Genomic DNA, 110521 nt, shown 5'->3' on the forward strand with positions numbered 1-110521 from the left:
GGGCCGGGCGCGCGGCGGGTGCGGGCGCGGCGGCGCGCACCGGCGCGGGCTTGGGCGCGGGCGGCGGCGGCGCCGCGGCAGCCGGCGCCGGCTCGGCGGCGCGCGACTCCTCCTTGGTCGTCACCGGCGACGGGCGCGACTGGAGGCCGAGGCGATGCGCCTTGCCGATCACCGCGTTGCGGCTCACGCCGCCGAGCGCCTCGGCGATCTGACTGGCGGTCTGACCCGCCTCCCACATCGTCTTCAGCGTGTCGATCCGCTCGTCGGTCCAGGACATCCTTGTCTTCCTCTAGCGTTCCGGTTGCGGGCGCGCGCCGCAGCGGTTACCCGCACAGGCGATGAGCAGCCAGCCTCCTACCGGACATATTCCGTCAGCCATCAGGCACGCCCCCGGCGAACCGGTGATCCGGAACGTCAACTGGGGCGGCCTGCGAACCCTCTATGTGAAGGAGGTGCGCCGTTTCTTCAAGGTGCAGCTCCAGACGGTCTGGGCGCCGGCGGTGACGACGCTGATGTTCCTCGTCATCTTCACCGTCGCGAACGGCGCGCGCAGCCCGGTCAACGTCGGCGGCGCGCCCGTCGCCTTCGCCGACTTCATCGCGCCCGGGCTGATCGTGATGGGCATGCTCAACAACGCCTTCGCGAACGCCAGCTTCTCGCTGCTGGTCGGCAAGATCCAGGGCAATATCGTCGACTATCTCCAGCCGCCGCTGTCGACCAGCGAGCTGCTGGCGGCGCTGGTCGGCGCGGCGGTGACCCGCGCCTTCTGCGTCGGCTGCGCGGTGTGGCTGGCGATGGCGCTGTGGCCGGGGGTGCACGTGACCCCGGTGCACCCGCTGGCCGTGCTGTGGTTCGGGCTGCTCGGCGCGATGTTCCTGTCGTTCGCTGGCGTGCTCACCTCGATCTGGGCGGACAAGTTCGACCATGCCGCGGCGGTGACCAATTTCCTGATCGCGCCGCTGACCCTGCTGTCGGGCACCTTCTACTCGGTCGACCATCTCGCGCCCGCGTTCCGCGCGTTCAGCCACGTCAACCCGTTCTTCTACGTGATCTCGGGCTTCCGCTACGGCTTCCTCGGCAGCGCCGACTCGCCGGTGGCGGTGGGCAGCGTGGTGATCCTGGCGATCGACGTCGCGCTGGGCGTGCTGTGCTACGTGCTGCTGAAGCGCGGGTGGAAGCTGAAGAGCTGACCCGCGCGAGCTTCTCCCCGCTCGCTGGAGGGGAACCATGCGGAGCATGGTGGAGGGGGATCTCCGCGAGCGCTGCGCCGCGAGGAGAGCCCCCTCCGTCAGCGCTGGCGCGCTGCCACCTCCCCGCGAGCAGGGAGGATCTAATCGGTCACGAAGTCGGCGATTGCCTGGCCCAGCTCGGGCTTGGTCACCGCGCTCATGTGATTGCCCGGGATCTCGGCATAGCGCGCGTTCGGCAGCGCGTCGGCGAGCGCCGCGGCCGAGCCGTTATCGTGATCGTCGGCGCCGCTGAGCACCAAGGTCGGGCGGTCGAGCGTCGCGAGCTGCTCGGCGGGCGTGCTCGCGAACGTGTCGATCACGCCGAGCAGCGCGACCGGGTCGCCGCCGGTGGTCTTGAGGAACGCCTCGGCGAGCCACTCGGGGCTGCCACGCTCGTGCTGGCCGAGTCGGGTGAGGATGTGGCGGAAATGATCGGCGCGCCGCTCGGCGCCGACGATCCCGTCCAGCCCCATGCCGGCGAGCACCACGCGCCGCGGCGTCGCGCCGCGCGCGAGCATCCGCACCACGGTGCGCGCGCCGAGCGAGTAGCCGCCGAGGTCATAGTCCGTCAGACCGAGATGCCGCACCAGGGCCTCGCCGTCCATGGCCAGCGCGTCGGGCGGGTAAGCCGCGGGGTCGTGCGGCTTGCCGCTCTCGCCGTGCGCGCGCAGGTCGGCCATGACGACGCGGACACCGCGTGCCGCGATCGCTTCGGCGTGGCCGTAGCGCAGCCAATTGGTGCGCGCGTCCGAGAAATAGCCGTGGATCAGGACCAGCGGGCGCCCCTCGCCGAGCTCCCGCCAGGCGATCGGATGGCCGTCGAAACTGTCGAGGAAGCGCGTCTCAGTCGGGGAGCTTGCCACTCGTTTCCATCCACTTGCTGACGATATGGGGGAGCTCGTCGGTGCGCTTGGCGGGCAGGCCAGCGGTGTCGACCCAGGCGGCGTGGCGACCCTCGACGCCGAAATGGCCGACCGGACGGAGTGAGCCAGCGTCGTCGAAGCTGCCGACGGTGAGGTCGAGCTGGTCGGCGCCGTTCCCCTCATAGGTGAGCGGCGTGCCGCAGTCGCGGCAGAAGCCGCGCCGCGCGATCGGCGAGGAGCTGCGACGGTCGGGCTCTCGCGTGATCCAGGTGACCGAGTCGCGACGTACCTGCTTGAGCGCGGCGAACACGCCGCCGGTCGCGCGCTGGCACATGCGGCAGTGGCACAGATAGGCGTCGTCGTCCTCGACCCGCACGGCGTAGCGCACGGCGCCGCACTGGCACCCCCCGGTCATCTCGCGCGCCATGTCGCCACTCCCATCCCTCGAGGATCGCGGCCTAGCGCGATGGCGCGACCGGGTAAACGCGCCCCACGGCCCGCCCCGGCCGCGCGACGTTCCACCTCGAGGCGAGGCGCCGAGGGGCTCGGTCTCCTCGGCACGAGCGGATCAGGGGCGGAACGCGACCGGCGTGCCCGTCGTCCCGCTCACTCCCCGTCGGCGAACACCGCGTCGAAGGCGGCATCGTCGGTCTCGTCCGCCTTCTTGAGGTGGCGGCGGCCGAGCAGTTCCGCGATCTGCACCGCGTTGAGCGCCGCGCCCTTGCGGAGATTGTCGCTGACGCACCAGAGCGCGAGCCCGTTCTCCACCGTCGGGTCCTCGCGCACGCGGCTGACATACGTGGCATCGTCGCCCGCGCTCTCGATCGGGGTGACATAGCCGCCGTCCTCGCGTTTATCGACCAGCATCACGCCGGGCGCCTCGCGCAGGATGCGCTGCGCGTCCTCGGCCGACAGCTCGTTCTCGAACTCGATGTTGAGCGCCTCGGAATGGCCGACGAACACCGGCACGCGCACGCAGGTGGCCACCACCTTGATCTTGGGATCGAGGATCTTCTTGGTCTCGACCACCATCTTCCACTCTTCCTTGGTCGACCCGTCGTCCAGGAAGCTGTCGATATGCGGGATCACGTTGAAGGCGATCTGCTTGGTGAACTTCTTCGGCTCGGCCGGGTCGCCGACGAAGATGTTGCGGCTCTGCTCGAACAGCTCGTCCATGCCGATCTTGCCCGCGCCCGAGACCGACTGGTAGGTCGCCACCACCACGCGCTTGATCGTGGCGGCGTCGTGCAGCGGCTTGAGCGCCACCACCATCTGCGCGGTCGAGCAGTTCGGGTTGGCGATGATGTTCCTGCGCTTATAGCCGTCGATCGCCGCGGCGTTCACCTCGGGGACGATCAGCGGCACGTCCGGGTCCATGCGGTAGAGCGACGAATTGTCGATCACGACGCAGCCCGCCGCGGCGAACTTGGGCGCGTAGACCTTGGTCGCCTCGCTGCCGATCGCGAACAGCGCCATGTCCCAGCCGGCGGGATCGAAATGCTCGATGTTCTTGATCGTGAGCATGCGGCCGGTGTCGCCGTACTCGATCTGGTCGCCGGTCGAGCGCGACGACGCCAGCACCGCGATCTCGTCCGCCGGGAAGTCCCGCTCGGCGAGGATGTTCACCATCTCGCGCCCGACGTTGCCCGTGGCCCCCGCCACCACCACCCGATAGCCCATCTCTCGTCCTTCCCGGCGCGCTCGGCGCGCGCAGCTTGACCCCGCGGCGGCCCTAATGCGCCCGCCGCGTGCGCGACAGCAAGCTTTACTTGGGGCCGCTGCCCACCTGCGCGTCGAGGAAGCGCTCGATCGTCGTCCACACGTGGATGTCGCGCACCGCCGAGTGGGTCTTGCCGGGATAGAACATCAGCTCGAACGGCATGTCCGCCGCCTGCAGGCTCGCCGCCACCTTGGTGGAATTGTCGAGGAAGACGTTGTCGTCCGCCATGCCGTGCAGCAGCAGCAGCGGCGTGGTGACGCGCTTCGGGTCGCGCACCGCGCGCGACGCGTCATAGGCGGCGGCGTCGGTGCGGGGGTCGCCCATGTAGCGCTCGGTATAATGCGAGTCGTAGAGGTGCCAGTCGGTAACCGGCGCGCCCGAGATCGCCGCGGCGTAGAGGCCGGGATCGGCCTCGATCATCTTGAGCGACATATAGCCGCCGTAGGACCAGCCGTACGTGGCGATCCGCTTCGGGTCGACGTAGTTCAGCGTCTTCAGATACGTGGCACCGGCGCGCTGGTCGGCGACCTCCACCGTGCCCATCGCGTGCCAGATCGCGCTCTCGAACGTGACCCCGCGATTGGCCGAGCCGCGATTGTCGAGCTCGAAATAGATCCAGCCGCGGTCGACGATGTGCTGGATCAGCGGGTTCTTCCAGTCGCGCGCGACGTTCTGCGGCCCCGGGCCGCCGTAATGCTGGAAGAACACGGGGTAGCGCTTGCCGGGCTGGAGCCTGGGCGTGACCATCTGCCAGTGCAGCTCGGTGCCGTCCTCCGCCCGGATCGTCCCGAACGTGGTCGGGCGGTGCGCGGCAAGGTAGGGCGCATAGGGGTGATCACCCTCGACCCTGTTCTCGTTGACCCAGGCCAGCCGCTTGCCGGTGGCGTCGGCGAGATAGACCTGCGGCGGCTGGTTGGGGTTGGAGCGCGTGACCAGGAAGCGCTGCGCCGCGCCGTCGGCAGTCACGCTGTTCTGCCAGCCGCGCTCGGTCAGCCGCTCGGGCGTGCCGCCGGCGAGCGGGACGACGTAGAGCTGCTGCTCCAGCACGTCGTCCTTGTTGGCCATGAAATAGACCTTGCCGGCGGCCTCGTCGACCGAGACCAGCCCGGTGACCACCCATGGCCCCTTGGTCAGCTGGGTCCACGTGCCGCCGCGCAGCAGCCAGAGGTGGCCGTAACCGTCGCGCTCGGAGCGCCACAGCAGGCCGCCGTCGGCGAGCGCGCGATAGCTGTCGGTGAGGTTGATCCAGCTGCGCGGCGCCGCGGTCTCGCCGAACAACAGCGTCGCTTGGCCCGTGGACGGGTCGACGCGGAGCACGTCGAGCCTGGTCTGCGCGCGGTTCTCGCGCTGGACGAGCAGCGCCGAGCCGTCGGGCAGCCAGTCCACCCGCGCGAGATAGATGTCGGGGTCGGTGCCGAGGTCGACCTTCACCTGGCCCTTGCCATCGGCGCGCATCACGTGAAGCTCGACCGCGACGTTGGGCGTACCCGCGGCGGGGTAGCGCTGCTGGTAGATGCTGGTGCCGGTCGCGCCGATCGCGGCGCGGGTGAAGACCTGCACCGGCGCCTCGTCGAAGCGCTCGACCGCGACGTAGCGGTCATCGGGGCTCCACCAATAGCCGGTCCGCCGGTCCATCTCCTCCTGCGCGACGAACTCGGCCTCACCGAAATGGACCGTGCCCCCGCCGCCCTGGGTGAGCGCGCGCGCGGCGCCGCCGACGAGCGGCTGGAGCCACAGGTTCTGGTCGCGAACGTAGCTGACATAGCCGCCGCGCGGGGACACCTCGCCGTTCAGTACGCCCCCTTTCACCTCGGTCAGCCGCCGCGTCGCGCCGTCGAGCCCGGCCAGGTAGAGGTCACCGTCGGCCGGGACCAGCAGCTGACGCCCGTCCGGCGACCAGTCGTAGCGGATGATCCCGGTCAGCGCGCCGATGCGCGCGCGCTCGCGCTGCATCTTCTCCGCCTCGGACAAGGCCGCGCCGCTGCCGACGCGCGTGCTGTCGACCAGCATCCGCTCCTGCCCGGTGGCGGGGTCGCGCGCCCAGAGGTCGAGGCGAAAGCGATCGTCGGCGCGCGGACGGAGAAAGGTGAGCAGCCGGCCGTCGGGCGAGAGCTTGAGCGCGCGCGGCTGCTGGCCGCCGAGATCGGGCGCGGCGAAGATGCGGTCGAGCGTGAGGCGCTGCGGGGCAGGTCTCGTCGCGCGCGCCTGCGCGGACTCAGCCACGAGCGCTCCCGTTGCTACCGTCGCGAGCGCCAACACCGCCAACCATGAACGCATCCATTCCTCCGGGACTGCGACCCGGGCCCGGGCGCGCCGCCCTTATCGCGGCGGGAGGCGGTGAGGTAAAGCGTCACCCATGCTGTCGTGGTGGGAGCGCCCTTTCCTCCGATAGACCGCCGACGACGACACGAGCACTCCCCATCAAAGAGACACCACCCCCGGCGGACACCGCGGTCCAGTCGGGAAGGCGTGGGTGGCAGTCACCAGCGTTCCCCACCTGGACCCCGGCGCTCGCCGGGGTGGCACGTAGATGTATGGGGCCCGCTCCGCACTCCTCCAGCGACGGCAAGCCGGCGGTGCGATGCCCGCCAACCTCCACGAGAAAGGGGCGCGGCGGTCTCCCACCGCGCCCCTCGCGCTCCTGTCGGAACCGGGACCGCTTACTCGGCCGCCGCCTGCACGCGGTTGTCGCGGCGCTCGGCGATGCGCGCCGACTTACCCGTGCGGCCGCGCAGATAGTAGAGCTTGGCGCGACGCACCGCGCCCTTGCGCACCACCTCGATCGAGTCGACGTTGGGCGAGTAGAGCGGGAAGACGCGCTCCACACCCTCGCCGAAGCTGATCTTGCGGACGGTGAACGACGAGCCCATGCCCTTGTTCGAGCGCGCGATGCACACGCCCTCGAAGTTCTGGACGCGGGTGCGCTCGCCCTCGACCACCTTCACGCCGACCTTCAGCGTGTCGCCGGGGCGGAACTCGGGGAGCTTCTTGCTCTCGTGGAACTTGGCGATCTGCTCGGCCTCGAGCGTCTGGATCAGGTTCATCGCGTCAATCCTTACTTCCGTGCCGCGCGCCAGAGGGCGAGCCGACCCGAGCGCCCTCGTGGCGCTCCCACAGGTCTGGCCGCCGTAGCCGTGTGTCGATCTCGGCCTGTGACTGACGCCACGCCGCGATCCTCGCATGATCCCCCGATCGCAGCACCTCGGGGATCGTGCGCCCTTCCCATTCGACAGGTCGGGTGTAGTGCGGATATTCGAGGAGGCCGCTCTCGAAGCTCTCCTCGTCCCCGCTCGAAGCCGCGCCCATTACGCCGGGAAGCAGCCGAACGCAAGCGTCGAGCAGCACCAGCGCCGCCATCTCGCCGCCCGAGAGGATATAGTCGCCGATGGAGAGCTGCTCCACCGCGCGCGCCTCGAACAGGCGCTCGTCGAACCCCTCGAACCGGCCGCACAGCAGCACCGCGCCATCGCCGGCGGCGAGGTCGCGGACGCGACGCTGCGTCAGCGGCGCGCCGCGCGGGGTGAGCGCGATCAGCGGGCGACCGTCGGCGTGCGCGTCGACCGCGCGGCTCACGACATCGGCGCGCAGCACCATCCCCGCCCCGCCGCCCGCGGGCGTGTCGTCGACGGTGCGATGGCGATCCTCGGTGAAGTCGCGGATGTTGACCGCGTCGCAGGTCCACCGCCCCTCACGCAGCGCGCGGCCGGCGAGTGCGGTGCCGAGCGGGCCGGGGAACATCTCAGGGTAGAGCGTCAGGATCGTGGCGCGGAAGGTCATCGCGTCCAATTCTCGACGGCGAGGCCGGGGACGCCCGCGAAGTCGCGCTCATTGTTGGTGACAAGGGTGGCGTTGAGCGAGAGCGCGTGCGCGGCGATCAGCAGGTCGAAGCTGTGACGGCGCGGCGACGTCGATGCCGCTAGGGTGCCGTAGCGCTCCGCCGCGGCGCGGTCGAAATCATGAACGCCCAGCACCCCGACGAAAACGTCGAGCCGCGCCTCGTCCGCGGTATCCACACCGGGGCGGTTGGCGCCGTAGCGCAATTCCGCCAGCGTGATCGTCGACAGGCCGAGGTCACGGCCGTTCTGCGCGCGGATCCGTGCGCGCAGCCGCTCGCTCCGCGCGAGCGCGAAGTCGATGCAGACGTTGGTATCGAGCAGGTACATGCGTCAGGCGGCAGTGTCGCGAGCGGGCGTGCGCCAGTCGCGCTCGTCCTGCTCGATCTCGCCGCGCCCCGCCGCCATGAACTCGGGCGAGAAGGCGCCGTAAAGGCCATCCAGCACCGCCGCCGCCTGATCGTCGCGCCAGACGCTGCACGAGCCGTCGCGGTGCGGCACCAGCGTGACATCGTCGCCCTCCTCGAAGCCCAGCGCCTTGGGCAGGCGCAGCGCGACCGAATTGCCGGACTTGAACACCTTGGCGCGATATTCGTTACTCATCGCCGATCTCCCGTATGCACGGGATGTATATACAGGCGGGGACGACAGCAAGATGGACGACTGCCTCATCATCGGTGCCGGGCCCGCCGGACTAACCGCCGCGATCTACCTCGCGCGCTATCATCTCTCGATCCGGCTGCTCGACTCGGGCTCGAGCCGCGCCGCGATGATCCCGTGCACGCACAATCACGCCGGCTATCCCGACGGGGTCGCGGGCACCGAATTGCTGCGACTGATGCTCACCCAGGCGGAGAAATACGGCGCGCGGCGCGAGCCCGTGATGGTGACGGCGCTGGCACGCGACGGCGACGGCTTCGTCGCCACCACCGACCAGGGCACGTACCGCGCGCGCACCGTGCTGCTGGCGACCGGGGTGGTGAACCACCGCCCGCACGGGCTGCTCCCCGAGGTGCACGACCCGGCGCTGGCGCGCGGGCTGCTGCGCTACTGCCCGGTGTGCGACGGCTATGAGGTGACCGACCGGCGCGTCGCGGTGATCGGCACCGGCGATCGCGGCATGCGCGAGGCGCTGTTCCTGCGCGGCTTCACGCGCGACATCACGCTGATCGCGCCCGAGGCGGAGCATCTGCTCGACCCCGCCTGCGCCGACGCGCTCGACGACGCCGGGGTGGTGCGCGTCGACGGACCCTGCGGCGGCTATGCGATCGAGGACGACCGCCTCGCGCTCGACACCGCGCGCGGGCGCATGGCGTTCGACAGCATCTACCCCGCGCTCGGCTCGCGCATACGCTCGCACCTGGCGATCGAGGCGGGCGCGCGCGCGAGCGAGGACGGCTGCCTCGAGGTGGACGACCATCAGCGCACCAGCGTGCCGGGGCTCTTCGCGGCGGGGGACGTGGTGAAAGGGCTGGACCAGATCAGCCATGCCATGGGCGAGGCCGGCGTCGCCGCGACGACGATCCGCAACCTGCTGGCGGAGCAGCGGCCGCTGCGGCGCTGAGCGTGAGGACCTTACCCGCTCTCGGCGTCGTCCCGAACTTGTCTCAGGATCTACTGCTCCGCGAGTGCCACTGCGGCACGGTGGATCCTGAAACAAGCTCGGGATGACGGCGAAGGGAAGGAAGAAGAGGACCGTTCGCCTCCCCTCACTCGACGAAGCCGGCCTCTACCACCAGCCGCTCGCGGTCCCACTCGGGCACCGCGTTCATCGGCACCATGAAGCGCGTGCCGCCGTCACGCTCGATCTCGATCACGTCGCCCGCGCCGAAATTCTCCACCGCGACGACGCGCCCGACCTGCTCGCCGTCGGTCGACACCGCGGTGAGCCCGAGCAGGTCGGCGTGATAATATTCACCCTCGCCCAACGGCGGCAGATCCGCGCGCTTGACGGTGAGCAGGGTGCCGCGCAGCTGCTCCGCGGCGCTGCGGTCGGTTACCTCGGCGAAGCGCGCGATCGTGCCGTCGCGCAGCTTCACCAGCGTGAGCGCGCCGCCGTTGAACGAGCGGTGCGCGTCGAGCGCCTCGGCGAAGACCTTGAGGCGCACCTCGCCGGCGACGCCGTGCGCCCCCGCCACGGCGGCGAGCACCACCGTGTCGGGGTCGGCCGGCGCCGCGTCAGCCCTGGTCGGGCGAGCCGGGGCCGCCGGCGGGGGCGTCGTCGTCCCCCTCGGCGGGCTGCTCGCTCGAGACGCCCCGGTTGGTCGCGTCCTGGGTGGTCGAGTCGTCATCGTCGTCGGGCGCCGTGCGCGGGTCGGGGTCGATCATCATCCTGTGTCACTCCGGCTCTCGGTGGAACCGGGTAACGCGCCAGACGACGATCGGCTTCCCCGCGCCGCTTACTCCGCGCTCGCCGCCTCGGGCTCGGCGGCCTCGGCCGGGGCCGCGGCGGCCTCCTGCTGCGCCTTCAGCTTCTCGGCGCGCTCCTCGGCCCGCTCCTTGGCCTTCTCGCCCGGCTCGCCCTTCTTCGGGTTGCTGCGCACGGCGCGCTCCTTCACGCCCGCGGCGTCGAGGAAGCGGGCGACACGGTCGGTCGGCTGCGCGCCCATGCCGAGCCAGTGCTTGGCGCGCTCGCCGTCGAGCACGATGCGCTTCTCGTCGTCCTTGCCCAGCAGCGGGTTGTAGTTACCGATCTTCTCGATGAACTTGCCGTCGCGCGGGCTGCGCGCGTCGGCGACGACGATGCGGTAATAGGGACGCTTCTTCGAGCCGCCGCGCGACAGGCGAATGCTGAGTGCCATGGTATTCGTCTTCCTTCTGTCTGTCTGTGCCCCGGCACGCGCCGGGATCGTCTAGGTGATGGTCGTCACGTCCGCGCCGCCGGGGCGCGCACCGCTACTTCTTGAACCGGAAACCGGGCGGCAGGCCGCCCGGGATGTTGCCGGGCAGACCGCCGCCGGGGAGCCCGGGCAGCCCCGGACCGCCGCCCGGGCCACCGAGCTTGCCCATCATGTCGCCCATGTCGGCGCCGCCGATGGCGTTGCCCAGGCCGCCGAGGCCGCCCTTGCCGAGCATCGCCATCATGCCCTTCAGGCCGCCCATCTTCTTGATCTTCTTCATGGCGGTCGACATCTCGAGGTGCATCTTGAGGAGCTTGTTGACCTCCTGCACCGTCGTGCCGGAGCCCTTGGCGATGCGGATCTTGCGCTTGGCGTTGATCAGCTCGGGCTTGGCGCGCTCCTTGACCGTCATCGAGCCGATCATCGCGTCGAGATGGACCAGCATCTTGTCGCTGCCCGGCACCGAGTCCATCGCCGCCTGCGCCTTCTTCATGCCCGGCAGCATGCCGGCGAGCGCGCCCAGCCCGCCCATGCGCTTCATCTGCGCGAGCTGGCCGCGCAGGTCGTTCATGTCGAACTGGCCCTTGGCGAGCCGGCTCGCCATGCGCTCGGCGTCCTCCTGCTGGATCGACTCGGCGGCGCGCTCGACCAGGCTGACGACGTCGCCCATGCCGAGGATCCGCCCCGCGACTCGGCTGGCGTGGAAGGCCTCGAGCGCGTCGAGCTTCTCGCCGACGCCGGCGAACTTGATCGGCTTTCCGGTGACCGCGCGCATCGACAGCGCGGCGCCGCCGCGCGCGTCGCCGTCCATGCGGGTGAGCACCACGCCGGTGAGCGGCACCTGCTCGGAGAAGTTCTGCGCGACGTTGACCGCGTCCTGGCCGGTCAGCGAGTCGACGACGAGCAGGATCTCCTGCGGCGCCGCCACCTCGGCGACCGCCTTCATCTCGTCCATCAGCGCCTGGTCGACGTGGAGCCGGCCCGCGGTGTCGAGCATCAGCACGTCGAAGCCCTGGAGCCTCGCGGCCTGGAGCGCGCGGCGCGCGATCTCGACCGGCCGCTGGCCCGCGACGATCGGCAACGTGGCCACCTCGACCTGCGTGCCGAGCGTGGCGAGCTGCTCCTGCGCGGCGGGGCGGTTGACGTCGAGCGACGCCATCAGCACCTTCTTGGCCGAGCGCCCCGTCATCGAGCTGCTCGACAGGCGCTTGGCGATCTTGGCGGTGGTCGTGGTCTTGCCCGAGCCCTGCAGGCCGACCATCATCACCACCGCGGGGGGCGCGACGTTGAGCTGGAGCTCGGCCGCGGCGGGATCGTCGCCGCCCAGCATCCGCACCAGCGCGTCGTTGACGATCTTGACGACCTGCTGCCCCGGCGTGACCGAGCGCAGCACGTTCTGCCCGACCGCTTCCTCGGTGACCTCGTCGACGAAGGCGCGCGCGACCGGCAGCGCGACGTCGGCCTCGAGCAGCGCGACGCGCACCTCGCGCATCGCCGCGCGCACGTCGGCCTCGGTCAGCGCGCCGCGGCCACGCAACCGGTCGAAGACGCCGCCGAGACGATCGCTGAGGCTATCGAACATCGTGTATCCTTCCCATCCGCCGCCAAACGCAAAAGCGCCGGCGGGCGAAACCTCGCCGGCCAGCGGGCACCACATGGGCGCATGTCGATCGCGTTCAACGGTGGAACGTGCGGCGGCTGTTAGAGGAAGTGCGCGCGCGATGCAAGGTGGGGCGGAGGCGCGGCGGGAGCGGAGTGGACGGACGAGGCTGATTGGCCGTGCGACTTGGAGAGAGCCGCCTTCAGGACAGACAGCACGGGGGACGACTTACCAACCAGCTACCGGTATGCGGCACAACCCGCCTCCTCGTCATCCCTGCGAAGGCAAGGATCCAGACACGCTGACGCCCGTGAAAGGGCTGCGACGTCAACGCGTCTGGATCCCCGCCTGCGCGGGGATGACGGCGGGAGCGGCCTGCCCACCCCGCCCCCCTACCCCAGTCGCGCCAGCGCCGCCGCGAAGCGCTCCGCGTCCGCCGCTTTCTCGGCGTGGTCGGCGCGCGCCTTCTCCACCGCCTCGGGCTTGGCGCGCTCGACGAAGCTGGCGTTGCCGAGCCGCCCCGCCAGCGAGTCGCGCTCCTTCTCCGCCGCGGCGAGCGACTTGTGCAGCCGCTGGCGCTCCGCCTCCAGGTCGATCACGCCTTCCAGCGCGAGCGAGAACGTCTCCGCCCCCCATAGGATCGGCGCGCGCGCCCCGCTCGCCTCGCCCGGCGTCAGCGTGACGCGCGCGAGCCGCTCGACGTAGGGCGCGATCGAGGTCGGCACGCTGCCCGCCCCGGTGTGGAGCGCGATCCGTGCGCCCGGCGGCACGTTGAGCTCGGCGCGCGCCCCGCGCACTGCCTCGACCAGCTCGATCAGCCGCTCCACCTCCTGCTTGGCGGCAGGATCGAGCGCGCGCGCGTCCGCCATCGGCCAGTGCGCGACGATCAGCTCGTGCGCGCGCGGCGCCAGCGCGTGCCACAGTTCCTCGGTGATGAAGGGCATGAAGGGGTGGAGCAGCACCAGGATCTGGTCGAGCACCCAGCCCGCGACCGCCTTGGTCTCCTCGTCCACCTGTCCCTTGATGAGCTCCAGATACCAGTCGCAGAAGCGGCTCCACACGAACTGGTAGATCGCGTTGGCGGCGGCGTCGAAGCGATAGTCGGCGAGCGCGAGGTCGACCGCCTGCACCGTCGCCACCGTCTCGGCGAGGATCCATTTGTTCACGGGATTCGCCGCGACGGGCGGCTCCAGCGCGGTCGAGCCGCCGATCCCGTTGGCCTGGGCGAAGCGGCTGGCGTTCCACAGCTTCGTGGCGAAGTTGCGATAGCCCTCGACGCGCCTCTCATCCATCTTGATATCGCGCCCCTGGCTCTCCATCGCCGCCATGAAGAAGCGCAGCGCGTCGGCGCCGTAGCGGTCGATCAGCCCGAGCGGGTCGACGGTGTTGCCCTTGGACTTGGACATCTTGGCGCCGTCGGCGGCGCGCACCAGGCCGTGCAGGTAGAGCGTGCGGAACGGTACCTCGCCCATGAAGTGCATGCCCTGCATCATCATCCGCGCGTCCCAGAAGAACAGGATGTCGAAGCCCGAGACGAGCACGTCATTGGGGTAGCGGCCGCTTAGCGTGCGGTCAGCGGCGTCGGGCCAGCCCATCGTCGCGAACGGCCAGAGCGCGCTGGAGAACCAGGTGTCGAGCACGTCGGGGTCGCGCGTCAGCGCTACGCCAGCGCCCGCCTCGGCCTGCGCCTCGGCCTCGGTCTCGGCGACGTAAGCGCGCCCTTCCGCGTCGAACCACGCCGGGATCTGGTGGCCCCACCACAATTGCCGCGACACGCACCACGGCTGGATGTTCTCCATCCAGTTGAAGAAGGTCTTCTCCCACGACTTGGGCACCAGCCGGATCGCGCCCGAGCGCACCGCCTCGATCGCGGGCTTGGCCAGCGTCGCGGCGTCGACATACCATTGGTCGGTCAGCCACGGCTCGATCACCGCGCCCGAGCGGTCGCCGAACGGCGTCTGGATCACGCGCGGCTCGGCGTCGTGCGCGACATCCTCCTTGTCGACGTGCGGGATCAGCACGCCCGCCTCCTTGAGCCGCGCCACCACCAGCCGCCGAGCATCCTGCTCGGCCCCGGCGTCGTTGCCGGGCAGGTCGAGGAACTCAGCGGGGATCAGCCCGTCCGCGGTCTGCACCACACGCGCCTTGGCATCGAGCATGTTGAGCATGTCGCGCGCCTCGATCCCGGCGCGGCGGCCGACCTCGAAGTCGTTGAAGTCGTGCCCTGGCGTGATCTTCACCGCGCCCGAGCCGAGCGCCGGGTCGGCGTGCTCGTCGGCGACGATCGGGATCAGCCGGCCCGTGATCGGCAGCCGCACCTGCTGGCCCACCAAAGCGGTGTAGCGCGCGTCCTCGGGATGCACCGCCACCGCCATGTCGGCGAGCATCGTCTCGGGGCGGGTCGTCGCCACCTCGATCGAGCCCGAGCCGTCCGCGAGCGGGTAGCGCAGCCGCCAGAAATGGCCCCGCACCTCGCGCGTCTCGACCTCCAGGTCGCTGATCGCGGTGCCGAGGCCGGGATCCCAGTTCACCAGGCGCTTGTCGCGGTAGAGCAGCCCCTGCCGGTGCAGCTCGACGAAGACCTTGAGCACCGCGCGCGAGAAGCCCTCGTCCATGGTGAAGCGCTCATTGGCCCAGTCCATCGAGCAGCCGAGCCGGCGCAGCTGGCGCGTGATCTCGCCGCCGCTCTCCGCCTTCCACGCCCACACCCGCGCGACGAAGTCCTCGCGCGACAGGTCGGTGCGCTTCTCGCCCTTGGCCGCCATCTGGCGCTCGACCACCATCTGCGTGGCGATGCCGGCGTGATCGGTGCCGACCACCCAGAGCGCGTCCTTGCCCTTGAGCCGGGCGTGGCGCGTGAGGATGTCCTGCAGCGTGTTGTCGAGCGCGTGGCCGATGTGGAGCGAGCCCGTCACGTTGGGCGGCGGGTTGACGATCGTCCAGGGCTCGGCGGAGGGCCGCTCGGGGCGGAACAGGCCCTTGTCTTCCCAGTGCGTGTACCAGCGGCGCTCGATCGCGGCGGGGTCGAAGGTCTTGGCGAGCTCGGTCATGGCTCGGCGGCTATCCCGCGTCGGGCCAAAAGGGAAGACCGCGCCGCCGCGGCATAGCAGAAGGGCCGCCCCGGCTTCCCGGGACGGCCCTGCTGTCAGCCTCGCGGCGCGCGCGGGTCAGGCGGCGACGTCGTAGTCCTCGTCGGTCACCACCGGGCCCGAATCCTGCCCCTTGGCGGCGACGTCGCGGTCGACGAACTCGATGATCGCCATCGGCGACGCGTCCGAGGCGCGGATGCCCGCCTTGATCACGCGGGTGTAGCCGCCGTTGCGCGACGCGTAGCGCGGCGCGAGCACGTCGAACAGCTTCACCAGCTGCGCGTCGTCGAGCAGCCGCGCGTGGGCGAGACGACGGTTGCTGAGGCCGCCCTTCTTGCCGAGCGTGATCAGCTTCTCGATGTACGGGCGCAGCTCCTTCGCCTTGGCGACGGTGGTGGTGATCTGCTCGTGCTTGATCAGCGCGGCCGACATGTTGCGGAACAGCGCCTGGCGATGGGCCGAGGTGCGCTGCAGCTTACGACCGCCAACTCTATGACGCATGGTCTTTCCTTTCGTTCGTCAGGGGGCCGTGCGAGGTACCCCGGGCCCGGTGGGGACGTTTGAGCCCACCATGTTCACGTCGCTCCCGTGGGAGCCTCTATAGTATAGGAAACCGGGTGGCACCGCGGCGAAGCCGCGGCGTCGGTCGGGTGCCGCCTGCGGCACCCGCCGGCCGGGGCAATCCGTCCCGCGCATAGCTCACGCTACGCGCGTGCGGATCAGCCCATGATCTCCTGCTCGAGCTTCTTGGCGACTTCCTCGATATTCTCGGGCGGCCAGCCCGGGATCTCCATCCCCAGCCGCAGCCCCATCGACGAGAGCACTTCCTTGATCTCGTTGAGCGACTTGCGCCCGAAGTTCGGGGTCCGCAGCATCTCCGCCTCGGTCTTGCCGACCAGATCACCGATATAGATGATGTTGTCGTTCTTGAGGCAGTTGGCCGAGCGCACCGAGAGTTCGAGCTCGTCGACCTTCTTGAGCAGGTAGCGGTTGATCTGCGCGGTGTCGCTGGCGACCTCGCCCCCCGTCGCCGCCGGCGCCGCGACGCCGACCGGCGCCGAGCGGGTGACCGACGAATCGTCGAAGTGGACGAACAGCGCGAGCTGGTCCTGCAGGATGCGGCCGGCATAGCCCACCGCGTCCTCGGGGGTGACGGTGCCGTCGGTCTCGATCGTCAGCGTCAGCTTGTCGTAATCCAGGTCCTGCCCGACGCGGGTCGGGTCGACCTTGTACGACACCTGGCGCACCGGCGAGTAGAGCGCGTCGACCGGGATCAGCCCGATCGGCGCGTCGGCCGGCCGATTGTTGACCGCGGCGACATAGCCCTTCCCGACGTCAGCGGTGAGCTCCATGTTGAGCGTCGCGCCCTCGTCGAGGTGGCAGATCACCAGCTCGGGGTTCATCACCTCGATGTCGCCCGACACCGCGATGTCGCCCGCCTTCACCTCGGACGGCCCGCTCGCGGAGAGCTGGAGGCGCTTCGGCCCCTCGCCCTGCATGCGGATCGCGATCTGCTTGACGTTGAGGACGATGTCGGTGACGTCCTCGCGCACGCCGGCGAGCGAGCTGAACTCATGCAGCACGTTCTCGATCTTGATCGAGGTCACCGCGGCACCCTGCAGCGAGGAGAGCAGGACGCGGCGCAGCGCGTTGCCCAGCGTCAGCCCGAAGCCGCGCTCCAGCGGCTCGGCGACGAAGGTCGCCTTGCGCTTGCCATCACCGCTCTTCTTCTCGAGCTGGTTGGGCTTCTTCAGTTCTTGCCAGTTCTTTGCGTTGACAGACAAGCTCTCGTCCCCTGGGGTTGGGCCGGCGCTGGCGGGCGCCGACCGGGTAATGGACGCAGCCGCTCGTCAGCGGCCACGCGAAGAACATCGGATCAGACGCGACGCCGCTTCGACGGACGCACGCCGTTGTGCGGGATCGAGGTCACGTCGCGGATCGACGTGATCTGGAACCCGACCGCCTGCAGCGCGCGCAGCGCCGACTCGCGGCCCGAGCCGGGGCCCTTGACCTCGACCTCGAGCGTGCGGACGCCGTGCTCGGCGGCCTTCTTGCCCGCGTCCTCGGCGGCGACCTGCGCCGCGTACGGGGTCGACTTGCGGCTGCCCTTGAAGCCCATCATGCCCGCGGACGACCAGCTGATGGCATTGCCCTGCGCGTCGGTGATGGTGATCATGGTGTTGTTGAAGCTGGCGTTCACGTGAGCGACGCCCGCGGTGATGTTCTTGCGTTCGCGCCGGCGAATGCGCTGCGGTGCCTGAGCCATGTGGTGTTCCTGACCTGTATTTCCAAGACGGAGGCCGGGAGGCTGTCAGCCTCGGACCTGCCTCCGGCGGAGGAGAAGACGAGAATAGTCGCCCGGACTATTCTCTTACTTCTTCTTGCCCGCGATCGGCTTCGCCTTGCCCTTGCGGGTGCGCGCGTTGGTGTGCGTGCGCTGGCCGCGGACCGGCAGGCCCTTGCGGTGACGCAGGCCGCGGTAGCAGGCGAGGTCCATCAGGCGCTTGATGTTCATCGCGGTCTCGCGACGAAGGTCACCCTCGACGGTGTAGCCGGCATCGATCGCCTCGCGGATCTGCAGGACTTCCTGATCGGTCAGGTCCTGCACGCGCCGCTCCGACGTGATGCTCAGCTTCTCGGTGATCTCCTTGGCCTTGGCCGGACCGATGCCGTGGATATAGGTCAGCGCGATCACCACGCGCTTGTTGGTCGGGATGTTAACACCCGCGATACGTGCCATGTGCTATATGTCTCCTGTGCTCCACGGGAAGCGGCATGGCTGCACGCATCCCATCTCAACGCATTGCCTTCCGCGCTCCCGCCCCGAGTCGCTCCCCGACGAACGCAGGAAACGCGACGTGCGCACAAGTGCGACGCCGTCGAGTGGGAGGTTGGAAGGAAGGGCCGATAAGCGGGCGCGAACGCACTGTCAAGCAAGCGGTTCCGAGTCGCGTCGCGCCGCCCGCCGCAGCGCGGCCCATTTGCGCAGCGCCACGACGAACCAGGCGAGCTCGACCAGCCCGAACGGCCACGCGCCCTGGAGGAAGCCGTACGCCGAGCCCATCAGGCAGCCCAGCGCGAACAGCAAGGTCCAGTACGGCGCCCGCTCTTCCATCATATAGCACAAGAGCATGAAGGTGACGGCGAACAGGCCGAAGAGGGTCAGGGCGTCCATGCGGCCCGGTGTGGCGCATCGCGACGCGGTCGGCCAGTCACGTCGCGCGCGTGAGACCCCGATCCGAGATCTCCGGCTCCGAACGATGATTGGGGGCCGGGCACCCGCCCGATCTCCGGCGTTGTCCCGACCTCGTTCTCGGGTCCACGAGTTCGCAGGTGCCGTGGCGGCCGAGTAGGCGGTGCAGCGAATCCTGACCGGAACTCGGGATGACGCCGCTTGGGCGTCGGATGGGGCGGCGCGCTCACCGACGATCGCCGCGCCCATCGGCCAGAGACGCGAAGAGCCGGCGGAGGACAGGGAACCCTCCGCCGGCCTCGTCACCACCGGGAGAGAAGGTGACGAGTTCGTATTGTCTTCGGCGATCGGGCGACGACCACCGCCGCCCGTGACGTCTCTCTAGCCCCGTCGCCGCGTCCGCAGCGTGGCAGCCGCATGAACTTTCCGTCATGTCTGTGAAAATGCGACCGTATCGGTGCCAGTCGCCGCGCCGAGCCACGCGGCGGGCGGCGCCCGCATCTCGCGTCGCGCTTGTGCGTTCGGCCGACATGGACGAACTACAGCGGGCCTACGCCTCGATCGAGACGCCGCACCTGCGCGCCCGCGCCGCGGTGGAGGTCACGCCGGCGGGGCTGCTCGCGCTCGGCGGGATGGTGGCGACGATCCTCGCGGGTAGCGCGGCGATCGTGCTCGCCGCGCGTCGCCCAGCCGCGCCGCCGCGACTCAGCGACCGCCGAGGATCGACTCGATCGCGGCGGTGACCTGGCCGATCTCGGCCATGCCGTCGACGCGGCGAACGAGTCCGCGCGACTCATAGATCGGGATGATCGGCGCGGTCTTGGCGCGATACTCGGCCATGCGAGTCCGCACCGTCTGCTCGTTGTCGTCCGGCCGGCGCTTGAAGTCGCTCGCGCCGCAGACGTCACACACGCCCTCGACCTGCGGCCGCTTGAACGTGTCGTGATAGCCCGTGCCGCAGACCGCGCAGGTGAAACGCCCCACGATCCGCTCGACCAACGCGTCCTCGTCGACCTCTAGCTCGATCACATGGTCGAGCGACTGACCGCGCTCGGCCAGCAGCAGGTCGAGCGCGTCGGCCTGCGCCGCGGTGCGCGGATAACCGTCGAAGATCGCACCGCTGCCGGTGCCCGCGTCCATCCGCTCGCCGATCAGCGCGGAGACGATCGCGTCGGAGACGAGCTCGCCCGCCTCCATCACCGCCTTGGCCTGCAGGCCCACCGGCGTGCCCGCCTTCACCGCGGCGCGCAGCATGTCCCCGGTGGAGAGCTGGACCATGCCGCGCTCCTCGACGAGCCGCTGCGCCTGGGTGCCCTTGCCCGCCCCCGGCGGCCCCAGCAGAATGATGTTCACGAGATAACGCCTCCCTGTCGCGTCGTCCCGCGCCCCGCGCTCAGCGGCGGCGCGCGCCCTTCAGTTTCGCCTTCTTGATCAGGTCGCCATACTGGTGCGCCAGCAGGTGCGACTGGATCTGGGTGACCGTGTCCATCGTCACGTTGACCACGATCAGCAGGCTGGTGCCGCCGAGATAGAAGGGGATCGACAGCGCCGACACCAGATACTCGGGGACGACGCAGATGAACGTCAGATAGGCCGCGCCGATCACCGTGATGCGGGTCAGCACATAGTCGAAATAGCTCTCGGTGTTCTTGCCGGGGCGGATGCCGGGGATGAAGCCGCCGTAGCGCTTCAGGTTCTCCGCCGTCTCCTCCGGGTTGAACACCACCGCGGTGTAGAAGAAGGAGAAGAAGATGATGCCCGCGGCGTAGAGCGCCATGTACACTGGCGAGCCGTGCTGGAGATATTGGTTCAGCCCGATAAGGATGTCGCCGAAGCGGCTCTCGCCCGAGACGCGGTTGCCCGCGAACTGCGTGATCGTCAGCGGCAGCAGCAGCAGCGACGAGGCGAAGATCGGCGGGATCACGCCCGCGGTGTTGATCTTGAGCGGCAGATGGCTGCGATCGGCCTGCATGCCGCGCTGCGTCTGGCGCTTGGGATATTGGATCAGGATGCGGCGCTGCGCGCGCTCCATGAAACAGATCAGCAGGATGAGCCCTGCGACCACCGCGACGATCAGCACCACCGAGATCGGGTTCATCGAGCCCGAGCGCCCGCCCTCGAGCAGGTTCACCAGCGTGGTCGGCAGATGCGCGACGATGCCCGCCATGATGATCAGCGAGACGCCGTTGCCGATGCCGCGGCTGGTGATCTGCTCGCCCAGCCACATCAGGAACATGGTGCCGCCGATCAGCGAGATCACCGCGCCGACGCGGAACACCATGCCCGGCTCGATCACCGCGCCGCCGGCCTCGAGCCCTCGTGCGATGAAATAGCCCTGCACCGCGGTCAGCGCGACCGTGCCGTAGCGGGTGTATTGGTTGAGCTTCTTGCGCCCCGACTCGCCTTCCTTCTTGATCGCGGCGAGCTGCGGGCTGAGCGAGGTGGCGAGCTGCACCACGATCGAGGCGGTGATGTACGGCATCACGCCGAGCGCGATCAGCGACGCGCGCGACAGCGACCCGCCCGAGAAGGTGTTGAAGAAGTCGAGCACGCCGCCCTTCATCCGGTCGGCGAGCACGCCGAGCTGGGTCGGGTCGATCCCGGGCAGCGGCACGTAGCTCAGCAGCCGGAAGACGATCAGCGCACCGATCGTGAACCACAGCCTTTTCTTGAGGTCGGTCGCCTGGGCGAATTTCGCGAGGCTGATGCTCTGCGCCATCTGGTCGGCTGCGGATGCCATCGTGTCGGTGTATCCTGGAAACGAAGAACGGCGGGATGCGTTTGTACCGCCCCGCCGCTCATATAGGCGCAAGAGGCGCCTTGTCTAACCCGGGACGGCGGAAGCACGGCATTTAGGCGAGCGCCCTCCAGCCCCTGCCCGTCACATCGGCACCTGTTCCGGCGTCCGCCGCGCCCTCCAACCCTCGATCGAGGATGCGCGGCGCGGTAGACCGGGGACAGCTTCGGTAAGACGGTGCGGGCGGGTCACCGGCGCGCGACCCAGGCCGCGCGCCGGGGGCGACTTACGCCTGCTGCGCCTGCTTGCGCGCGGCCTGGGCGGTGCGGTGCTTGGCCTTGTGCTTGTCAGCCGCCGGGACGACCTCGGGCACGGTGACCGAGCCGCCGAGCTTCTCGACCGCCTCGCGCGCCGACGCCGACACGCCCGCGACGGTGAAGTTCAGCTTGGTGGTCAGCTCGCCCTTGCCGAGCAGGCGGACGCCGTCCTTGCCCCCGCGCGCCAGGCCGGCCGCCTTGAGCGCGGCGTGATCCAGGTCGGTGCCGGTCAGCTTGCCCGACTCGATCGCCTTCTGGATCTCGCCGAGGTTCACCGTGGCATAATCCTTGGCGAAGATGTTGTTGAAGCCGCGCTTCGGCAGCCGCATGTGGAGCGGCATCTGGCCGCCCTCGAAGCCGGCGATGCTGACGCCCTCGCGGCTCTTCTGGCCCTTCTGGCCGCGCCCGGCGGTCTTGCCCTTGCCCGAGCCGATGCCGCGGCCGACACGGATCTTGCGGTGGCGGGCGCCTTCGTTGTCGCGGAGTTCGTTGAGCTTCATGATATGCACTCGCTTTCGCTTCTGTCGCGCTGGAAAATAGGAAGGGGGCCGACTAGCCCCCTTCCCTCGTCTTGTCACTAGTCAGGTGGGGCGGCTCAGCCCTCGACCACCTCGACCATGTGCTGCACCTTGCGGATCATGCCGCGCACCTCGGGGCTGTCCTGCAGCTCCGCGACGCGGTGCATCTTGTTGAGGCCCAGGCCGACGAGCGTCGCGCGCTGGTCCTTGGTCCGCCGGATCGGCGAGCCGGTCTGCTTCACCTTGATCGTCGCCATGTCGCTCACTCCACCACTGCCGCGGCATCCGCCTCGGCGGTCGCCGCGTCCGCGCCGTGCGCGCGGCCGAGCAGGTCGGCGATCTTCTTGCCGCGACGCTGCGCCACCGACTTCGGCGACGTCTGCGTGCCCAGCGCCTCGAAGGTCGCGCGGATCATGTTGTACGGGTTCGAGGTGCCGACCGACTTGGTCACCACGTCGGCGACGCCGAGGCTCTCGAACACCGCGCGCATCGGACCGCCGGCGATGATGCCGGTGCCCTGCGGCGCCGAGCGCAGCGTCACGCGACCCGCGCCGAAGTGGCCGTTGCCGTCGTGGTGCAGCGTGCGCCCCTCCTTGAGCGGGACGCGGACCATCTTCTTCTTGGCCGCGGCGGTCGCCTTGGAGATCGCCTCGGGGACCTCGCGCGCCTTGCCGTGACCGAAGCCGACGCGGCCCTTGCCGTCGCCCACCACGACCAGCGCCGCGAAGCCGAAGCGCTTGCCGCCCTTCACCGTCTTCGAGACGCGGTTGATGTGGACGAGCTTCTCGATCAGCTCCTCGCCGCCGTCGTCGTTGTTGCGCCGGTCGTCGCGTCGGCCGCCGCGGCCGCCGTCACGCCCACCGCGCCCACCGCGGTCGTTGCCGCCGCGGCCACCGCCGCCGCCACGGCCGCCACGCGCGCCGCGCGGGGGGCCATTGTCCTGCGGGGCGGCCTGCGCCGGTGCCGCATTGGCCTCGGCCTCGGGCGCCTGCGTCTGCTGGTTCTCGTCAGCCATGTCTTAGAACTCCAGTCCGGCTTCGCGCGCGGCCTCGGCCAGCGCCTTCACCCGGCCGTGAAAGAGGAAGCCGCCGCGGTCGAACACGACCTGCGTGACACCGGCGGCCTTGGCCGCCTCGGCGACGCGCTTGCCCACCTCGGTCGCGGCCGCGACGGTCGCGGTCTTGCCGTCATGTCCCGCCAGCGTCGAGGCCGAGGCCACGGTGTGGCCGGCGGCGTCGTCGATCACCTGGGCATAGATGTGCTTGCCCGAGCGATGGACCGACAGGCGCGGACGCGTGCCGGCACGAGCGCGCAGCGCGGTGCGGTTGCGGCGACGCCGCTTGTCGAAAAGCGAAAGACCCTTGGTCACTTCTTCTTCCCTTCCTTACGGAAGATATACTCGCCGTCGTACTTGATGCCCTTGCCCTTGTACGGCTCGGGCTTACGCCAGCGGCGGATCTCGGCGGCCAGCTGGCCGACGCGCTGCTTGTCCGCACCGCTGATCTCGACGGTGGTCGCGTCCGGCGTCTTCACCTCGATGCCCTCGGGCACCTCGATGTTGACGTCGTGGCTGTAGCCGAGCTGCAGGCGCAGGTTGCGCCCCTGCGCCGCGGCGCGATAGCCCACGCCGGTGATCAGCAGCTTCTTGGTGAAGCCCTCGGTCACGCCGGTGACGAGGTTCTGTACCAGCGTCCGCTGCATGCCCCAGAAAGCGCGCGCGCGCTTGGTCTCGTTGGCCGGCTGCACGCCGATCGAGTCACCCTGCACGTCGTAGCTGATCAGGTCCGACAGCGGCATGGTCAGCGTGCCCTTGGGGCCCTTGACCGACAGCTCGTTGCCGTTGCGGGTGGCGGTGACACCCGACGGGATCGGGACCGCTTTCTTGCCGATGCGGCTCATCAGAACACCTCCGCCAGCACTTCGCCGCCGACGTTCTGCTCGCGCGCCTCGGCGTCCGACAGAACGCCCTTCGGCGTCGACACGATCGTGATGCCCAGGCCGTTCATCACGCGCGGCAGCTCGGTGGCGCCGGAGTAGATGCGACGGCCCGGCTTCGAGACGCGCGCGACATGCTTAATCGCCGGCTGACCCTCGAAATACTTGAGCTCGATGCGCACGCCCTTGGTGGACGCGCCCTTGCCGAGCGCGAGCTCCTCCTCGGAATAGCCGCGGATGTAGCCCTCGCGCTGGAGCACGTCGAGCACGCGGACGCGCAGCTTCGACGCGGGCGACAGCACGCTGTCCTTGCGCGCGCGCTGGCCGTTGCGGATGCGGGTGAGCAGGTCACCCAGGGGATCGGTCACTGCCATCGTACGTCCTTACCAGCTCGACTTGGTGAGACCCGGGATCAGGCCCTTGTTGGCCAGATCGCGCAGCATCACACGGGCAAGCCCGAACTTGCGGTAGTAAGCACGCGGACGACCGGTCAGCGCGCAGCGGTTGCGGATCCGCGTCGGGTTGGCGTTGCGGGGCAGCTCGGCCATCTTCAGCCGCGCGATGAGACGCTCGGTCTCGTCGAGCGACTGGTCGTTCGCGATTGCCTTAAGCTTCGCCAGCTTGGGCGCATATTGCGCCACCAGCTTCTTGCGACGCTCGTTCTTGTTCACGGAACTCAGTTTCGCCATGGACTTAAGCTCTCTTTATCAGACCAGCGAGGCGGTCATGCCGCCTTCTTCGCGTCGGTCGTTTCTTCCTCGCCAGTGGACTCCGGCGGGAACGGGAAGCCGAACAGACGGAGCAGCTCGCGCGCCTCGTCGTCGCTCTTCGCGGTCGTGGTCACGATCACGTCCATGCCGCGCACCTTGTCGATGCGGTCATAGTTGATCTCCGGGAACACGATCTGCTCCTTGATGCCGCAGGCATAGTTGCCGCGGCCGTCGAAGCTCTTCGGGTTCAGCCCGCGGAAATCGCGGACGCGCGGGAGCGCGATGGTGATGAAGCGGTCGAGGAACTCGTACATGCGCTCGCGGCGAAGGGTGACCTTCACGCCGATCGGCATGCCCTCGCGCAGCTTGAACTGCGCGATCGACTTCTTCGCCTTGGTGACGACGGGCTTCTGACCCGCGATCAGCTCCATCTCCGAAGCGGCCTGGTCGACGCGCTTCTTGTCCTGGGTCGCCTCGCCGACGCCCATGTTGAGCACGATCTTGTCGATCCGCGGGATCTCGTTGACGTTCTTGTAACCGAACTTCTCGGTCATCGCCGCGACGATGCGATCCTCGTAGATCGCCTTCATGCGGGGCTTGTAGGCATCAGCCATCGATCTTCTCCCCCGTCTTGACGGCGACGCGGACCTTCTTGCCGTCCTGCGTCTCGAAGCGGACTCGGGTCGGCTTGCCGTCGGCGGTGACATGCGCCACCTTCGACACGTGCAGCGGCGCCTCGATGCGCTCGAGCCCGCCCTGCGGGTTCGCCTGCGTCGGCTTGCGGTGACGGGTGGCGACGTTGACGCCGCCGACGATCACCTTGCTATCCTTCGGCATCGACTGGGTGACCGTGCCGGTCTTGCCCTTGTCCTTGCCGGACAGGACGATGACCTGATCGCCCTTCCTGATCTTCGCGGCCGCCATCACAGCACCTCCGGCGCGAGGCTGATGATCTTCATGTGCTTCTTGCCGCGCAGCTCGCGCACGACCGGGCCGAAGATACGGGTGCCGATCGGCTCCTCGTTCTTGTTGACCAGCACCGCGGCGTTGCCGTCGAAGCGGATCACCGAGCCGTCGGCGCGGCGGATGTCCTTGGCGGTGCGCACGATCACCGCGCGGTGAACGTCGCCCTTCTTCACGCGGCCCCGCGGCTGCGCTTCCTTGACGCTGACGACGATGATGTCGCCGACGCCGGCCGTGCGGCGCTTGGACCCCCCAAGCACCTTGATGCACTGCACCCGCTTCGCGCCGCTGTTGTCAGCGACGTCGAGATTGGACTGCATCTGGATCATCGATCCGCTTCCTTCTCGCCTTGGGGTGGATACCGACCCAGCCCCGCCTAAAAAAACGACCCCCGGCGGGCGCGTACGCCGGCCGAGGGGAGCGGCCGGTTAGCCGCTCCGCGGGCGAAAGGCAAGTGCCCTGACCCCGCGTCTTCCCACCGGGCTCGGCTGGTCTCCGCGGCCAGGCCGCGGACCCTTCCCGAAACGCCGGCGGGCGCGCTCACCGACGCTTACGCGTCGACGTCGACCCGCTCGGGCGCGACATGCGTGTTCACGCGGTCAACGACCTTCCAGGTCTTCAGCTTGGAGATCGGCGCGGTCTCTTCGATGCGCACGGTCTCGCCCTGCTTATACTCGTTCGCCTCGTCGTGGGCGTGGTACTTCTTCGAGCGACGGATGATCTTGCCGTAGAGCGGGTGCTTCACCTTGCGCTCCACGTTGACGATCACCGTCTTCTCGCCCTTGTCGGAGACGATCACTCCGGTCAGCACGCGCTTCGGCATGTGCGTCGTCCTCTTACTTGGCCGCAGCCGCAGCGGTGCGCTGCGCCTGCAGGGTCTTGATGCGGGCGATGTCCTTGCGGACCTCGCGCACGCGGCTCGGCTTCTCGAGCTGGCTCGTCGCCGCCTGGAAGCGCAGGTTGAACTGCTCGCGCTTCAGGTTGCCCAGCGCCTCGGCGAGCTGGTCGTCGCTCTGGCCGGTGAAGTCAGTGGTATGTGCCATCTTACTCGCCTCCCAGGTGCGAGGTGTCGCCGAGCCGCGCCACGACCTTGGTCTTGATCGGCAGCTTCATCGCGGCGCGCTCGAACGCCTCCGCGGCGAGCGGCCCCTCGACGCCGTCGAGCTCGAACAGGATCCGGCCCGGCTTGACCCGCGCGGCCCAGAACTCGGGCGAACCCTTGCCCGAGCCCATGCGGACTTCGGCGGGCTTGCTCGACACCGGCACATCCGGGAAGATGCGGATCCAGAGACGCCCCTGGCGCTTGATGTGGCGCGTGATCGCGCGGCGGGCCGCCTCGATCTGACGCGCGGTGATACGGTCCGGCTCCATCGCCTTGAGGCCATAGGAGCCGAAGTTCAGCGAGGTACCGCCCTTGGCGTCGCCGTGGATACGGCCCTTGAACGCCTTGCGGAACTTGGTGCGCTTCGGTTGCAGCATTGCCTTATTCCTTAGCGGCGGTCATCGCGCGCGGGGCGCACGCCGGAGGTCTGGGCCTCCATCATGAGACGATCGGTCGCCATCGGGTCGTGACCGAGGATCTCGCCCTTGAACACCCACACCTTGACGCCGCAGACGCCATAGGCGGTGTGCGCCTCGGCCTCGGCATAGTCGATGTTGGCGCGCAGCGTGTGCAGCGGCACCCGGCCCTCGCGATAGCTCTCCGAGCGCGCGATCTCGGCGCCGCCGAGACGGCCGCCGCAATAGACCTTGATGCCGTCCGCGCCGAGGCGCATCGCCGACTGCACCGCGCGCTTCATCGCGCGGCGGAAGGCGATACGACGCTCGAGCTGGTCCGCGATGCCCTGCGCGACGAGCTTGGCGTCGACCTCGGGCTTACGGATCTCGACGATGTTCAGCGACACGTCCGAGCTGGTCATCGCGCCGAGCGTCTTGCGCAGCTTCTCGATGTCCGAGCCCTTCTTGCCGATGATCACGCCCGGGCGCGCGGCGAAGACGGAGATGCGGCACAGCTTGGCCGGACGGTCGATCACCACCTTCGAGATCGCGGCCTGCGGCAGCGTCTTGATGATGTACTGGCGGATCTTCAGATCCTCCAGCAGCAGGCGACGGTAATCGTCGCCCTCGGCGTACCAGCGGCTGTCCCAGGTGCGGTTGATCTGCAGGCGCAGACCGATGGGATTGCTCTTGTGACCCATTAGGCTTCTTCCTGCTCGCGCACGACGATCCGCAGCCGCGAGAACGGCTTGAGGATGCGGGTGGACTTGCCGCGGCCGCGCGTGGCGAACCGCTTCATGGTGATCGACTTGCCGACGGACGCCTCGGCGACGACGAGCGCGTCGACGTCGAGGTTGTGGTTGTTCTCGGCGTTGGCGATGGCCGAGGCCAGCACCTTGCGCGCGTCGATCGCCATCGACTTCTTGGAGAAGGCGAGGATGTTCATCGCGTCGGCCGCCGAGCGACCGCGGATCAGCGCCGCGACCAGTCCCAGCTTCTGCGCCGAGCCGCGGATCTGCGTGCCGACCGAGAGGGCTTCCTTCTCGCCGACCTTGCGGGGGGATGCAGGCTTGCTCATCAGCGCTTGCCCTTCTTGTCAGCCGCGTGACCCGGGAAGAACCGGGTCGGCGCGAACTCGCCGAGCTTCATGCCGACCATGTCCTCGTTGACCGAGACGGGCACGAACTTGCGGCCGTTGTAGACCGAGAACGTCAGACCGACGAACTGCGGCAGGATGGTGGAGCGGCGCGACCAGGTCTTGATCGGCGCGCGCCCACCGGCATCCTGCGCGGTCTCGGCCTTCTTGAGCAGGCTCAGTTCGACGAACGGGCCCTTCCAGACAGAGCGAGCCATTACTTCTTCCTCGCGTGGCGGCTACGGATGATCATCTTGTCCGTAGACTTGTTGTGGCGGGTGCGCGCACCCTTGGTCGGCTTGCCCCACGGGGTGACCGGGTGACGGCCGCCCGAGGTCCGGCCCTCACCACCGCCGTGCGGGTGGTCGACCGGGTTCTTGGCCACGCCGCGCGTCAGCGGGCGCTTGCCCATCCAGCGCGAGCGGCCAGCCTTGCCGAGGTTCTGGTTCTGGTTGTCGGGGTTCGACACCGCACCGATCGTCGCCATGCACTCGCCGTGGATGTAGCGCTGCTCACCCGAGTTGAGGCGGACGATGACCATGCCGCGGTCGCGGCCGACGACCTGCACGTAGGTGCCGGCCGAGCGCGCGATCTGGCCGCCCTTGCCCGGCTTCATCTCCACGTTGTGGACGATGGTGCCGACCGGGATCTGGCCCAGCTCCATGGCGTTGCCCGGCTTCACGTCGGTCTTCTTGCCCGCGATCACCTTGTCGCCCGGCGCGAGCCGCTGCGGCGCGATGATATAGGCCAGCTCCTCGTCGGGGTACTTGACCAGCGCGATGAAGGCGGTGCGGTTCGGGTCATACTCGAGCCGCTCGACGATGCCCTCGACGTCCCACTTGCGCCGCTTGAAGTCGACGTAGCGGTAGCGCTGCTTGTGCCCGCCCGCGATACCGCGCGAGGTCACATGGCCCTTGTTGTTGCGGCCGCCGGTCTTGCGCTTGCCCTCGGTCAGCGCCTTGACGGGCTTGCCCTTGTACAGCGCCGACTTGTCGACCAGGACGAGGCCGCGCTGCGCCGGCGACGTCGGGTTATAATGCTTGAGTGCCATCTTACTTGGCCCCCTCGGTGACGTCGATCGACTGGCCCTCGCGGAGCGTCACGATCGCCTTCTTGACATCGGAGCGACGGTAGGGCGCACCCTTCCAGCGCTTCGTCTTGCCCTTCTGGACGATCGTGTTCACGCCCGTGACGCTGACGCCGAAGAGCGCCTCCACGGCCGCCTTGATCTGGGGCTTGGTCGCCTTGGTGGCGACCTTGAAGACCACCGCGTTCTGCTCGGAGAGCAGGGTCGCCTTCTCGGTGATGTGCGGCGCGACAATCACGTCATAGTGACGGTTGTCGATCGCCTCTGCCGGCTTAGCCATTGAAGCGCGCCTCCAGCTTCTCGACCGCCGCGCGCGTCAGCACCAGCGTGTCTGCCTTGATGATGTCGTAGACGTTCGCGCCGACCGCCGGGAGCAGGTCCACGCCCGGCAGGTTGCGACCGGCGCGGAAGCTCTCGCCCGCCTCGCCGTCGATCACCAGCGTGCGCTTGCCCGTGGTGAGCGTGGCGAAGTGGCCCTTGAGCTCCTTCGTCTTCTGCACCTCGAACGAGTCGAGCACGATCAGCGAGCCCGCCTTGGCATGGCTGCTGAGCGCCATCTTGAGACCGAGCGCGCGAACCTTCTTGTTCAACCCCGGGTTGAAGTCGCGGACGCGGGCGCCGTGCGCCTTACCGCCGCCGATGAACACCGGGGCGCGGCGATCGCCGTGACGGGCGACACCGCCGCCCTTCTGGCGACCGAGCTTCTTGCCCGAGCGGGCGACGTCGGCGCGCTCGCGCGTGCCGCGCGCGGTGGCGCGACGCTTCTCGAGCTGCCAGGTCACGACGCGGTGCAGGATGTCGGCACGCGGATCGAGGCCGAAGACCTCGTCGTTGAGCTCGATGTCCGCTGCGTCGGTGCCGGCGAAGGAGGAAACCTTGACCTTCACGTTCAGCCCTCCTGGCCGTCGGTCGCGGGGGCATCGGCCGACGTGTCGGCCGGCGTGTTCGCCGCGCTGTTGTTGTTGGCCGCCGACTTGATCGACGCCGGGTACGGCGCGCTCTCGTGGCGATCCTGCTTGACCGCGTCCTTGACGAACAGCCAGCCGCCCTTCGAGCCGGGCACCGAGCCCTTCACGAAGATCAGGCCGCGCTCGACGTCGGTGCCGACGATCTCGAGGTTCTGCTGGGTGCGGTTCTTGTCACCCATGTGGCCCGCCATCTTCTTGTTCTTGAAGACGCGGCCGGGATCCTGGCGGTTACCGGTCGAACCGTGCGAGCGGTGCGACACCGACACGCCGTGGGTCGCGCGCAGACCGCCGAAGTTCCAGCGCTTCATCGCGCCGGCGAAACCCTTGCCCTGGGTGCGGCCCTGGATGTCGACCAGCTGGCCGGCGACATAATGGTCCGCGGCGAGCTCGGCGCCGACGTCGAGGAGATTGTCCTCGGTCACGCGAAACTCGTGCACCACCGCCTTGGGCTCCACCTCGGCCTTGCCGAAATGGCCGCGCTGCGGCTTGGCGACGTTCTTGCTCTTGGCGACACCTGCGCCGAGCTGGACGGCGGTGTAGCCGTCACGGTCCTTCTCGCGACGGGCGACGACCTGAAGCGCCTCGATCTGCAGGACGGTGACCGGCACGTGGCGGCCGTCGTCCTGGAACAGGCGGGTCATCCCCATTTTCTTCGCGATCACGCCAGTACGCATGATCCGTTGCTCCTTGACAGAGGCACCGCGAGGCCCATCCCCACAGTGCTTGTGACCCGTGCCTGGCGGCGCGGATCGGTCAGCCCGGAATGTGCGAAGCGTGCCCCCGTCCCGGGCTGGCGCCTCCCCGAGGGGAAGCAGACGGGAGACGCTGACCCGGCCACCCGAGAGCGGCCGGCGGTATCTCTGTCCTGTCGTCATGCCGGCGGCTGCCGGCACCTCCTGGTGAGGGATGGTCGCGAACGCGCCACCCTCCCCTTCAAGACCCCGACCGAGATCGGGATGACGCGGGAGGGATGACTCACCTCCCGCGAGAAGAGGCGCGCTTACGCCAAGCTGTTGACGCCGTCAACAGGGGCCCCGACCTTCGCCGGGGCCAAAGGCGCGCCGGCCTGACGTCAGGCCAGCTTGATCTCGACGTCGACACCGGCGGCGAGGTCGAGCTTCATCAGCGCGTCCACCGTCTGCGGGGTCGGCTGAACGATGTCGAGCATGCGCTTGTAGGTGCGGACCTCGAACTGCTCGCGCGACTTCTTGTCGATGTGCGGCCCGCGGTTGACCGTGAACTTCTCGATGCGCGTCGGCAGCGGGATGGGGCCACGGATGAGCGCGCCGGTGCGGCGCGCGGTGTCGGCGATGTCGCCGGTCGCCTGATCGAGCACGCGATGATCGAACGCCTTGAGGCGAATGCGGATGTTGCTGTCCATGATCCCTACCAATGCGAAAGAGCGGGGCACTTCCTCCCCCGTCACTCCGGCCGAGACCGAAGCCCTGCTACGCTAGCGTCACGCTGCCACAAGACCCCGGCCGAGACCGGGCCGACGGGACGAGAGCACCTCTTGCTGTTCTCGAACCCAAAGCGAAGGCGCGGCCATAACCGCGCTCCCATTAAAAGGCAACCGCCCGACGCACCTTTCGGCGCATCGGGCGGAACCTTCGTGTCGGGCCGGCGGACCGGCCCGGTACGGCTTACTTCGAGATGGCGCTCACCACGCCCGCACCCACGGTGCGGCCACCCTCGCGGATGGTGAAGCGCTGGCCGACGTCCATCGCGATCGGCGCGATCAGCTTGATGCCGAGCGCGACGTTGTCGCCCGGCATGACCATCTCGGTGCCCTCGGGCAGCTCGACGGTGCCGGTCACGTCCGTGGTGCGGAAGTAGAACTGCGGGCGGTAGTTGGCGAAGAACGGCGTGTGACGGCCACCCTCGTCCTTCGACAGCACGTACACCTCCGACTGGAAGTCGGTGTGCGGCTTGATCGAGCCCGGCTTGCAGAGCACCTGGCCGCGCTCGACCTCGTCGCGGGCGACGCCGCGGATCAGCGCGCCGACGTTGTCGCCGGCCTGGCCCTGGTCGAGCAGCTTGCGGAACATCTCGACGCCGGTGACGGTGGTCTTGCGGACGGTCGGGTGGATCCCGACGATCTCGACTTCCTCACCGACCTTGACGATTCCGGTCTCGACGCGACCGGTCACGACCGTGCCGCGGCCCGAGATCGAGAACACGTCCTCGATCGGCATCATGAACGGCTTGTCGAGCGGACGCTCCGGCTGCGGGATATACTCGTCGACCGCCTTCATCAGCTCCATGACCGCGTCCGGCCCGAGCTTCTGGTCCGAGCCCGACAGCGCGCAGGTGGCCGAGCCCTTGATGATCGGAATGTCGTCTCCCGGGAACTCGTACGAGCTGAGCAGCTCGCGGACTTCCAGCTCGACCAGCTCGAGGATCTCCTCGTCGTCGACCAGGTCGACCTTGTTCATGAACACGACCATCGCGGGCACGCCGACCTGGCGCGCGAGGAGGATGTGCTCGCGGGTCTGCGGCATCGGGCCGTCGGTCGCCGACACGACCAGGATCGCGCCGTCCATCTGGGCGGCACCGGTGATCATGTTCTTGACGTAGTCGGCGTGCCCCGGGCAGTCGACGTGCGCGTAGTGGCGGTTGGCGGTCTCATACTCGACGTGCGCGGTCGAGATGGTGATGCCGCGCTCGCGCTCTTCCGGCGCCTTGTCGATGTTGGCGAAGTCCACCGCCGCGTTGCCCGCGACGTTCTCCGCCAGCACCTTCGTGATGGCGGCGGTCAGCGAGGTCTTGCCATGGTCGACGTGACCGATGGTGCCGATGTTCAGGTGCGGCTTGTTCCGCTCAAACTTAGCCTTAGCCATTGTTTCCCTACCTTCTGATTTCCACTGGAGCCGCACTCAGGACTCGCCGTGAAGGCGGCCCCATAGCGGCTCAATTCGCGTTGCGCAAATCCCTAGCCCCTTGAGGGACCGGGGCGGCGTTCCGGTTCGCGGCGTGCCGGGGCGAGGTCACCCTCGCCCCGCGCGCCTCAGGCCAGCTTCGCCTTGACCTCGTCGGCGACGTTCTGCGGCACCTCGTCATAGTGCGAGAACTGCATCGAGTAGCTCGCACGCCCCTGGGTGAAGGAGCGCAGCGAGTTCACGTAGCCGAACATGTTCGCCAGCGGCACCATCGCGGTCACCGCCTGCGCGTTGCCGCGCGTGTCGGTGCCCTGGATCTGGCCGCGGCGCGAGTTCATGTCGCCGATCACGTCGCCCAGATAATCCTCTGGGGTGACGACCTCGACCTTCATGACCGGCTCGAGCAGCGTGATGCCCGACTTCTGGGCCGCCTCGCGCATCGCGCCGCGCGCGGTGATCTCGAACGCCAGCGCCGACGAGTCGACGTCGTGGTACGCGCCGTCGTACAAGGTGATCTCGAAGTCGATGATCGGGAAGCCGACCAGCGAGCCGGTCGCCGCGGTCTCGCGGAAGCCCTTCTCGATCGCGGGGATATATTCCTTCGGAATGTTACCGCCCTTGACCTCGTCCTTGAAGATGATGCCCGCGCCGCGCTCGCCCGGGTTCAGCTTCACCTTCACGCGCCCGAACTGGCCGGTGCCGCCCGACTGCTTCTTGTGGGTATAGTCGACGTCGACCGGCTTCTTCAGATACTCGCGATAGGCCACCTGCGGCGCGCCGACGTTGGCCTCGACCTTGAACTCGCGCTTCATGCGGTCGACCAGGATCTCGAGGTGGAGCTCGCCCATCCCCTTGATGATGGTCTGGCCCGACTCGTGGTCGGTCGAGACGCGGAACGAGGGATCCTCGGCGGCCAGGCGGTTGAGCGCGACGCCCATCTTCTCCTGGTCGGCCTTGGTCTTCGGCTCCACCGACAGCTCGATGACCGGCTCCGGGAACTCCATGCGCTCCAGGATGATCGGGTTGGCGGGATCGCACAGCGTGTCGCCCGTGGTGGTCTCCTTGAGACCCGCCAGCGCGACGATGTCGCCCGCCCGCGCTTCCTCGATGTCCTCACGCGAGTTCGCGTGCATCAGGAGCATGCGGCCGATCTTCTCCTTCTTGTCCTTCACCGAGTTCATGTAGGTGCCCTTGGTGAGGACACCCGAGTAGATCCGAGCGAAGGTGAGCGAGCCGACGAACGGGTCGTTCATGATCTTGAACGCCAGCGCCGAGAAGGGCGCGGTGTCCGACGAGGGGCGCTCGTCCGGCGTCTCGCCGTCGAGCTTGACGCCCTTGATCGCGGGCACGTCGAGCGGGCTCGGCAGATAGTCGACCACCGCGTCGAGCAGCGGCTGGACGCCCTTGTTCTTGAACGCCGAGCCGCACACCACCGGCACGAACGCCATACTCAGCGTACCCTTGCGGAGCAGCGCCTTCAGCGTCTTGGCGTCGGGCTCGTTGCCCTCAAGATACGCCTCCATGGCGTCATCGTCCTGCTCGACCGCGAGCTCGATCAGCTCGCTACGGTACTTCGCCGCCTTCTCGGCCATGTCGTCCGGGATCGGCTGATACTCGAACTTCGCGCCGAGCGACTCCTCGAGCCAGATGATCGCGCGGTTCTCAACCAGGTCGACGAGGCCCTTGAAGCCGCCCTCGATACCGATCGGCAGGTACAGGACGGCCGGCTTCGCGCCGAGGCGATCGATGATCGACTGGACGCAGAAATAGAAGTCGGCACCGGTACGGTCGAGCTTGTTGACGAAGCACATGCGCGGCACGCCGTACTTGTCGGCCTGGCGCCACACCGTCTCGGACTGCGGCTCGACGCCGGCGACGCCGTCGAAGCAGGCGACCGCGCCGTCGAGCACGCGGAGCGAGCGCTCCACCTCGATGGTGAAGTCGACGTGGCCCGGCGTGTCGATGATGTTGATCAGATGCTCGGGGCCGTTACCCTCTTCCGCCTTCCACTTGCAGGTGGTGGCGGCCGACGTGATCGTGATCCCGCGCTCCTGCTCCTGCTCCATCCAGTCCATCGTCGCGGTGCCCTCATGGACCTCGCCGATCTTGTAGGACTTGCCGGTGTAATAGAGGATGCGCTCGGTCGTCGTCGTCTTGCCGGCGTCGATATGCGCCATGATGCCGATGTTGCGGTAGAGTTCGAGCGGATGGCTGCGGGCCATGACAGGTGGTCCTTCGGACTTGGGTGATACGGGCGGGCGGCTGGATCAGCCGGTCAGGAGTTTGGCCAGCGCAGCGCCGGCGCCCACAAGCGCGCCGCCCGCCACCAGACCCTGGATGAGAAGCAACCACGGCGAGATCATCCGATCACGCTCCAGCTTCAGACTTTCCGCCAGAAGCTTATACTCTTCCGCGGTCAGCTTGGCAGCCTCAGCCATAAGCTTCCGCGTCTCGGCTTCCAGTCGCGCCGAGTCGCGGTTGAGGCGGCGAATGTCGTCGTCCGAAGTATCCGGTACCGTCGCCATTCACCGCCTCCTCAACGCCTATATAAGCGCTTACCAGCGATAATGCGAGAAGGCGCGGTTCGCCTCCGCCATGCGGTGCGTGTCCTCGCGCTTCTTCACCGCGTTGCCGCGGTTGTTCGCCGCGTCGAGCAGCTCGCCCGAGAGGCGCGCCGACATGGTGTTCTCGCTGCGGCCGCGCGCCGCGGTGATCAGCCATCGGATCGCCAGCGCCTGGGCGCGCTCCGGACGGACCTCCACCGGCACCTGGTAGGTCGCGCCGCCGACGCGGCGGCTGCGGACCTCGATGCCCGGCTTGATGTTGTTCAGCGCGTCATGGAACACGCCGATCGGCTCGCGCTTGGCGCGGGTCTCGACGGTCTCCATCGCCGAATAGACGATGCCCTCCGCGACCGACTTCTTACCGTCGTACATCACGGAGTTCATGAACTTGGAGAGAACCTCATCCCCGTACACGGGATCAGGCAGGATTTCCCGCTTCTCGGGACGACGACGACGCGCCATGTGAATTTCCTTCTTAGATCAACCGAGCCGCGTGCGGCTCCGGGTTCCGGCCTGCGCCGAGCTGACGTCCGGGCGGCCTGGCCGCCCGCCGGTCACTTCGGCCGCTTGGCGCCGTACTTCGAGCGCGACTGGCGACGGTCCTTGACGCCCTGTGTGTCGAGCACGCCGCGCAGCACGTGATAACGCACGCCCGGGAGGTCGCGCACACGGCCGCCGCGGATCAGCACCACCGAGTGCTCCTGCAGATTGTGGCCCTCGCCCGGGATGTAGCTGATGACCTCGCGCTGGTTGGTCAGGCGGACCTTGGCCACCTTGCGCAGCGCCGAGTTCGGCTTCTTCGGGGTCGTGGTGTAGACACGGGTGCAGACGCCGCGCTTCTGCGGGTTCTGCTCCATCGCAGGGACCTTGGACTTGGCCTTCTGCGGCTCGCGGCCCTTGCGGACCAGCTGGTTGATCGTCGGCATGAAGCCTTCACCTTATCTGGAGGTTACTTTGCTGGAGCCCTGACAAGACTTGGAATACGAAAAGGACCGTGCGGCAGCCGATATCGGCGGCCTCAGGCCCTTGATGCATCCAGCAATGTTCAAGCTGCCGGGCAGAAGTCGCCTCCCACCCGAACGGAGGCGCCTATACGCGCGCTCGGTGCGCCGGTCAATCGCCCGCCGTCCCGCTCACGTGAGCGGTCGTGCCGCCGTTGCCCGGTGCGTAATGGCCGTCACGTCGCTCCCCTCGCGCGGCGAAGGCGCGGGGAGAGCGAAGGATCTCATTTCACCTCGACGCCGCCCTTCACCACCGCCACCGGATGCTCGAGCACGGTGACGTCGCGCAGCGGGTCGCCGCGCACCGCGACCATGTCGCCGTAGCGCCCCACCGCGATCGCGCCCACGTCGCCCTCGCGGCCCAGCGCGCGCGCGGCGCTGGTGGTGGCGGCGCGGATCGCGTCGAGCGGGGTCATGCCCCATTGCACCATCTTGGCGAACTGCCTGGCATTGTCACCGTGCGGGTAGACGCCGGCGTCGGTGCCGAAGGTCATCGGCACCCCCATGCGGAAGGCGCGCTGGAAGGTCTGCCGCTGCTTGAGGCCGATCACTCGCTCCTTGTCGAGGCTCTCCTGCTCGGTACCGTTCTTGGTACCCGTCGCCAGGATATAATCGTCGTTGTAGATATCCATGTCGAACCAGGTCTTGTGCTCGATCGCGAGCTTCATCGCCTCGTCCGAGGCGAGGCTGACATGCTCGATCGTGTCGACGCCGGCGCGGATCGCGGCCTTGATCCCCTCGTCGCCGTGCGCGTGCGCCGCCACCTTCAGGTGGAGCATGTGCGCCTCGTCGGCGATCGCGCGCATCTCCTCCTCGCTGAGCTGCTGCCCACCGACCGAGTCGCCCAGCGAGAAGACACCGCCGGTGGCGCAGATCTTGATCACCTCGGCGCCGTATTTGTGCAGCCAGCGCACCTTGGCGCGCGCCTCGTCGGGCGAGTTGATCACCGACGGCAGCTTCTTGTCGAGCGACGGCGGCAGCGCGTTGTCGTCGCAATGCCCGCCGGTCGCGCCGATGGCATAGCCCGCGGGCACGATCCGCGGGCCGATCACCCAGCCGCCATCGATCGCTTCCTTGAGCCCGATGTCCTGGAAGTCGGCGGCGCCGACGTTGCGCACCGTGGTGAAGCCCGCGCGCAGCGTCTTGGCGGCGTTGGCGACGCCCACCGCCCCCCAGAAGCTGTCGGTGTATTTCAGCGTCTGATAGCCGGCGATCTCCGCCAGGCTGGTGAGATGGACGTGCATGTCGATCAGGCCGGGGACGAGCGTGACGTCGCCGAGGTCGACTCGGCGCGCGCCCGCGGGGATCGCGGGGCGGCTCGCCCCACCAGCGGCGACCGCGGCGATGCGCCCGTCGGTGACGACGATCACCGGGTCGGCCACGATCGCGCCCTTGTCGACGTCGAGCATCCGCGCGGCGGTGACGACCACGCTCTCGGCCGCGGCGGGCGCGGCGCAGGCGAGCGCGACGAGCGCCGCGGCGGCGCGCGGCAGGGCGGTCAGTCTCATAGGTACTTCCCCTTGTTTCCCGGCACGATGGCCGAGTTGCGGCGGGGAGGGAAGAGGCGCGAGTCGGGAGCGCCGCGCTCAGTCGCGCAGCCGCTCGCTCAGGAAAGCGATCAGCGCCTCGACGCGCGCCGGACGCAGCGCGCTCGGCGGGGTGAGCAGATGTAGCCCGATCGGCGCCGGCGCCCAGTCCGGCATGATCTCGACCACGCGACCCGCCGCGATCCCGGCGCCGACGATGAAGCCCGGCAGCCGCGCGATCCCCAGACCGGCCTCCAGCGCGGGCACCAACGCGTCACCGCTGTTGGCGGCGAGCGGCCCCTGCGCCTTGACCGACACCTCGCCACCGTCGCGCGCGCGGAAGCGCCACGGACCGGTGAGGTTGGTATAGCCGAGCAGGCGGTGCTCGGCGAGCTGCGAGGGGTGGGTCGGCGTGCCGTGCGCCGCCAGGTAGGAGGGCGCGGCCACGAGATGGGCGGTGATCGTGCACAGCCGTCGCGCGCGCAGCGAGCTGTCCGGCAGGTCGGCGATCCGCAGCGCGACGTCGAACCCCTCCGCGACGATGTCGACGCGCGAGTCGGCGAGGTGGAGCTCGATCTCGATCGCGGGATGCGCCGCCAGGAAGTCGGCGACGAGCGGCGCGACGTGCTTGAGGCCGAAGCTCATCGGCGCCGCGAGCCGCACCCGCCCCGCGGGAGACGAGGCGCCGTCGCGCGCGGCCTCCTCGGCGGCCTGCGCCTCCGCCACGATCCGCGCGGCACGGTCGGCGAGCGGCCGGCCCGCCTCGGTCAGCGCGAGCCGGCGCGACGTGCGATGGAACAGAGACAGCTGCAGCTGCGCTTCCAGCCGCGACACCCCCTTGGAGACCGTCGCCTTGCTCAGCCCGATCGCGTCCGCCGCCGCGCTGAACGAGCGATGCTCGGCCACCGCCGCGAAGATCGCCCATGCCTCGAGATCGGGGAGCCGCATCCTCTCCGGCCTAGAGGCCGAAACGATCCGTTTCAATCGTGCGCGTTCCACCGGGGCGGTCGCTTACTTAGGTTGACCGCGTCCGAGCGCGTCGGCGGCGCGTCCCCTCCCCTAGCCTGAACCAGGAGCCACTCACATGACCAAGGTCCTTGTCCTATACTATTCGTCCTACGGCCATATCGAGAAGATGGCCGAGGCGGTGGCAGAGGGCGCGCGCGCCGGCGGGGCCGAGGTCGACATCCGACGCGTCGCGGAGACCGCCCCGGCCGAGATCGTCGCCGCGGCCGGCTTCAAGACCGACACCGCGCACCCCGAGATCGAGGGCGCCGACGCGCTCGCCGACTATGACGCGATCGTCGTCGGCGCACCGACCCGCTACGGTCGCATGCCGAGCCAGATGGCGGCCTTCTGGGACACCACCGGCGGGCTGTGGATGAAGGGTGCGCTGGTCGGCAAGGTCGGTGGCGCCTTCACCTCCACCGCGAGCCAGCACGGCGGCCAGGAGACGACATTGTTCTCGATCATCACCAACCTGCTCCACCATGGCATGACGATCGTCGGGCTCGACTATGGCTACCAGGGCCAGATGGGCGTCAAGGAAGTGCACGGCGGCACGCCCTACGGCGCCTCGACGCTGGCCGACGGTGACGGCAGCCGCCAGCCCAGCCAGGTCGACCTCGATGGGGCACGCTACCAGGGCAAGCGCATCGCCGAGACCGCGGCCAAGCTGAAGGGCTGAAAGCTCTCTTCGACGACTATGTTCGCCCTCACCCTTACCAGCGCCTTCGGCGATGGAGCGGCGAAGCCGCGGAAGGGCGAGGGTGATCCCTCCCGGGGCGTGCTTGACGCCTCACGTCAACCCGCCGTCGACTCGCGCTCGATCAGCTCATAGTCGACCAGCTCGTCCTCGGCGGTGGCGGGCCCGTCACGGCGGCCGGCGCGGATCAGCATCTCGGCCGCGCGATAGGCCATCTGCTGGATCGGTTGGCGCACCGTCGTCAGCGCGGGCGAGATCAGCGACGCCATCGTCGTGTCGTCGAAGCCGGTGACCGCGAGGTCGCGGGGCAGCCGCAGCCCACGGCGATGCGCCTCGCCGATCACGCCCGCGGCCATGTCGTCGTTGCTGCACATGACCGCGCTCGGCCGGTTCGCCGGCGCGAGCAGCGCCGAGCCCGCGGCGATGCCCGACTCATGGTCGAACCGTCCCTCGAACAGCAGCCGCGCGTCCGCGGCGATCCCCGCCGCCGTCAGCGCGTCATGATAGCCGTGGACCCGGTCCGCGCTGTCGGAATGGTTGGGCGGCCCGGAGACGAAGCCGATGCGGCGATGACCGCGCTCGATCAGCCGCCAGGTCAGCGCGCGCATCGCCGCACGATTGTCGATCCGCACCGTCGCCGTGCCGGGCAGCGTCGCGCCGGTCGCGATCGCCGCCGCGGGCACGCCGAGCGCATGCACCACCCCCGCCTCGCTCAGCAGCTCGGCGAAGGGCGGGATCAGCAGCAGCGCGTCCGCCCCGCCGCGCACCAGCGCGCGCGCCGCCGCCTCCGCCGCCTCATGGGTCAGCCGCTGTTCCTCGCGCAGCAGCAGCTGCAAGCCGTGCGCGTTGGTGGCGCGCAGCGACCCGGTCAGGATCGCGTCCAGGAAAGGCGTGCGCGCGCCGCTGTAGATCAGTCCCACCGTCGTGGCGCGACCCCGCGCGAGCAGGCGCGCGCTGACGTTGGGGACATAGCCGAGCTCGTCGATCGCGGCGCGCACCGCGGCGACGGTCGCCGGCGCCGCGCGGCCGGCACCGTTGATGACGTTGGAGACCGTCATCGGTGACACGCCGGCGCGCGCCGCCACCGCGCGCATCGTGACCCCGCGCTCGCCGCGCCGCTCGCTCATCGCGCACGGCCGGTCATGGGCGGGCGCCGCATCGGCTCAGCCGCGGCGCGCGGGGCCACGCGCCGTCAGATCTGTCCCGCCTTCTTGGCGTTCACCGCATGATCCGCCGCGCGGGCGGTCAGCGCCATGAAGGTGAGCGAGGGGTTGATGCACGAGATCGAGGCCATCTGCGCACCGTCGGTGACGAACAGGTTGGGCGCGTCGTGCGCCTGGCTGAAGCCGTTGAGCACCGAGGCGCGCGGGTCGCGACCCATGCGCGCGCCGCCCATCTCGTGGATCGCGTCACCGGGGACGTGCTCGTCCTCGCTGCTGCGCACGTTCATGAGGCCCGCCTTCTTGAGCATCTCCTCGCCCTGCACGCGCGCGTCGGCCATCATCTTCAGCTCGTTGTCGCGGAAGCGCACGTCGAAGCGCATCAGCGGCACGCCGAAGCGGTCGACCTTGCTGGCGTGGAGCGAGACGTGGTTGTCCTCGTACGGCAGGCACTCACCGAACGCGCCCATCGAGAACTGCCACGGGCCATACTGGCGCATGCCCTGCTTCATCGCGGCGCCGAAGCCCTGCGGCTTGGCCGGATCGCGCCGCGCGCTGCCCTGGTAGCCGTAGCCGCGCTTGAAGCCGAGACCCTCGTCGCCGTTGTTGTTGCGGAAGCGCGGGATGTAGACGCCGCCGGGGCGACGGCCGAACTCGATATACTCCTGCATCCCCGGGATCTCGCCCGAGATGTTGACGCGGAAGATATGATCCATGACGTAGCGGCCGAGCGTCCCGCTATTGTCGAAGTAGCTCTTGGTGCTGCCCGGTGCGCGCGAGTTCATCAGGATCTGCGTCGAGGCCATCGCCGAGGCGCAGAGGAACACGATGTCGGCGTTGACCGTCTCGGCCTGGCCGGTCTTGGCGTCGACGAAGCGAACGCCGGTGACGCGCTTGCGCTGCGGATCATATTCGAGGTTGGTGACGACCGCGTCCGAGCGCAGCGTGAAACGGCCAGTGGCGCGCGCCGCCGGCAGCGTCACCGCCTGGGTCGAGAAATAGGCGCCGAACGAGCAGCCGCGCCCGCACTGGTTGCGCACCTGGCACTTGCTGCGGTTCTGGTCGGGCTTGTCCTCGGTCATGTTGGACAGGCGCGTGTTGATCAGCTTGCGCCCCGGGAACGCGCCCTCGAGTCGCTGCTTGAACCACTTCTCCGCCACGTTCATCGGCATCGGCGGCTGGAACTGGCTGTCCGGCAGGTAGGACAGGTTCTCGCGCGAGCCCGACACGCCGATATACTTCTCGACGTAATCGTACCACGGCGACACGTCGTCGTAGCGGATCGGCCAGTCGCCGCCGACGTTCTCCTTCTTGTTCGCCTCGAAGTCGGCCGGGCTCCAGCGGAAGCACCAGCGCCCCCAGATGATCGACTTGCCCCCGACCGCGGCCGGGCGAATCCAGTAGAACTTGCTGCCCTCGTCGTAGGCGTACGGGTTCAGCCGGTCATTGTTATAATATTTCTGCGTGCTCGGCGAGACATAGCCGTGGGTGGTGATGAAATAGTCGCTTTTCACCAGCTCCGGCGGCATCATGTCGCGCGCCGGGATCTCATAGGCGGGCTTGCCGTCGTAGGTATAATCGGTCTGGTGCTCGACCATGATGCCGCGGTCGAGCATCAGGACGCGCATGCCCTTCTCGGTCAGCTCCTTGGCGGCGAACCCGCCGCTGACGCCCGAGCCGATGACGATCGCGTCGAATCTGTTGGTATCTGCCATGATCCCCTCCCGGGATGAGTGTCGTCAGAAGCGCAGCTTGCGCAGCGTCTGGAAGCTGGTGGTGATGTCGGGGATGTACGGCGCCGGCGACTCGTCGTTCTCGACGTAGAAGTGCTTCACGCCCGCCATCGCGTTGAGCTTGAACAGCGCGCCGAAGTCGATCGTGCCGAGCCCCACCGAGGTCATCTTGCCGTCGGGGCGCTGGTCCTTGACGTGATAGGCGTAGATCCGCCCCGCCATGCGCTTGATCAGCGCGGCGGCGTCCTGGCCCGCGTGGATCGCCCAGTAGAGGTCGATCTCGACCTTCACCAGCCTGGGATCGGTACCCTTGATGAAGCGGTCGTACAGGCTCACCCCGTCGGGCTTGGTGGTGAACTCGAAGTCGTGGTTGTGATAGGCGAAGCCCAGCCCGTTGCGCGCCAGCTCGCGCGCGAACTTGTTGAAGTTCGGCAGCGCTGCCTCCCATGCCGCCGCGGTGCGATGCTCGTCGGTCATGTACGGCAGCACGATCGTGTCGGCGCCCAGCGTCTTGGCCATCTTCACGCTGTCGTCGAACTTGTTGAGCAGCAGGTCGTAGCCGACGTGGATCGAGGGCGAGGTCAGCCCCAGCCGGTCCATCGTCTTGCGCAGCATGGCGTGGTCCATGCTGTCATAGCCACCGCCGCCATATTCGACCTCGCGGTAGCCGATCTTGGCGATCTGCCCGAGCGTGGCGACCGGGTCCTTCTGGAACAGCTCGCGGACGGTGTAGAGCTGGATGCCCACCTTGCCGAGCTGCGCGGCGGACGCGGGCAGCGCGCCCGCGACACCAAGGGCGGCGAGACCGGCGCTGCCGGCCAGGAACGTGCGACGGTCCGTCATCATGAGGAATACACCTTGTTGACCTTGGAGTAGAGGAAGGCGCCGTCATATTGGCCCGGCACCGGCAGATATTCGCGCTCCTGCGTGATGCCGATCTCGGACGTGTAGTAACCGACGATCACCATCTGGCGGAACGGCTCGAAGAAGGCGGCGCCGCCCGGGATCGTGTCGTTCATCGCCAGCGTCAGCAGCGCGTCCTGCTGCGCCGGAGTGACCGCGGCGGCGCCCTTCTTATAGTCGGCGCGGCTGCGCGCCTCGATCGCGTCCAGACCGGCGATGATGGGCATGCGGTCGCTCGGCTCGGACCAGTCGGCCAGCAGCTTCTCGATATATTGCGGCACCTCCGCGGCGATCGCGCCGGGCGTGTCGGTGGCGGGGATCACGCGGTCGCTCAGCGCGGTCATCACCGCCTTCTGCGCCGGCGTGAACACCTGCACCGTCGGCGGGCCGGTGTTGATCACCCCGAACGCCTGCTGCGAGGCCGCGCCCGCGGCGCGCGCGATGGGGGCGAAGAGTTGGCTGCCGAACATCGCGACGATGCCCGCGAGCGCGTCTCTGCGGTCGATCACTTGGTTTCTCCGTTCAGGTCCCGCGTGCCCGCGCGGGCGCCGCTGCTCTTGTTGGTCATACTTCCTCCCCTGCGACCCGATCGATCGCGCGATAGGCGGCGATCAGCCGCTCCTCGCCCGCGCGCCCCTCGCGCGCATTGCCGTGCTCCATGCCGATCACGCCGGCGTAGCGCTTGTCGCGCAGCCAGCGGACGACGTTGGCATAGTTGATCTCGCCCGTGCCCGGCTCGTCGCGGCCGGGATTGTCGCCGAACTGAATATAGCCGATCTCGTCCCAGCAGGTGGCGAGCGAGTTGATCAGGTTCCCCGACTGGATCTGCTCGTGGTAGCAGTCCGCGAGGATCTTGATCGCCGGATTGTTCACGCCCCGCGCCACGGCATAGCCGGCCGACCAGCTCTGCATGTAGACGTGCGGGTGGTTCACCCGCGTGTTGAGCGGCTCCATCACCAGCACCAGCCCGTGCGGCGCGACGATGTCACCGGCGCGGCGCATCAGGTCGATCACGCGCGCGGTCTGGATCTCCACCGGCACGCGCGGGTCGAGGAAGCCGGTGACGACGGTCGCGCGCCGCGTGTCAAGGCGCTTGGCCACCTCGATCGAGGCGCGCACGTCGGCGAGAAAGGCCTCGCGCTCGGCGCCGTCCTCGCTGCCGAAGATCGGGCGGAACTCCGACCATCGCGGCATGCTCGCGACGAACACGCCCATCGTCATGCCGCGCTGCTGGAGCGCCTTGGCCATCGCCTCCTGCTGCGCGACCGGGCGGGCCCTCGCCTCATTGTCCTCCCAGGCGCGGAAGCCCTGGTCGGCGGCGAAGGCGATCTGCTCGAGCAGCCCGCCGCGGCTCTTGAAGCTGCCCTCGTGCGGCGCGAAGCCGAGCGAGAAGCGCGCCGCGTTGGACGCCGCCCCGCGCTGCGCCGTCGCCGCGGACGCCGCCAGCGGCAGCGCCGCCCCGGCGGCGATCAGCGAGCGGCGCGTGGGCGTCACGCGGCGTCGCCGCGCGCGAGCGTGGCGCCGCGCGCGCGCCGCTCGGACAGCCAGATGCCGCCGAACACGAACAGCAGCACCACCGGGAACAGCGCCAGCTTGGCGAAGGACTGCGACGCCGCCGCGTCCTCGACCTGGCGCAGCGCCTCACCCGTCAGCTGCTTGAACGCCTCCGGCCCGCCGGCGAGCGCCACCTTGGCCTCGTCGAACATGCCGCCCAGCAGCGGAAGCACGAAGAAGCTGGCGAGCGCCCCGGCCGAGCCGACCAGCCCGATCGCCCAGGCGCCGCCGCGCGGGTAGCGCTCCGCGACCGAGGCCAGCATCGTCGGCCACATCGCGCACACCCCCAGGCCCCAGACGGTCGAGGCGAGGATCGCCGCCACCGGCGACTGCGCCAGCGACAGCAGGAACAGCCCGATGCCGGCGAGCAGGCTCGAGATCCACAGCAGACCGGGATTGGACAGGCGGTTCGCCAGCCGGCCCGCGAAGTGGCGGAACACGAACATCAGCGCGCTGACATAGACCAGGAGCAGGATGCCGCGCATGCCGACGCGGTTGGTCAGCGCCACGTCGAGCCACTGGCCCGGCGCGAGCTCGGACGAGGCGGTGAGGAACATCGCGCCGAACCACACGAAGAAGCTGGGGCGGCGGAACACCTCGCCGATCATCTCGCCGAAGCCGGCGCCCTCGACCTCGGCCGGCGGCGCCGGGAAGGTGGTGGTCGCGGCGATCACGACCACGCCGACCGCGGGCACGAGCACCGTGCCCATGATCACCTGCCACGGCAGCACGTTCGCCAGGAACACCCCGGCGAGGCCGCCGATGATCAGGCCGCCCGGATACCAGGCGTGGAGCACGTTGAGCCGGTGGGTGGTCTCGTCGGGGTAGAGCCGCGCGGTCAGCGGGTTGATCGAGGCCTCGGCGAGGCCCCAGCCGATCCCGCTCAGCAGCATGCCGAACCAGACGAGGTTGTAGACCGCCATGCCGGTGGCGAGATGCCCCGCGCCGACGATCAGCCCGGTGCCGAGCAGGAAGCAGATCCCGCAGCCGATCAGCACGCGCTTCGCACCGATCTTGTCGAGCAGGGCACTCACGATGAACACGGTGATCGCGAAGCCGAGGAAGGCGGAACCCAGCGCCGCGCCGATCAGTTCACCCGCCTGCACGGGCGCGATCGGGTCGATCCACTCCGCCTTGAGGCTGCTCGCGACCGCGGCGCGCAACGAGGCGCTGATCGCGGCGGTGGCCAGTGCCAGCACGCCGAGCCAGAATAATCGGCTGCGGTTCACTCCTGCCTGATCCACTACGTCCTCTCCCTTTCCTCTATCTCGTTATCGTATGCGGTCCGGGATCAGCCGAGGCCGAGCAGGCGACGATTGGCGCTGGGGTCACTGCCGCCGGCGAAGTCGTCGAAGGCATGCTCCGGGCGGCGGATCATGTGCGCCGCGATGAAGGGCGCACCCTCGCGAGCACCGTCCTGCGGGTGCTTGAGCGCGCACTCCCACTCCAGCACCGCCCAGCCCGAATAATCATACTGGGTGAGCTTGGAAAAGATGCCGCCGAAGTCGACCTGGCCGTCGCCCAGCGAGCGGAAGCGGCCGGGGCGGTCGACCCAGTCCGAGTAGCTGCCGTACACGCCCGCGCGCCCGGTGGGGTTGAGCTCCGCGTCCTTGACGTGGAACATCCTGATACGCTCGTGATAGATGTCGATGAACTGGAGATAGTCCATCGCCTGCAGCACCATGTGGCTGGGATCGTAGAGGATGTTGGCGCGCCGGTGGCCGCCGACCTGGTCGAGAAAGCGCTCGAAGGTGACGCCGTCGTGCAGGTCCTCGCCCGGATGAAGCTCGAAGCAGAGGTCGATCCCCTCCTCCTCGAACGCGTCCAGGATCGGGGTCCAGCGCCGGCCCAGCTCGGCGAAGGCCTCGTCCACCAGCCCGGCCGGGCGCTGCGGCCAGGGATAGACGAAACCCCAGACGAACGCGCCCGAGAAGGTCGCGTGCGCGCTCAGCCCGAGGCGTCGGCTCGCCTTGGCGGCGAGCCGCAGGCGCTCGACCGCCCACTTCTGGCGCTCGGCGGGCTTGCCGCGCAGCTCCGGCGGGGCGAAGCCGTCGAACAGTTCGTCATAGGCAGGATGTACCGCGACGAGCTGGCCCTGGAGGTGGGTCGACAGCTCGGTGATCTCGACGCCCGCCTCGCGGCAGCGGCCGATCAGCTCGTCGGCGTAGGTCTGGCTCTCCGCGGCGCGCTCCAGGTCGATGCAGCGCGCGTCCCAGGTCGGGATCTGCACGCCGGCGTAGCCCGCGTCGGCCATCCAGCGCGCGGCGCTGTCGAGCGTGTCGAAGGGCGCCTCACCCATGAACTGGGCGAGGAACACCCCCGGGCCGCGCATCGCCGGCGTACCGCTCACTTGAGCGTCTTGAGATAGGCGATCACGGCGGCGCGCTTGGTGGGATCGGCCATGCCGATCGGCATGCGCGTGCCCGGCACCTTCTTGCTTGGCGCGGCGATGAACTCGCTGAGCGACTTCTCGTCCCAGGTCAGCTTCGAGGCCTTCAGCGCGGCCGAATAGTTGAAGCCGGGCGCGGTGCCGGCGGGGCGGCCGACGACGCCGTACAGGTTCGGCCCGATGCGGTTCGGGCCGCCCTTCTCGACGGTGTGGCAGGCCTTGCACGCGGCGAAGGCCGGCGGGGTGCTGGCCTGCGCCGCCAGCGGGGTCGGCAGAAGAACGATCGCCGCGGCAGCGACGACCGGAAGAGCGGCTAGTCCGGCGATCAGCTTCATCGCGACTCTCTCCAATTGGTTGTTTGACGCATGTTTAGCGCTAAACAAGCGGGGATCAACCCGCTTGGTGACGCTGCGTCACCCGCGGACCTTGCGACGGGAGAGATGAACGATGGCGCAACGACATGCACTTCGACTGGCGATGCTGGGCGGCGGCGAGGGAGCCTTCATCGGCGCGGTCCACCGCATGGCGGCGGGCGTGGACGGCGACTGGCGACTGGTCGCCGGTGCGTTCAGCAGCGACGCGGGGCGCAACGCCCGCAGCGGCGAGTCGCTCGGCCTCGATCCCGCACGGGTGTACGCCACGTTCGAGGAGCTGCTCGCCGCCGAGCGCGCGCTGCCCGAGGACGAGCGGGTGCAAGCGGTCGCGATCGTGACCCCCAACCATCTCCACGCGCCGATGTCGATCGCCGCGCTCGACGCCGGTTTCCACGTCATCTGCGAGAAGCCGATGTCGCTCAACCTGGAGGAGGCCGAGGCGATCGCCGCCGCGGTGGCGCGCAGCGGACGCCACTATGCGCTCGCCTTCACGTACAGCGGCTACCCGCTGGTCGAGGAGGCGCGCGCGCGCGTCGAGCGCGGTGACTTCGGCGCGATCCGGCTGGTGCAGGTGGAATATTCGCAGGGCTGGCTGGCGCGCGCGATCGACCGTGACGGCAACAAGCAGGCCGAGTGGCGCACCGACCCGGCGCGCGCCGGCCTCGGCGGTTGCCTGGGCGACATCGGCACCCACGCTTTCCAGCTCGCCGAGCATGTGTCCGGCCTCCAGGTCGAGTCGCTCTGCGCCGAGCTGACCACGCACGTGCCCGGCCGGCGGCTCGACGACGACGTCAGCGTGCTGCTGCGCTTCGCCGGCGGCGCGCGCGGCGTGCTCCGGGCGAGCCAGGTCGCGGCGGGCGATGAGAACGGGCTGCGGCTGCGCGTCCACGGCGAGCTCGGCGGGCTCGACTGGGCGCAGATGGAGCCGAACACGATGACGCTGCGCTGGCTCGACAAGCCGGTCGAGGTACTGCGTACCGGCGGCCCGGGGCTGAGCGAGGGCGCCGCGGCGCGGACGCGCACGCCGGCGGGGCATCCCGAGGGCTATATCGAGGCCTTCGCCAACATCTACCGCGGCTTCGCCGGCGCGATCCGCGAGGCGGCGCCGGCGATGTGGTACCCGGGCGTGGACGACGGCGTGCGCACCATGGCCTTCGTCGAGGCGGTCGTCGCCAACGCCCAGTCGGACGTGAAGTGGAGCGTGCTGGGCTAAATTGAGATCGGGCTCCCGCGCAGGCGGGAGCCCACGACCGCGAACCTTAGCCCTCGTCGCCCTGGTCTCCGGCGTTCACCGGAGCACAGTCAGTCGGCCCGCATCATCGTCCAAGGCGCCAGATCGTCCACGGCGACAAGGGTCGGGCACGATCGCCCCCGACATGGTCGCCGACGGTGGCGACCTGTCGCCCTACGGCTCACTGCTTGGCGGGGGGCTCGGCGCCGAGCGCCTTGTTCTCCCTCGCCGCCGGGTCGACCGACGGGGCGCCCGAGGCCGGGGTGCCGGTGTTCGAGAGATCGGCGGTGTCGCCCTTGGCGCTCTCGGTGACGTTGGCGACCGCCTGGTCGCCCGCCGCCGGCGCCGCTCCCGCCGCCGGGGCCGCGGGCAGCGGCAGGTTGGAGCCCTGCTGGTTGAGATAGGCGATCACGTTGGCGCGATCCTGCGGGTTGCCCAGGCCGGCGAAGGTCATCTTGGTGCCGTTGGCGAACTTGCGCGGGCTGGTGAGCCACGCGTTCATCTTGTCGAAGTCCCAGGTGCCGCCGACCGACTTGAGCGCGTCCGAGAAGGCGAAGCCCGCCTTGCCCTGCGCGATGCCCTCGCCCAGCGTGGCGTACAGGTTCGGGCCGATGCCGTTGGCGCCGCCCTGGTTGATCGTGTGGCAGGCGGCGCACTTCTTGAAGACCTCGGCGCCCTTGGCCGGATCGGCGCTGCCGAGCAGCGCGGCGATCGGCACCTCGGCGGCGGCGCCACCGCCGCCGGCCTCCTCGACGCCCTCGATGGCATAGCCCATCTTCTCCGGCCGTTCGCCATGGAAGACCTGGCTGCCGACGATCGACAGCCCCAGCGCGACTCCGGCACCCGCCAAGACCCAGCCGAAAATCGTGTTGCTACGATCGTCCATGTCGCCCGTGTGCCCCTCTCTGATTAGGTCGATCCATAGAAAAGCCGCCACCGCACCGCAAGCGCTTGAGCGGCGCGCCGCGCTCTTCTACGCGCCGGGGTCGAGATGGACAGCTACGCCGCCCCCGCTTTACCGATCGTCGCGCGCCTCAGCGAGGCCGCCGCGCGCATGCCCGAGAACGCCGTCGCCTTCCAGGGCGCGCCGGGTGCCAACAGCCACGTCGCGGTCGCGGCGGCCTTCCCGGACGCGCTGCCGCTGCCCTGTTTCAGCTTCGACGACGCGCTGGACGCGGTGAAGCAGGGCCGCGCCGCGCGCGCGCTGATCCCGATCGAGAACTCGCTCCACGGCCGCGTCGCCGACATCCACTTCCTGCTGCCCGAGTCCGGGTTGGTGATCACCGGCGAGCATTTCCTGCCGATCCGCCACGCGCTGATCGGCCTCGGCCCGCGCGACGCGGTGACCAGCGCGATGAGCCACCCGCAGGCGCTCGGCCAGTGCCGCCACTGGCTCAAGGCGCACGGCATCGCCCCGGTGAGCTATCCCGACACCGCCGGCGCCGCGGCGATGGTGGCCGAGCTGCGCGACCCGAGCGTCGCCGCGCTGGCGCCGCCGGGCGCCGCGGCGATCTACGGGCTGGAGCTGCTCGCCACCGACATCGCCGACGCGGACCATAATATGACCCGCTTCGTCACGCTGGCGCGGGAGGGTGTGCCGCCCGAGGGCGACGGCCCGTGGATGACGACCTTCATCTTCGCGGTGAAGAACGTGCCGGCCGCGCTGTACAAGGCGATGGGCGGCTTCGCGACCAACGGCGTCAACATGACCAAGCTGGAGAGCTACCAGCGCGGCGGCAGCTTCGCCGCGACGGAGTTCTACGCCGACGTCGAGGGTCGTCCGGGCGATCCCGCCTTCGATCGCGCGATGGAGGAGCTGGGCTTCCATGCCAAGCATCTGCGCGTTCTCGGTTCCTATCGCCAAGCGCGAAAGCGCGGCTGATCCCGCCCCTTGCGCGCGCCGTGACCGGTCCTATCGTGGCGCACGACGAGCATGGGTGGGGATCGACGCGAGATGAAGATGTTGCTGCTGGCCGGCGCCGCGCTGGCCACCGTCGCGAGCGCGGCCGCCGGCGCCCAGGTCACGGCGCAGCCGCCGCGCGCGGCGAAGAAGCCGCATCAGGTGACCTCGCCCAACGGCACGCGCGAGGACGATTATTACTGGCTGCGCGACGACACCCGCGAGAACCCCGAGATGCTCGCCTATCTCGCCGCCGAGAACGCGTATGCGGACTCGACGCTGGCGTCGCTCAAGCCGCTGCAGGACAGGCTGTACGCCGAGACGGTGAGCCACATCAAACAGGACGACAGCAGCGTCCCCTTCCGCCAGCGCGGTTATTATTACCAGACCCGCTTCACCCCCGGCGCCGACTATCCGGTGGTCGAGCGGCGCAAAGGAACAGCCGACGCGCCCGCCGAGCTCATGTTCGACCAGCCGGCGATGGCGAAAGGGCATAAGTTCTTCGCGCTGAGCGACTGGTCGGTCAGCCCGGACAACCACCTCGCGGCCTATGCCGAGGACACGGTCGGGCGCCGCCAATATACGCTCAAGGTCAAGGACCTCACCACCGGGCAGCCGCTCGCGGACACGATCACGAACGTCGAGCCCAACCTCGTCTGGGCGGACGACAACCGCACGCTCTTCTACATCGCCAAGGATCCGGTGACGCTGCGTGGCTATCGCGTCATGGCACACGTGCTCGGCACGCCGGTCAGCGCCGACCGCCTCGTCTACGAGGAGAGGGACGACACCTTCCAGATGGGCATCAGCCGCACCAGCGACGATCGCTTCATCTGCATCGGCGTGTCGGCGACGGTGAGCGACGAGCAGCGCTGCGCCCCCGCCGCGGCGCCGACCGACTTCGCGCTGGTGGCGCCGCGCGCGCGCGAGTTCCGCTACGGTGCCGATCACATGGGTGACCGCTGGATCATCCGCACCAACCGCGACGCGCGCAACTACAAGCTCGTCACCGTGGCCGATCGCGACCTCGCGCGCGGCGTGGCGGGGTGGCGCGACCTGACACCGGCGAGCGACAGCGTCTTCATCGAGGACTTCAAGCCGTTCCGCGGATTCATCGCGCTCGACCAGCGCGAGGGCGGCAATCGCATGATCCGGCTGCTCACCGACGGCCGCTCCTCAGCGGTGAAGGCGGACGAGCCCGCCTATCAGATGCAGCTGTCGGTCAACCCCGAGCCTGACACCGACTGGGTACGCTACACCTATGCCTCGCTGGTCACACCGACGACGACCTATGAGGTGAGCGCGACGACGGGCGAGCGCCGCGTGCTCAAGGTCGCGCCGGTGCCCGGCTACGACCCGGCCGATTACGTCACCGAGCGGGTGTGGGCGACCGCGCGCGACGGCACCAAGGTCCCGGTCTCCCTGGTGTATCGCAAGGGCGTGAGGCGCGACGGCACCGCGCCGCTGTTCCAATATGCCTATGGCAGCTACGGCCTGTCGATGGACCCGGCGGTCGACCCGGCGCGGATCGCGCTGCTGGACCGCGGCGTGGTCTATGCGCTGGCACATATCCGCGGCGGGCAGGAGATGGGGCGCGGCTGGTATGATGACGGCCACCTGCTGCACAAGAAGAACAGCTTCACTGACTTCGTGGACGTCACGCGCTACCTGGTGGCGCAGAAATATGCCGCGCCGGGTCGGGTGGCGGCGATGGGCGGCAGCGCGGGGGGGCTGCTGATGGGCGCGGTCGCCAACATGGCGCCGCAGGATTATGCGCTGATCATCGCGCAGGTGCCCTTCGTCGACGTGGTGACGACGATGCTGGACGCCTCGATCCCGCTGACCACCTTCGAGTATGACGAATGGGGCAACCCCGCGCGGAAGCCCTATTACGATTACATGCTGAGCTACTCGCCCTACGACAATGTCGCGGCGAAACCCTATCCGGCGATGTACGTCAGCACCGGGCTATGGGACAGCCAGGTGCAATATTACGAGCCGACCAAATGGGTCGCGCGGCTGCGCGAGCGGATGACGGGCGACGCGCCGCTGGTCTACCGGATCAACATGGAGGCGGGGCACGGCGGCAAGTCGGGCCGCTTCGAGCGCTACCGCCAGGGTGCCGAGTGGCAGGCGTTCGCGCTGCAGCGGCTCAAGGTGGCGGGCTGAGGCGATGCCGCGCTCGTGCGCCCGCAGGAGCCGGGGGACCGCGCGATCCGCTTCGTCTCGCTCGCGGTCTAGGGCGGATAGACGGGTTCACGCGAAGACGCGAAGACGCGAAGAAGGGTTTTCACGCGGAGGCGCGGAGACGCAGAGAGTGAACGATGCCGCGCAGCGGCTCTTTGCTCAAAATCCGCCGCGCCATAGCGCGATCGCCTGCGGCGACGGTGCGCTCATGATGGAGGGGGCACTCGCCCGGTGCGGCACATCTCCGCGTCTCCGCGCCTCCGCGTCAACAACTCCTCTTCGCGTCTTCGCGTGATCAGTTCTTCTTCACGCCATACCGTCCCCCACCCACGCCCGCAGCAGCGTGTGCGCGATCGCATAGGGCGGCGGCGCGAGGAAGCGGCCCTCGCCGGCCAGCGCGGCGCGAACCTCGTCGCGCGTCACCCACATCGCGTCTTCCAGCTCGTTGGCGTCGAGCGTGATCGCGTCGCCCGCCGCGCGGGCGACGCAGGCGATCATCAGCTGCGAGGGGAACGGCCAGGGCTGGCTCGCGACGTAGCGGACGTCGTCGACCCGCACGCCCGCTTCCTCGGCGATCTCGCGCGCCACCGCCTCCTCGATCGACTCACCGGGCTCAAGGAAGCCCGCCAGCGCGGAATAGCGCCCCTTCGGCCAGCTCGGCTGCCGCCCCACCAGCGCGCGCCCGTCATGCTCCGCCAGCATGATCACCACCGGGTCGACGCGCGGGAAATGCTCCGCGGAGCAGGTCGGGCAGCGTCGCCCCCAGCCGGCGCGGAACAGCGCGGTGGCGCTGCCGCAATTGGCGCAGAAGCGATGCCGCGCGTGCCAGTCGAGCAGCGAGCGCGCCGCCGCGAAGGTCGCCGCCTCGCCCGCGCGCAGCTGGTCGAGGAGCCCGAACAGGCTGGGCGAGCGGAACGGCGGCGGGGCACCCGTGCCGGGCACGATCGCGGCGAAGCGCGGCGCGCCCGCGTCCAGCCCGAGCAGCACCAGCTCTGCCTCGCTCGGCGCGGCGGAGAGCGGCGCCCAGGCGAGCGCGCCGCCCTCGCCCACCACCGGCTCGAACGACTCGAGCACCAGCAGCCGCGCCGCCGGGTCCGCGATCGCCTCGGCGAGCCCGTCGGTGTCGTGGCGCAGCGCGTCGGCGCGGTCGAGCGTGCCGCCGGTGAAGCCGGTCGCGATCACCGCGGCATGCCGGGATGGAGCCGCGCCGCGTCCTGCGCCAGCGCGGTGAACGTCTCCTTCGCGAGCGGATAGCGCTCGCCCGGGAAGTAATTGACCATGATCGTCCCCCGGAAGCGCCGCGCCGGGTCGACGATCGCCACCGTCCCCGCCGCGCCGCCCCAGCCGTAACTGCCGCGCGAGGCGCCGCCGGCCTCGTCGGCGAGATACACCACCCCGCCCGCGCCGAAGCCCTGTGCCACGCCTTCCTTGTTCTTATAGGTCACGCCGGGCGGCAGCAGGTTGGACATGGCCAGCCGCGCGGTCTCGGGCCGCATGATCCGCACGCCATCGAGCGTGCCCGCGTCCTGCAGCATGTGGAGGAAACGGTCATAGTCGCGCGCCGACGCCACCAGCCCGGCGCCGCCGTAGGGGAAGCTGGGCGGCTGGAGGAACACCGAGCGGGCGGCGGGGTCGAGCGGGATCAGCTGGTCGCCCGCGAAGGCGTAGTTGGTGGCGAAACGGGCGACGTTGCCGGGCGCGACCTGGAAGTCGGTCGACGTCATGCCGAGCGGGTCGAGGATTCGCGCGTGGACGAAGCGCTCGAACTTCTCCCCCGAGACCTTCTCGATCACCGCGGCGAGCACGTCGAGCCCCATCGAATAGTGCCAGGTCGTGCCCGGCTCGGCGACGAGCGGCGCCTGCGCGACCCGCTCGGCGAAGGCGATCAGCGAGGCCGGCCGCGTCCTGCGCGCCACCGCCTCGGTCTGCGCGTTGGCGGAGAAGGGAACGAGCCCGAGCCGCTCATATTCCTTGAGCAGCGGCCCCTGCGCGTTGATCTGATAGCCGATCCCCGAGCTGTGCGTCATCAGCTCGCGGATCGTGATCGGCGCGCGCGCGGGCCGGGTCTCCAGCGACGTGTCCGGGCTGGTCAGCACCTTCATCCTGGCGAAGCCGGGAAAATATTTGGAGAGCGGGTCGTCGAGCGACAGCTTGCCCTCCTCCACGAGCAGCATCGCCGCCATGCCGGTGATCGGCTTGGTCATCGAGTAGACGCGCCACAGCGAGTCGGGGCCCGCCGGCTGTGCGCCCGGATCGGTCGAGACGGTACCCGCGCTGACGAACACGGTCGGCAGGTCGCCCAATCCGAAGGCGCCGACGATGCCCGGCATCTTCCTGTCGCGGACATAGCCGTCGAACAGCGCCTGGGTCGTCGGCAGGATCTGCGCGCCGGGCAGTCCCTGGAGCGCCGTCGTTCCGGACGCGGGCGGCGCCGTCTGCGGGCGCTCTGCGGGTGCGGGCGTGGGGGCCGGCGCCACCTGCGCCGAGAGCTGAGTCGCCGCCACCAGCGCGGTGAGCGCTGCCGTACCGATCCACCGGGACACCGTCATGCCTGTCTGCTCCTCGCCACCGCTGCCGCCTTCGCGAACAAGGTCGGCAGCCCCGCCTCGTCCAGTGTCGCGACCGGCCACCATTCACCCTCTTCGGTCGCGCGCTCGGTGTCGGCGACCGCCACGTCCAGGTCCAGCGTGAAATGCGTGAAGCCGTGCTCGACTCGTCGCTCCAGCACCCGCCACGCCGCCGCCGCGGGCGCGTCGCGCAGCCCCGGCGGCGCGCTCTCCCACGGCCCGGTCGGGAGCGCGCGCATGCCGCCGAGCAGCCCCTTCTCCGGCCGGCGCACCAGCAGCACGTGGCCGTCACGCTCGAGCCAGAAGATCGTGCCGTAGCGGTGCGGGCGCGCCGCCTTGGGTTTCTTGACCGGGAAGGCCTCGGGCGTGCCCAGCGCGAGCGCGGCGCACTGGTCGGCGAGCGGGCAGAGCAGGCAGCGCGGCCTGCGCGGCGTACAAACCGCCGAGCCCAGGTCCATCATCGCCTGCGCATAGTCGCCAGCGCGCTCCTCGGGCGTGATCGTCGCCGCGGCGGCGCGGATCGCGCGGCGGCCGCCCGGCAGCGGTTCGTCGATCGCGAACAGCCGCGCCACCACGCGCTCGACGTTGGCGTCCACCACCACCGCGCGACGGCCGAACGCGATCGCCGCGACCGCGGCTGCGGTATAGTCGCCGAAACCCGGCAGCGCGCGCAGCGCTCCCTCAGTGTCGGGCAGGGCGCCGCCGTGCTCGGCCGCGATCGCGCGTGCCGCGGCGAGCAGGTTGCGCGCGCGGGCATAGTAACCCAGCCCGGCCCAGGCGGCCATCACGTCCGCCTCATCGGCCGCGGCGAGGTCCGCGAAGCTCGGCCAGCGTGCCACCCAGGCGGCGAAGCGCGGGCGCACCGTCGCCACCGTGGTCTGCTGCAGCATCACCTCGCTCAGCCAGACCCGATAGGGATCGGGTGTCTCGCCGGGCAGCGCGCGCCACGGCAGCGCGCGGCGGTGGCGGTCATACCAGTGAAGCAACGGCTTGGCGGCAGTGATCGCGCGCTTGGCGTCCATGCCCCGGCTATGGCATGGGGGCGGGAATGAGCAAGCGCCCTCGCGTCCCCGCCGAACCTCCCGAGCGGCAGAACCGGTCGCGGCAGGTGGCCGAGCTGCTGCCCTCGGTCGGCGGCGCGGCGTTCCGGCGCTTCGGCTTCGTCCAGTCCGCCATCGTGTCGCGCTGGCCCGAGATCGTCGGCGAGAAGCTCGCCTCGGCCAGCACGCCCGAGTCGATCCGCTTCCCGGTCGGCAAGAAGCAGGACGGCACGCTCACGCTCACCGTCCGCGGCGCGCACGCGCCGATGATGAGCCATTTGACGGTCGAGATCATCGAGCGGGTCAACCGCTTCTTCGGCTATGCCGCGGTGTGCAAGGTCGCGATCCGCCAGGGCGAGGTCACCAAGCGCCCCGAGCGCCGCGCGCCCCCGTCGCTCGCGCCCGCTCCCGAGCTGGGCGGCAGCCTCAAGACGATCGCCGACCCCGAGCTCAAGGCGGTGCTCGAGGCGCTCGCCTCGGGCGTCGCCGCCAGCCCTCTCTCGCTGCCGAAGGTACGATGACCCGCCTCCGCTCGCTCCTGCTGCCGCTCGCCGCGCTCGCGCTCGCTACCGCCGCGGGCGCCGCCGCGCCGCGCCCCTGGACCGCGGTGGCGACCCCGGTGGCGACCGGCAGCTACCTGATCGGTAACCCCCGGGCGCGCGTGAAGCTGGTGGAATATGTCAGCTACACCTGCCCGCACTGCGGCCATTTCGCCGCCGAGTCGCGCGCGACGCTCGGCGCGATGGTGCGCTCGGGCTCGACCAGCGTCGAGGTGCGCAACCAGATCCACGACGGGATCGACCTCGCCGCCGCGACGCTGGCGCGCTGCGCCGGACCGGCGGCCTTTCCCGCGCTGCACGAGGCCTTCTACGTGAAGCAGGAGCAATGGTACGAACGCGCCGCCGAGTGGAGCGAGGGCAATCGCGCGCGCATCGCGTCCTGGCCGCAGCTCGACCAGCTTAAGGCGGTGGCACAGGGCGCCGGGCTCGACGCGATCGCGAAACAGGCGGGCGCGCCCGCCGCGGCGATCGACGCCTGTTTCGCGAGCGACGCGCAGGTGAAGCGCGCCATCGCGGGTTCGGAAGCCACGAGCAAGGTGAAGGGCACGCCCGCGTTCGAGATCAACGGCCGGCTGATCGAGAATGTCGGCTGGGCGCAGCTCGAGCCGCAGCTGCGCGCCGCGGGCGCGCGGTGAGAACGGCGGTCTTCCATCCTCCCCTGCAAGGGGAGGTGGCGCGCGCAGCGCGACGGAGGGGTGTCGCGGGTGGTGAGTCCAGCGACACTCGCCAGCCGGGTTACCCCTCCGTCAGGCCTTCGGCCTGCCACCTCCCCTTTCAGGGGAGGATCACGCGACAACTATACGGTCTTATCAACGGAGTGACCGAATGAAGCGTCTCGCATCCCCCCTGCTCTTCGCCGCCGCGGCGCTGCTCGCCGGCTGCGGCAGCGGCGGCGACGGCAACGGCAGCGCGCCCAGCGCACCCGCCGGGTCGGTGAAAGCGGTCGCCGCGCCCGCGGGCTCGGACTGGACCCAGCAGGTCCGCCAGACGCCGGAGGGCGGCTATGTCATGGGCAACCCCGACGCGCCGCTCAAGCTGGTCGAATATGGCTCGCGCACCTGCCCCACCTGCGGCGCGTTCGGCCAGACCGGCATGCGCCCGCTCGAGGAGAATTACGTCAAGTCGGGCAAGGTCTCGTACGAGTTCCGCGACTTCCTGGTCCATGGCCCGCCCGACTTCGCGGCCTCGCTGCTCGGCCGCTGCGCCGGCGCCGCGCCGTTCTTCCCGATCCTCGAGCAGATGTACATCGACCAACCCAAGTTCCTCGACGCGCAGATGAAGGCCGCGCAGGACCAGTCCTTCCTCCAGTCGACGCAGAACGCCACGCCGGCGCAGGTCGCCAACGGCTGGGCCGATCGCATGGGCTATGTTGAGTTCGTCAAGCAGCGCGGCATCACCGAGGCGCAGGCGCGCGCCTGCCTCAACGATCCCAAGGCGATCGAGGCGCTGACGAAGATGACGCAGGACGCCACCGAGAAGCAGGACGTGACCGGCACGCCCACCTTCTTCCTCAACGGGCGCAAGCTGGAGAACAGCGTCACCTGGCAGGCGATCGAGACCGCGCTCAAGTCCGCGGGCGCCTGACCCGGGCGCCGCGGCGGGCTGACCCTCGATGCGCATCAAGCGGCTGCGGCTGACCGGCTTCAAGAGCTTCGTCGACCCGGCCGACCTGCGCATCGAGCCGGGGCTGACCGGCGTGGTCGGCCCCAACGGCTGCGGCAAGTCCAACCTGCTCGAGGCGCTGCGCTGGACCATGGGCGAGAACAGCGCCCGGTCGATGCGCGGCGCGGGCATGGAGGACGTGATCTTCGCCGGCACCGCGACGCGGCCGCCACGCGACTTCGCCGAGGTGTCGCTGCTCGCCGAGATCGACTCGCCCGACGGCGCGCAGGAGCGCGAGATCGTGCGCCGGATCGAGCGCGGCGCCGGCTCGGCCTATCGGCTGGACGGGCGCGACGTCCGCGCCAAGGACGTCCAGCTCCTGTTCGCCGACGCCGCGACCGGCGCGCACTCGCCCGCGCTGGTCAGCCAGAACCGCATCGGCGCGGTGATCGCGGCCAAGCCGGGCGAGCGCCGCGCGATGCTGGAGGAGGCGGCGGGGATCGCCGGCCTCCACGTCCGCCGCAGGGACGCGGAGGCGCGGCTGCGCGCCACCGAGGCCAATCTCGCGCGGCTCGACGAGCTGATGGCGGACCAGGGCACGCGCGTCGCCGCGCTGCGCCGCCAGGCGCGCGCCGCCGAACGCTACCGCCTGCTGTCCGAGCAGATCCGGCTGGCCGAGGCGCGGATGATCTTCGCGCGCTGGCGCGACGCCGCCGCCGCCGCGACCGCCGCCAAGCAGGAGGCCGACGCCGCCGCCGCACAGGTCACCGCCGCGACCGGGGCAGAGCAGGCGACGCTGGCCGCCCAGCGCGCCGCCGCAGAGCAGGTGGTGACCGCGCGCGCCGCGGCGCTGGCGGCGCGCGACCGCGCCGGCGAGCTCGCGCACCAGCTGACGCGCGCGCGCGAGCAGCGCCACGGCGTCCAGCGCCGGCTCGCCGAGATGGAGTCGGCGCGGCGGCGCATCGGCGAGGACCGCGCGCGCGAGGACTCGCTCGCGCACGACGCCGCCGCCGCGCTCGACCGGCTCGCCGCCGAGGCCCAGACACTCGACCGCCGCGTCGCCGAGGGCAGCGCGGCGCTGCCCGCGCTCGACGCCGCGTTGGCCGAGGCGGAGCGCCGCGCGCGCGACGTCGAGGTCGCGCTCGCCCAGGCGCTGTCGGCCGAGGCGGCGGAGGCGGCCGAGCGTCGCGTCGCCGCCGCCGCGCACGCCGCCGCCGCGGCGCGCCACGAGCGCGCGCGGCGCGAGGCGATGCGGCTGGCCGAGGCGATCGAGGCGCTCGACGATCCCGCCGCACTGGAGGCGGCGCGCGCGGCCGCGCGCGCGGCGCAGACCGACGCGCAGGGCCGCGTGGCGAAGGCACGCGCCGCGCTCGACTGGGCCGAGACGAGCGAGGCCGAGGCGCGCGAGGAACGCGATCCCGCCGAGGCCGCGCGCGCCGCCGCGCTGGCGGCGCTGGCGGCGCTCGACGGCGAGGCCGCCGCGCTCACGCGCGCGGTCGAGCAGAAGGGCGAGAAGCTGCTCGACTCGGTCAGCGCCGAGCCCGGGTTCGAGCGCGCGCTCGCCGCCGCGCTCGGCGACGAACTGGAGACCGCGTTGGCCGACTGGCACGGCTCCGCGCTCGCCGACGACGATCCCCCCGCCCCGATCGGCACGCTGCCGCTCGCCGCGCGGGTCACCGCGCCGGCCGAGCTGGAGCGAAGGCTGTCGCAGGTGTTCCTGGTCGAGACCGACTCGGGGCAGCCGCTCCGCCCGGGTCAACGGCTGGTGACGCGCGAGGGGCGCGTGCGCCGCTGGGACGGTTACGTCAGCACCAGCGGCGGCGTCGCCGCGGCGAAACGACTAGAGCGGCGCAACCGCCTCGCCGCGCTCCAGGCCGAGCGCCCGGCAGCGGAGGCGGCGGTCGAGCGGGCGACCCAGCGGCGCACGCAGATCGACGAGCGTATCGCGCGCGCGCGCGCGGCGGCGCAGTCGTCGCGCGCGCTGCTGACGCAGGGCGAGACCGACGTCCGGTCGGCACAGCGCGACGAGGATCGCGCCGCGGCCCAGCTCGAGCGGCTCGCCGGGCAGCGCGCCGATCTCGCCCAGCGCGCCGAGCGCGTCACCGCCGAGGCGGCGGAGGCCTTCGCCGAGCAGGAGCGCGCCGCCGACACGCTCGCCGCGCTGCCCGACGGCGCCGCCGCGGCGGGCGCGACCGCGCGGCTGCGCGGCGAGGCCGAGGCGGCGCGTGCCAAGGTGGCCCTCGCGCGCTCCGATCGGGCGACGCGCGAGCGCGAGCTGACCGACGCGCGCGAGCGCCGCGCGACCGGGAAGAGCGAGGCGCAGGGCTGGCGTACGCGCGCGGGCGAGGCGGCGAAGCGGATCGCCGACATGGACCAGCGCGCGACCGAGCTGGAGCGCGAGCTCTCCACCCTCGCCGCGCGCCCCGACGCGCTCGCGGCGGAGATTGCCTCGCTCGACAAAGAGGTGACCGCCGCGCGCACTGCCGCCGACACGACTCAGGCCGAGGAGCGCGCCGTCGAGGCCGCGCTCCGCGACGCCGATGCCGCGCACGCGCGCGCGGCCGAGGCGCTCGCCACCGCGCGCGAGGCACGTGCCGGCGCCATCGCGCGCGCGGAGAATCACGAGCTGCGCCGGGTCGAGATGGGGCGGGTCTCGGGCGAGCGGTTCGAGTGCCCCGCGCCGGTGCTGCCCGAGAAGATCGGCTTCGCGTCGGCGGAGGTGGGTTCCCCGCAGGACGAGTCGAGCGCGCACGAGCGCCTGACGCTCGACCGCGAGCGGCTCGGCCCGGTCAACCTCGTCGCCGAGCGCGAGCTGGAGGAACTGGAGACGAGCGGCGCCGCGACGGCCGCGGAGCGCGAGGAGCTGGGCCAGGCGGTCAACCGGCTGCGCGGCTCGATCGGCACGCTCAACCGCGAGGGGCGGCAGCGGCTGCTCGCCGCCTTCGAGGCGGTCAACGGCCATTTCCGGCGGCTGTTCACGACGCTGTTCAACGGCGGCCAGGCGCATCTCGCGCTGGTCGACTCGGACGATCCGCTCGAGGCGGGGCTCGAGATCATGGCGCAGCCGCCGGGCAAGAGGCTGCAGTCGCTCACGCTGTTGTCGGGCGGCGAGCAGGCGCTGACCGCGGTCGCGCTGATCTTCGGGCTGTTCCTCACCAACCCCGCGCCGATCTGCGTGCTCGACGAGGTCGACGCCCCGCTCGACGATGCCAACATCGAGCGCTTCTGCGACCTGCTCGAGCAGATGAGCCGCGAGACCGACACGCGCTACCTGATCGTGACCCATAACGCGGTGACGATGAGCCGGATGCACCGCCTGTTCGGCGTGACGATGGTGGAGCGCGGGGTGAGCCGGCTGGTGTCGGTCGACCTTCAGGCGGCGGAGCTGCTCGCGGCGGAGTGAGGGGGCATTGGGCTCGCCTCACCCCCTGCCGTCAGAAAATGGCAAGGTCCCGCTTTATCCGCGCGCCGCTACCAGCCCCTCCACCTCGCGAGCCCGCGCCGACGCCCCCTTGCGGCGCGTCAGCAGCCGCCGCAGCGGGTAGAGCACCGCCGGCGCGCGTACCGACAGCGTCAGCACCACCGTCACCGCGGCGAGCGAGGCGCACACGAGTAGCCGCACCCAGCGCTCCCCGCCGATCGCGGTGCCCGCGCGCAGCAGCGCCACCGCGATCAGCGCCGCGCCCAGCCCGCGCAGCCAGCGTCGCTGCGCCGGCCTGGTCGCCCCGGCGTCGCGGTGGAAGCGGTGCGACGCCGCCGCGAGCAGCACGAACGCCAGCGCGCACAGCACGAAACCCTCACACATGCGCCAACTCCCTCACCTTCCCGCGTGTCTTCACCTGCCGCTCGCGCCCCGCGCTCCATGCCGCCGCCGCGAGCAGCGCGGCGATCGCCAGCATCGCGACGTCGAAGCCGACGAACAGCCCGTCGCCCGCGCGCAGCGAGGTCAGGAAGCCGCGATCGGTCGTCGCCGCGTTGACGAAGGGGATCGCGCCGAACAGCAGCGCCCCCAGGGCGAACAGCTCGCTCCAGGCGCGCTTCGCCGGACGCGCCAGCTGGAGCAGAGCGGCGCCGCCCCAGGCGTAGAACATCGTCGCCACCTCGGCGTCGGCGCGGCCGACCGCCGCGGCCGGGATCAGGCGGTTGGCGAGGAAATAGCTCGCCATGCCGATCGGCAGCGCCGCGATCGCGGCGATGTTGAGCCGCTCGACCAGCCGCAGGCCGAGAAAGGGCGCGGCATGGGGCCGACGCCGCGCCGCCGTCCACAGCAGCAGCCCGGTACCGACCATCGCCGCGCCGGTGAGCCCCAGCACGAACAAGGTCCAGCGCAGCGCGGGCGCCGCGAACTGCGCGGTGTGCAGCCCGAGCATCACCCCCGCGGTCGAGAGCGCCGGTCCCGCGCCGAGATCGGCCGCGGTGACGCGCCCGGTCGCGCCCGAGTAGGTCACCGTGCCGCCGCGCGCGTTGAGACCGCTCGCCCCGCCCGAGGTCACCGCCACCGTCGCCGCGGCGTCGCCGGGGAAGCGGATCACCACGCGCTGCGCGCGCTGGCCGAGCCGCCGCTCGGCGTCGCGCACCAGCGGCGCCACCGCGACCAGCGGCGCGGCGCGGCCGCTCGCCTTGTCGTCGTAGACATAGCCATAGGCCTCTTTGGCGAAGTCCGCGGGCTGCCGGTAATTGGCGGCGATCGGCCAGGGCATGTACATCAGCACCAGCGTGATCAGCCCGGTGTAGGTGATCATCGCGTGATAGGGCAGCGCGAGCACCGCCGAGACATTGTGCGCGTCGAGCCAGCTGCGCTGCCCCTTGTTCCAGCGCAGCGTGAAGAAGTCGGCGAAGATGCGCTTGTGCGTCACCACCCCCGAGACGATCGCGCCCAGCATGAACATCGCGCACACGCCGGCGAGCCAGCGCCCCCAGGGGTGCGGTAGCTGGAGCTGAAAGTGGAAGCGGTAGAAATGCTCGCCGCCGCGGGTCTCGCGCGCGTGGATCGGCTCGCCGCCGCGCGGGTCGAGCTCCAGCTCGGGCGGGCGCGGGCGCCTGGCGGGCTTGGCGTCGGCACCCGGGATGGCGAACACGCGCGTCGTCGCGGTGCGGTCGTCCGGGAGATAGATATACCATTGCTCGTCGCCGACGCCGACGCGCGAGAGGTAGCGCACCGCCGACTGCACGGCGTCCGGACCGCTCACCCGATTGGCGGGCTGCTCGGGCTGCATCCACTGCGTGATCTCGGGGCGGAAGTAGCTCGCGGTACCGGTGAGGAACATGGCGAACAGGATCCAGCCCGCGAGCAGGCCGAGCCAGCCGTGGATCCACGCCATCGACTGCCGCAGCGAGCGCGTCACGCGCGGGGGCCGATCAGCCAGACCGCCCCGCCCGCGAGCGCAGCGAGACCCCACACCAGCGCGGCGACGCGCCCCAGCTTCGGCTCGTGGAAGCACCACAGGCCGACCACCGCGTAGACCAAGAAGCTGGTGATCATGCCCCAGGCGGTCGCCTCGGCGCGCGACAGCGGCAGCAGCCGCGCGACCAAGCTCACCAGCGCCGCGGTGGCAGCATAGCCGCCCAGCAGCGCGGTGGTGCAGCGCGCGAGCATGACGAGCGCGGCGGGGCGGATCAGCACCCGGCGTCGCGGCATCTCCCCTCGCTGCATCAGCATTCCACCTTTCCCCTTGCCCCTTCGTCCAATGCCTTATAGCGGTCTTTGCGAGTCACTAGCAATAGCGAAATAAGGGGTCGACATGAACAACAAGCGCGCCATCCGGCTACTCGCGTCGACGCTCGCCGGTGGCATCGCGCTGACCACCGCGCCCGCGCTGGCGCGGCCGCTCGCCGCGCGCCCGGCCGCCGACTCGCCCGCCCCCGCCGACCGACCCGAACCCGACGACGACTCGCCCGACCGCGACGACATCCTCGTCACCGGCGAGCGCGCGCGCCGCGACGGGCGCGTCGGCGCGAAGACCGACACCCCGCTGATCGCGCTGCCGCAGGCCGTCACCGTGATCGACGAGGACGAGCTCACCCGCCGCAACGCGCTGTCGATCAACCAGGCGCTCGGCTATGTCGCGGGCGTCGCGCCCAACCAGCGCGGCAACGTGGCGACGCGCTACGACCAGCTCTTCCTGCGCGGGTTCACCCCCGGCGTCTTCATGGACGGCATGCGCCAGCAGGGCGGCGTCTACTCGAGCCCGCAGACCGACTTCCACCTCGTCGAGTCGGTCGACGTCATCAAGGGACCGGCCTCGGTGCTCTACGGCAGCGGCACCCCGGGCGGGCTGATCAACCTGACCAGCAAGCTGCCCTATGGGGAGGCCGGCGGCCGGATCGAGCTGGCGGGCGGCAACTTCGACCTGCTACGCTCGGCGATCGACCTCAACCAGCCGCTCGACCGCGACGGTCGCTGGCAGTTCCGCGTGATCGCGGGCGGCGAGCGCGGCGACGGCTTCCTCCGCTACACGCGCAACCGCCGCTATTACGCGCGGCCGATGCTGACCTTCGCGCCCGACGAGCGGACCAGCGTGACGCTGATCCTGAGCTACCAGCGCGACCCCGAGGCCTCGTCGTACAGCGGCGTGCCGGCCTATGGCTCGGCGCTGCCCAACCCGTTCGGCACCCTGCCGGTCGATCTCAACGTCTCGGAGCCGGGCTATGAGGCGTTCGATCGCGAGCAGAAGTCGGCGACTCTGCTGTTCCGCCACCGCCTGTCGGACGCGCTGACCTGGACCACCAGCGCGCGCTACTATGACGTCGACCTCCACTATCGCCAGATCTACCTGTCGGCGTTCCGCACCGCCGGCACCGGCGCGGCGCGCGCCACCGATTTCTCGACGATCGTGCGCGGCGGGGGCGGATCGGACGAGCGATTCCGCACGATCACGCTCGACAACCGACTCGCCGCCGAGCTCGCCACCGGCCCGGTGCGCCACGTCCTGCTCGCCGGGCTCGACTATGCGCACAACGAGGGGCGCAACGACCAGGGCTTCCTCACCGGGCAGACCAATGACCCCGCCACCAGCATCAGCGACTTCAACCTGTTCGCGCCGCGTTACGGCGGCACGCTGCCCAGCTTCGCACTGACGCAGACGCGCAGCTTCCGCCGCATCGACCAGACCGGCGCCTATGTGCAGGACCAGATGACGCTCGGCGGGCTCAACCTCATCGCGAGCGGCCGCTGGGACTGGTACGACCAGCTCACGCGCAACCGCACCAGCGGCGCGGTCACGCGCTCGTCGCAGACCGCCTTCACCGCGCGGCTCGGCGCGCTATACGAGACGAGATGGGGCGTGGCGCCCTTCGCCAGCTATGCCGAGAGCTTCGAGCCGCAGACCGGCGCCACCTTCGAGGGCACCGCCTTCGTGCCCGTGACCGGGCGCCAATATGAGGCCGGTCTCAAGTTCCAGCCGCGCGGGACCGAGGCGCTGTTCACACTTTCCGCCTTCGACCTGCGCCGGCAGAACGTGCCCGTCGCCGACCCGACGCGTCCGAACTTCCAGGTCCAGATCGGCGAGGTGAAGGTGCGCGGCATCGAGCTCGACGGTCGCGGCGAGGTCGCGCCGGGTGTGAACGTCGTGGTGGCGGCGAGCTACACCGACCCGCTCGTCACCAGCGGCACCGTCGCGGTCGGCAGCGGCGGCCAGCTCGCCGGCGTCACCGGCACGCGCCCGCTCGGGGTGCCGCGGTGGAGCGCGTCGAGCTTCCTCTCCTGGGACCTCGGCGACTCGCTCGCCGGCGCGCTGGGCGGCGTGTCGGTCGGGGGCGGCGTGCGCTACGTCGGCGAGTCGGACGGCACCGCCAGCTATGTCCGGGACAATGCCACGATCGTGGAGCGCTTCGACTCGCCCGGCTATGTGCTGGCGGACGCTCTGCTCGGCTATGACCTCGGCGCGCTCGATCGCCGCTGGGACGGGCTGAGCCTCAGCGTCAACGCCAGCAACCTGTTCGACACGCGCCATATCGCCAGCTGCTTCTTCAACAACAGCTGCTATTACGGCGCGTCGCGGACGGTGGTGGGGACGCTTCGCTACGTCTGGTGAGGGCGTCGGAGTTATAGCGTCGTTAACCAAAATCGGCGATGATGCGTGCGTCCCACGGAGCGCGACGCATGACCGATCCTGCCGCCGACAGTCCGATGCGCCGCGCCGTGGCGCTGTGCCGCCGCCACGTCGCGGCGGCGTTCGGCTTCAGCGCCCTCGTCAACGTGCTCTATATCGCGCCGACCCTGTACATGCTCCAGGTCTACGACCGGGTGGTGCCGACGCAGGGTCAGCTCACGCTGCTGTTCCTCACGCTGGTGCTGCTGTTCGCGCTGGTGACGCTCTCGCTGCTCGACCGCGTGCGCACCCGGCTGCTGGTGCGCGCCGGCGTGCAGCTCGACGCCGCGCTGGCACCGGCGCTGCTCGACTCGACGCTGGGGCGGCCCGACCTGCCGATGGCGCGCCAGGCTCTGCGCGAGTTCGACACGCTGCGCCAGACGCTGAGCGGCGCGGGTGTGCTGGCACTCTTCGACGCGCCCTGGACGCCGATCTACATCTTCGTCTGCTTCCTGGTGCATCCCGCGATCGGCGCGGTGGCGCTGCTCGGCGGCACGATCCTGCCCGTGCTGGCGTGGCGCAACGAGCGCGCGACCCGCACCGCGCTGGAGCGAGCCCAGGTCTCCGCCGCGAGCAGCTACGCCAGCCAGGAGGCGATGCTCGGCGGCGCCGAGGCGGTGCGCGCGCTCGGCATGCGCCGCGCGATGGTGGCGCGCCAGCTCCGGCTGCGCGAGGCGATGCTGGCGCAGCAGACCGCCGCGGGCTTCACCGGCGGCAATTATCTCACCGCCACCAAGTTCGTGCGACTCGCGCTGCAGAGCCTCGCGCTCGGGCTGGGCGCGCTGCTCGCGATCGACAACCAGATCTCGGCGGGCGCGATCTTCGCCTCCTCCTTCCTGATCGCGCGCGCGCTCGCGCCGATCGAGCAGCTGATCGCGGGCTGGAAGGGGATCGCCCAGGCGTTCGGCAGCTATCGCCGACTCGACAAGCTGCTGCTCGAGACGCAGCACGCCGCCCCCGCGACCCAGCTGCCCGCGCCGCGCGGCGCGATCGCGCTGGAGGGCGTGACCCTGCTCAACGACACGCGCGACGGCACGATCGTGTCCGACGTCACGCTCCAGATCGCGCCCGGCGAGGTGGTGGCGATGATCGGGCCGAGCGGCGCGGGCAAGTCGACGCTGGCGCGGATCATCGCCGGCGCGGTCCGGCCCGATCGCGGCCGCGTGCGGATCGACGGCGCCGACCTCGCCGACTGGGACCCGGAGCGGCTCGCCGCGCATGTCGGCTACCTGCCGCAGGAGCCGACCTTGTTCGCCGGCACGATCAAGGAGAATATCGCGCGCTTCCGCAACGAGCTGGGCGAGGACTCGGCCGCGCTCGACGCCGCCGCGATCGCCGCGACCGAGCGCGCCCGCGCGCGCGAGCTGGTGCAGCGGCTGCCGAGCGGCTTCGACCATCAGCTCAAGCCGGGCGGGCGCGGCCTCTCCGCCGGCCAGTCGCAGCGCGTCGCGCTGGCGCGCGCGATGTACGGCGACCCCGCGCTGCTGGTGCTCGACGAGCCCAACGCGCATCTCGATTCCGAGGGCGACGCCGCGCTGCTCGCCGCGATCGATCACTACAAGCGCGCCGGCCACACCATCCTGGTGGTGAGCCATAAGCTCGGCATCCTGCCCGTTGTCGACAAGCTGATGGTGATGCGCAACGGCCGCGTCGAGCTCTTCGGCCCGCGCGACGAGGTGCTCCAGCGCATCTCCCCGCCCAAGCTGCGCACCGTCCCCGCCGGGGCGGCCGCCCCCACCCCCGCCGCCGACCTCCCCACTCCCGCCGCGAGCGCCTGACATGGCCAGCCTGCCGATCACCGACACCGTCCACCTGCCCGCCGACCCGCACCGCGACATCCGCGCCGGGATCGTCGTCGCGGTGGTGTTCTTCGTGCTGTTCCTCGGCTGGGCCGCCTTCGCGCGGCTCGACGCCGCCGCCTATGCCGAGGGCGTGCTCCAGGTCTCGGGCCAGCGGCAGACCGTGCAGCACCGCGACGGCGGTGTGGTACAGACCATCCTCGTGCGCGAGGGCGAGCGCGTCCAGCGCGGCCAGCTGCTGATCCGGCTCGCCTCGCCCGAGGTGCGCGCCACCGAGCGCGCGCTCGCCTCGCAGGCGATCCGGCTGCTGGCACAGCGCGCGCGGCTCCAGGCCGAGCAGCTCGGCCAGACACAGATCGCGACGCCCGCCGAGTTCGCGGCGATGCCCCAGGAGGACCGGCCCGAGATCGCGCTGGCGATGCGGCTCCAGCAGACCGAGCTGCGCGCGCGCACCGCGACCTTGTCCGCGCAGCGCGACGCGCTCGGCCAGCGCAGCGCGCAGTCGCGCGAGCAGGGTCGCGGCTATGGCGAGCAGGTCGTCTCGGCGCAGGAGCAGTTGAAGCTGCTCGACTCGCAGCTCGACGCGCTGCGGCCCGTCGCCGCCAAGGGCTTCGTCTCGCAGACCCGGCTGCGCGAGCTCGAGCGGATGCGCGCCGAACTGCAGGGCCAGCGCGGCCAATATGCCGCCAGCGTGGCGCAGACGCGCGAGGCCGCGCGCGAGAGCCAGATCGAGCGGCTCGAGGCCGAGCGCACCTTCAGCGAGCGCACCGCGGCCGACCTGCGCGACGTCGAGACCAAGCTGGGCGACGTGCTGCCCAAGCTGAGCGCGGCGCGCGACCAGCTCGCGCGCACCGAGATCCGCTCGCCCGCCACCGGCGCGGTGGTGGGGCTGACGGTGTTCACCCCGGGCGGCGTGATCGCGCCTGGGCAGAAGCTGATGGACGTGGTGCCCGAGCGCACCCCGCTGCGCATCCAGGCGCGCATCTCGCCCGACGACGCCGACGACCTCAATGTCGGCCAGAAGACGCTCGTCAAATTCCCCAGCCTGCACGAGCGCGACCTGCCCGAGCTGACCGGCGAGCTGACCCGCCTGTCGGCGGACAGCTTCACCGACGAGAAGACCGGGCGCAGCTATTTCACCGGCGAGGTGGTGGTGCCGCCCTCGCAGCTGCGGCTGCTGTCGAGCTTCCGCGGCAAGGACTTCCAGCTGCGCGCCGGCATGCCGGCGCAGGTGCTGATCCCGCTGCGCAAGCGCACCGCGCTCGACTATGCGGTGGAGCCGCTGGTGGGCGGCTTCTGGGCGTCGTTCCGCGAGCATTGAGGGTGGGCGGGACAGGCGGCGCGCTCCTGTCACGCACTCGCGTCCATTTCTCTTCCGTCATCCCGCGAAGGGAGGGATCCAGACGCGCTATCCTTTTTCGGGCGCCGGGCCGGTCTTCGCTGGGGCATCGTTCTGCCTCCTCGTCACGCATGACGAGCGGCGCTCGCGGCCCACCGCCGTTCGCGCGTCTGGATTCCCGCTCCCGCGCGGACGACAAGATGATCAGAATGCGTCGCGGCAACAACGTTCCGCGTCCTCAACTCGCCTCGTCGATCACGTGCCTCATTCTGGCGCTCCATCATTAAGCGTTAACCATCGTGCGCTTACAGCCCGGCCGTTCCGAACGATCGGCAAGTGGTGACGGCGGAACATCCATCCAGATCCAGCGACGAGACCGATCATGGCCCAGCCCATGCCCGCCCCCCTTCCGCACGCCGAGCCGCATCGCTCGCATCTGTATTTCCTCCGCGCGCTCGCGTTGCTGCGCCCCGAGAAGATCAAGGCCGGCTCGCTGATCGGCGCCGGCCTGCTCGTCGCGCTGCTCCAGGTCAGCGAGCCGCTGCTGTTCGGCAAGGCGGTCAACGGCCTCACCTCCGGCGCCGGGCCGATGCGCTATGTCGCGATGTGGTGCGGGATCAGCGTCGCGGTGTTCCTCGCCAGCGTCGTCATCTCGCTGCTCGCCGACCGCATGGCGCACCGCCGCCGGCTCGCCGCCATGTCGTCTTACGTCGAGCATTTGCTCGCGCTGCCGCCGTCTTTTCACACCCAGGCGCGCTCGGGCCGGCTGATGCGGATCATGATCTCGGGCTGCGACGCTTTGTTCAACCTGTGGCTGCCGCTGCTGCGCGACCAGATCACCAACCTCGCCATCGTCGCGGTGCTGCTGCCGATCGCGCTCGCCACGAACTGGCGGCTCGCGCTCGTTCTGGTCGCGCTGATGGTGGTCTATTCGGCGGTCAACCTCGTCGTCATGCGCCATACCTCGACCGGCCAGGCGCAGGTGGAGGACCGGTTCACCGACATCTCGGGCAACCTCGGCGACCTGTTCGGCAACGTCACCGTCTTGCAGAGCTTCCTCGCGGTGCCGGGCGAGCTGGGCAACGTGCGCCGCTCGCTCCACGACCTGCTCCACGCGCAATATCCGGTGCTCAACTGGTGGGCGGTCTCGGCGGTGCTGACCCGCGGCGCCTCGTCGATCGCGATCGTCTCGATCTTCGGCTTCGGCGCGGCGCTGGTGTCGCGCGGGCTGGCGACGATCGGCGACGTCGTCTCCTTCGTCGGCTTCGCCACCTTGCTGATCGCGCGGCTGGAGACGATCACCGGCTTCATCGTCGACAAGGCGCAGCGGCTGCCCGCGCTGGTGCAGTTCTTCGACGTGCTCGACCAGCAGAGCCACATCGGCGAGGCCACCGAGGCGCAGCCGCTCGCGGTGAGCGAGGGCCGGGTCACCTTCGAGAACGTCTCGTTCCGCTATCCCACCGGCTCCGGTGCGGTGCGCGACCTCAGCTTCGAGGTCGAGCCCGGCCAGACGGTCGCGATCGTCGGTCCGACCGGCTCGGGCAAGTCGACCGCGCTCGGCCTGTTCCAGCGCGCCTATGATCCGGAGAGCGGGCGCATCCTGGTCGACGGCCAGGACATCCGCGGCGTGACGCTCGCCTCGCTGCGCGCCGCCACCGGCGTGGTGTTCCAGGAGGCCGGGCTGTTCAACCGCTCGATCGCGGAGAATATCGCGATGGGCAACCCGGACGCGACGATGGAGCAGATCGAGGACGCGGCACGGATCGCCGGCGCGTACGACTTCATCATGCGCAAGCCGCAGGGCTTCGCCACGCCTGTCGGCGACCGCGGCGCGGGCCTGTCGGGCGGCGAGCGCCAGCGCATCGCGATCGCGCGCGCGCTGCTCAAGAACGCGCCGATCCTGCTGCTCGACGAGGCGACCAGCGCGCTCGACGTCGCCACCGAGGCGCGGCTGCAGGAGAGCCTGGAGCGGCTGCGCCAGGGCCGCACCACCTTCGTGATCGCGCACCGCCTCTCGACCGTGCGCGCGGCGGACCGGATCGTGGTGCTCGACCAGGGCCGGATCGTCGAGCAGGGCGGCTTCGACGAGCTGCTCGCGCGCGGCGGCGCCTTCGCCCAGCTGGCGGCGGACGGCGGCCTCACCGCGCCGGCGGCGAACGACGACGCGGGCGAGCGCCAGGCGGCGTGACGGGGCGCGGGGGCGAACCTCCTGCCGTCGCCGCTAGCTAAACCGGATCGCGGGAAGCCACGAGGTCCTCCCCGGCACGGGGAGGGGGACCGCCGCGCGGCAGCGCGGTGGTGGAGGGGGGCTCTCCACGCCGCGCAGCGTTCGCGGAGGCCCCCTCCACCACGCCCTGCGGGTGCGCGCGAGCGGGGAGGATCTGCTGGCGCACTCGCCTCTCGGCGGCTCATGCCGCATGATCGCACCGAGGTGAGCAGGTGATGTCAGCCGAACCCGAAGCCCATGCCGCGCTCGAACGTTGGCGCTCGCGGCTCGCCACCGCCGGGCGCGACGTCCCCGGCTTCGACCCGGGCGACGGCGGCGCCGCGGCGCGGCTGCTGCTCCTGCTCGAGACGCCGGGCGCGCACCGCCCCGCCATCGTCTCGCGCGATCAAGCGACGGGTACCGCGCGCAACCTCAAGCGCTTCCTCGCCGAGGCCGGGATCGAGCGGCACGACACCCTGGTGTGGAACGCGGTGCCCTGGAACGTGCACGCGCCCGGCGAGCGCAACCGTCCGCTCCGCCGCGGCGAGATCGCCGAGGGGCTCGCGCTCCTCCCGCCGCTGCTCCGCCTGCTGCCGCGGCTCGAGTTGGTCGTGCTCGCCGGCCGGGTCGCGCGCGAGGCCGCCGCACTGGTCGAGCGCGAGCGGCCCGGGTTGGGGGTGCTGACGATGCCGCACCCCTCGCCCACCTATGTCTGCACCAGCCCGGCGGTGCCGCGCGCGATCGCCGCGACGCTCGCCGAGGCGGCGGCGCGGCTCAGTCGAGCCGACGTGCCAGCTCGACGTTGAGCCCCAGCGCCGCGAGCGTGCCGAGCGCGCCCGAGAGCAGGTACGCCCCCGCCGCGACCAGCCCAAAGGCCTGGGTCAGCGCCAGCGCGGCGAGCGGCGCGAAGCCCGCGCCGAACAGCCACGCGAGATCCGAGGTCAGCGCCGCGCCGGTGTAGCGGGCGCGCTTGGGGAAGTTGCTGGTCACCGCGCCCGACGACTGGCCGAACGACAGGCCGAGCAGCAGGAAGCCCATCACCATGAACAGCAGCTCGCCCGCGCGTCCGCCGCTGAGCAACTGCGGCGCGAAGCCGCTGTACGCGGCGATCCCCGCGGCGGTGTAGCCGAGCACGCTGCGCCGCCCGATCCGGTCGGCGAGCAGGCCCGAGAGCACGATCGCGCCGAGCCCGACCGCCCCGCCGATCGTCTCGATCAGCAGGAAGCTGGCGATGTCCTCGCGCGTGAACAGGTTGACCCAGGAGAGCGGGAACACCGTCACCATGTGGAACAAGGCGAAGCTGGCGAGCGGGGCGAAGGCGCCGATAACGATGTTGCGCCACTGCGCCTTCACCGTCGCCCCGACCGGCGAAGGCGTGAGCTCGCGGCTCTTGAACGACTCGGTATACTCGGGCGTGACGACGATGCGCAGCCGCGCGAACAGCGCCACCACGTTGAGCGCGAAGGCGACGAAGAACGGGTAGCGCCAGCCCCAGGAGATGAAGTCAGCGGCGGGCAGCGTCGAGACGAAGAAGGCGAACAAGGCGCTCGCCACCACCAGGCCGAGCGGCGCGCCGAGCTGGGGCACCATCGCCCACCAGCCGCGCTGCTTCTCGGGCGCGTTGAGCGCGAGCAGCGAGGCCAGCCCGTCCCAGGCGCCGCCGAGCGCGATGCCCTGGCCGATCCGGAACAGCGCCAGCAGGATCGCCGACCAGCCGCCGATCTCGGCATAGCCGGGCAGGAAGGCGACCAGCACGGTCGACGTGCCGAGCAGGAACAGCGCGATCGTCAGCTTGGTGCCGCGGCCGTGGCGGCGATCCACCCACATGAAGATCTGCGTGCCGATCGGGCGCGCGATGAACGCCAGCGGGAACAAAGCGAAAGACCAGAGCGTCCCGGTGATCCGCTCCATGTAGGGGAACACCACCGTCGGGAACACCAGCACCGAGGCGATCGCGTAGACGAAGAAGTCGAAGAACTCCGACGTCCGGCCGATGATCACGCCGATGGCGATCTCGCCGGGACGGACCTGATGGTCGTCCCGGGTGTTGAGATTGCGGGCGTCGCGCTCGAGCGGCGCGGAATGTGCGGTGGCCATATATGTTCCCGATCGGACGTATCTCGCGGCTCTCTAGCCCATGTGCCACAACGCCGGGATGGGACAAAATGTCCTATTCCGCTGCGCCGCAGCAAAGCCTAGCTGCGCGCCCATGATCCCGCTGCCTCCTTCACCCCTCCCCCGTCGTGCGGCGTCGCTCGCGCCGCGCCTGCTCGCGCTCGGCACGCTGGCCGCGCTCGGCGGCTGCGACACCGTGGTGATGAACCCCGCCGGCGACGTCGCCGTGCAGCAGTCGAGCCTGATCGTCTGGTCGGTCGTGCTGATGCTGCTGATCATCGTGCCGGTGATGGCGCTGACGGTGCTGTTCGCCTGGCGCTATCGCGAGACCAACACCGAGGCGACCTACGAGCCCGACTGGGACCATTCGACCGGGCTGGAGCTGGTGATCTGGTCGGCGCCGCTGCTCATCATCATCGCGCTCGGCGCGCTGACCTGGGTCGCGACGCACACGCTCGACCCCTATCGCCCGCTCGCGCGCACCGCGCCGGGCAGGCCCGTCACCGCGACCGACCGCCCGCTCGAGGTGCAGGTCGTCTCGCTCGACTGGAAGTGGCTGTTCATCTACCCCGAGCAGGGCATCGCGACGGTCAACGAGCTGGTCGTGCCGGTCAATCGGCCGGTCAAGTTCACGATGACCTCGTCGAGCGTGATGAACGCCCTGTGGGTGCCGGCGATGGCGGGCATGGTCTACACGATGCCGGGCATGGAGACGGTGCTGCACGGCGTGCTCAACCGCACCGGCACGTTCGCGGGCCGCTCGGGCAATTACTCGGGCGCCGGCTTCTCGCACATGACCTTCTGGACCCACTCCGTGTCGCCCGCCCGCTTCGAGCGCTGGGCCGAGGGCGTGAAGCGGAACCGCTGGCGGCTCGACACGGCCAGCTATCTGAAGCTGGAGCAGCCCAGCGAGAAGGTGCCGCCGCTCGGCTTCGGCAGCGTCGATCCCACGCTCTTCCGCCGCGTCGTGGCCATCTGCGTCAAGCCCGGCACCGACTGCATGCAGGGCATGTCCCACGCCGGCCCCGCGGTGAACGACCGCGCGCCGCGCGCCGGCGAGGCGAAGGGGGCGCTGACGCGTGACCCGTCCGAGAAGGGCGAGTCGCCGCACCTCAGCGCGCCGCACGGCCAGGCGCCGGGCCAGAACGACCCCGGTTCGGGCAGCAACCGCAACATGACCCAGCTCCAATTGCCGGCGCCACTCCGCGCCGATGCCTCGAAGGAGGCGTGAGGACCTATGTCGGACGATCTCACCAAGACGATCTTCGGGCGGCTGTCGCTCGAGAGCTTCCCGATCCACGAGCCGATCCTGGTCGCGACCTTCGCGATGGTGGCGCTCGGCGGGGTCGCGCTGCTCGGGGCGCTGACCTATTTCCGCCTGTGGGGCTATCTCTGGAAGGAGTGGTTCACCAGCGTCGATCACAAGAAGATCGGCATCATGTACATCGTGCTCGCGCTCGTCATGCTGCTGCGCGGCTTCGCCGACGCGCTGATGATGCGCGCGCAGCAGGCGATGGCGTTCGGTGGCAACGAGGGCTTCCTGCCGGCCCACCATTATGACCAGGTGTTCACCGCGCACGGCGTGATCATGATCTTCTTCGTGGCGATGCCGTTCGTCACCGGGCTGATGAACTTCGTCGTCCCGCTGCAGATCGGCGCGCGCGACGTCAGCTTCCCCTTCCTGAACAATTTCAGTTTCTGGATGACGGTCAGCGGGGCGGTCATCGTGATGATGAGCCTGTTCGTCGGCGAGTTCGCGCGCACCGGCTGGCTGGCGATGGCGCCGCTGTCGGGGATCGACTATTCGCCCGATGTCGGCGTCGATTATTACGTCTGGGCGCTCCAGATCGCGGGCGTCGGCACGCTGCTCTCGGGCGTCAACCTGCTGGCCACCATCATCAAGATGCGCGCCCCCGGCATGGGCCTGATGCAGATGCCGATCTTCACCTGGTCGGCGCTGGTGACCAACGTGCTGATCGTCGCCGCCTTTCCGGTGCTGACCGCGGTGCTGGCGATGCTGAGCCTCGACCGCTACATCGGGACCAATTTCTTCACCAACACCGGTGGAGGCAATCCCATGATGTACACCAACATGATCTGGATCTGGGGCCATCCGGAGGTATACATCCTGATCCTGCCCGCGTTCGGCGTCTTCTCCGAGGTGGTCTCCACCTTCTCGGGCAAGCGGCTGTTCGGCTACACGTCGATGGTCTACGCGCTGATCGTCATCTGCATCCTGTCGTACCTGGTGTGGCTGCACCATTTCTTCACGATGGGCTCGGGCGCGAGCGTCAACAGCTTCTTCGGCATCACGACGATGATCATCTCGATCCCGACGGGAGCGAAGATCTTCAACTGGATGTTCACGATGTACCGCGGGCGCATCCGTTTCGAGCTGCCGATGATGTGGGCGGTCGCCTTCATGCTGACCTTCGTGGTCGGCGGCATGACGGGCGTGATGCTGGCGGTGCCCCCCGCCGACTTCCAGTTCCACAACTCGCTGTTCCTGGTGGCGCACTTCCACAACGTGATCATCGGCGGCGTGCTGTTCGGCATGTTCGCGGGGGTGAACTACTGGTGGCCCAAGGCCTTCGGCTTCAAGCTGGACAAGTTCTGGGGCACGGTCAGCTTCTGGTGCTGGGTGGTCGGCTTCTGGGTCGCGTTCACGCCGCTGTACGTGCTCGGGCTGATGGGCGTGACGCGGCGGCTGCGCGTGTTCGACGACCCGAGCCTGCAGATCTGGTTCGTGGTCGCCGCCATGGGCGCGCTGATCATCGCCGCCGGGATCGGTGCGATGCTGATGCAATTCTACGTCAGCATCCGCGACCGCGAGAAGCTGCGCGACGTCACCGGCGACCCGTGGAACGGCCGCACGCTGGAGTGGGCGACGTCGTCGCCGCCGCCGGCGTACAATTTCGCCTTCTCGCCGGTGATCCACGACCTCGACGCGTGGCATGACATGAAGCAGCGCAAGGCCGAGCGGCCGACCGAGGGTTTCCGCGCGATCCACATGCCCAAGAACACGGGCGCGGGGATCATCCTGGCCGGGCTGTCGACCGTCTTCGGCGTCGCCATGATCTGGTACGTCTGGTGGCTCGCCGCGCTCGCCTTCGTCGCGCTGCTCGCGGTCGCGATCGGCCACACCTTCAACTATGACCGCGACTTCCACATCCCCGCCGAGGATGTCGTGCGGAACGAGGACGCGCGCACGCGCGCGCTCCAGAGCGCGGGGGTCTGAGACACATGAGCACGATGACGCAGACCCCGCCCGGCGCGGAGACCCCGGTCTTCTACGACCTGGACGAGCACGAGCACCCGCCGGGGCACAGCACCATGCTGGGCTTCTGGCTCTACCTGATGAGCGACTGCCTCATCTTCGCGATGCTGTTCGCGGCCTATGGCGTGTACGGCGGCAGCTACGCGGGCGGGCCGACCGCGCGCGAGCTGTTCGAGCTGCCGCTGGTCGCGGTGAACACGACGATGCTGCTGCTGTCGTCGATCACCTACGGCTTCGCGATGATCAGCGCCGACGAGCGCAAGCAGGGCGCGGTGCTCGGCTGGCTGGCGGTGACCGCGCTGTTCGGCGCCGCCTTCCTGGCGATCGAGCTCTACGAGTTCAGCAACCTGATCCACGAGGGCGCGGGGCCGCAGCGCTCGGCCTTCCTGTCGTCCTTCTTCACCCTGGTGGGGACGCACGGGCTGCACGTCACCTTCGGCCTGGTCTGGCTGGGGACGCTGATGGTGCAGGTGTCGCGTCGCGGGCTGGTCGACGCCAACCTGCGCCGGCTGCAGTGCCTGTCGCTGTTCTGGCACTTCCTCGACGTCATCTGGATCGGCGTCTTCACCTTCGTCTACCTGCTGGGAGTGCTGCGCTGATGAGCGCCGAGACGCATCACGGCCACGCGGCCGACCACGCGCACGGCCACGACCACGACGACCCGCACGGCGGCGCCGCGCATGGCTCGCGCAAGGGCTATTGGATCGGCTTCCTGCTCTCGGTGCTGCTCACCGCGCCCGCCTTCGCGCTGGTGATGAGCGGCGTCATCGCCGACCCGCGGCTCACCGCGGGCATCGTGATGGCACTCGCGATGGTGCAGATCGTGGTCCACATGATCTACTTCCTGCACATGAACACCAAGTCCGAGGCGGGCTGGACGATGTTGGCGCTGATCTTCACCGCGATCATCGTGTTCATCGTCATCTCGGGCTCTTTGTGGGTCATGTATCACATGAACCTCAACATGATGCCGCAGATGCAGGCGGAGATGTCGAGCGCGGGCATGTGACTCGGCGACACGCCTTCCTGGCGCTGGCGGTGCTCGGCACCGCGCTGCTCGCCGGGCTGGGCGTGTGGCAGCTCGAGCGGCGGGCGTGGAAGCTCGCGCTGATCGACCGGGTCGAGCGCCGCCTCGCCGCGCCGCCGGTCGCGGCACCGCCGCGCGCGACGTGGCGGCGGATCGATGACCGTTCCGCCTACCTGCGCGTCCGAGCGAGCGGCCGCTGGCGCGCTGCGGCGCCGGTGTTCGTCCAGGCGGTGACCGACCTCGGCGGCGGCTATTGGGTGATCGCCCCGCTCGACACGCCCGGCGGCACGATCCTGGTCAACCGCGGCTTCGTGCCGCTCGGCGACCGCGCCGCGATCCGCGCGCCGACCGGCGGCACGATTGTCACCGGCCTGCTGCGGGTGACCGAGCCCGAGGGCGCCTTCCTCCGTGACAACGACCCCGCCGCCGACCGCTGGTACTCGCGCGATACCGCGGCGATCGCGCGCGCGCGCCGGCTGGGCGCGGTCGCGCCCTATTTCATCGACGCCGACGCGGGCGCGGCGGCGGGATGGCCGCGCGGCGGGATGACCGTCGTCCGCTTCCGCAACACGCACCTGATCTACGCGCTGACCTGGTTCGCGCTCGCGGCGATGATGGCCTATCTCGCTTATCGCATCGCGCGCACGCCGCGGGCCGCGTGAGCGCCCCTCCCGTGCTCCCGCGGGCGCAGCGAGGCGGTGGGGCGTGGACGCGAGGGCATTCAGCTCGCCCCCGAAACCCTTTACACTGAACCGCATGCCGCACCTCGCCAACATGCTCGGGCCGCTCGCGCGCGGCGGGCCCGGGGGACGCAACGTCCGCCTGCTCGCGCTGCTGCGCTGGCTGGCGGCGGCGGGGCAGCTCGCGACGATCCTGCTAGTCCATTTCGTCGTCGGCGTGCACCTGCCGCTGGTGCCGATGCTCGGCGCGCTCGCGGTGCTGGTCGCGCTCAACGTCGCGGTCAACCAGGTGGTCGAGCGGCGCCCGATCACCAACGCGGCACTGTTCGCCACGCTGCTGGTCGACGTCGCCTGCCTCACGACTCAACTGTATCTCAGCGGCGGGGTGAGCAATCCCTTCGTCACGCTGTTCCTGCTCCAGGTCGTGATCGCGGCGCTGCTGCTGCGCGGCTGGACGAGCTGGGCGATGGTGGTGATCACCAGCACGCTCTTCGCCTGGCTTGCCTGGGCCGCGCCGCCCTTCCCGCTGCCGCGTTTCTGGGCGTCCGAGCTCTCGATCCCCTATGTCGCGGCGAGCTGGTTCAACTTCACGCTCACCGCGACGCTGCTGGCACTATTCGTGACGCGCATCGTCCGCAACGTCTCCGAGCATGATGCACGGCTCGCCGCGCTGCGCCAGCGCGCCGCGGAGGAGGAGCATATCGTCCGCATGGGGCTGCTCGCCAGCGGGGCGGCGCACGAGCTCGGCACGCCGCTCAGCTCGATCGCGGTGATGCTGGGCGACTGGCGGCGCGAGCCCGCGATCGCGCGCTCGCCCGCGCTGCTCGCCGACCTCGACGACATGCGCGCCGAGGTGACCCGCTGCAAGGACATCCTCGGCCAGGTGCTGCTCGCCTCGGGCGAGGTGCGCGGCAACGCGCCGGTGCGCACCACCCTGCGCACCTTCCTGGCGGGGATCGTCGACTCGTGGAACGAGAGCAAGGGGCCGACCGCCGCCTATGAGCATCTGATGACGAGCGACCCGCGCATCGTCGCGGACAAGGCGCTGGCGCAGACGATCACCAACCTGCTCGACAATGCGGTCGAGGCGGGCGCCAAGACGATCACCCTCTGCGCCTGGTGGGACGGGGATCGCCTGGTACTCGCGGTGCGCGACGACGGCGCGGGCTTCCCGCAGTCGATCCTCGACGGGCTCGGCAAGCCCTATCTCAGCACCAAGGCGCGGCGCGGCGCCGGGCTGGGACTGTTCCTCGCGGTCAACGTGCTGCGGACGCTCGGCGGGACGGTGTCCGCGCGCAACCGCGAGCGTGGCGGCAGCGAGGTGACGCTGACGCTGCCGCTCGCCGCGATCTCGATCCCGGAGGAGGCACCATGAGCGCGCGTCGGCTGCTGATCATCGAGGACGACGCGGTGTTCGCGCGGACGCTCGCGCGCTCGTTCGAGCGCCGCGGCTATCAGGTGCGCGCGATCACCGACCCGCAGGAGCTGGACGCCGCCACCGTCGAGCTGAGGCCCGACCATGCGGTGGTCGACCTGCGGCTCGGCAGCGCCTCGGGGCTGACCTGCGTCGAGCGGCTGCACGCGATCGACCCGGCGATGCGGATCGTCGTGCTCACCGGCTTCGCCAGCATCGCCACCGCGGTCGAGGCGGTGAAGCTGGGTGCGACCAACTATCTGTCCAAACCGGCGAACTCGGACGATATTGAGGCCGCCTTCCAGGCCTCGGGCGAGGGCGACGCCTCGGTCGAGCTGGTCGCGCATCCCACCTCGCTGCGCACGCTGGAGTGGGAGCATATCCACCAGACGCTGGCGGACTGCGGCTTCAACGTCTCGGAGGCGGCGCGGCGGCTCGGCATGCACCGGCGCACGCTGGCGCGGAAGCTGGGCAAACGGCATCTGTGAGGCAAGGAGCGTTTGATACCGCCCCGGGCGAACGCCGCGGCCCAGGTGGGTGACGCTAGAGAGCCTCACGGCGACCTTCCCACCTGGACCCCGGCCTTCGCCGGGGTGGAATGATCGCTATATGCGAAACCGCGCCTACGCCCCGAACCGCACCTTCGCGCCCGCGTAGAAGTAGCGTCCGAGCGAGGCGATCGGCTGGTCGACCGAGTCGACCGACGGCCGCTGGTTCGCCAGGTTGTTGACTCCCGCGTAGAAGCCGACGCCCTCGTCGGCCGCCACCTGCACCTGGACGTCGTGCTGCCACAGCTCCTTGTAGCGGAGCAGCGACTCGGGCGCGTAATCGGGGTTGTTGTCGGTCGTCAGCTTGGCGAAGCGGCGCGTACCATCGGCCCAGCGCAGGTTGTAGCTCAGCGTCACCTCGCCCAATGTCCACGTCGGCGAGAAGACGAGATTGTATTTAGGCCGGTTGAACTGATCGACCTGATCCTCGACCTGCGCCCCCGGCGTCGCGATCTGCTCGAGCTTGTTCAGATAGCCGCCGACGAAGCGGATATCGAACGTGCCGGCCGAGGCGGTGCGCAATACGTAGCTGATATTGAGGTCGAGCCCCGCGGTGGCGAAGCGCGCCACGTTCTGCGGCTGGACGGTATAACCGTTGATGTAGCCCGTCCCCTGCCGCCGCCGGATCGCGGCGCAATAGACGTTGTCGAGCGTCGGCTGGTCGACGCACAGGTTGGCGATGGTATTGGCATCGGCGATGCTGATCGCGTCGTCCAGGCGGATGTCGTACCAGTCGGCCGAGATGGTCAGCCCCGGCAGGAAACGCGGGCGCAGCACCGTGCCCGCGGTCCAGGTCCGCGCGGTCTCCTCCTTCAGCCCCGGGTTGCCGCTCCGCGCGCCGTTGATCAGCGACGCCGCGTCGGGGTTGTTCGCCGCGGTGAACGTCGCCGGGTCGGCGCCCAGCCCGCTCACCAACGCCACGCAATTGGCCGCGCGCGTCGAGGTGCCAGCGTTGCGGTTCTCGACGTAGCAGGGGTCGGAGAAGAAGTTGTTGGTCGGGCCTACGGGGGCGAACAGCTCGCCGATGTTGGGAGCGCGCACCGCCTGACTGTAGCTGCCGCGGAAGCTGATGTCGCGCACCGGCGCCCAGATGCCGTTGAACTGATAGGCCTTGGTGCTGCCGATCGTGGAATAGTCCGAATAGCGCCCGGCCGCGCCGACCGACAGCGTCTCGAAGAAAGGCCGGTCGCGCAGCAGCGGCACGTCGACCTCGCCGAACACCTCCCACACGTCGAAGGCGCCGCGCGACGGCGAGATCACGAAGGTCGGGTCGAACTTGTTGCCCTCGTCATACTGGTACCATTGCTCGCCGGTGAGGAAGCTGTTGGGATCGAAGCGGCTGGTCTCGCGCCGATACTCGCCGCCCAGCGCGAATTTCACGGGGCCGCCGGGCAGCGCGAACAGCGCGCCGAAGTCGCCCGTCAGCGCCGCACTCGCGACCGACTGGGTCACGCGCGCGCTGCTCACATTATTGTTGGTCGCCCAGGCCAGCGCCGCGGGGTCGGTGACGTTGACCCCGAAGGTATTGATCGGGAGGCAGCCGCTGTTCGGCCCCGGCGTGAAGCTGACCGTCGGCACCTGCACCGCGGCGGGGTTGAGGTTGGAGCGGCAGGTCGGGCGCCCGGTGGAGGGATCGGTCACCACGTCCAGCGCGGCGTAATAGCGGTCCTCCCAGCGATCGTTGAGCTTGGTGATGCGCACGTCGGTTTGGCCGTAGGTGTAGGACACGTCGTAGCGCGCGTGGTCGCTCACCGCCCCGGTCGCCGCGATCACGCCGCGCCAAGTACGGCGGCGGTCGCTCTCCCCCAGTCGCGGGAAATCGGTGTTGTTGCGGTTGGACGAGATCACGCGCTGCGCGTTGGCCAGCGCGGCGTCGCGCAGGTTGGTCGGCAGGAACGGGTTATCCAGCGTGAAGTCGCCGGTGTAATTGCCGGTGAAGCCGCCGAAGGTGGTGGCGGTCGACTGGACGAACTTGCCCTCCAGGCTGAGCTGGAACGCGTCCGAGAAGTCATAGTGCGTCAGCAGGTTCACCGCATGGCGCTCGGTCTTCGGCAGCAGGTCGCCGACATAGCCCGCCACCGAGGTGGCGCTGCCGCCGCTGACGAAGCCGCCGCCCACGTCGGTGCCGGGATCGTAGAGCGAGCCGTCGCCGTTGTAGAGCGTGCCGCCGATGTCGATCACGCCCGCGGGCGAGCCGCCGGGGTAGCGCAGGTCGCCCGCGAGGACCTGCTGATAGGTGCCCGAGCCGGGACCGGCATAAGCGGGGTTGGAGACGGTGTAGAGGCGGTTCTGGCGGCGCAGGAACGAGCGATCGTCGTTCTGCAGCGGGTCGTCCGCGTTATACTCGTAGTAAGCGGTGACGTTGCCGCGCCCGCCGGCAAAGTTCTTGCCCGCCATCAGCGAGGCGAAGCGGTTGCCCGCGTCGCCCTGCTCGGAGATGCCGAACTGGGTGCGTCCCGCGACGCCGTCGAAGTCGCGCTTGAGGATGAAATTGACCACGCCCGACACGCCGTCGGCGCCATACACCGCCGAGGCGCCCCCGGTGAGCACGTCGACCCGCTCGATCAGGTCGGTCGGCAGCGCGTTGATGTCGACCGCGGCGGTGTCGATCTGCCCCGAGACGTGGCGCCGCCCGTTGACCAGCACGAGCGTGCGCGCCGAGCCGAGCCCGCGCAGGCTCAGCAGGTTGAGCCCCGCCGCGCCGTACAGCTGGTTGTCGGGCCGGTTCGGGCCGGCGCTGTCGGCATTGTCGAGCGAGGTGGTCAGCGCGGGCACGCGCTGGAGGAAGGTGGTGACGTTGGTGTTGCCCGATTGCTGGATCCGGTCGCTGTCGAACGACACGATCGGGTTGGGCGCCTCATAGTCGGGGCGGGCGATGCGCGAGCCGGTGACGACGACGTCCTCGCTCGCGCCCGCGCCCGTCGTGTCGGCGGTCGTGTCCGGCGCCGCGTCGGCGGGCGCGGTGGACTGGGCCCAGGCCGGCGCGGCGACGACACAGGCGAGCGCGCCCGCGAGCAACACGGCTCGCGGCGAGAGGTGAGACGGCATCCTTGTTCCCCCTTCGGATCGTGCCGGCCCCTGCTCACCGGCTTCTTCTTTCCGTCCACAACGTCGTCCGGACCGAAAAGTTTCGAATTGTTACCAACCTAAGGCAACCTACTTCCAAGCAAGACGTTGATCTCGCGTGACATACGGGGGGAAGCTCGCGCGTGCCGCGGGTTGGTCCCGGCGCTCGGTGATCGCGGCGCTATCGACCGCCGCGGTCGGTGGCTGCGCCGCCCGCCGCTCCCCCGACGCGGTCACCCTGTGGGCGATGAGTTACGAGGGCGACTATTCGCCGATGCTCATGCCCAGCTTCACGCGGGCGACCGGGCTGCCGGTCGAGGTTCAGACACTGCCCTGGACCGCCGCGCATGAGAAACTGCTCACCGCCCAGGCGGGCGGTTCGCTGCCCGACGTGCTGATGCTGCCCGACGGCTGGGTCGGCGAGTTCGCGATGGTCGGCGCGCTCGCCCCGGTGAGCGACCCCGCCCTGCTCACCGGACTGTTCCCCGGGGTCACCGCGGCGACCGGCGCAGACGGCCGCGCCTATGCGGTACCCTGGTCGGTCGCGCCGCAGGTGCAATATTACCGCCGCGACCTGCTCGAGCGCGCCGGCTATGCCGCCCCGCCGGAAGACTGGGACTCGTGGCGCCGCATGGGGCAGCGATTGAAGGCACGCGCCCCCGACGACTATGCCTTCCTGATGCTGCTTAACTGGTGGGACACGCTCTTCACCTTCGCCGGCCAGACCGGCGCGCGCCCGCTGCGCGAGCGCGACACCCGCGGCAATTTCCGCGACCCGCGCTTCCGCGACGCGCTCGGCTTCTACGTCTCGCTGTTCCGCGAGCGGCTCGCCCCGCCGGCGCTCTCGACCGAGGTGCAGGACCCGGTGGCCGCCTTCGCGCAGGGCTATTTCGCGGTCTTTCCCTATGGCCCCACGCTGACGCTCGACCTGCACCGCCGCGCCGCCGAGATCCCCCCCGCGCTGTGGAGCACCGCGCGCATGCCAGGCCCGGGTGGCCCCGGCCGCGTGTCGGGCATCGCGGCGAGCCTGTGCGTGTCGGCGCGCTCGCAACGGCCCGCCGCGGCCTGGGCGCTGGTGCGCCACCTCACCTCGCCCGCGAGCGAGCTGACCTATCAGCGGATGATCGGCACCCTGCCCGCGCGCGCCGCCGCCTGGGAGACGCCGCAGCTGCGCCAGCCCGCGCTCGCCGCCTTCGCCGAGCAGATGCGCGAGCCCACGCGCGAGCCGATGATCGTCGAGTGGGAACGGATCCGGATCGAGGTCCAACTGATCGCCGAGCGGGTCGTGCGCGGCCAGATCGGCATCGACGCCGCGCTCGTCGCGATGGACGACAGCGTCGACCGGCTGCTCGCCAAGCGCCGCGCGCTGGTCGAGGCGGGGCAGCTGCTATGACGCGGCAGGAGCGCACCGCCTGGGCGTTCGTGCTGCCGGTGCTCGCGATCATCCTGTTCGTCTTCGCGCTGCCGACGCTGCTCGCGCTGGCGCTGAGCGTCACCGATTACTCGATCTACGCGCTCGCCGACTGGGGCGCGCTGCGCTTCGTCGGGCTCGGCAACTTCACCGACCTGCTGACCACGCCCTTGTTCTGGCGCGCGCTCGGCAACACCGCGCTGTTCGCGCTGCTCGGCGTGCCGATGGCGATCGGCACCTCGCTGGCGGCGGCGCTGCTGCTCCACGACGCCAGCGTGCGGTGGACGCCGCTGTGGCGCGTGCTGCTGTTCGCACCCTATGTCACCAGCGTGGTGGCGACCGCGGTGGTGTGGCGCTTCCTGCTCAACACGCGCTTCGGCCTGCTCAACCGCGCGCTCGGCTGGTTCGGCGTGCCGCCGGTCGACTGGCTCGGCGACCCGCACGCCTCGATCCCCGCCATCCTGCTGTTCGTCACGTGGAAGATCTTCGGCTACAACATGATCGTCTTCACCGCCGCGCTCGCCGCGGTGCCGCATGACCTGATGGAGGCGGCGCGACTCGACGGCGCGTCGCGCTGGACGCGCTTCCGCCACGTCACGCTGCCCGCGATCGGGCCGACCCTGCTGCTCGCCGCGGTGATGAGCGTCGCGGGCTTCCTCCAGATCTTCGCCGAGCCCTATGTCATGACGCTCGGCGGCCCGGCGCAGAGCACGACGACCGTGCTGTATTTCATGTTCGACGAGGGGTTCAAATGGTGGAACCTCGGCCAGGCCTCGGCGGTGGCGTTCATCCTCTTCCTGATGATCCTCGCGCTCACCTTCGTGCAGGCGCGGATCGGACGGCGCTACGAGTGGCTATGACCCGACGCCGCTGGCGCGCGATCGCCACCAACGCCGCGGTCGCGGCGGCGACGCTGCTCACCGCGGCGCCTCTGGTGTGGATGGTGCTCGTCTCGTTCATGCCGCGCGGCGAGTCGAGCCGCTTCCCGCCGCGACTGTGGCCGTCGCGCTGGTCGTGGGAGAATTATCACGAGCTGCTCGCGCGCCGGCTGATCGACGGCGCCTGGTTCGACTATCGGATCGTCCCCGCGCTGTGGAACAGCCTGGCGGTGGCGGCGCTGTCGACGCTGCTGGGGCTGCTGCTGACCGTGCCGGCGGGCTACGCCTTCGCCAAGCTGCGCTTCCGCGGGCGCGAGCGGCTGCTCCAGCTGCTGGTCGCCGCGCTGGTCGTGCCAGGTCAGGTCGCGATGCTGCCGCTGTTCCTGATCTTCAAGGAGCTCGGGCTGGTGAACAGCTATGCCGGGGTGATCCTGCCCTCGCTCGCGGGTATCTTCGCGATCCTGTTCGTGCGCCAGGCGGCCTTGTCGATCCCCGACGAGATGCTCGACGCGGCGCGGCTCGACGGCGCGAGCGAGCGGCGCATCTTCGCGCAGATCGTGCTGCCGCTGCTCGCGCCGATCACGGTGACGCTGGCGCTGTTCATGTTCCTGGGCAGTTGGAACGACTTCCTCTGGCCGCTGATCGTGCTGGCGGACCAGCATCTGTACACCTTGCCGGTCGCGGTCGCGGCGATCTCGCGCGAGCATGCCGCCGACGGCGAGCTGATGATGGCGGCCGCGGTGGTGACGACGCTGCCGGTGCTGATCCTCTTCGTGCCGCTCCAGCGCTATTATATCAGCGGACTACTCGGCGGCAGCGTCAAGGGCTGAGGCGGGGCGTGGATAGGCGCGGCCGTCGCGGTCGAACAGGTGCGCCGCCTCGGGCGCGACCGCGAAGCGCAGCCGTTCGCCCAGCGTCACCGCGCGATCGCCGGGCAGCTGCGCCACCACCGCGGGCTGATCGCCGACGGTGCCGAGATGCGCGAAGGAGAGCGGGCCGAGCCGCTCGAACAGCTCGACCGCGCCGGTGAAGGCACCGTCGTCGGCGGGATGCAGGTTCTCGGGGCGGACGCCGAGCGTCGCCGCGTCGCCGATCGCCGCGCGCGGCACCGCGACCGCGACGCGCAGCTCGGCGCCGTCGGCCAGTCGCACCGTCGCGCCGTCCCCGTCGGCCGCGGCGATCGTCACCGCCAGCAGGTTCATCCCCGGCGAGCCGATCGCGGCGGCCACCTCCAGCGTCGCGGGCTCGGCGTACAGCTCGAGCGGCGGCGCGACCTGCTCGACGCGACCGGCACTCATCACCACGATGCGGTTGGCGAGCGTCATCGCCTCGAGCTGGTCGTGGGTGACGTAGATCATCGTGCTGCCGAGCTGCTGGTGCAGCCGCGCGAACTCGTGGCGCATCTTCACCCGCAGCGCGGTGTCGAGGTTGGAGAGCGGCTCGTCGAGCAGCAGCACCTTGGGCCGGCGCACGATCGCGCGCGCGATCGAGACGCGCTGGCGCTGCCCGCCCGACAGCGCCTTCGGCCGGCGCGCGAGCAGCGGCATCAGGTCGAGCGCGTCGGCCACCTCCTCGACGCGGCGGCGCACCTCGGCCTTGGCGAGCCGCGCCACCTTCAGCGGGAAGGCGATGTTCTCGTAGACGGTGAGATGGGGGTAAAGCGCGTAGGACTGGAACACCATCGCCAGCTCGCGGTCGGCCGGTGCCGCGTCGGTGACGTCGCGCCCGCCGATCAGCACGCGCCCGGCGCTCGGCTCCTCCAGCCCGGCGATGAGGCGGAGCAGGGTCGACTTGCCGCAGCCCGAGGGGCCGACGATCACCACGAACTCGCCGTCGGCGATCTTGAGATCGGTGGGGCGGAGCACGTCGCTCGCGCCGAAGCGCTTCGCTAGCCCCTGGATGTCGACGCTGGCCACGGCGGCGACTGTTGCTGGATAACGGCGCGGTGACAAGGGGGTGGGCGGGCTACACCGATCCTCCCCGCTCGCGGGGAGGGGGACCAGCCGAAGGCTGGTGGAGGGGGGCTTCCGCGGGCGGTAGCGTCAGCGGAGAGCCCCCTCCACCACCGCGCTGCGCGCGGCGGTCCCCCTCCCCGTTCCGGGGAGGATCTAGAGGAGATCAGTCGCGCTTCCGACAGCGGCGTCGCCGCCCCTCACAGCCGCCGGTGCTTGCCGCCGTAGCGCTGGCCGATGTAGCTCCCGATCCGCGCCATCTCATGCGCCGCGGCGGTGGTCGCCTCGGCGCAGCACGGCATCGGGTCGCGCTCGGCCTGCGCCGCGCGCGTGGCGACGCGCTCGCACAGTGTCTCGATGTCGGCGCGCGACAGCAGGTTCTTCTCGCGCATCAGGCACAGCAGCGACTGGAGGATGACGATGCTCTCGTCACCGGCACGCTCGTTCGACAGCATCACCCTCTCCTCTCTCATTTTGAGGAGAGAGTACGCCGAATCCCTACCTTGGCAAGCAGAGGTTCGCGGCTCAGCGCAGCCCCCCGCCCAGCGAGCGGTACAGCTCCACCAGGTTGCTCGCGCGGGTCAGCCGCGTGGTCACCAGCTGCTGCTGCGCCGAATAAGCGGTACGCTGCGCGTCGAGCGAGGTCAGGAACGAATCCACCCCGGCGCGGTAGCGGGCGTCGGACAGCCGCGCGGCGACGCCGGCGGCCTGGGCCCGCGCGGTCTGGGCCGACACCTGCTCCTCGATCGTGCCGCGCTGCGCCAGCGCGTCGGCCACCTCGCGGAAGGCGGTCTGGATCGAGCGCTCGTAGGTCGCCACCGCGGCCTGCTGCGAGGCCTTGGCATAGTCGAGGTTGCCCGCGTTGCGGCCGCCGTCGAACAGCGGCAGCCCGACCGAGGGCGAGCCGGTGTAGGTGAAGCTGCCGCCGCCGAAGAGGCCGGAGAGCGCGGTCGAGATCGTCCCGATCGTCGCGGTCAGCGAGATCCGCGGGAAGAAGGCCGCGCGCGCCGCGCCGATATTGGCGTTCTGCGCGATCAGTTGGTGCTCGGCCTGGAGCACGTCGGGGCGTCGCAGCAGCACCTCGGACGAGACGTCGCCGGGCAGCGCGTCGCGCGTCAGCGGCGTGTCGTCCAGCCCGGTCGGCAGCTGCTCGGCGGGCACGGTGGTGCCGACCAGCAGGTTGAGCGCGTTCTGGTCCTGCGCGACGCGCGTGGTGAGCGCGGCGATGTCGTTGCGCGCGGCCTGGTAGTTGGTCTCCGCCTGGCGCGCCTCCAGCTCGGAGGCGACGCCGATGCGGAACTGCGCGCTGGTGAGCCGCACCGTCTCCTCGAAGGTCTTGAGCGTCTGGCGGCTGAGCCGCAGCTGCTCCTGGTCCGAGGCGAGCGTCAGCCAGGCGGTGGCGATCTCGGCGATCAGGCTGATCCGGGTGGAACGCTGCGCCTCCTCCGACGCGAAATACTGCTCCAGCGCGGCGCGGCTGAGGTTGCGCACGCGCCCGAACAGGTCGAGCTCGAAGGCGGAGAAGCCGGCGTTGACCGAGTAGAACTCGACGTTCGACGAGCTGCTGCCGACTCCGGCGCCCGCCCCCACGCCGGTGCCACCGCCGGTGCCCGTCCCAGCACCGCTGCCGGTCCCCGTGCCCGTCCCAGTCCCGGTCCCAGTCCCCGTCCCGGCGCCCGCGCCGGCGGTCGCCCCGGTCGCGCCGAAGAGGTTGTTGGTATAGGTCGCCGAGCCCGAGACGGTGGTGCTCGGCACCAGGTCGGCGCGCTGGACACGATATTGCGCGCGCGCCTGGAGCACGTTGGCCGCGGCGACGCGCAGGTCGCGGTTGTTGGCGAGCCCGGTCTCGACCACGCCGCGAAGGCGCTGGTCGAGGAAGAAGTCGCGCCAGCCGATCTGGCTGACATCGGCGGCGTCGCTCGCCGCGGCGGGATAGACCCCGCCCTGCGGCAGCGCGGCGGGGACTGCGCCGCCGGGGCGCTCATACTTGGGCGCCAGGTTGCAGCCGGCGAGCGTGCTGGACAGCGCCAGCGCGGCGAGGATCGCGGAACGAGTCACGTCAGGCTCCCTCGGGGCGCGGCGCCCCGGGATGATGGTCGGGGGCGACGTCGTCCGCCCGGCGGTCGGCGTCGTCGGTCCGGTCAGGCGTCGCCGCGTGACCGCCGTGACCGAACAGCCGCAGCACGACGACGAAGAACATCGGCACGAAGAAGATCGCCAGCACCGTCGCGGACAGCATGCCGCCCACCACCGCGCGACCGATCGCGTTCTGGCCGCCCGCGCCGGCACCGGTCGACACCGCCAGCGGCATCACGCCGAAGACGAAGGCGAGGCTGGTCATCAGGATCGGGCGGAGGCGCAGCTTGGCCGCCTCCACCGCGGCGTCGAAGGAGTTCATCCCCTCCGCCATCCGCTCCTCGGCGAACTCGACGATCAGGATCGCGTTCTTGGCGGACACGCCGATCGTGGTGATCAGGCCGACCTGGAGGTAGATGTCCTTGTTCAGCCCGGTCAGCCACGCCGCGAGCACCGCGCCGATGATGCCCAGCGGCACCACCAGCAGCACCGAGATCGGCACCGACCAGCTCTCGTACAGCGCGGCGAGGCAGAGGAAGACGATCAGCAGCGACAGTCCGTAGAGCGCCGGCGCCTGCCCACCCGACAGCCGCTCCTCGTAGGAGAGGCCGGTCCACTCCAGCGTCGTGCCCGGGGGCAGCTTGGCGTGGATCTCCTGCAACGCCTCCATGGCGGCGCCGGTGCTCTGCCCCGGTCCGGGCGAGCCCTGCAGCTGCATCGCCGGCTGCCCGTTGTAGCGGGTCAGCGAGACCGGCGCGTTGGCCCATTCCAGCGTCGAGAAGGCGGTGAAGGGCGCCATCTGGCCGTTGGCCCCGCGGACGTACAGCTCGCCGACGTCGTCGGGCGCCATGCGATACGGCCCGTCGTTCTGGACATACACGCGCTTCACGCGACCGCGGTCGATGAAGTCGTTGATGTAGCCGCCGCCCCACGCGGTCGAGATGGTGGTGTTGACGTCGGCCAGGTCGAGCCCGAGCGCGCGCGCCTTGTCCTCGTCGATCTTCACCTTGAGCTGCGGCGCGTCCTCCAGGCTGAGCGGGCGCACCTGCGCGAGCCGCGGGTCCTGCGCCGCCATGCCGAGCATCATGTTGCGGATCTGCGTCAGCTTCTCATGCCCGACGCCGCCGGTATCGACCAGCTGGACGTCGAAGCCCGTCGCGTTGCCGAGCTCCTGCACCGCGGGCGGGATCAGCGCGAAGATCAGCCCATCCTTGTACTGCGAGAACGCCCCCATCGCGCGGCCGACGATCGCCTGGGCGCGATTGTCGCCGCCCGAGCGCTCCTCCCACGGCTTCAGGTTGACGAAGACGAGACCGGTGTTCTGGCCCTGGCCGGCGAAGCTGAAGCCGTTGATCGTGAAGACGCCCTGGACGTTCTTCGCCTCCTGCTTGAGGAAGTGATCGCGGGTCAGCGCCAGCCCCTTGTCCGTGCGCGCGGTGCTCGCGCCCGCCGGGCCCTGCACCAGCGCCAGCACGAAGCCCTGGTCCTCGTCGGGCAGGAAGCCCGAGGGCAGCCGGATGAAGACCAGCGCCATGCCCGCGACGATCAGGAGATAGACCAGCAGCGAGCGCTTCCAGTGGCGCGCGGTGCTCTTCACCCCGCCCTCGTAGCGGTGCTGCGCGCGATCGAACGTCTTGTTGAACCAGCGGAAGAAGCGCGCCAGCGGGCCGTTGCCCTCCTTCTTGTCCGGGTCGTGCGGCTTCAGGATCGTCGCGCACAGCGCGGGCGTCAGGATCAGCGCGACCAGCACCGAGAGCACCATCGCCGAGACGATCGTGATCGAGAACTGGCGGTAGATCACGCCGGTCGAGCCGCCGAAGAAGGCCATCGGCAGGAACACCGCCGACAGCACCATGCCGATGCCGACCAGCGCGCTGCTGATCTCGTCCATCGACTTGCGCGCGGCTTCCTTGGGCGAGAGGTGTTCCGTGACGATCAGGCGCTCGACGTTCTCGACCACGACGATCGCGTCGTCGACGAGCAGGCCGATCGCCAGCACCATGCCGAACAGGGTCAGCGTGTTGATCGTGAAACCGGCCAGCGCCATCACCGCGAAGGTGCCGAGCAGCACCACCGGCACCGCGATCGTCGGGATCAGCGTCGCGCGCCAGTTCTGCAGGAACAGGAACATGACGAGGAACACGAGCACCACCGCCTCGATCAGCGTGTGGATCACCTGCTCCACCGACAGCCGCACGAAGGGCGTGATGTCGTAGGGGTAGATCACCTTCACGTCGGCCGGCAGCGTCTTGCCGATCTCGGCGACGCGCGCCTTGAGCAGGTCGACCGTGTCGAGCGCGTTCGCCCCCGCCGCCAGGCGGACGCCGAAGCCCGATGCCGGCTTGCCGTTATACTGCACGTCGAAGCCGTAGTTCTCGGCCCCGATCTCGACCCGCGCGACGTCGCGCAGCCGCACCACCGATCCGTCGGTGCTGGTCTTCAGCCGGATGTTGCCGAACTGCTCGGGCGTCTGGAGCCGCGACTGCACCGAGACGGTCGCGTTGAGCATCTGCTCCTTGGGCGCGGGTTGCGCGCCGATCTGCCCGGCGGAGACCTGCGCGTTCTGCGCCTGCACCGCGGACGTCACGTCGCCGACCGTCAGCGCGTAATTGTTGAGCTTGAGCGGGTCGAGCCAGATGCGCATCGCATATTGCGACCCGAACACCTGGAGCTCGCCGACGCCGTTGATGCGGCTGACCGGGTCCTGGAACTTGGAGACGACCATGTCGGCCAGGTCGTTGTTGCTGTGCGACCCGTCGGTGGAGACGAGCCCGACGACCGCGAGGAAGCTCGCCGCCGACTTCGTCACCTGGATGCCCTGGCGCTGCACTTCCTGCGGCAGCAGCGGGGTGGCCGCCTGCAGCTTGTTCTGGACCTGCACCTGCGCGATGTCGGGATCGGTACCCTGCTCGAAGGTCAGCGTGATCGTGACCACGCCCGCCGAGGAGGAGGAGGACGAGAAATAGCGCAGATTATCGATGCCGCGCAGCTGCTGCTCGATGATCTGCGTGGTCGTGCGCTCGAGCGTCTCCGCGTCGGCGCCCGGGTAATTGGCGGTGATCGCGACCGCGGGCGGTGCGATCTCGGGGAATTGGGCGATCGGCAGGCTGCGGATCGCGATGACCCCCGCCAGCATCAGCGCCAAGGCGATGACCCACGCGAAGATGGGCCGGTCGATGAAGAAGCGCGACATGCGGCGTTACTTTCCTTCGGGCTGCTGGCCCTGCGGCTGCTGCCCCTGTGCGGCCCCGGGCTGCGCGGGTGCCGCGTTCGGATTGTACGGCACGGCCTTCACCGGCATGCCCGGGCGCAGCATCATCGCGCCCTCCACCACCACCTTGTCGCCCGGCTTGAGTCCGGCGGTGACCAGCCAATTCTCGCCGATCGTGCGCGGCGCGGTGAGCGAGCGCGGCTGGAGTTTGCCGTCGGGGCCGACGACCAGCACGCTCGGGTTGCCCTTCTCGTCGCGCGTCACCGCGCGCTGCGGCACCAGCAGCGCGTTGGCCTGCGTGCCCTCGACCAGCTCGGCGCGGACGTACATGCCCGGCAGCAGCAGCCCGCGCGGGTTGGGGAAGAGCGCGCGGATCGTCTGCGTGCCCGTATTGGGGTCGACGCTGACGTCGGCGAACTGGAGCTTGCCCGCGATCGGGTAGACCGAGCCGTCCTCCAGCCGCAGCTGCACGCGCGCGGCACCGCCGCCGCGCGACAGGTCGCCCGCGGCGATCTGCTGGCGCAGCCGCAGCAGGTCGCCGCTAGACTGGCTGACGTCGACGTAGATCGGGTCGAGCCGCTGGATCGTGGTCAGCGCGTTGGTCTGCCCCGAGCTGACCAGCGCGCCGGTCGTGACGACCGAGCGCCCGATCCGCCCCGAGATCGGCGCGCGGATGGTGGTGCGCGCGAGATCGATCTGCGCGGTGCGCAGCGCGGCCTGCTGCGCCGCCACGTCGGCGCGCGCCTGCTCGGCGGAGGTCACCGCATTCTCATAGTCCTGCCGCGCGATGGCGTTGATCTTGACGAGCTCGCCGTAGCGCCGCTGCAGCGCCGCGCTGGAGGCGATCGCGGCGCGCGCGCGCGCCAGCGCGGCACGGGCGTTGGCCACCTGCGCCTGATAGGGCTGCGGGTCGACGCGGTAGAGCGCCTGGCCCTTCTTCACCTGATCGCCCTCGGTGAACAGCCGCGCGGTGACCAGCCCGTTGACCTGCGGGCGGACCTCCGATGTCTCGTACGCGCTGGTACGACCGGGCAGCACCGTCGTCAGCGTGACCGACTCGGACTGCACCGTCACTACGCCCACCTGCGGCGGCCCCGCCGGGCCCTGCTGCTGCGCGCCGCCCTGGGCCGCGCCCTGCTCGTTGCCGCCTCCGCCACCGCTGCACGCAGCGAGCGGAACCATCACCAGCGCCGCGAGCGCCAACCCCTGTTTTGCCATGGACTTCTCGTCGAATGTGTGTGAGTGATCACTCACTCACGAATGCTGCTACTGCGAAGAGAGCAGATCGTCAAGACGGGTAAGCACATGATCGAAGATGGCCACGCGGTGCCCGAACCGCGGGATCGTAACGCCAAGGCCAACGCGCGACGCGCCAAGATCGTTCAGGCCGCGCGGGAACTTTTCGCCGAGAACGGGTTCCACGGCACCGGGATGGCGCGCATCTCCGAGCGCTCGGGCGTGCTGGTCGGGCAGATCTACCGCGACTTCGCCAACAAGGAGGCGATCGTCGCCGAGCTCGCCGAGCAGGACCTCGCCGAGTTCCTCGGCGGCGACGAGCTGTGCCGCGGCGGCTGCATGCCGGACCGCGCCGCGGTGCGGATCTGGATCGAGCGGTTCATCACCTGCGCCGACATGCCCGACGAGCGGCTCGTCTCCGAGATCATCGCCGAGACGACCCGCAACCCGCGCTTGGCCGCGATCTTCCGATCGGTCGACGAGCGCCTGCGCGAGCGGCTGATCCAGGCGCTTGGCGCGATCGTGCCGCAGGCGAGCGCGGCCGAGCCGCTGCGCTGTCTCGCCGAGTCGATCCTGGTCGTCTCGGGCGGCATCTTCCAGCGCCGCGTCGTCAAGAAGCAGGAGACGCCGCCCGCCGTGCTGGCGCTGCTGATGGACTTCGTCGACCGCGAGCTCGACCGTCTCACCGCGCTCGGCTGAGCACCGCCGTCTACGACCCCGAGGCGGTTGCGGCGCCGCCCGGCCCGCGGCTAAATGTCCGAGGAATAACAGAGGGGTTCGTGTTTGTTATCGAAGCCGACCAAGCTCGCTGACCTGGCGGTGCTGGCGGGCGTGTCGACCGCCACCGTGTCGCGCGCGCTGTCGGGCCACCCGTCGGTGAGCAAGGCCACGCAGGCGCGCATCCAGGCGCTCGCGCGCGAGCACGACGTCCGCCCCAACCAGCTCGCGCGCAACCTGCGGCTGCGCAGCACCGGCGCGATCGGGCTGGCGATGCCGCTGGGGCACGCGCGCACGCAGCACCTCACCGATCCCTTCTTCCTCTCGCTGCTCGGCTATATCGCCGATCTGCTGGTCGACCGCGGCTATGACGTGCTGCTGTCGCGCGTGCTGCCCGAGAACGGCGACTGGCTCGACCGGCTGGTCGACGCCGGGCGCGTCGACGGGCTGCTGCTGATCGGCCAGTCCGACCAATATGAGACGATCGAGCGCGTGGCCGCGCGCTACGGGCCGCTGGTCGCCTGGGGCGTGCATCGCGACGGGCAGCGCCATCTCGCGATCGGCTCGGACAATGTCGCGGGCGGACGGCTCGCCGCGGAGCATCTGCTCGAGCGCGGTCGCCGTCGCCTGCTCTTCGTCGGCGACCCCGCCCCGCCCGAGTTCGCCGACCGGCTCGCCGGCTTCGCCGCGGCCGCGCGCGGCGCCGGGGTGCGCGCCGAGGTGCTCGCCACCGCGATGGACCCGGACCGGGTCCATGCCGCGATGCGGACCCGGCTCGCCGTCGGCACGCTGCCCGACGCGATCTTCGCCGCCTCCGACGTCGCCGCGATGAGCGTCCTGCGCGCGGTGAGCGAGGCCGGGCTCGACGCACCGCGCGAGGTGGCGGTGATCGGCTATGACGACGTGACCCTCGCGGCGCATACCTCACCGCCGCTGACGACGGTCCGTCAGGATCTCGCGCGCGGCGCCGCGCTGATGGTCGAGCGGCTGCTGGCGCGAATCGCGGGTCAGGCAGCCGAGCATGCGGTGATCGCGCCCGAGCTGGTGGTGCGCGCCTCGACCTGAGCATCAGCGGACGTCAACGCGGTAGCACAATCGATTGCGAGAATATGCTTGCGGTCGACCTACACACTGCGCATCACAGCCGGCAGCGCCCGAACGCGCCGGCGTCCGGGGTCACCCCGCGCGCGCCAGGACAGGAGGGATGACGATGGAGGAACGGCTCGCCGCGATCGGCCCACGGCTGCGGCGGCAGCTTGACCGGCTCTATGGACAGCACGGCGGCGCCGGGGCGCTGTGGGCAAGGACGGAGACGCTGCTGCGCGAGCGCTTCGCCGAGCGACACGCGGCGTTGCGCGCGCTGGATGAGGCGCGGCTGGCCGATCCGGACTGGTTCGTTCGCCCGGACATGCTGGGCTATTCCACCTATGTCGACCGCTACGCCGGCACGGTGGCCGGGCTCGCGGCGCGGGTCGACCATCTCGAGTCGCTGGGGGTGCGCTACCTCCACCTGCTCGCGCTGCTCAAGGCGCGCGAGGGCGACAGCGACGGCGGCTTCGCGGTGGCCGACTATCTCGCGGTCGAGCCGCGGCTGGGCACGATCGACGAGGTGGAGGCGCTCACCGCGCGGCTGCGCGCGGCGCGGATCAGCCTGTGCGTCGACCTCGCGCTCAACCACACCGCGGACGACCATCTCTGGGCCAAGGCGGCGCGAGCGGGCGATCCCTTCTACCGCGACTTCTACATCACCGTGGACGCGGCCGAGGCGGCGGCGCGCGACGCCGAGCTGCCGCAGGTCTTCCCCGCCACCGCGCCGGGCAATTTCACCCATGTGCCCGCGATGGGCGGCCATGTCTGGACCACCTTCTACCCTTTCCAATGGGACCTGAACTGGCGCAATCCCGACGTCTTCCTGGCGATCCTCGACGTCGCGCTGCGGCTCGCCAACAGGGGCGTGGAGGCGTTCCGGCTCGACAGCATCGCCTTCCTGTGGAAGCGGCCGGGCAGCGACTGCCGCAACCTGCCCCAGACCCACTATATCGTCCGCGCGCTGCGCGCCGCGCTCGATATCGCCGCGCCCGCCACCTTGCTCAAGGCCGAGGCGATCGTGCCGACCGCGTTCGTGCCGCCCTATTTCGGCCTGGACGAGGGCGAGGGTTTCGAGCCCGAGTGCCATCTCGTCTACAACAACTCGCTGATGGTGGCGGGCTGGGTCGGGCTGGCGGAACAGTCGGCGGCGCTGCCCGCGGCGATCGTCGCTGCCAGCGGCGGGCTGCCGACCGGCGCCAACTGGCTGAGCTACGCGCGCTGCCACGACGATATCGGCTGGGGCTCGGTGCTTGGCGACCTGCGCGCGATCGACGCCGCGCCGGAGCGCCGCCTCGCCGCGGCGGCGCGGTTCCTCGAGGGAGTCGACGGCGGCTGGGCGCGCGGGGCGCCGTTCCAGGGAGACGGCGCGGTCCTGCACGGCAGCAACGGCACGATGGCCTCGCTCGCCGGGCTCGAGTCGGCGCGCGGCGAGGAGGAGCGTGAGGCGGCGTACCGACGGATCGCGCTGCTCAACGCGCTGGCGATCGCGAGCGGTGGGCTGGCGACGACCTACATGGGCGACGAGCTGGGGCTGCTCAACGACTATGCCTATCGCGACGACCCCGAGCGCGCGCACGAGGGCCGCTGGCTGCACCGGCCCGCGATGGACTGGGCGGCGCTCGATGACATCGCGGCGCGGCGGATCAGCGGTGACCTCCGCGCGCTGCGGGCGGCGCGCGTGGCGAGCGGCGGTGCGGGGGCGCCCGTGCTGGTCGAGACGGGCGCGGCGTCGCTGCTCGGTGTGGCGTGTGGGCACGACCGCGTGTTCCTCAACTTCGGCGCGGCGCCGGCAGCGCTCCCCGCGGCTGGACTCGATCGGCTGACCGGCGCAGCCTGCGACACCGCGCCGGCCTGGGGCGTGGTGTGGCTGGAGGGGCCGCGTTGAGGCACCTGGTCGGCACAAGGCGGTGGGCTGGACTGGCCCTCGATCCGCCCCCGCGCGGGAAGGTGGCGCGCGGCGCACGACGCGGGTGTGTCGACGCCGGGAAGTCCGCCGCCGTGGCCGCGTCACCCTCGCACCGGCCTGCGGGTCGCTCCCTCCCCTCCCCAGGGTGGACGAGAAGGATCTCCGCCCCGGACACCCCGCGATGACGCGCCCGCGCCTCTCGCTCGCGCGGATCGTCGAGATGAACCTCGGCTTCCTCGGGCTGCAATTCTCCTTCGGGCTGCAGCAGGCCAATATGGCGCCGATCTACGGCTATCTCGGCGCTGACGAGGCGACGCTGCCGCTGCTGTGGCTCGCCGGGCCGGTCACCGGGCTGCTCGTCCAGCCGCTGATCGGCGCGATGAGCGATCGCACCGACTCGCGCCTCGGCCGCCGCACGCCCTATTTCCTCGTCGGCGCGGTGCTGTGCAGCCTGTGTCTGTTCGCGATGCCGTATAGTCGGGCGCTCTGGGTGGCGGCGAGCCTGTTGTGGATCCTCGACGCCGCCAACAACGTCACGATGGAGCCGTACCGCGCCTATGTCGGCGACCGGCTCGCGCCGGACCAGCGGCCCACCGGCTTCCTGACGCAATCGGCCTTCACCGGGCTGGCGCAGACGCTCTCCTATCTCGCGCCCAGCCTGCTGGTCTGGTTCGGCTTCGACAAAGACGCGGTCGACGCCAACGGCATCCCCGACATCACCCGGATCGCCTTCGTAATTGGCGCGCTACTCTCGCTGTCGACGATCCTGTGGTCGGTGTGGCGCGTCCCCGAGCTGCCGCTCCCGCCCGAGGAGCGCGCGCGGCTCGAGGCCGAGCCGCTGACGCTGCGCGCGGCGCTCGCCGATCTCCGCGCCGCGCTGGTCGAGATGCCGCGCCCGACGCGGCAGCTCGCGCTGGCGATGCTGTGCCAGTGGTACGCGATGTTCGCTTACTGGCAGTTCATCGCCTTCGCGCTCGCGCGATCGCTCCATGGCACCGCCGACGCGACCAGCCAGGCGTTCCGCGACACCGCGCTGACGGTCGGGCAACTCGGCGCCTTCTACAACGCGGTCGCCTTCGTCGCCGCGCTCGCGCTGGTGCCGCTCGCCAGGCGCCACGGCGCCAAGCGGGTCCACGCCTGCTGCCTCGCCGCCTCGGGCGCGGCGATGCTCGCGATTCCCGCGATCGGGCAGGAGACGTGGCTGTACCTCGCGATGATCGGGGTCGGGATCGGCTGGGCCGGGATGATGGGCAATCCCTATGTCATGCTCACCGACATGATCCCGCCCGAGCGCAACGGCGTGTACATGGGCATCTTCAACATGTTCATCGTCATCCCGATGATGATCGAGAGCCTGTCGATCCCCTTGTTCTACCACAATCTGCTCGGCGGGGACGCGCGCGCGGTGCTGGTGCTCGCGGGGACACTGATGCTGCTCGGTGCGATCGCCACCGTGGCGGTGGGGCGCGGCGCCCGCGCGGCGGCGTAGCCGCGCCGCCACCTCGGCGCGTCGATCCGCGCGTTGCGCGTCGGGTGATAATATATCATTAGGCGATCATGCCGCAGCTGACCGCCTCACCTTTCGCCCAGGCACCCTCGCGCGCGGTGCCGCGCGCACGGCTCGGTTCGATCGACGCACTCCGCGGACTGGTCATGCTGCTGATGCTGGCGGACCACACGCGCGAGTATTTCTTCCTGAGCGCGCCGGTCAGCGACCCGATGGACCTGCGCGCCGCCACGCCCGGCCTGGTCGCGGCCCGGCTCGCGGCGCATCTGTGCGCGCCGGTGTTCATCGCGCTCGCGGGCGTCTCGGCGTGGCTGTACGGCGCGGTCCGGCCGCGCGCGGCGACCGCCCGCTTCCTGCTCGAGCGGGGCCTGTTCCTGCTGCTGCTCGAGCTGACCTTGGTGAGCTTCGCCTGGAGCTTCTCGCTCGCGCCGACGATGATCTACCTGCAGGTGATCTGGGCTATCGGCTGGTCGATGATCGCGCTGGCCGGGCTACTGTGGCTGCCCCGCGCCGCGCTCGTGGCGGTCGCGGTCGCCTTGGTCGCGGGGCATAATCTGCTCGACCCGGTGCGGCTCGGCGCCGCCCACCCGTTCCATCCGATCTGGGCGATGCTCCACCAGCGCGACCTGATCGCGCTGGGCGGCGGGGTGACCGCGCGGACCTCCTACCCGGTGCTGCCCTGGGTCGGGGTGATCGCGCTCGGCTATGCGATCGGCCCGTGGTTCCGCGCCGCCCCGGAGCGGCGCCGGCGCGCGCTCGCGGTGACGGGGGCGCTGCTGCTGCTCGCCTTCGCGCTCTTGCGCGTGCTGAACCGCTACGGCGAACCGGTGCCGTGGCACCCGGGCGCGACTCCGCTGCTGACGCTCCTCTCTTTGCTCAACGTGACCAAATATCCGCCGTCGCTGGACTTCCTGCTGCTGACGCTCGGCCTGGGCGCGCTGCTGCTGGCCGCCTTCGAGGAGCGCGCGCCGGGCTGGCTGGCGGTGCTGGGCGGTGCGCCGATGTTCTTCTACCTGCTCCACCTCTACGCGCTGCACCTGCTGTCGCTCGCGGTGGGCGGGCGCGAGCTGCCGACGATCGGCCAGGTCTGGCTGCTCGCCGCCGCGGTCGCACCGCCGCTGTGGTGGGCGACGCGCTGGTTCGCGGGCGTGAAGCGCCGCAGCGCGAGCCGCTGGCTGCGCTTCTTCTGACCGAGCAGCACGGACGCGGCCGCGCGGGCGACGCGGAGAGAGGCGTCGCGGTCGACGTGGCTCTCGTACGCCCGCGACGGACACCGCTGCGCGGCGGACCCATCGCCCTCGCGTGATCCTACTGACGCCGCGCGTCCGGCAGCGCGCGGTCGATCCAGCCGCCCAGCCGCCCGTGCGACCAGGCGAGCGCGCGATACATCGCCAGCACCGGTCGCGCCCAGCGCAGGTACAACCCCGGCATCCCCGTCCGCGCCGACAGCCACGCCAGCCGGTGGCTCCAGCGCGCGATGCCGGCGCGTGTGCGATAGACCAGCCGGCGCCGCAGCGGCAGCGCGCGCGCGTCCGGCGCGACGCGCTTGCGCTTGGCGACTCCGCCGCGCCAGCGCCGCCACGTCAGCCGATAGGCCAGCCCCTCGCGGCGGTGGCGGAAGCCCGCCGCCTGGGTCGCCTCGACGAAGGCGGCGTCGACCTCCTCGAGCATGAGCCGCCCGTCCGCCACCGCGGCGCGGATCAGCCCGTCGACCAGCGGGGTGCGCGCCACCACCACGTTGGTGCCGCGCCCGTCGGACGAATAGGGCTCGACCCAGGCGTCACCGAACGCGACGTCGGCGGTCTCGGCGACGACGTCGTCGCACATGTCGCACGCGCTGTTCTGGAAGAAGCCCGCGCCCCAGTCGCCGTCGGCGAGGTGCCACCAGTCCTCGGCGCGCGCGCTGCCGTCGTCGAGCGTGAGGTGCGCGCGATACCAATTGGCCGGCCGCCCCGCGTCCTTGATGCGATAGTCGACCGCGCGCACGCGCTCGGGCGGCGCGCCGAGCTGCCACGCGAAGCTGTCCACCAGCCGCGCGCTCTTCTGATGCCCGCAGAACAGCCCGAGCACGTGCGGCACGCGCTCGCGCAGCACGGGGTCGCGCGCGCGCTCCAGCTGGATCATCTTGGCGAAGCACGGCACCGCGACGATCGCATACCGCCCCGGTGTGGCGCGGATCGCGCGCAGCATCGCGGAGAGTTCTACCGGATAATAGCGCGACTTCGCGCCCGTCAGCAGCGACTCGGCGTCGCGCGACAGCCGATAGGCGAAATGGCGACCGTCCTCCTGCGGCGCCGCGACCGGCGCGACATGCGCCACCGCGTCGACCGCGCCGGTGCGGAGCAGCTCGGCGGCGACCCAGCTCACCATGCCGCCCGAGCTGCCCGACTCGCGCCACGCGCCCTCGGCGACATGGCCGACCCAGGTCGATTCGTGCCGGCCGAGCAGGGGCGTCGACCGCGGCGCCGCGGGGAAGCGCTCGGCCGCGATCACGTCCTCGTCGCGCGCGTGCGGGGAGAAGGGGCAGCACCGCGCGAACTCGTCCGACGCGGTCGCGGCGAAGGCGCCCGCGGGCTTCCACGTGCCGTAGCGGTCCCACGCCATCGCGCCCGCGGGCACGTCGGCCGCGCAGCCGCCGCAGCCGATGCACAGCCCCGAGCGCACCACGTCGCGCGGCGCGAGCGGCTCAGCCAAGCGCGTGGCGCAGATAGGCGAGCGAGTCGGCGCGCAGCCCCTCGATCCGCTCGTACACCGCCGGCGCGGGCGGGGCGCCGAGCAGCGAGTCATAGTCCGCCGCCGTGAGATCGGGGGCGACGATGTGGCGGCGCGCGTCGAGCGCGACGGCGAGGTCGCGCACCTTGTTGAAGCGGTAGGGCGAAGGCGCGGTGACGAAGGGCGTGCGGTTGTTGAGCGCGAAGACGCAGCCGTGGAAGAAGTTCGTCACCAGCGCGCTGGCGCCCGCGGCGCGCTGCGCGAATTCCTCTGGGCCAGCGGCGATGTCCTGCTCGTCGGCCCAGTCGTTGCGATAGCCGATGCTCACCAGCCGCACGCCGCTGCGCCGGCTCCAGTCACGCATCTGGCGCTGCAACCAGTCGGGGAAGCCGTGGCCGTAGACCAGGGCATAGCCGCCCTGCCCCGAGGGCGGCGCGGCGGCGTGGACGCGGTCGCCGAACTGGAGCACCGGGTCGAGCACCAGCGGTGGCGTCGCGCCCAGCGCGGTCTGCACCAGCGAGCGCGAGTTGGCGTCGCGCACCGAGACGGCGGTGAAGCGGCGTAGCTTGGCGGCCCAGTCGTCCGAGATACCGTCGGCGGCGTCGTGGTTACCGAAGCTGGCGGCGTAGGAGACCAGTCGCGGCGCGCTCAGCCCCTCGCCGAAGAAGATCGGCGCCCCACCATACCAGGGATGGCAGAAGTTCCACACCTCGTCGCTGCCGACCACGATCGCGTCATAGCCGCTGGTGTCGGGCCGATGCAGCGGGAAGCGCGGCGATTGCGGCAGGCGATCGAAGGCGGCGACGAACTTGCGACCCTTGAGTTTATAGGCGGGCAGGTCCGCGCGACGAGTGCGCTCGGGCAGGGTCGGCTGGAAGGAGCAGCGCCACTCCGCGCGCGCGACCTGGTCGCTGTGATGGTCGAGCAGCCGCGCGTCATGCCCGAGCGAGCGCAACCCCTCGGCCAAGCAGCGCGCCTGCCAGTAGGAGCCGTAGTTGATGCAGCGGTGGAAGGTCAGGATGCCGACCCTGCGCGGTATAACGGTCATTGCGGAAATAATCGCTCTCAGGTCAGTGGGTTCCGCTGATCCTCCCCGGCACGCGGGAGGGTTACCTCATCCCAGCAGGCCGTCGGCCAGCAGCAACAGCATCTTGACGTCCATCGCCACGCCCTGGGTGCGCTTCGCGAGCACGAAGCGCGACAGCTCGGCGCGCGGCACGAGATGCACCTCGATGTCCTCGTCCGCCTCGCCGCCACCAGGTCCGACCTTCTCCAGCTCGTGCGCGCGCACCAGCGTGAAGCCCTCGCTGTTCATCCCCGGCGACGAGTAGAAGAAGCCCAGCTCCTCGATCCGTCCGGGGCGGTAGCCGGTCTCCTCCTCCAGCTCGCGCGCGGCGCCCGCGGCGACCGCCTCGCCCGCGGTCTCGTCGCCGATCAGCCCGGCGGGCAGCTCGAGGCAGCGGCGCCCCAGCGGGACGCGATATTGCTCGACCAGCACGACCCGGTCGGCGTCGTCGATCGCGACGATCACCGCCGCCTGGATGCCGTTGCGGCGTGCGACATATTCCCACTGCCCCTGGGTCTTCACCTCGATGTAGCGGCCCGCCCAGACGGTCTCGGCGGGGGCGTCGGCGTCGCGGTGCGGCTTGGTCATGCGGATCTCGCTCGGTGCTGGCGTCGGGAGATGTCCCTCTAGGTCAGCGCCGCGCCTTGGCGAAGCGCCAATCCGCCATTAACCTAGATCGACCCGCAGCCGGAGCGACAGGGAGACGATTATGTTGAAGGATTTCAGAGCATTCATCGCTCGAGGCAATGTGCTCGACCTGGCGGTCGGCGTGATCATCGGCGGCGCCTTCGCCACCATCACCAAGTCGCTGACCGACGACATCATCATGCCGATCGTCGGCGCGCTCTTCGGGGGGTTCGATTTCTCGAGCTATTTCGTGGTGCTCGGCAAGGTGCCCGCGAGCTACAAGGGATCGCTCGAGAGCTACGCCCAGCTCAAGGCGGCGGGCGTGCCGCTGTTCGGCTACGGCGAGTTCATCACCGTGGTGATCAACTTCATCATCCTCGCCTTCATCGTCTTCCTGCTGATGCGCAGCGTGAACCGCGTGATCGCCGCGGCCGAGCGCGAGAAGAAGGAGGGCACCGCCGAGCCCGCCGCCGAGCCCGCCGAGGTGGCGCTGCTGCGCGAGATCCGCGACGAGCTGCGCGCCGGCACGGCGACAGGGACGGCCACCGGCACGCGCACCCCGCCCCCGCTGGTCTGACCCGACACCCGCCGCGGCGCTCCCCTCGACTGGGAGAGCGCCGCGGCCGTCCCGGCTTCACTCAGTGCAGCGGGGCCTCGTCCGCGTCGACGATGCCGCGGCCGACATGGCTGTGGTGGCGGCTATAGGCGAAATAGATCACCAGCCCGACCGCACCCCAGATCGGCAGCACCAGCATCGCGGCCGAGGGCAGGTTGAAGAACAGGAACACGCAGCCCACGATCGTCAGCGGCCCGACCAGCCACAGCGCGGGGGTGCGGAAGTCGCGCTTATGGTCGCGCGCGGTGCGGCGCAGGATCATCACCGCGATCGCCACCATCATGAAGGCGTAGAGCGTCCCGGCGTTGGCGATGTCGGCGAGCTGCCCGACCGGCAGGAACGCCGCCGCGAACGCCACGCCGATCCCGGTCATCGCGGTGACGACATAGGGCGTCTTCCACTTGGGGTGGACCGCCGAGAGCTTGTCCGGCAGCAGACCATCGCGGCTCATCACGAAGAAGATGCGCGTCTGGCCGAACATCAGGATCAGGATCACCGAGGGCAGCGCCAGGAAGGCCGCGATGCCGAGCATGTTGCCCACCTTGGACCAGCCGATCGCGCGCAGCACGTGCGCCAGCGCCTCGTTCGAGCACACCAGCATGTCGGCGTAGCGCGGCAGCGCGCACTGACGCGCCAGCTCCTCCGAGCCGGTCGGGAACGGGATGCCGTTCGGCCCCATGATCGGCTGGCCGCCGATCGTGCCGATCGCGCCCGCAGCGACCAAAATGTAGAAGATCGTGCAGAACAGCAGCGAGCCGATCAGCCCGATCGGCACGTTGCGCTGCGGGTTCTTGGTCTCCTCGGCGGCGGTCGACACCGCGTCGAAGCCGACATAGGCGAAGAAGATCGTCGCCGCCGCGCCGACCGCGCCGACGCCGGTGCCGAAGCCGCCGAACACGCCCGCCGGCAGGAACGGGTTGAAGTGCCCGGCGGTGAACGAGTCGCTCGGCAGCGTCAGCGCGACGAAGGCGGTGAGCGCGATCACCTTGATCGCCACCAGCACCGCGTTGACGCGCGCGCTCTCGGTGGTGCCGATCATCAGCAGCCAGGTGATCAGCCCCGCGATCAGCACCGCGGGCAGGTTGATGAAGCCGCCGGGCGCGCCGCCCAGCGCCAGCGGGGCGGCGGACAGCCAGGCGGGCAGGTGGATGCCGAGAAACTGGTTGAGGATCGTCCCGCTGAAATAGCCCGACCAGCCGACCGCCACCGCGCTGGCGGCGACGGCATATTCGAGGATCAGCGCCCAGCCGACCGTCCAGGCGAGCAGCTCGCCCATGGTGGAATAAGTGTAGGTATAGGCCGATCCCGCCACCGGGATCATCGCCGCGATCTCGGCGTAGCACAGCGCCGCGACGATGCAGATCGCGCCCGCGATGGCGAAGGCCAGCATCAGCCCGGGACCGGCCTTCTGCGCGCCCGCCGCGGTGAGGACGAAGATGCCGGTGCCGATCACGCAGCCGATGCCGAACAGCGTCAGCTGGAACCAGCCGAGCGTGCGGTGGAGCGACTTGCGCTCAGCGGTGGCGAGGATGGCGTCGAGAGGTTTGACGCGCCCGAATATCATTAGGTTCGAAGCCCCCGAGGGAAATGTGCTGGGCGGGAGCGTAGCGGGTGTGGGGCGACGCGCAATAGTGTTGCGCGGAGATGACAGGTACGGCGGAGGGACCGTGAGGGAAACCGATGATGCCGACCCAGGCCGCCCGTCCGTCATGCCCCTACACACATCCGTCATCCCGGACTTGGTCCGGGATCCACCGTGCCGCACATCCACCGCGGAGTGCTCTTGCCGGAGAGTGGATCCGGACCAAGTCCGGGATCACGGCGGGGTAGAGCGGCGCTCGCCTCACCGGGCACCACGCGAGTAGGAGAGGCGACGCTCGGCGCGCCGGTCGAATGACGGACCGCGGTAGTGCGACGGCTAGTCCCCTGCCCTCACCCGTCGCGATGCGCCAGCATGGGTCCGAGCGCGCGGCCGGCGAGGATATGGACGTGCAGGTGCGGCACCTCGGCGTGGCTGTCGAGCCCGGTGTTGGCGATCAGGCGATAGCCGCGCTCGACCAGCCCCGCCTCGCGCGCCGCCTGGCCGATCGCGCGGGTCAGGCTGACGATCTCCTCCGCGCTCGCGCTCGCCGAGAAATCGTCCCAGCTGACGTATCGGCCCTTCGGCACCGCGAGCAGGTGGACCGGCGCCCAGGGCGCGATGTCGTGGAAGACGATGCTGTGCGCGTCCTCATAGACCCGCCGCGACGGGATCTCGCCGCGCACCAGCTTGGCGAAGATATTGGCGTCGTCGTAGGGCTGGGTGGCGTCGACGGTCATCGGGCGATCCTCACTCGGGCGGGAAGGAGAGCGGCAGCGGACCGCCGCGCGCGGCTTTCTCGTCGTGCCCCGACACACCCTCGCGCCGCGCGAGCTCGGCGCGGACCTCGTCGAGCGTCAGCCCGGCGTCGGCGAGCAGCACCATCAGGTGGTAGAGCAGGTCGGCCGCCTCGGGCACGATCGCGCGCTCGTCGCCCTGCAGCGCCGCGATCACGGTCTCCACCGCCTCCTCGCCGAGCTTCTGCGCGATGCGCGGCCGCCCCTTCGAGAACAGCGCGGCGGTGTAGGAGGAGGCCGGGTCGGCGCCGCGGCGCGAGGCGACCGTCGCGAAGAGCCGGTCGAGCGGGTCGGGCTGGTCCATGACGCGCGGGGTGCCGTGCGGCGGGGCGCGGGTCAAGGCGGCGCGGCACGGCAGGTCGCCCCGCCCGCTCCCCTCAGCGCCCCATCGCGCTCAGCCCGGAGTCGAGTTGGGCGCGCAGGTTGGCGGTGACGTCGGGGGAGACGTCGGGTCGCGGCGACGCCGCCTTACCCCGACGTAGCCGCGCGCGGTCGCGCTCCGGCGGCTCCACCACGCGCACGCGCACCGCGACATGGCCGCGCGCGCGCACGCCGAGCAGCTCGGCCGCGCCGCGCGACAGGTCGATCAGCCGGTCGCGCGCGAAGGGGCCGCGGTCGTTGACCCGCAGCAGGATCACGCGCCCCGTGTCGAGCGCGGTCACCTCGACGTAGCTCGGCAGCGGCAGCGTCGGGTGCGCCGCGGTGACCCATTTGGCGCGGAAGCGCTCGCCGAGCGCGGTGCGATCACCCGACTCGCTGCCGTACCAGCTGGCATAGCCGAGCATGTCATAGGAGGGATCGGCCGCGGGCGTGTAGGTGACACCACGCACCACATAGGGACGGCCGAGCCGCACCGGCGAGTCGCTCACCGGGCGATAATGGCCGCCGCAGCCGGCGAGCAGCGCCGCCAGCAGCGCTACCCCTGCCCGCCCCGCGGCGCGGCTCAAGGCGCGCGCACCGGCACGCCCGCGGCGGCGAGCGCGGCGTGCGCCTCGGCCACCGTGGCCTGGCCGAAATGGAAGATCGAGGCCGCCAGCACCGCCGAGGCATGACCCTCGGTCACACCGGCGACGAGGTCGTCGAGCGTGCCCACCCCGCCGGAGGCCACCACCGGCACCGCGGCGCGATCGGCGATGGCGCGCACCAGCGCGAGGTCATAGCCGCCGCGCGTGCCGTCGCGGTCCATCGAGGTCACGAGCAGCTCGCCCGCGCCCAGCTCGGCGAGGCGCAGCGCGTGCGCCACCGCGTCGATGCCGGTGGCGCGCCGCCCGCCGTGGGTGAACACCTCCCAGCCGTCGCCGACGCGGCGCGCGTCGACGCTGGCGACGCAGCACTGGCTGCCGAAGCGCTCGGCGATGTCGCTGACCAGCTCGGGGCGCGCCACCGCGGCGGAGTTGACCGCGACCTTGTCCGCGCCGGCGAGCAGCAGCGCGCGCGCGTCCTCGGCGCTGCGCACCCCGCCGCCGACGGTGAGCGGCATGAAGCAGACCGCGGCGGTGCGGCGCACCACGTCGAGGATCGTGCCGCGCGCCTCGTGGCTGGCGGTGATGTCGAGGAAACAGAGCTCGTCCGCGCCGGCGGCGTCATAGGCGCGCGCCTGCTCGACCGGGTCGCCGGCGTCGATCAGGTCGACGAAGTTGACGCCCTTGACGACGCGGCCCTCGGCGACGTCGAGGCACGGGATCACGCGGGCACGGACGGTCATGGGTGGCGCTCATGCCCGCGCGCGCGGCCCGGAGCAAGCGCGGGCGCCGGAGTCGGTCAGGGACGGGGTTCGCGCACGGCGCACGCGGCTGCATCATGCGCCCCTCTCGGCCGAGGGGATCGGGGATGCGATGCCGCTTCTGTGCGCTGCTGGTGATGTTGGCCAATCCGCGAGGCGCTTTCCCGGCCGAGTGGCCCCACGAGCGCCGGACGATCACGTGCTGGTCGTGGTTCCGCCAGCGCGCGTGGGAGAGCGGGCTGGAGCGGGAGGAGCGTTTCTGGCTGCACGGCCCGCACGCGCGACGGTGCGCCACGAGCGGGACGGTCTCGCGACGCGCTGCTCGCGCGCCGGGGCACGGCAGCGTCGCTGAGATCCCGACGCAGCGAGGCTGAGCCGCGCTCCGGCGAACGCCGCGACCCAGGGCCGCGACCGTTCCGCTCGGCGCGCTGGTCTTGCCGCGGCCGCTCCCCCGCTACGCCGCCGCCGCGACGCTCAGCGCCGCCGCCAGGTCGAGCCGCCCGTCGTACAGCGCGCGCCCGGTGATCACGCCCTCCACCCCGTCGCGCGCGTGCAGCGCCAGCACGTGGATGTCGGCGATCCCCGCCACGCCGCCGCTCGCGATCACGGGGATGTCGACCGCGCGCGCGAGATCCACCGTCGCCTCGATGTTGGCGCCCTTGAGCAGCCCGTCGCGGCCGACGTCGGTGAACAGCAGCGCCGCCACGCCCGCGTCCTCGAAGCGCCGCGCGAGCTCGACCACGCTGGT

At 70.4% G+C, this 110521-nt stretch carries 112 protein-coding genes (1 of these 112 cut by a window edge); 32 read left to right on the forward strand and 80 right to left on the reverse strand.

The window, feature by feature from the left end; genetic code table 11:
• Positions 1 to 277: GcrA family cell cycle regulator (locus KZ813_RS04925; protein ID WP_219753871.1), on the reverse strand; the 277-nt coding region annotated here is incomplete at its 3' end.
• Between the two features lie 61 nt (positions 278 to 338).
• Here KZ813_RS04925 and KZ813_RS04930 point away from each other — a divergent pair.
• On the forward strand, positions 339 to 1190 hold the full coding sequence (locus KZ813_RS04930) for an ABC transporter permease (protein ID WP_219753872.1): 852 nt from the start codon (positions 339 to 341) through the stop codon (positions 1188 to 1190).
• A gap of 140 nt (positions 1191 to 1330) precedes the next feature.
• Here KZ813_RS04930 and KZ813_RS04935 read toward each other — a convergent pair whose 3' ends face one another.
• The 8 genes from KZ813_RS04935 to KZ813_RS04970 form a co-directional block, all read right to left on the reverse strand.
• On the reverse strand, positions 1331 to 2092 hold the full coding sequence (locus tag KZ813_RS04935) for an alpha/beta fold hydrolase (protein WP_219753873.1): 762 nt from the start codon (positions 2090 to 2092) through the stop codon (positions 1331 to 1333).
• A complete protein-coding gene (locus tag KZ813_RS04940) occupies positions 2073 to 2519 on the reverse strand; it encodes a GFA family protein (RefSeq protein WP_219753874.1) in 447 nt (148 codons plus the stop codon). Before KZ813_RS04940 ends, KZ813_RS04935 begins: the two co-directional genes overlap by 20 nt.
• A 179-nt stretch (positions 2520 to 2698) precedes the next feature.
• Positions 2699 to 3772, reverse strand: coding sequence for an aspartate-semialdehyde dehydrogenase (locus tag KZ813_RS04945; RefSeq protein WP_219753875.1), 1074 nt, complete (start codon positions 3770 to 3772; stop codon positions 2699 to 2701).
• A gap of 85 nt (positions 3773 to 3857) precedes the next feature.
• On the reverse strand, positions 3858 to 6089 hold the full coding sequence (locus tag KZ813_RS04950; RefSeq protein ID WP_219753876.1) for a S9 family peptidase: 2232 nt from the start codon (positions 6087 to 6089) through the stop codon (positions 3858 to 3860).
• Between the two features lie 383 nt (positions 6090 to 6472).
• Positions 6473 to 6856, reverse strand: coding sequence for a 50S ribosomal protein L19 (rplS, locus tag KZ813_RS04955; RefSeq protein WP_219753877.1), 384 nt, complete (start codon positions 6854 to 6856; stop codon positions 6473 to 6475).
• Positions 6857 to 6860: 4 nt separating this feature from the next.
• Positions 6861 to 7589, reverse strand: coding sequence for a tRNA (guanosine(37)-N1)-methyltransferase TrmD (gene trmD / locus KZ813_RS04960; protein WP_219753878.1), 729 nt, complete (start codon positions 7587 to 7589; stop codon positions 6861 to 6863).
• A complete protein-coding gene (locus tag KZ813_RS04965; protein ID WP_219753879.1) occupies positions 7586 to 7975 on the reverse strand; it encodes a type II toxin-antitoxin system VapC family toxin in 390 nt (129 codons plus the stop codon). Before KZ813_RS04965 ends, trmD begins: the two co-directional genes overlap by 4 nt.
• Positions 7976 to 7978: 3 nt before the next feature.
• Positions 7979 to 8248, reverse strand: coding sequence for an antitoxin (locus KZ813_RS04970; protein ID WP_219753880.1), 270 nt, complete (start codon positions 8246 to 8248; stop codon positions 7979 to 7981).
• A gap of 52 nt (positions 8249 to 8300) precedes the next feature.
• On the opposite strand from KZ813_RS04970, the gene KZ813_RS04975 reads away from it, so the two are divergent.
• The gene (locus tag KZ813_RS04975; RefSeq protein WP_219753881.1) at positions 8301 to 9209 is read left to right on the forward strand and encodes an NAD(P)/FAD-dependent oxidoreductase; all 909 of its coding nucleotides are present in this window, start codon (positions 8301 to 8303) and stop codon (positions 9207 to 9209) included.
• 145 nt (positions 9210 to 9354) lie between these two features.
• Here KZ813_RS04975 and rimM read toward each other — a convergent pair whose 3' ends face one another.
• The 10 genes from rimM to KZ813_RS05025 all read right to left on the reverse strand — a co-directional run bounded on the left by rimM (position 9355) and on the right by KZ813_RS05025 (position 18349).
• Positions 9355 to 9798 carry a ribosome maturation factor RimM gene (gene rimM, locus KZ813_RS04980; protein ID WP_219754277.1) on the reverse strand — a complete coding sequence of 148 codons (444 nt, stop codon included), beginning with the start codon at positions 9796 to 9798 and terminating at the stop codon, positions 9355 to 9357.
• A 25-nt stretch (positions 9799 to 9823) separates the two neighbouring features.
• On the reverse strand, positions 9824 to 9976 hold the full coding sequence (locus KZ813_RS04985) for a hypothetical protein (protein WP_219753882.1): 153 nt from the start codon (positions 9974 to 9976) through the stop codon (positions 9824 to 9826).
• Positions 9977 to 10044: 68 nt separating this feature from the next.
• Positions 10045 to 10446: a 30S ribosomal protein S16 gene (gene rpsP, locus KZ813_RS04990; protein ID WP_219753883.1), complete on the reverse strand. Its 402-nt coding sequence runs from the start codon at positions 10444 to 10446 to the stop codon at positions 10045 to 10047.
• Between the two features lie 94 nt (positions 10447 to 10540).
• Positions 10541 to 12067 (reverse strand): signal recognition particle protein, encoded by a 1527-nt coding sequence (gene ffh, locus KZ813_RS04995; RefSeq protein ID WP_219753884.1) that lies wholly within the window; start codon positions 12065 to 12067, stop codon positions 10541 to 10543.
• 410 nt (positions 12068 to 12477) lie between these two features.
• On the reverse strand, positions 12478 to 15135 hold the full coding sequence (locus tag KZ813_RS05000) for a valine--tRNA ligase (RefSeq protein ID WP_219753885.1): 2658 nt from the start codon (positions 15133 to 15135) through the stop codon (positions 12478 to 12480).
• Positions 15136 to 15252: 117 nt separating this feature from the next.
• A complete protein-coding gene (rplQ, locus tag KZ813_RS05005) occupies positions 15253 to 15675 on the reverse strand; it encodes a 50S ribosomal protein L17 (protein ID WP_219753886.1) in 423 nt (140 codons plus the stop codon).
• A gap of 218 nt (positions 15676 to 15893) precedes the next feature.
• Positions 15894 to 16958: a DNA-directed RNA polymerase subunit alpha gene (locus tag KZ813_RS05010; RefSeq protein ID WP_219753887.1), complete on the reverse strand. Its 1065-nt coding sequence runs from the start codon at positions 16956 to 16958 to the stop codon at positions 15894 to 15896.
• A gap of 92 nt (positions 16959 to 17050) precedes the next feature.
• Positions 17051 to 17440 carry a 30S ribosomal protein S11 gene (gene rpsK, locus KZ813_RS05015; RefSeq protein WP_019516037.1) on the reverse strand — a complete coding sequence of 130 codons (390 nt, stop codon included), beginning with the start codon at positions 17438 to 17440 and terminating at the stop codon, positions 17051 to 17053.
• Positions 17441 to 17545: 105 nt separating this feature from the next.
• Entirely contained in the window at positions 17546 to 17914 is a 369-nt protein-coding gene (gene rpsM / locus KZ813_RS05020) for a 30S ribosomal protein S13 (protein ID WP_219753888.1), read from the reverse strand.
• A 189-nt stretch (positions 17915 to 18103) separates the two neighbouring features.
• A complete protein-coding gene (locus KZ813_RS05025; protein WP_219753889.1) occupies positions 18104 to 18349 on the reverse strand; it encodes a hypothetical protein in 246 nt (81 codons plus the stop codon).
• Positions 18350 to 18897: 548 nt separating this feature from the next.
• On the opposite strand from KZ813_RS05025, the gene KZ813_RS05030 reads away from it, so the two are divergent.
• Positions 18898 to 19110, forward strand: coding sequence for a hypothetical protein (locus KZ813_RS05030; protein WP_219753890.1), 213 nt, complete (start codon positions 18898 to 18900; stop codon positions 19108 to 19110).
• Here KZ813_RS05030 and KZ813_RS05035 read toward each other — a convergent pair.
• The 30 genes from KZ813_RS05035 to KZ813_RS05180 all read right to left on the reverse strand — a co-directional run bounded on the left by KZ813_RS05035 (position 19073) and on the right by KZ813_RS05180 (position 39152).
• The gene (locus tag KZ813_RS05035) at positions 19073 to 19720 is read right to left on the reverse strand and encodes an adenylate kinase (protein WP_219753891.1); all 648 of its coding nucleotides are present in this window, start codon (positions 19718 to 19720) and stop codon (positions 19073 to 19075) included. The two genes, KZ813_RS05030 and KZ813_RS05035, sit on opposite strands and share 38 nt — an antisense overlap.
• Before the next feature lie 40 nt (positions 19721 to 19760).
• Positions 19761 to 21107 carry a preprotein translocase subunit SecY gene (gene secY / locus KZ813_RS05040; protein ID WP_219753892.1) on the reverse strand — a complete coding sequence of 449 codons (1347 nt, stop codon included), beginning with the start codon at positions 21105 to 21107 and terminating at the stop codon, positions 19761 to 19763.
• A gap of 283 nt (positions 21108 to 21390) precedes the next feature.
• A complete protein-coding gene (gene rplO, locus KZ813_RS05045) occupies positions 21391 to 21921 on the reverse strand; it encodes a 50S ribosomal protein L15 (RefSeq protein WP_219753893.1) in 531 nt (176 codons plus the stop codon).
• A gap of 95 nt (positions 21922 to 22016) precedes the next feature.
• Positions 22017 to 22196: a 50S ribosomal protein L30 gene (gene rpmD / locus KZ813_RS05050; RefSeq protein ID WP_132909151.1), complete on the reverse strand. Its 180-nt coding sequence runs from the start codon at positions 22194 to 22196 to the stop codon at positions 22017 to 22019.
• A 5-nt stretch (positions 22197 to 22201) separates the two neighbouring features.
• On the reverse strand, positions 22202 to 22954 hold the full coding sequence (rpsE, locus tag KZ813_RS05055) for a 30S ribosomal protein S5 (RefSeq protein ID WP_258046442.1): 753 nt from the start codon (positions 22952 to 22954) through the stop codon (positions 22202 to 22204).
• A 3-nt stretch (positions 22955 to 22957) separates the two neighbouring features.
• Positions 22958 to 23308: a 50S ribosomal protein L18 gene (rplR, locus tag KZ813_RS05060; protein ID WP_219753894.1), complete on the reverse strand. Its 351-nt coding sequence runs from the start codon at positions 23306 to 23308 to the stop codon at positions 22958 to 22960.
• The gene (gene rplF / locus KZ813_RS05065) at positions 23305 to 23838 is read right to left on the reverse strand and encodes a 50S ribosomal protein L6 (RefSeq protein WP_219753895.1); all 534 of its coding nucleotides are present in this window, start codon (positions 23836 to 23838) and stop codon (positions 23305 to 23307) included. Before rplF ends, rplR begins: the two co-directional genes overlap by 4 nt.
• The gene (gene rpsH, locus KZ813_RS05070) at positions 23838 to 24248 is read right to left on the reverse strand and encodes a 30S ribosomal protein S8 (protein WP_132909147.1); all 411 of its coding nucleotides are present in this window, start codon (positions 24246 to 24248) and stop codon (positions 23838 to 23840) included. The genes rplF and rpsH overlap by 1 nt, the downstream gene beginning before the upstream one ends.
• Positions 24249 to 24257: 9 nt before the next feature.
• A complete protein-coding gene (rpsN, locus tag KZ813_RS05075) occupies positions 24258 to 24563 on the reverse strand; it encodes a 30S ribosomal protein S14 (protein ID WP_132909146.1) in 306 nt (101 codons plus the stop codon).
• 35 nt (positions 24564 to 24598) lie between these two features.
• On the reverse strand, positions 24599 to 25198 hold the full coding sequence (gene rplE, locus KZ813_RS05080) for a 50S ribosomal protein L5 (protein ID WP_219753896.1): 600 nt from the start codon (positions 25196 to 25198) through the stop codon (positions 24599 to 24601).
• Positions 25191 to 25508, reverse strand: coding sequence for a 50S ribosomal protein L24 (gene rplX / locus KZ813_RS05085; RefSeq protein WP_219753897.1), 318 nt, complete (start codon positions 25506 to 25508; stop codon positions 25191 to 25193). The genes rplE and rplX overlap by 8 nt, the downstream gene beginning before the upstream one ends.
• Positions 25508 to 25876 carry a 50S ribosomal protein L14 gene (rplN, locus tag KZ813_RS05090; RefSeq protein WP_022687056.1) on the reverse strand — a complete coding sequence of 123 codons (369 nt, stop codon included), beginning with the start codon at positions 25874 to 25876 and terminating at the stop codon, positions 25508 to 25510. The genes rplX and rplN overlap by 1 nt, the downstream gene beginning before the upstream one ends.
• A 221-nt stretch (positions 25877 to 26097) precedes the next feature.
• Complete coding sequence (gene rpsQ / locus KZ813_RS05095) at positions 26098 to 26370, reverse strand: 30S ribosomal protein S17 (RefSeq protein ID WP_132909143.1); 273 nt, start codon at positions 26368 to 26370, stop codon at positions 26098 to 26100.
• 13 nt (positions 26371 to 26383) lie between these two features.
• A complete protein-coding gene (gene rpmC, locus KZ813_RS05100) occupies positions 26384 to 26590 on the reverse strand; it encodes a 50S ribosomal protein L29 (RefSeq protein ID WP_219753898.1) in 207 nt (68 codons plus the stop codon).
• Between the two features lies 1 nt (position 26591).
• Positions 26592 to 27026, reverse strand: a complete 435-nt coding sequence (rplP, locus tag KZ813_RS05105; RefSeq protein ID WP_219753899.1) for a 50S ribosomal protein L16 — start codon at positions 27024 to 27026, stop codon at positions 26592 to 26594.
• An 11-nt stretch (positions 27027 to 27037) separates the two neighbouring features.
• Entirely contained in the window at positions 27038 to 27745 is a 708-nt protein-coding gene (rpsC, locus tag KZ813_RS05110) for a 30S ribosomal protein S3 (protein ID WP_183921113.1), read from the reverse strand.
• Positions 27745 to 28122, reverse strand: coding sequence for a 50S ribosomal protein L22 (rplV, locus tag KZ813_RS05115; protein ID WP_219753900.1), 378 nt, complete (start codon positions 28120 to 28122; stop codon positions 27745 to 27747). Before rplV ends, rpsC begins: the two co-directional genes overlap by 1 nt.
• Entirely contained in the window at positions 28122 to 28397 is a 276-nt protein-coding gene (gene rpsS / locus KZ813_RS05120) for a 30S ribosomal protein S19 (RefSeq protein ID WP_219753901.1), read from the reverse strand. The genes rplV and rpsS overlap by 1 nt, the downstream gene beginning before the upstream one ends.
• Entirely contained in the window at positions 28397 to 29230 is an 834-nt protein-coding gene (gene rplB / locus KZ813_RS05125; protein ID WP_219753902.1) for a 50S ribosomal protein L2, read from the reverse strand. The genes rpsS and rplB overlap by 1 nt, the downstream gene beginning before the upstream one ends.
• Position 29231: 1 nt before the next feature.
• Positions 29232 to 29546: a 50S ribosomal protein L23 gene (locus tag KZ813_RS05130; protein ID WP_219753903.1), complete on the reverse strand. Its 315-nt coding sequence runs from the start codon at positions 29544 to 29546 to the stop codon at positions 29232 to 29234.
• Positions 29539 to 30153, reverse strand: a complete 615-nt coding sequence (gene rplD / locus KZ813_RS05135) for a 50S ribosomal protein L4 (RefSeq protein ID WP_219753904.1) — start codon at positions 30151 to 30153, stop codon at positions 29539 to 29541. The genes KZ813_RS05130 and rplD overlap by 8 nt, the downstream gene beginning before the upstream one ends.
• Positions 30154 to 30155: 2 nt before the next feature.
• Positions 30156 to 30908, reverse strand: coding sequence for a 50S ribosomal protein L3 (gene rplC / locus KZ813_RS05140; RefSeq protein WP_219753905.1), 753 nt, complete (start codon positions 30906 to 30908; stop codon positions 30156 to 30158).
• Positions 30909 to 31306: 398 nt separating this feature from the next.
• Positions 31307 to 31615: a 30S ribosomal protein S10 gene (gene rpsJ, locus KZ813_RS05145; protein WP_007406109.1), complete on the reverse strand. Its 309-nt coding sequence runs from the start codon at positions 31613 to 31615 to the stop codon at positions 31307 to 31309.
• Between the two features lie 262 nt (positions 31616 to 31877).
• On the reverse strand, positions 31878 to 33074 hold the full coding sequence (tuf, locus tag KZ813_RS05150; protein WP_219753906.1) for an elongation factor Tu: 1197 nt from the start codon (positions 33072 to 33074) through the stop codon (positions 31878 to 31880).
• Positions 33075 to 33241: 167 nt separating this feature from the next.
• Positions 33242 to 35335, reverse strand: a complete 2094-nt coding sequence (gene fusA, locus KZ813_RS05155) for an elongation factor G (RefSeq protein WP_219753907.1) — start codon at positions 35333 to 35335, stop codon at positions 33242 to 33244.
• 45 nt (positions 35336 to 35380) lie between these two features.
• Positions 35381 to 35638 (reverse strand): hypothetical protein, encoded by a 258-nt coding sequence (locus KZ813_RS05160; RefSeq protein WP_219753908.1) that lies wholly within the window; start codon positions 35636 to 35638, stop codon positions 35381 to 35383.
• 30 nt (positions 35639 to 35668) lie between these two features.
• Positions 35669 to 36139: a 30S ribosomal protein S7 gene (gene rpsG / locus KZ813_RS05165; RefSeq protein ID WP_219753909.1), complete on the reverse strand. Its 471-nt coding sequence runs from the start codon at positions 36137 to 36139 to the stop codon at positions 35669 to 35671.
• 92 nt (positions 36140 to 36231) lie between these two features.
• Positions 36232 to 36603 carry a 30S ribosomal protein S12 gene (rpsL, locus tag KZ813_RS05170; RefSeq protein ID WP_029936467.1) on the reverse strand — a complete coding sequence of 124 codons (372 nt, stop codon included), beginning with the start codon at positions 36601 to 36603 and terminating at the stop codon, positions 36232 to 36234.
• A 299-nt stretch (positions 36604 to 36902) separates the two neighbouring features.
• Positions 36903 to 38186 (reverse strand): Xaa-Pro dipeptidase, encoded by a 1284-nt coding sequence (locus KZ813_RS05175; protein ID WP_219753910.1) that lies wholly within the window; start codon positions 38184 to 38186, stop codon positions 36903 to 36905.
• A gap of 78 nt (positions 38187 to 38264) precedes the next feature.
• Positions 38265 to 39152: a LysR family transcriptional regulator gene (locus tag KZ813_RS05180; protein WP_219753911.1), complete on the reverse strand. Its 888-nt coding sequence runs from the start codon at positions 39150 to 39152 to the stop codon at positions 38265 to 38267.
• A 136-nt stretch (positions 39153 to 39288) separates the two neighbouring features.
• Here KZ813_RS05180 and wrbA point away from each other — a divergent pair, with 136 nt between their 5' ends.
• Positions 39289 to 39891 carry an NAD(P)H:quinone oxidoreductase gene (gene wrbA, locus KZ813_RS05185; RefSeq protein WP_219753912.1) on the forward strand — a complete coding sequence of 201 codons (603 nt, stop codon included), beginning with the start codon at positions 39289 to 39291 and terminating at the stop codon, positions 39889 to 39891.
• 116 nt (positions 39892 to 40007) lie between these two features.
• Here the strand turns inward: wrbA and KZ813_RS05190 are convergent, their stop codons facing one another.
• The 8 genes from KZ813_RS05190 to KZ813_RS05225 all read right to left on the reverse strand — a co-directional run bounded on the left by KZ813_RS05190 (position 40008) and on the right by KZ813_RS05225 (position 47983).
• Positions 40008 to 41036 (reverse strand): LacI family DNA-binding transcriptional regulator, encoded by a 1029-nt coding sequence (locus tag KZ813_RS05190; RefSeq protein ID WP_219753913.1) that lies wholly within the window; start codon positions 41034 to 41036, stop codon positions 40008 to 40010.
• 65 nt (positions 41037 to 41101) lie between these two features.
• The gene (locus KZ813_RS05195; RefSeq protein WP_219753914.1) at positions 41102 to 42784 is read right to left on the reverse strand and encodes a GMC family oxidoreductase; all 1683 of its coding nucleotides are present in this window, start codon (positions 42782 to 42784) and stop codon (positions 41102 to 41104) included.
• Positions 42785 to 42808: 24 nt separating this feature from the next.
• Positions 42809 to 43648 (reverse strand): sugar phosphate isomerase/epimerase family protein, encoded by an 840-nt coding sequence (locus KZ813_RS05200; protein ID WP_219753915.1) that lies wholly within the window; start codon positions 43646 to 43648, stop codon positions 42809 to 42811.
• The gene (locus KZ813_RS05205; RefSeq protein WP_219753916.1) at positions 43645 to 44214 is read right to left on the reverse strand and encodes a gluconate 2-dehydrogenase subunit 3 family protein; all 570 of its coding nucleotides are present in this window, start codon (positions 44212 to 44214) and stop codon (positions 43645 to 43647) included. The genes KZ813_RS05200 and KZ813_RS05205 overlap by 4 nt, the downstream gene beginning before the upstream one ends.
• Before the next feature lie 55 nt (positions 44215 to 44269).
• The gene (locus tag KZ813_RS05210) at positions 44270 to 45199 is read right to left on the reverse strand and encodes a hydroxypyruvate isomerase family protein (RefSeq protein WP_219753917.1); all 930 of its coding nucleotides are present in this window, start codon (positions 45197 to 45199) and stop codon (positions 44270 to 44272) included.
• Entirely contained in the window at positions 45196 to 46503 is a 1308-nt protein-coding gene (locus KZ813_RS05215) for an MFS transporter (protein WP_219753918.1), read from the reverse strand. Before KZ813_RS05215 ends, KZ813_RS05210 begins: the two co-directional genes overlap by 4 nt.
• Positions 46504 to 46550: 47 nt before the next feature.
• Positions 46551 to 47591 carry a sugar phosphate isomerase/epimerase family protein gene (locus KZ813_RS05220; RefSeq protein WP_219754241.1) on the reverse strand — a complete coding sequence of 347 codons (1041 nt, stop codon included), beginning with the start codon at positions 47589 to 47591 and terminating at the stop codon, positions 46551 to 46553.
• A gap of 14 nt (positions 47592 to 47605) precedes the next feature.
• Positions 47606 to 47983: a c-type cytochrome gene (locus tag KZ813_RS05225; protein ID WP_219753919.1), complete on the reverse strand. Its 378-nt coding sequence runs from the start codon at positions 47981 to 47983 to the stop codon at positions 47606 to 47608.
• Between the two features lie 112 nt (positions 47984 to 48095).
• Between KZ813_RS05225 and KZ813_RS05230 the strand changes: the two genes are divergently transcribed.
• A complete protein-coding gene (locus tag KZ813_RS05230) occupies positions 48096 to 49235 on the forward strand; it encodes a Gfo/Idh/MocA family protein (protein WP_219753920.1) in 1140 nt (379 codons plus the stop codon).
• A gap of 199 nt (positions 49236 to 49434) precedes the next feature.
• Here KZ813_RS05230 and KZ813_RS05235 read toward each other — a convergent pair whose 3' ends face one another.
• A complete protein-coding gene (locus KZ813_RS05235) occupies positions 49435 to 50139 on the reverse strand; it encodes a c-type cytochrome (protein WP_219753921.1) in 705 nt (234 codons plus the stop codon).
• 105 nt (positions 50140 to 50244) lie between these two features.
• Between KZ813_RS05235 and KZ813_RS05240 the strand changes: the two genes are divergently transcribed.
• On the forward strand, positions 50245 to 51135 hold the full coding sequence (locus KZ813_RS05240) for a prephenate dehydratase (protein WP_219753922.1): 891 nt from the start codon (positions 50245 to 50247) through the stop codon (positions 51133 to 51135).
• Between the two features lie 72 nt (positions 51136 to 51207).
• Positions 51208 to 53322, forward strand: coding sequence for a S9 family peptidase (locus KZ813_RS05245; RefSeq protein ID WP_258046443.1), 2115 nt, complete (start codon positions 51208 to 51210; stop codon positions 53320 to 53322).
• 324 nt (positions 53323 to 53646) lie between these two features.
• On the opposite strand, the gene nudC is transcribed toward KZ813_RS05245, so the two are convergent.
• From nudC to KZ813_RS05260, 3 genes are read right to left on the reverse strand one after another with little or no spacing between them, the layout of a single operon-like run.
• Positions 53647 to 54522 carry an NAD(+) diphosphatase gene (gene nudC, locus KZ813_RS05250; RefSeq protein WP_219753923.1) on the reverse strand — a complete coding sequence of 292 codons (876 nt, stop codon included), beginning with the start codon at positions 54520 to 54522 and terminating at the stop codon, positions 53647 to 53649.
• Positions 54519 to 55889, reverse strand: a complete 1371-nt coding sequence (locus KZ813_RS05255) for a serine hydrolase domain-containing protein (RefSeq protein WP_219753924.1) — start codon at positions 55887 to 55889, stop codon at positions 54519 to 54521. The genes nudC and KZ813_RS05255 overlap by 4 nt, the downstream gene beginning before the upstream one ends.
• Positions 55886 to 56929, reverse strand: a complete 1044-nt coding sequence (locus tag KZ813_RS05260; RefSeq protein ID WP_219753925.1) for an A/G-specific adenine glycosylase — start codon at positions 56927 to 56929, stop codon at positions 55886 to 55888. The genes KZ813_RS05255 and KZ813_RS05260 overlap by 4 nt, the downstream gene beginning before the upstream one ends.
• 26 nt (positions 56930 to 56955) lie before the next feature.
• On the opposite strand from KZ813_RS05260, the gene KZ813_RS05265 reads away from it, so the two are divergent.
• The 4 genes from KZ813_RS05265 (at position 56956) to KZ813_RS05280 (ending at position 62512) form a co-directional block, all read left to right on the forward strand.
• Positions 56956 to 57468 (forward strand): DUF721 domain-containing protein, encoded by a 513-nt coding sequence (locus KZ813_RS05265; protein ID WP_258046444.1) that lies wholly within the window; start codon positions 56956 to 56958, stop codon positions 57466 to 57468.
• Positions 57465 to 58142 (forward strand): DsbA family protein, encoded by a 678-nt coding sequence (locus tag KZ813_RS05270; RefSeq protein ID WP_219753927.1) that lies wholly within the window; start codon positions 57465 to 57467, stop codon positions 58140 to 58142. Before KZ813_RS05265 ends, KZ813_RS05270 begins: the two co-directional genes overlap by 4 nt.
• A 190-nt stretch (positions 58143 to 58332) precedes the next feature.
• Entirely contained in the window at positions 58333 to 59091 is a 759-nt protein-coding gene (locus KZ813_RS05275; RefSeq protein ID WP_219753928.1) for a thioredoxin domain-containing protein, read from the forward strand.
• A gap of 28 nt (positions 59092 to 59119) precedes the next feature.
• Entirely contained in the window at positions 59120 to 62512 is a 3393-nt protein-coding gene (locus KZ813_RS05280) for a chromosome segregation SMC family protein (protein WP_219753929.1), read from the forward strand.
• Positions 62513 to 62566: 54 nt separating this feature from the next.
• On the opposite strand, the gene KZ813_RS05285 is transcribed toward KZ813_RS05280, so the two are convergent.
• The 3 genes from KZ813_RS05285 to KZ813_RS05295 are packed head-to-tail and all read right to left on the reverse strand — an operon-like array spanning position 62567 to position 64747.
• A complete protein-coding gene (locus KZ813_RS05285) occupies positions 62567 to 62914 on the reverse strand; it encodes a DUF3325 family protein (RefSeq protein ID WP_219753930.1) in 348 nt (115 codons plus the stop codon).
• Complete coding sequence (locus KZ813_RS05290) at positions 62907 to 64454, reverse strand: PepSY-associated TM helix domain-containing protein (protein ID WP_219753931.1); 1548 nt, start codon at positions 64452 to 64454, stop codon at positions 62907 to 62909. The genes KZ813_RS05285 and KZ813_RS05290 overlap by 8 nt, the downstream gene beginning before the upstream one ends.
• Positions 64451 to 64747 carry a hypothetical protein gene (locus tag KZ813_RS05295; RefSeq protein WP_219753932.1) on the reverse strand — a complete coding sequence of 99 codons (297 nt, stop codon included), beginning with the start codon at positions 64745 to 64747 and terminating at the stop codon, positions 64451 to 64453. The genes KZ813_RS05290 and KZ813_RS05295 overlap by 4 nt, the downstream gene beginning before the upstream one ends.
• Positions 64748 to 64850: 103 nt before the next feature.
• Here KZ813_RS05295 and KZ813_RS05300 point away from each other — a divergent pair, with 103 nt between their 5' ends.
• The 5 genes from KZ813_RS05300 (at position 64851) to KZ813_RS05320 (ending at position 73349) form a co-directional block, all read left to right on the forward strand.
• On the forward strand, positions 64851 to 67142 hold the full coding sequence (locus KZ813_RS05300) for a TonB-dependent siderophore receptor (RefSeq protein WP_219753933.1): 2292 nt from the start codon (positions 64851 to 64853) through the stop codon (positions 67140 to 67142).
• A gap of 68 nt (positions 67143 to 67210) precedes the next feature.
• Positions 67211 to 68977, forward strand: coding sequence for a type I secretion system permease/ATPase (locus tag KZ813_RS05305; protein WP_258046445.1), 1767 nt, complete (start codon positions 67211 to 67213; stop codon positions 68975 to 68977).
• A gap of 1 nt (position 68978) precedes the next feature.
• Positions 68979 to 70319: an HlyD family type I secretion periplasmic adaptor subunit gene (locus KZ813_RS05310; RefSeq protein WP_219753934.1), complete on the forward strand. Its 1341-nt coding sequence runs from the start codon at positions 68979 to 68981 to the stop codon at positions 70317 to 70319.
• Positions 70320 to 70731: 412 nt separating this feature from the next.
• Positions 70732 to 72525 carry a glucan ABC transporter ATP-binding protein/ permease gene (locus KZ813_RS05315; protein WP_219753935.1) on the forward strand — a complete coding sequence of 598 codons (1794 nt, stop codon included), beginning with the start codon at positions 70732 to 70734 and terminating at the stop codon, positions 72523 to 72525.
• Between the two features lie 254 nt (positions 72526 to 72779).
• Positions 72780 to 73349 (forward strand): uracil-DNA glycosylase family protein, encoded by a 570-nt coding sequence (locus KZ813_RS05320; protein ID WP_219753936.1) that lies wholly within the window; start codon positions 72780 to 72782, stop codon positions 73347 to 73349.
• On the opposite strand, the gene KZ813_RS05325 is transcribed toward KZ813_RS05320, so the two are convergent.
• Positions 73318 to 74640 (reverse strand): MFS transporter, encoded by a 1323-nt coding sequence (locus KZ813_RS05325; protein WP_219753937.1) that lies wholly within the window; start codon positions 74638 to 74640, stop codon positions 73318 to 73320. The two genes, KZ813_RS05320 and KZ813_RS05325, sit on opposite strands and share 32 nt — an antisense overlap.
• Positions 74641 to 74752: 112 nt before the next feature.
• Here KZ813_RS05325 and cyoA point away from each other — a divergent pair, with 112 nt between their 5' ends.
• The 7 genes from cyoA (at position 74753) to KZ813_RS05360 (ending at position 81544) form a co-directional block, all read left to right on the forward strand.
• Positions 74753 to 75889, forward strand: a complete 1137-nt coding sequence (cyoA, locus tag KZ813_RS05330; RefSeq protein ID WP_219753938.1) for a ubiquinol oxidase subunit II — start codon at positions 74753 to 74755, stop codon at positions 75887 to 75889.
• A 6-nt stretch (positions 75890 to 75895) separates the two neighbouring features.
• Positions 75896 to 77896 (forward strand): cytochrome o ubiquinol oxidase subunit I, encoded by a 2001-nt coding sequence (cyoB, locus tag KZ813_RS05335; protein WP_219753939.1) that lies wholly within the window; start codon positions 75896 to 75898, stop codon positions 77894 to 77896.
• Positions 77897 to 77901: 5 nt separating this feature from the next.
• A complete protein-coding gene (gene cyoC / locus KZ813_RS05340; RefSeq protein ID WP_219753940.1) occupies positions 77902 to 78534 on the forward strand; it encodes a cytochrome o ubiquinol oxidase subunit III in 633 nt (210 codons plus the stop codon).
• Positions 78534 to 78944, forward strand: a complete 411-nt coding sequence (cyoD, locus tag KZ813_RS05345; protein WP_219753941.1) for a cytochrome o ubiquinol oxidase subunit IV — start codon at positions 78534 to 78536, stop codon at positions 78942 to 78944. Before cyoC ends, cyoD begins: the two co-directional genes overlap by 1 nt.
• The gene (locus tag KZ813_RS05350; protein WP_219753942.1) at positions 78941 to 79624 is read left to right on the forward strand and encodes an SURF1 family protein; all 684 of its coding nucleotides are present in this window, start codon (positions 78941 to 78943) and stop codon (positions 79622 to 79624) included. The genes cyoD and KZ813_RS05350 overlap by 4 nt, the downstream gene beginning before the upstream one ends.
• Positions 79625 to 79718: 94 nt before the next feature.
• Entirely contained in the window at positions 79719 to 81017 is a 1299-nt protein-coding gene (locus KZ813_RS05355; RefSeq protein ID WP_258046446.1) for an ATP-binding protein, read from the forward strand.
• Complete coding sequence (locus KZ813_RS05360) at positions 81014 to 81544, forward strand: response regulator transcription factor (RefSeq protein ID WP_219753943.1); 531 nt, start codon at positions 81014 to 81016, stop codon at positions 81542 to 81544. Before KZ813_RS05355 ends, KZ813_RS05360 begins: the two co-directional genes overlap by 4 nt.
• Positions 81545 to 81679: 135 nt before the next feature.
• Here KZ813_RS05360 and KZ813_RS05365 read toward each other — a convergent pair whose 3' ends face one another.
• Entirely contained in the window at positions 81680 to 84652 is a 2973-nt protein-coding gene (locus KZ813_RS05365) for a TonB-dependent receptor plug domain-containing protein (RefSeq protein ID WP_219753944.1), read from the reverse strand.
• A 136-nt stretch (positions 84653 to 84788) separates the two neighbouring features.
• On the opposite strand from KZ813_RS05365, the gene KZ813_RS05370 reads away from it, so the two are divergent.
• The 3 genes from KZ813_RS05370 to KZ813_RS05380 are packed head-to-tail and all read left to right on the forward strand — an operon-like array spanning position 84789 to position 87789.
• The gene (locus tag KZ813_RS05370) at positions 84789 to 86063 is read left to right on the forward strand and encodes an extracellular solute-binding protein (RefSeq protein ID WP_219753945.1); all 1275 of its coding nucleotides are present in this window, start codon (positions 84789 to 84791) and stop codon (positions 86061 to 86063) included.
• Positions 86060 to 86941, forward strand: coding sequence for a carbohydrate ABC transporter permease (locus tag KZ813_RS05375; RefSeq protein ID WP_219753946.1), 882 nt, complete (start codon positions 86060 to 86062; stop codon positions 86939 to 86941). The genes KZ813_RS05370 and KZ813_RS05375 overlap by 4 nt, the downstream gene beginning before the upstream one ends.
• Complete coding sequence (locus tag KZ813_RS05380; RefSeq protein ID WP_258046447.1) at positions 86938 to 87789, forward strand: carbohydrate ABC transporter permease; 852 nt, start codon at positions 86938 to 86940, stop codon at positions 87787 to 87789. The genes KZ813_RS05375 and KZ813_RS05380 overlap by 4 nt, the downstream gene beginning before the upstream one ends.
• Here the strand turns inward: KZ813_RS05380 and KZ813_RS20340 are convergent.
• From KZ813_RS20340 to KZ813_RS05405, 5 genes are all read right to left on the reverse strand, one after another.
• Complete coding sequence (locus tag KZ813_RS20340) at positions 87763 to 88875, reverse strand: ABC transporter ATP-binding protein (RefSeq protein WP_219753947.1); 1113 nt, start codon at positions 88873 to 88875, stop codon at positions 87763 to 87765. The genes KZ813_RS05380 and KZ813_RS20340 overlap by 27 nt on opposite strands.
• Positions 88876 to 89111: 236 nt before the next feature.
• Positions 89112 to 89366: a hypothetical protein gene (locus KZ813_RS05390; protein ID WP_219753948.1), complete on the reverse strand. Its 255-nt coding sequence runs from the start codon at positions 89364 to 89366 to the stop codon at positions 89112 to 89114.
• Positions 89367 to 89436: 70 nt separating this feature from the next.
• Positions 89437 to 90969 (reverse strand): efflux transporter outer membrane subunit, encoded by a 1533-nt coding sequence (locus tag KZ813_RS05395; protein WP_308461790.1) that lies wholly within the window; start codon positions 90967 to 90969, stop codon positions 89437 to 89439.
• 1 nt (position 90970) lies between these two features.
• The gene (locus KZ813_RS05400; protein WP_219753949.1) at positions 90971 to 94180 is read right to left on the reverse strand and encodes an efflux RND transporter permease subunit; all 3210 of its coding nucleotides are present in this window, start codon (positions 94178 to 94180) and stop codon (positions 90971 to 90973) included.
• 6 nt (positions 94181 to 94186) lie between these two features.
• The gene (locus KZ813_RS05405) at positions 94187 to 95416 is read right to left on the reverse strand and encodes an efflux RND transporter periplasmic adaptor subunit (protein ID WP_219753950.1); all 1230 of its coding nucleotides are present in this window, start codon (positions 95414 to 95416) and stop codon (positions 94187 to 94189) included.
• A gap of 42 nt (positions 95417 to 95458) precedes the next feature.
• Between KZ813_RS05405 and KZ813_RS05410 the strand changes: the two genes are divergently transcribed.
• From KZ813_RS05410 to KZ813_RS05430, 5 genes are all read left to right on the forward strand, one after another.
• A complete protein-coding gene (locus KZ813_RS05410; protein WP_219753951.1) occupies positions 95459 to 96133 on the forward strand; it encodes a TetR/AcrR family transcriptional regulator in 675 nt (224 codons plus the stop codon).
• 84 nt (positions 96134 to 96217) lie between these two features.
• On the forward strand, positions 96218 to 97216 hold the full coding sequence (locus KZ813_RS05415; protein ID WP_219753952.1) for a LacI family DNA-binding transcriptional regulator: 999 nt from the start codon (positions 96218 to 96220) through the stop codon (positions 97214 to 97216).
• 139 nt (positions 97217 to 97355) lie between these two features.
• Positions 97356 to 99125, forward strand: a complete 1770-nt coding sequence (locus KZ813_RS05420) for an alpha-amylase family glycosyl hydrolase (RefSeq protein ID WP_219753953.1) — start codon at positions 97356 to 97358, stop codon at positions 99123 to 99125.
• 202 nt (positions 99126 to 99327) lie between these two features.
• Positions 99328 to 100635: an MFS transporter gene (locus tag KZ813_RS05425; protein ID WP_219753954.1), complete on the forward strand. Its 1308-nt coding sequence runs from the start codon at positions 99328 to 99330 to the stop codon at positions 100633 to 100635.
• Positions 100636 to 100703: 68 nt separating this feature from the next.
• Positions 100704 to 101843 (forward strand): acetyltransferase domain-containing protein, encoded by a 1140-nt coding sequence (locus KZ813_RS05430; protein WP_219753955.1) that lies wholly within the window; start codon positions 100704 to 100706, stop codon positions 101841 to 101843.
• A gap of 118 nt (positions 101844 to 101961) precedes the next feature.
• Here KZ813_RS05430 and KZ813_RS05435 read toward each other — a convergent pair whose 3' ends face one another.
• The 3 genes from KZ813_RS05435 to KZ813_RS05445 all read right to left on the reverse strand — a co-directional run bounded on the left by KZ813_RS05435 (position 101962) and on the right by KZ813_RS05445 (position 105019).
• Positions 101962 to 103347 carry a Coenzyme F420 hydrogenase/dehydrogenase, beta subunit C-terminal domain gene (locus tag KZ813_RS05435; protein ID WP_258046448.1) on the reverse strand — a complete coding sequence of 462 codons (1386 nt, stop codon included), beginning with the start codon at positions 103345 to 103347 and terminating at the stop codon, positions 101962 to 101964.
• Positions 103340 to 104413, reverse strand: coding sequence for a polysaccharide pyruvyl transferase family protein (locus tag KZ813_RS05440; RefSeq protein WP_219753957.1), 1074 nt, complete (start codon positions 104411 to 104413; stop codon positions 103340 to 103342). The genes KZ813_RS05435 and KZ813_RS05440 overlap by 8 nt, the downstream gene beginning before the upstream one ends.
• A 66-nt stretch (positions 104414 to 104479) precedes the next feature.
• Complete coding sequence (locus KZ813_RS05445) at positions 104480 to 105019, reverse strand: NUDIX hydrolase (RefSeq protein WP_219753958.1); 540 nt, start codon at positions 105017 to 105019, stop codon at positions 104480 to 104482.
• Positions 105020 to 105140: 121 nt separating this feature from the next.
• Here KZ813_RS05445 and mscL point away from each other — a divergent pair, with 121 nt between their 5' ends.
• Positions 105141 to 105635, forward strand: coding sequence for a large conductance mechanosensitive channel protein MscL (gene mscL / locus KZ813_RS05450; protein WP_219753959.1), 495 nt, complete (start codon positions 105141 to 105143; stop codon positions 105633 to 105635).
• A gap of 61 nt (positions 105636 to 105696) precedes the next feature.
• Here the strand turns inward: mscL and KZ813_RS05455 are convergent, their stop codons facing one another.
• The 6 genes from KZ813_RS05455 to hisA form a co-directional block, all read right to left on the reverse strand.
• Positions 105697 to 107238, reverse strand: a complete 1542-nt coding sequence (locus KZ813_RS05455) for an amino acid permease (RefSeq protein ID WP_219753960.1) — start codon at positions 107236 to 107238, stop codon at positions 105697 to 105699.
• 368 nt (positions 107239 to 107606) lie between these two features.
• Complete coding sequence (locus tag KZ813_RS05460; protein ID WP_219753961.1) at positions 107607 to 107993, reverse strand: HIT domain-containing protein; 387 nt, start codon at positions 107991 to 107993, stop codon at positions 107607 to 107609.
• Between the two features lie 10 nt (positions 107994 to 108003).
• Entirely contained in the window at positions 108004 to 108354 is a 351-nt protein-coding gene (locus tag KZ813_RS05465) for a phosphoribosyl-ATP diphosphatase (RefSeq protein ID WP_219754247.1), read from the reverse strand.
• Positions 108355 to 108427: 73 nt separating this feature from the next.
• Positions 108428 to 108997, reverse strand: coding sequence for a septal ring lytic transglycosylase RlpA family protein (locus tag KZ813_RS05470; protein ID WP_219753962.1), 570 nt, complete (start codon positions 108995 to 108997; stop codon positions 108428 to 108430).
• Entirely contained in the window at positions 108994 to 109755 is a 762-nt protein-coding gene (gene hisF, locus KZ813_RS05475; protein WP_219753963.1) for an imidazole glycerol phosphate synthase subunit HisF, read from the reverse strand. Before hisF ends, KZ813_RS05470 begins: the two co-directional genes overlap by 4 nt.
• A gap of 472 nt (positions 109756 to 110227) precedes the next feature.
• A protein-coding gene (hisA, locus tag KZ813_RS05480) for a 1-(5-phosphoribosyl)-5-[(5-phosphoribosylamino)methylideneamino]imidazole-4-carboxamide isomerase (protein WP_219753964.1) crosses the window boundary here: on the reverse strand, positions 110228 to 110521 show its end. 441 nt of this gene lie beyond the right edge of the window; 294 of the gene's 735 nt are visible here — the last part of the coding sequence; its start codon lies beyond the right edge, outside the window; its stop codon occupies positions 110228 to 110230.

The organism is Sphingomonas folli, assembly GCF_019429525.1.
Lineage (GTDB): Bacteria > Pseudomonadota > Alphaproteobacteria > Sphingomonadales > Sphingomonadaceae > Sphingomonas > Sphingomonas folii.

What these genes read in the sequence shown, in the direction of transcription:
- mscL (WP_219753959.1), top strand. Translation starts at nt 105,141, where the DNA reads ATGTTGAAGGATTTCAGAGCATTCATCGCTCGAGGCAATGTGCTCGAC.
- rplV (WP_219753900.1), bottom strand. Translation starts at nt 28,122, where the DNA reads ATGAGCAAGCCTGCATCCCCCCGCAAGGTCGGCGAGAAGGAAGCCCTC.
- KZ813_RS05360 (WP_219753943.1), top strand. Translation starts at nt 81,014, where the DNA reads ATGAGCGCGCGTCGGCTGCTGATCATCGAGGACGACGCGGTGTTCGCG.
- rplC (WP_219753905.1), bottom strand. Translation starts at nt 30,908, where the DNA reads ATGCGTACTGGCGTGATCGCGAAGAAAATGGGGATGACCCGCCTGTTC.
- rplN (WP_022687056.1), bottom strand. Translation starts at nt 25,876, where the DNA reads ATGATCCAGATGCAGTCCAATCTCGACGTCGCTGACAACAGCGGCGCG.
- KZ813_RS05380 (WP_258046447.1), top strand. Translation starts at nt 86,938, where the DNA reads ATGACCCGACGCCGCTGGCGCGCGATCGCCACCAACGCCGCGGTCGCG.
- rplQ (WP_219753886.1), bottom strand. Translation starts at nt 15,675, where the DNA reads ATGCGTCATAGAGTTGGCGGTCGTAAGCTGCAGCGCACCTCGGCCCAT.
- KZ813_RS05305 (WP_258046445.1), top strand. Translation starts at nt 67,211, where the DNA reads ATGACCGATCCTGCCGCCGACAGTCCGATGCGCCGCGCCGTGGCGCTG.
- KZ813_RS05230 (WP_219753920.1), top strand. Translation starts at nt 48,096, where the DNA reads ATGGCGCAACGACATGCACTTCGACTGGCGATGCTGGGCGGCGGCGAG.
- KZ813_RS05265 (WP_258046444.1), top strand. Translation starts at nt 56,956, where the DNA reads ATGAGCAAGCGCCCTCGCGTCCCCGCCGAACCTCCCGAGCGGCAGAAC.
- KZ813_RS05235 (WP_219753921.1), bottom strand. Translation starts at nt 50,139, where the DNA reads ATGGACGATCGTAGCAACACGATTTTCGGCTGGGTCTTGGCGGGTGCC.
- rpsS (WP_219753901.1), bottom strand. Translation starts at nt 28,397, where the DNA reads ATGGCTCGCTCTGTCTGGAAGGGCCCGTTCGTCGAACTGAGCCTGCTC.
- rpsJ (WP_007406109.1), bottom strand. Translation starts at nt 31,615, where the DNA reads ATGGACAGCAACATCCGCATTCGCCTCAAGGCGTTCGATCATCGCGTG.
- trmD (WP_219753878.1), bottom strand. Translation starts at nt 7,589, where the DNA reads ATGACCTTCCGCGCCACGATCCTGACGCTCTACCCTGAGATGTTCCCC.
- KZ813_RS05430 (WP_219753955.1), top strand. Translation starts at nt 100,704, where the DNA reads ATGCCGCAGCTGACCGCCTCACCTTTCGCCCAGGCACCCTCGCGCGCG.
- cyoD (WP_219753941.1), top strand. Translation starts at nt 78,534, where the DNA reads ATGAGCGCCGAGACGCATCACGGCCACGCGGCCGACCACGCGCACGGC.
- rpmD (WP_132909151.1), bottom strand. Translation starts at nt 22,196, where the DNA reads ATGGCGACGATCAAGGTGAAGCAGACCGGCTCGCCGATCCGGCGGACC.
- KZ813_RS05240 (WP_219753922.1), top strand. Translation starts at nt 50,245, where the DNA reads ATGGACAGCTACGCCGCCCCCGCTTTACCGATCGTCGCGCGCCTCAGC.
- KZ813_RS04945 (WP_219753875.1), bottom strand. Translation starts at nt 3,772, where the DNA reads ATGGGCTATCGGGTGGTGGTGGCGGGGGCCACGGGCAACGTCGGGCGC.
- rpsL (WP_029936467.1), bottom strand. Translation starts at nt 36,603, where the DNA reads ATGCCGACGATCAACCAGCTGGTCCGCAAGGGCCGCGAGCCGCAGAAG.
- rpsK (WP_019516037.1), bottom strand. Translation starts at nt 17,440, where the DNA reads ATGGCTCAGGCACCGCAGCGCATTCGCCGGCGCGAACGCAAGAACATC.
- rpsC (WP_183921113.1), bottom strand. Translation starts at nt 27,745, where the DNA reads ATGGGTCACAAGAGCAATCCCATCGGTCTGCGCCTGCAGATCAACCGC.
- KZ813_RS05320 (WP_219753936.1), top strand. Translation starts at nt 72,780, where the DNA reads ATGTCAGCCGAACCCGAAGCCCATGCCGCGCTCGAACGTTGGCGCTCG.
- KZ813_RS04940 (WP_219753874.1), bottom strand. Translation starts at nt 2,519, where the DNA reads ATGGCGCGCGAGATGACCGGGGGGTGCCAGTGCGGCGCCGTGCGCTAC.
- KZ813_RS05285 (WP_219753930.1), bottom strand. Translation starts at nt 62,914, where the DNA reads ATGTGTGAGGGTTTCGTGCTGTGCGCGCTGGCGTTCGTGCTGCTCGCG.
- KZ813_RS05190 (WP_219753913.1), bottom strand. Translation starts at nt 41,036, where the DNA reads ATGAGCGAGCGGCGCGGCGAGCGCGGGGTCACGATGCGCGCGGTGGCG.
- KZ813_RS05455 (WP_219753960.1), bottom strand. Translation starts at nt 107,238, where the DNA reads ATGATATTCGGGCGCGTCAAACCTCTCGACGCCATCCTCGCCACCGCT.
- KZ813_RS04985 (WP_219753882.1), bottom strand. Translation starts at nt 9,976, where the DNA reads ATGATGATCGACCCCGACCCGCGCACGGCGCCCGACGACGATGACGAC.
- hisF (WP_219753963.1), bottom strand. Translation starts at nt 109,755, where the DNA reads ATGACCGTCCGTGCCCGCGTGATCCCGTGCCTCGACGTCGCCGAGGGC.
- KZ813_RS05160 (WP_219753908.1), bottom strand. Translation starts at nt 35,638, where the DNA reads ATGGCGACGGTACCGGATACTTCGGACGACGACATTCGCCGCCTCAAC.
- KZ813_RS05440 (WP_219753957.1), bottom strand. Translation starts at nt 104,413, where the DNA reads ATGACCGTTATACCGCGCAGGGTCGGCATCCTGACCTTCCACCGCTGC.
- fusA (WP_219753907.1), bottom strand. Translation starts at nt 35,335, where the DNA reads ATGGCCCGCAGCCATCCGCTCGAACTCTACCGCAACATCGGCATCATG.
- KZ813_RS05255 (WP_219753924.1), bottom strand. Translation starts at nt 55,889, where the DNA reads ATGACGGTGTCCCGGTGGATCGGTACGGCAGCGCTCACCGCGCTGGTG.
- KZ813_RS04970 (WP_219753880.1), bottom strand. Translation starts at nt 8,248, where the DNA reads ATGAGTAACGAATATCGCGCCAAGGTGTTCAAGTCCGGCAATTCGGTC.
- KZ813_RS04965 (WP_219753879.1), bottom strand. Translation starts at nt 7,975, where the DNA reads ATGTACCTGCTCGATACCAACGTCTGCATCGACTTCGCGCTCGCGCGG.
- KZ813_RS05355 (WP_258046446.1), top strand. Translation starts at nt 79,719, where the DNA reads ATGCCGCACCTCGCCAACATGCTCGGGCCGCTCGCGCGCGGCGGGCCC.
- KZ813_RS05420 (WP_219753953.1), top strand. Translation starts at nt 97,356, where the DNA reads ATGACGATGGAGGAACGGCTCGCCGCGATCGGCCCACGGCTGCGGCGG.
- KZ813_RS05225 (WP_219753919.1), bottom strand. Translation starts at nt 47,983, where the DNA reads ATGAAGCTGATCGCCGGACTAGCCGCTCTTCCGGTCGTCGCTGCCGCG.
- KZ813_RS04975 (WP_219753881.1), top strand. Translation starts at nt 8,301, where the DNA reads ATGGACGACTGCCTCATCATCGGTGCCGGGCCCGCCGGACTAACCGCC.
- rpsQ (WP_132909143.1), bottom strand. Translation starts at nt 26,370, where the DNA reads ATGCCGAAGCGCGTGCTGACCGGAGTGATCGTCTCCGACAAGGGCGAG.
- KZ813_RS04930 (WP_219753872.1), top strand. Translation starts at nt 339, where the DNA reads ATGAGCAGCCAGCCTCCTACCGGACATATTCCGTCAGCCATCAGGCAC.
- KZ813_RS05295 (WP_219753932.1), bottom strand. Translation starts at nt 64,747, where the DNA reads ATGCCGCGACGCCGGGTGCTGATCCGCCCCGCCGCGCTCGTCATGCTC.
- rplX (WP_219753897.1), bottom strand. Translation starts at nt 25,508, where the DNA reads ATGGCGGCCGCGAAGATCAGGAAGGGCGATCAGGTCATCGTCCTGTCC.
- rplO (WP_219753893.1), bottom strand. Translation starts at nt 21,921, where the DNA reads ATGAAGCTCAACGAACTCCGCGACAACGAAGGCGCCCGCCACCGCAAG.
- KZ813_RS05260 (WP_219753925.1), bottom strand. Translation starts at nt 56,929, where the DNA reads ATGGACGCCAAGCGCGCGATCACTGCCGCCAAGCCGTTGCTTCACTGG.
- KZ813_RS05195 (WP_219753914.1), bottom strand. Translation starts at nt 42,784, where the DNA reads ATGGCAGATACCAACAGATTCGACGCGATCGTCATCGGCTCGGGCGTC.
- KZ813_RS05425 (WP_219753954.1), top strand. Translation starts at nt 99,328, where the DNA reads ATGACGCGCCCGCGCCTCTCGCTCGCGCGGATCGTCGAGATGAACCTC.
- rpsG (WP_219753909.1), bottom strand. Translation starts at nt 36,139, where the DNA reads ATGGCGCGTCGTCGTCGTCCCGAGAAGCGGGAAATCCTGCCTGATCCC.
- secY (WP_219753892.1), bottom strand. Translation starts at nt 21,107, where the DNA reads ATGGCATCCGCAGCCGACCAGATGGCGCAGAGCATCAGCCTCGCGAAA.
- rplS (WP_219753877.1), bottom strand. Translation starts at nt 6,856, where the DNA reads ATGAACCTGATCCAGACGCTCGAGGCCGAGCAGATCGCCAAGTTCCAC.
- KZ813_RS05220 (WP_219754241.1), bottom strand. Translation starts at nt 47,591, where the DNA reads ATGCGCGGCCCGGGGGTGTTCCTCGCCCAGTTCATGGGTGAGGCGCCC.
- KZ813_RS05325 (WP_219753937.1), bottom strand. Translation starts at nt 74,640, where the DNA reads ATGGCCACCGCACATTCCGCGCCGCTCGAGCGCGACGCCCGCAATCTC.
- KZ813_RS05175 (WP_219753910.1), bottom strand. Translation starts at nt 38,186, where the DNA reads ATGAGACTGACCGCCCTGCCGCGCGCCGCCGCGGCGCTCGTCGCGCTC.
- KZ813_RS05460 (WP_219753961.1), bottom strand. Translation starts at nt 107,993, where the DNA reads ATGACCGTCGACGCCACCCAGCCCTACGACGACGCCAATATCTTCGCC.
- KZ813_RS05025 (WP_219753889.1), bottom strand. Translation starts at nt 18,349, where the DNA reads ATGGACGCCCTGACCCTCTTCGGCCTGTTCGCCGTCACCTTCATGCTC.
- tuf (WP_219753906.1), bottom strand. Translation starts at nt 33,074, where the DNA reads ATGGCTAAGGCTAAGTTTGAGCGGAACAAGCCGCACCTGAACATCGGC.
- KZ813_RS05465 (WP_219754247.1), bottom strand. Translation starts at nt 108,354, where the DNA reads ATGGACCAGCCCGACCCGCTCGACCGGCTCTTCGCGACGGTCGCCTCG.
- KZ813_RS05000 (WP_219753885.1), bottom strand. Translation starts at nt 15,135, where the DNA reads ATGACCGAGCTCGCCAAGACCTTCGACCCCGCCGCGATCGAGCGCCGC.
- rplF (WP_219753895.1), bottom strand. Translation starts at nt 23,838, where the DNA reads ATGAGCCGCATCGGCAAGAAAGCGGTCCCGATCCCGTCGGGTGTCACC.
- KZ813_RS05270 (WP_219753927.1), top strand. Translation starts at nt 57,465, where the DNA reads ATGACCCGCCTCCGCTCGCTCCTGCTGCCGCTCGCCGCGCTCGCGCTC.
- rpsP (WP_219753883.1), bottom strand. Translation starts at nt 10,446, where the DNA reads ATGGCACTCAGCATTCGCCTGTCGCGCGGCGGCTCGAAGAAGCGTCCC.
- cyoC (WP_219753940.1), top strand. Translation starts at nt 77,902, where the DNA reads ATGAGCACGATGACGCAGACCCCGCCCGGCGCGGAGACCCCGGTCTTC.
- KZ813_RS05310 (WP_219753934.1), top strand. Translation starts at nt 68,979, where the DNA reads ATGGCCAGCCTGCCGATCACCGACACCGTCCACCTGCCCGCCGACCCG.
- KZ813_RS05375 (WP_219753946.1), top strand. Translation starts at nt 86,060, where the DNA reads ATGACGCGGCAGGAGCGCACCGCCTGGGCGTTCGTGCTGCCGGTGCTC.
- KZ813_RS05275 (WP_219753928.1), top strand. Translation starts at nt 58,333, where the DNA reads ATGAAGCGTCTCGCATCCCCCCTGCTCTTCGCCGCCGCGGCGCTGCTC.
- rpsN (WP_132909146.1), bottom strand. Translation starts at nt 24,563, where the DNA reads ATGGCGAAACTGAGTTCCGTGAACAAGAACGAGCGTCGCAAGAAGCTG.
- KZ813_RS05405 (WP_219753950.1), bottom strand. Translation starts at nt 95,416, where the DNA reads ATGGCAAAACAGGGGTTGGCGCTCGCGGCGCTGGTGATGGTTCCGCTC.
- KZ813_RS05245 (WP_258046443.1), top strand. Translation starts at nt 51,208, where the DNA reads ATGAAGATGTTGCTGCTGGCCGGCGCCGCGCTGGCCACCGTCGCGAGC.
- KZ813_RS05030 (WP_219753890.1), top strand. Translation starts at nt 18,898, where the DNA reads ATGGACGAACTACAGCGGGCCTACGCCTCGATCGAGACGCCGCACCTG.
- KZ813_RS05315 (WP_219753935.1), top strand. Translation starts at nt 70,732, where the DNA reads ATGCCCGCCCCCCTTCCGCACGCCGAGCCGCATCGCTCGCATCTGTAT.
- rplE (WP_219753896.1), bottom strand. Translation starts at nt 25,198, where the DNA reads ATGGCTGATGCCTACAAGCCCCGCATGAAGGCGATCTACGAGGATCGC.
- KZ813_RS04950 (WP_219753876.1), bottom strand. Translation starts at nt 6,089, where the DNA reads ATGCGTTCATGGTTGGCGGTGTTGGCGCTCGCGACGGTAGCAACGGGA.
- cyoA (WP_219753938.1), top strand. Translation starts at nt 74,753, where the DNA reads ATGATCCCGCTGCCTCCTTCACCCCTCCCCCGTCGTGCGGCGTCGCTC.
- rplB (WP_219753902.1), bottom strand. Translation starts at nt 29,230, where the DNA reads ATGGCACTCAAGCATTATAACCCGACGTCGCCGGCGCAGCGCGGCCTC.
- rpmC (WP_219753898.1), bottom strand. Translation starts at nt 26,590, where the DNA reads ATGGCACATACCACTGACTTCACCGGCCAGAGCGACGACCAGCTCGCC.
- KZ813_RS05280 (WP_219753929.1), top strand. Translation starts at nt 59,120, where the DNA reads ATGCGCATCAAGCGGCTGCGGCTGACCGGCTTCAAGAGCTTCGTCGAC.
- KZ813_RS05300 (WP_219753933.1), top strand. Translation starts at nt 64,851, where the DNA reads ATGAACAACAAGCGCGCCATCCGGCTACTCGCGTCGACGCTCGCCGGT.
- KZ813_RS05410 (WP_219753951.1), top strand. Translation starts at nt 95,459, where the DNA reads ATGCTGCTACTGCGAAGAGAGCAGATCGTCAAGACGGGTAAGCACATG.
- KZ813_RS05365 (WP_219753944.1), bottom strand. Translation starts at nt 84,652, where the DNA reads ATGCCGTCTCACCTCTCGCCGCGAGCCGTGTTGCTCGCGGGCGCGCTC.
- rpsM (WP_219753888.1), bottom strand. Translation starts at nt 17,914, where the DNA reads ATGGCACGTATCGCGGGTGTTAACATCCCGACCAACAAGCGCGTGGTG.
- rpsH (WP_132909147.1), bottom strand. Translation starts at nt 24,248, where the DNA reads ATGGCAGTGACCGATCCCCTGGGTGACCTGCTCACCCGCATCCGCAAC.
- KZ813_RS05180 (WP_219753911.1), bottom strand. Translation starts at nt 39,152, where the DNA reads ATGCGGCTCCCCGATCTCGAGGCATGGGCGATCTTCGCGGCGGTGGCC.
- KZ813_RS05130 (WP_219753903.1), bottom strand. Translation starts at nt 29,546, where the DNA reads ATGGCTAAGCCGGCAGAGGCGATCGACAACCGTCACTATGACGTGATT.
- ffh (WP_219753884.1), bottom strand. Translation starts at nt 12,067, where the DNA reads ATGTTCGATAGCCTCAGCGATCGTCTCGGCGGCGTCTTCGACCGGTTG.
- wrbA (WP_219753912.1), top strand. Translation starts at nt 39,289, where the DNA reads ATGACCAAGGTCCTTGTCCTATACTATTCGTCCTACGGCCATATCGAG.
- KZ813_RS05390 (WP_219753948.1), bottom strand. Translation starts at nt 89,366, where the DNA reads ATGCTGTCGAACGAGCGTGCCGGTGACGAGAGCATCGTCATCCTCCAG.
- KZ813_RS05400 (WP_219753949.1), bottom strand. Translation starts at nt 94,180, where the DNA reads ATGTCGCGCTTCTTCATCGACCGGCCCATCTTCGCGTGGGTCATCGCC.
- KZ813_RS05200 (WP_219753915.1), bottom strand. Translation starts at nt 43,648, where the DNA reads ATGATGACGGACCGTCGCACGTTCCTGGCCGGCAGCGCCGGTCTCGCC.
- rplP (WP_219753899.1), bottom strand. Translation starts at nt 27,026, where the DNA reads ATGCTGCAACCGAAGCGCACCAAGTTCCGCAAGGCGTTCAAGGGCCGT.
- KZ813_RS05445 (WP_219753958.1), bottom strand. Translation starts at nt 105,019, where the DNA reads ATGACCAAGCCGCACCGCGACGCCGACGCCCCCGCCGAGACCGTCTGG.
- cyoB (WP_219753939.1), top strand. Translation starts at nt 75,896, where the DNA reads ATGTCGGACGATCTCACCAAGACGATCTTCGGGCGGCTGTCGCTCGAG.
- rpsE (WP_258046442.1), bottom strand. Translation starts at nt 22,954, where the DNA reads ATGGCTGACGAGAACCAGCAGACGCAGGCGCCCGAGGCCGAGGCCAAT.